The organism is Planotetraspora silvatica (assembly GCF_016863315.1).
GTDB classification, from domain to species: Bacteria; Actinomycetota; Actinomycetes; order Streptosporangiales; family Streptosporangiaceae; genus Planotetraspora; species Planotetraspora silvatica.
Genome location: NZ_BOOQ01000028.1, coordinates 1 through 115,343 on the forward strand (window position 1 = coordinate 1; position 115,343 = coordinate 115,343).

98 protein-coding genes and 1 riboswitch (1 of these 99 running past the window's edge) are annotated in these 115,343 nt (G+C 70.3%); of the genes, 40 read left to right on the forward strand and 58 right to left on the reverse strand.

All coding sequences use genetic code 11. The features are described from left to right. Positions 1-766: 766 nt before the first annotated feature. The gene (locus Psi02_RS21545; protein WP_275415224.1) at positions 767-1,819 is read left to right on the forward strand and encodes a chitosanase; all 1,053 of its coding nucleotides are present in this window, start codon (positions 767-769) and stop codon (positions 1,817-1,819) included. Positions 1,820-1,887: 68 nt separating this feature from the next. Here the strand turns inward: Psi02_RS21545 and Psi02_RS21550 are convergent, their stop codons facing one another. The 4 genes from Psi02_RS21550 to prcB form a co-directional block, all read right to left on the reverse strand. Next, positions 1,888-2,847 (reverse strand): FKBP-type peptidyl-prolyl cis-trans isomerase, encoded by a 960-nt coding sequence (locus tag Psi02_RS21550; RefSeq protein WP_203976867.1) that lies wholly within the window; start codon positions 2,845-2,847, stop codon positions 1,888-1,890. Between the two features lie 73 nt (positions 2,848-2,920). Then, positions 2,921-4,279: a Pup--protein ligase gene (pafA, locus tag Psi02_RS21555; RefSeq protein WP_203956097.1), complete on the reverse strand. Its 1,359-nt coding sequence runs from the start codon at positions 4,277-4,279 to the stop codon at positions 2,921-2,923. A gap of 73 nt (positions 4,280-4,352) precedes the next feature. Continuing rightward, on the reverse strand, positions 4,353-5,135 hold the full coding sequence (gene prcA, locus Psi02_RS21560; RefSeq protein WP_203976869.1) for a proteasome subunit alpha: 783 nt from the start codon (positions 5,133-5,135) through the stop codon (positions 4,353-4,355). Between the two features lie 28 nt (positions 5,136-5,163). Continuing rightward, the gene (prcB, locus tag Psi02_RS21565) at positions 5,164-5,979 is read right to left on the reverse strand and encodes a proteasome subunit beta (RefSeq protein WP_203977151.1); all 816 of its coding nucleotides are present in this window, start codon (positions 5,977-5,979) and stop codon (positions 5,164-5,166) included. A gap of 267 nt (positions 5,980-6,246) precedes the next feature. On the opposite strand from prcB, the gene Psi02_RS21570 reads away from it, so the two are divergent. The 7 genes from Psi02_RS21570 to Psi02_RS21600 all read left to right on the forward strand — a co-directional run bounded on the left by Psi02_RS21570 (position 6,247) and on the right by Psi02_RS21600 (position 15,728). Then, positions 6,247-7,614, forward strand: coding sequence for an extracellular solute-binding protein (locus Psi02_RS21570; protein WP_203976879.1), 1,368 nt, complete (start codon positions 6,247-6,249; stop codon positions 7,612-7,614). Next, a complete protein-coding gene (locus Psi02_RS21575) occupies positions 7,601-8,491 on the forward strand; it encodes a carbohydrate ABC transporter permease (RefSeq protein WP_203976881.1) in 891 nt (296 codons plus the stop codon). Before Psi02_RS21570 ends, Psi02_RS21575 begins: the two co-directional genes overlap by 14 nt. 113 nt (positions 8,492-8,604) lie before the next feature. Continuing rightward, complete coding sequence (locus Psi02_RS21580; RefSeq protein WP_239095053.1) at positions 8,605-9,429, forward strand: carbohydrate ABC transporter permease; 825 nt, start codon at positions 8,605-8,607, stop codon at positions 9,427-9,429. After that, positions 9,426-10,487 (forward strand): ABC transporter ATP-binding protein, encoded by a 1,062-nt coding sequence (locus Psi02_RS21585; RefSeq protein ID WP_203976883.1) that lies wholly within the window; start codon positions 9,426-9,428, stop codon positions 10,485-10,487. The genes Psi02_RS21580 and Psi02_RS21585 overlap by 4 nt, the downstream gene beginning before the upstream one ends. Before the next feature lie 2 nt (positions 10,488-10,489). Next, positions 10,490-11,743, forward strand: a complete 1,254-nt coding sequence (locus tag Psi02_RS21590; RefSeq protein WP_203976886.1) for a CehA/McbA family metallohydrolase — start codon at positions 10,490-10,492, stop codon at positions 11,741-11,743. Between the two features lie 108 nt (positions 11,744-11,851). Further along, positions 11,852-13,009 carry a Gfo/Idh/MocA family protein gene (locus Psi02_RS21595; protein WP_239095054.1) on the forward strand — a complete coding sequence of 386 codons (1,158 nt, stop codon included), beginning with the start codon at positions 11,852-11,854 and terminating at the stop codon, positions 13,007-13,009. Beyond that, on the forward strand, positions 12,981-15,728 hold the full coding sequence (locus Psi02_RS21600) for a glycoside hydrolase family 38 N-terminal domain-containing protein (protein ID WP_239095055.1): 2,748 nt from the start codon (positions 12,981-12,983) through the stop codon (positions 15,726-15,728). Before Psi02_RS21595 ends, Psi02_RS21600 begins: the two co-directional genes overlap by 29 nt. Before the next feature lie 49 nt (positions 15,729-15,777). Here Psi02_RS21600 and Psi02_RS21605 read toward each other — a convergent pair whose 3' ends face one another. Beyond that, positions 15,778-15,987 (reverse strand): ubiquitin-like protein Pup, encoded by a 210-nt coding sequence (locus Psi02_RS21605; RefSeq protein ID WP_203956091.1) that lies wholly within the window; start codon positions 15,985-15,987, stop codon positions 15,778-15,780. A gap of 482 nt (positions 15,988-16,469) precedes the next feature. On the opposite strand from Psi02_RS21605, the gene Psi02_RS21610 reads away from it, so the two are divergent. Next, positions 16,470-17,357, forward strand: coding sequence for a serine/threonine-protein kinase (locus Psi02_RS21610; protein ID WP_203976888.1), 888 nt, complete (start codon positions 16,470-16,472; stop codon positions 17,355-17,357). Positions 17,358-17,359: 2 nt separating this feature from the next. Here the strand turns inward: Psi02_RS21610 and Psi02_RS21615 are convergent, their stop codons facing one another. The 5 genes from Psi02_RS21615 to Psi02_RS21635 form a co-directional block, all read right to left on the reverse strand. Beyond that, positions 17,360-18,742 (reverse strand): cobyrinic acid a,c-diamide synthase CobB, encoded by a 1,383-nt coding sequence (locus Psi02_RS21615; protein WP_203976890.1) that lies wholly within the window; start codon positions 18,740-18,742, stop codon positions 17,360-17,362. A 125-nt stretch (positions 18,743-18,867) separates the two neighbouring features. Continuing rightward, a riboswitch (cobalamin riboswitch) is annotated at positions 18,868-18,964 on the reverse strand. 84 nt (positions 18,965-19,048) lie between these two features. Then, the gene (locus Psi02_RS21620) at positions 19,049-19,654 is read right to left on the reverse strand and encodes a histidine phosphatase family protein (protein WP_203976892.1); all 606 of its coding nucleotides are present in this window, start codon (positions 19,652-19,654) and stop codon (positions 19,049-19,051) included. Positions 19,655-19,683: 29 nt separating this feature from the next. Continuing rightward, complete coding sequence (gene dop, locus Psi02_RS21625; protein WP_203976895.1) at positions 19,684-21,201, reverse strand: depupylase/deamidase Dop; 1,518 nt, start codon at positions 21,199-21,201, stop codon at positions 19,684-19,686. A 376-nt stretch (positions 21,202-21,577) separates the two neighbouring features. Continuing rightward, a complete protein-coding gene (arc, locus tag Psi02_RS21630; protein ID WP_203976896.1) occupies positions 21,578-23,341 on the reverse strand; it encodes a proteasome ATPase in 1,764 nt (587 codons plus the stop codon). Positions 23,342-23,545: 204 nt separating this feature from the next. Further along, positions 23,546-24,409: a tRNA (adenine-N1)-methyltransferase gene (locus Psi02_RS21635; RefSeq protein WP_203976898.1), complete on the reverse strand. Its 864-nt coding sequence runs from the start codon at positions 24,407-24,409 to the stop codon at positions 23,546-23,548. 165 nt (positions 24,410-24,574) lie between these two features. Between Psi02_RS21635 and Psi02_RS21640 the strand changes: the two genes are divergently transcribed. Further along, on the forward strand, positions 24,575-25,681 hold the full coding sequence (locus tag Psi02_RS21640; RefSeq protein ID WP_203976900.1) for a GNAT family N-acetyltransferase: 1,107 nt from the start codon (positions 24,575-24,577) through the stop codon (positions 25,679-25,681). 39 nt (positions 25,682-25,720) lie between these two features. Here the strand turns inward: Psi02_RS21640 and Psi02_RS21645 are convergent, their stop codons facing one another. Together Psi02_RS21645 and Psi02_RS21650 are read right to left on the reverse strand one after the other, a co-directional pair. Next, complete coding sequence (locus Psi02_RS21645) at positions 25,721-26,983, reverse strand: aminotransferase class III-fold pyridoxal phosphate-dependent enzyme (protein ID WP_203976902.1); 1,263 nt, start codon at positions 26,981-26,983, stop codon at positions 25,721-25,723. Between the two features lie 118 nt (positions 26,984-27,101). Further along, positions 27,102-28,007: a carbohydrate kinase family protein gene (locus Psi02_RS21650; RefSeq protein ID WP_203976904.1), complete on the reverse strand. Its 906-nt coding sequence runs from the start codon at positions 28,005-28,007 to the stop codon at positions 27,102-27,104. A gap of 45 nt (positions 28,008-28,052) precedes the next feature. Here Psi02_RS21650 and Psi02_RS21655 point away from each other — a divergent pair, with 45 nt between their 5' ends. Beyond that, positions 28,053-28,652: a TetR/AcrR family transcriptional regulator gene (locus Psi02_RS21655; RefSeq protein WP_203976906.1), complete on the forward strand. Its 600-nt coding sequence runs from the start codon at positions 28,053-28,055 to the stop codon at positions 28,650-28,652. A 104-nt stretch (positions 28,653-28,756) separates the two neighbouring features. On the opposite strand, the gene Psi02_RS21660 is transcribed toward Psi02_RS21655, so the two are convergent. Together Psi02_RS21660 and Psi02_RS21665 are read right to left on the reverse strand one after the other, a co-directional pair. Further along, complete coding sequence (locus Psi02_RS21660) at positions 28,757-30,295, reverse strand: FHA domain-containing protein (protein ID WP_203976908.1); 1,539 nt, start codon at positions 30,293-30,295, stop codon at positions 28,757-28,759. A 261-nt stretch (positions 30,296-30,556) separates the two neighbouring features. Further along, entirely contained in the window at positions 30,557-31,726 is a 1,170-nt protein-coding gene (locus Psi02_RS21665) for a site-2 protease family protein (RefSeq protein ID WP_203976910.1), read from the reverse strand. A gap of 255 nt (positions 31,727-31,981) precedes the next feature. Here Psi02_RS21665 and Psi02_RS21670 point away from each other — a divergent pair, with 255 nt between their 5' ends. From Psi02_RS21670 to Psi02_RS21690, 5 genes are all read left to right on the forward strand, one after another. Then, positions 31,982-32,848, forward strand: a complete 867-nt coding sequence (locus tag Psi02_RS21670; RefSeq protein ID WP_203976912.1) for a RecB family exonuclease — start codon at positions 31,982-31,984, stop codon at positions 32,846-32,848. A gap of 167 nt (positions 32,849-33,015) precedes the next feature. Next, the gene (locus tag Psi02_RS21675) at positions 33,016-34,233 is read left to right on the forward strand and encodes a sensor histidine kinase (RefSeq protein WP_203976914.1); all 1,218 of its coding nucleotides are present in this window, start codon (positions 33,016-33,018) and stop codon (positions 34,231-34,233) included. Between the two features lie 52 nt (positions 34,234-34,285). After that, a complete protein-coding gene (locus Psi02_RS21680; RefSeq protein ID WP_203976915.1) occupies positions 34,286-34,969 on the forward strand; it encodes a response regulator in 684 nt (227 codons plus the stop codon). Between the two features lie 113 nt (positions 34,970-35,082). Further along, complete coding sequence (locus tag Psi02_RS21685) at positions 35,083-35,889, forward strand: ABC transporter ATP-binding protein (RefSeq protein ID WP_203976917.1); 807 nt, start codon at positions 35,083-35,085, stop codon at positions 35,887-35,889. Continuing rightward, positions 35,886-38,426 carry an ABC transporter permease gene (locus Psi02_RS21690; protein ID WP_203976919.1) on the forward strand — a complete coding sequence of 847 codons (2,541 nt, stop codon included), beginning with the start codon at positions 35,886-35,888 and terminating at the stop codon, positions 38,424-38,426. The genes Psi02_RS21685 and Psi02_RS21690 overlap by 4 nt, the downstream gene beginning before the upstream one ends. Positions 38,427-38,518: 92 nt before the next feature. Here Psi02_RS21690 and Psi02_RS21695 read toward each other — a convergent pair whose 3' ends face one another. From Psi02_RS21695 to metH, 8 genes are all read right to left on the reverse strand, one after another. After that, a complete protein-coding gene (locus Psi02_RS21695; RefSeq protein WP_203976921.1) occupies positions 38,519-39,532 on the reverse strand; it encodes an ABC transporter ATP-binding protein in 1,014 nt (337 codons plus the stop codon). Positions 39,533-39,610: 78 nt separating this feature from the next. Further along, positions 39,611-40,636 (reverse strand): ABC transporter ATP-binding protein, encoded by a 1,026-nt coding sequence (locus Psi02_RS21700; RefSeq protein ID WP_203976923.1) that lies wholly within the window; start codon positions 40,634-40,636, stop codon positions 39,611-39,613. Between the two features lie 55 nt (positions 40,637-40,691). Next, on the reverse strand, positions 40,692-41,705 hold the full coding sequence (locus Psi02_RS21705) for an ABC transporter permease (protein ID WP_203976925.1): 1,014 nt from the start codon (positions 41,703-41,705) through the stop codon (positions 40,692-40,694). 89 nt (positions 41,706-41,794) lie between these two features. Next, positions 41,795-43,567, reverse strand: coding sequence for an ABC transporter substrate-binding protein (locus Psi02_RS21710; protein WP_203976927.1), 1,773 nt, complete (start codon positions 43,565-43,567; stop codon positions 41,795-41,797). A 54-nt stretch (positions 43,568-43,621) separates the two neighbouring features. Beyond that, positions 43,622-44,617, reverse strand: coding sequence for an ABC transporter permease (locus Psi02_RS21715; protein ID WP_203976929.1), 996 nt, complete (start codon positions 44,615-44,617; stop codon positions 43,622-43,624). Positions 44,618-44,933: 316 nt separating this feature from the next. Beyond that, positions 44,934-45,413 carry a cellulose synthase gene (locus tag Psi02_RS21720; protein WP_203976931.1) on the reverse strand — a complete coding sequence of 160 codons (480 nt, stop codon included), beginning with the start codon at positions 45,411-45,413 and terminating at the stop codon, positions 44,934-44,936. 322 nt (positions 45,414-45,735) lie between these two features. Next, positions 45,736-46,377: an HAD family hydrolase gene (locus Psi02_RS21725; protein WP_203976933.1), complete on the reverse strand. Its 642-nt coding sequence runs from the start codon at positions 46,375-46,377 to the stop codon at positions 45,736-45,738. A gap of 164 nt (positions 46,378-46,541) precedes the next feature. Then, complete coding sequence (gene metH / locus Psi02_RS21730; RefSeq protein ID WP_203976935.1) at positions 46,542-50,006, reverse strand: methionine synthase; 3,465 nt, start codon at positions 50,004-50,006, stop codon at positions 46,542-46,544. A gap of 183 nt (positions 50,007-50,189) precedes the next feature. On the opposite strand from metH, the gene Psi02_RS21735 reads away from it, so the two are divergent. Further along, positions 50,190-51,044 carry a PAC2 family protein gene (locus Psi02_RS21735; protein ID WP_203956066.1) on the forward strand — a complete coding sequence of 285 codons (855 nt, stop codon included), beginning with the start codon at positions 50,190-50,192 and terminating at the stop codon, positions 51,042-51,044. Positions 51,045-51,148: 104 nt separating this feature from the next. Here the strand turns inward: Psi02_RS21735 and Psi02_RS40745 are convergent, their stop codons facing one another. Together Psi02_RS40745 and Psi02_RS21745 are read right to left on the reverse strand one after the other, a co-directional pair. Next, positions 51,149-51,925, reverse strand: coding sequence for a sirohydrochlorin chelatase (locus Psi02_RS40745; protein ID WP_203976938.1), 777 nt, complete (start codon positions 51,923-51,925; stop codon positions 51,149-51,151). After that, entirely contained in the window at positions 51,922-53,085 is a 1,164-nt protein-coding gene (locus Psi02_RS21745) for a uroporphyrinogen-III synthase (RefSeq protein ID WP_203976939.1), read from the reverse strand. Before Psi02_RS21745 ends, Psi02_RS40745 begins: the two co-directional genes overlap by 4 nt. Before the next feature lie 493 nt (positions 53,086-53,578). Here Psi02_RS21745 and Psi02_RS21750 point away from each other — a divergent pair, with 493 nt between their 5' ends. Together Psi02_RS21750 and Psi02_RS21755 are read left to right on the forward strand one after the other, a co-directional pair. Then, entirely contained in the window at positions 53,579-54,055 is a 477-nt protein-coding gene (locus tag Psi02_RS21750; protein WP_203956064.1) for a peptide deformylase, read from the forward strand. Positions 54,056-54,296: 241 nt separating this feature from the next. After that, positions 54,297-55,169 (forward strand): peptidoglycan recognition protein family protein, encoded by an 873-nt coding sequence (locus Psi02_RS21755; RefSeq protein ID WP_203976940.1) that lies wholly within the window; start codon positions 54,297-54,299, stop codon positions 55,167-55,169. A 7-nt stretch (positions 55,170-55,176) separates the two neighbouring features. On the opposite strand, the gene mshC is transcribed toward Psi02_RS21755, so the two are convergent. The 6 genes from mshC to Psi02_RS21785 form a co-directional block, all read right to left on the reverse strand. Continuing rightward, positions 55,177-56,388, reverse strand: a complete 1,212-nt coding sequence (gene mshC / locus Psi02_RS21760) for a cysteine--1-D-myo-inosityl 2-amino-2-deoxy-alpha-D-glucopyranoside ligase (protein ID WP_203976941.1) — start codon at positions 56,386-56,388, stop codon at positions 55,177-55,179. A 35-nt stretch (positions 56,389-56,423) separates the two neighbouring features. Beyond that, positions 56,424-57,158, reverse strand: a complete 735-nt coding sequence (locus tag Psi02_RS21765) for an NRDE family protein (protein WP_275415225.1) — start codon at positions 57,156-57,158, stop codon at positions 56,424-56,426. Positions 57,159-57,240: 82 nt separating this feature from the next. Then, the gene (locus tag Psi02_RS21770) at positions 57,241-58,002 is read right to left on the reverse strand and encodes an SCO1664 family protein (RefSeq protein ID WP_203976949.1); all 762 of its coding nucleotides are present in this window, start codon (positions 58,000-58,002) and stop codon (positions 57,241-57,243) included. A gap of 46 nt (positions 58,003-58,048) precedes the next feature. Then, complete coding sequence (locus tag Psi02_RS21775; protein ID WP_203976951.1) at positions 58,049-58,627, reverse strand: DUF3090 domain-containing protein; 579 nt, start codon at positions 58,625-58,627, stop codon at positions 58,049-58,051. 9 nt (positions 58,628-58,636) lie between these two features. Next, positions 58,637-59,338: a histidine phosphatase family protein gene (locus Psi02_RS21780; protein ID WP_203976953.1), complete on the reverse strand. Its 702-nt coding sequence runs from the start codon at positions 59,336-59,338 to the stop codon at positions 58,637-58,639. Continuing rightward, positions 59,335-60,153, reverse strand: coding sequence for an undecaprenyl-diphosphate phosphatase (locus Psi02_RS21785; protein WP_203976955.1), 819 nt, complete (start codon positions 60,151-60,153; stop codon positions 59,335-59,337). The genes Psi02_RS21780 and Psi02_RS21785 overlap by 4 nt, the downstream gene beginning before the upstream one ends. A gap of 35 nt (positions 60,154-60,188) precedes the next feature. Here Psi02_RS21785 and Psi02_RS21790 point away from each other — a divergent pair, with 35 nt between their 5' ends. Continuing rightward, the gene (locus Psi02_RS21790) at positions 60,189-61,124 is read left to right on the forward strand and encodes an aldo/keto reductase (protein WP_203976957.1); all 936 of its coding nucleotides are present in this window, start codon (positions 60,189-60,191) and stop codon (positions 61,122-61,124) included. A gap of 48 nt (positions 61,125-61,172) precedes the next feature. On the opposite strand, the gene Psi02_RS21795 is transcribed toward Psi02_RS21790, so the two are convergent. Beyond that, positions 61,173-61,646 (reverse strand): RrF2 family transcriptional regulator, encoded by a 474-nt coding sequence (locus Psi02_RS21795; RefSeq protein ID WP_203976959.1) that lies wholly within the window; start codon positions 61,644-61,646, stop codon positions 61,173-61,175. Positions 61,647-61,740: 94 nt separating this feature from the next. Here Psi02_RS21795 and Psi02_RS21800 point away from each other — a divergent pair, with 94 nt between their 5' ends. Then, positions 61,741-62,484 carry an SDR family oxidoreductase gene (locus Psi02_RS21800; RefSeq protein WP_203976961.1) on the forward strand — a complete coding sequence of 248 codons (744 nt, stop codon included), beginning with the start codon at positions 61,741-61,743 and terminating at the stop codon, positions 62,482-62,484. A 253-nt stretch (positions 62,485-62,737) separates the two neighbouring features. Beyond that, positions 62,738-63,619, forward strand: a complete 882-nt coding sequence (locus tag Psi02_RS21805; RefSeq protein WP_203976963.1) for a hypothetical protein — start codon at positions 62,738-62,740, stop codon at positions 63,617-63,619. A gap of 108 nt (positions 63,620-63,727) precedes the next feature. Here the strand turns inward: Psi02_RS21805 and Psi02_RS21810 are convergent, their stop codons facing one another. The 6 genes from Psi02_RS21810 to Psi02_RS21835 all read right to left on the reverse strand — a co-directional run bounded on the left by Psi02_RS21810 (position 63,728) and on the right by Psi02_RS21835 (position 74,690). Beyond that, positions 63,728-66,514, reverse strand: a complete 2,787-nt coding sequence (locus Psi02_RS21810; RefSeq protein WP_203976965.1) for a discoidin domain-containing protein — start codon at positions 66,512-66,514, stop codon at positions 63,728-63,730. 12 nt (positions 66,515-66,526) lie between these two features. Next, positions 66,527-67,267 carry a DUF7158 domain-containing protein gene (locus Psi02_RS21815; RefSeq protein ID WP_203976967.1) on the reverse strand — a complete coding sequence of 247 codons (741 nt, stop codon included), beginning with the start codon at positions 67,265-67,267 and terminating at the stop codon, positions 66,527-66,529. Then, entirely contained in the window at positions 67,264-71,544 is a 4,281-nt protein-coding gene (locus tag Psi02_RS21820; protein ID WP_203976969.1) for a glycoside hydrolase family 38 N-terminal domain-containing protein, read from the reverse strand. Before Psi02_RS21820 ends, Psi02_RS21815 begins: the two co-directional genes overlap by 4 nt. Before the next feature lie 61 nt (positions 71,545-71,605). Further along, on the reverse strand, positions 71,606-72,436 hold the full coding sequence (locus tag Psi02_RS21825) for a carbohydrate ABC transporter permease (protein ID WP_203976971.1): 831 nt from the start codon (positions 72,434-72,436) through the stop codon (positions 71,606-71,608). Continuing rightward, positions 72,436-73,428: a carbohydrate ABC transporter permease gene (locus tag Psi02_RS21830; RefSeq protein WP_203976973.1), complete on the reverse strand. Its 993-nt coding sequence runs from the start codon at positions 73,426-73,428 to the stop codon at positions 72,436-72,438. Before Psi02_RS21830 ends, Psi02_RS21825 begins: the two co-directional genes overlap by 1 nt. Before the next feature lie 17 nt (positions 73,429-73,445). After that, positions 73,446-74,690: an ABC transporter substrate-binding protein gene (locus tag Psi02_RS21835; protein WP_203976975.1), complete on the reverse strand. Its 1,245-nt coding sequence runs from the start codon at positions 74,688-74,690 to the stop codon at positions 73,446-73,448. 263 nt (positions 74,691-74,953) lie between these two features. Here Psi02_RS21835 and Psi02_RS21840 point away from each other — a divergent pair, with 263 nt between their 5' ends. Further along, positions 74,954-75,931 (forward strand): LacI family DNA-binding transcriptional regulator, encoded by a 978-nt coding sequence (locus Psi02_RS21840; RefSeq protein ID WP_203976977.1) that lies wholly within the window; start codon positions 74,954-74,956, stop codon positions 75,929-75,931. A 6-nt stretch (positions 75,932-75,937) separates the two neighbouring features. Here the strand turns inward: Psi02_RS21840 and fabI are convergent, their stop codons facing one another. Then, the gene (fabI, locus tag Psi02_RS21845; RefSeq protein ID WP_203976978.1) at positions 75,938-76,702 is read right to left on the reverse strand and encodes an enoyl-ACP reductase FabI; all 765 of its coding nucleotides are present in this window, start codon (positions 76,700-76,702) and stop codon (positions 75,938-75,940) included. 59 nt (positions 76,703-76,761) lie between these two features. Then, positions 76,762-77,466: a beta-ketoacyl-ACP reductase gene (locus Psi02_RS21850; protein ID WP_203976980.1), complete on the reverse strand. Its 705-nt coding sequence runs from the start codon at positions 77,464-77,466 to the stop codon at positions 76,762-76,764. 77 nt (positions 77,467-77,543) lie between these two features. Between Psi02_RS21850 and Psi02_RS21855 the strand changes: the two genes are divergently transcribed. Together Psi02_RS21855 and Psi02_RS21860 are read left to right on the forward strand one after the other, a co-directional pair. After that, on the forward strand, positions 77,544-79,037 hold the full coding sequence (locus tag Psi02_RS21855; protein ID WP_203976982.1) for a TldD/PmbA family protein: 1,494 nt from the start codon (positions 77,544-77,546) through the stop codon (positions 79,035-79,037). Then, the gene (locus Psi02_RS21860) at positions 79,037-80,404 is read left to right on the forward strand and encodes a metallopeptidase TldD-related protein (RefSeq protein ID WP_203976984.1); all 1,368 of its coding nucleotides are present in this window, start codon (positions 79,037-79,039) and stop codon (positions 80,402-80,404) included. The genes Psi02_RS21855 and Psi02_RS21860 overlap by 1 nt, the downstream gene beginning before the upstream one ends. 34 nt (positions 80,405-80,438) lie before the next feature. Here the strand turns inward: Psi02_RS21860 and Psi02_RS21865 are convergent, their stop codons facing one another. Beyond that, entirely contained in the window at positions 80,439-80,654 is a 216-nt protein-coding gene (locus tag Psi02_RS21865; RefSeq protein ID WP_203956043.1) for a dodecin, read from the reverse strand. A gap of 130 nt (positions 80,655-80,784) precedes the next feature. Here Psi02_RS21865 and Psi02_RS40160 point away from each other — a divergent pair, with 130 nt between their 5' ends. Beyond that, positions 80,785-81,060, forward strand: coding sequence for a DUF3099 domain-containing protein (locus Psi02_RS40160; RefSeq protein WP_239095057.1), 276 nt, complete (start codon positions 80,785-80,787; stop codon positions 81,058-81,060). A gap of 203 nt (positions 81,061-81,263) precedes the next feature. On the opposite strand, the gene Psi02_RS21875 is transcribed toward Psi02_RS40160, so the two are convergent. From Psi02_RS21875 to moaA, 3 genes are all read right to left on the reverse strand, one after another. After that, positions 81,264-81,521, reverse strand: coding sequence for a DUF6457 domain-containing protein (locus Psi02_RS21875; protein ID WP_203976988.1), 258 nt, complete (start codon positions 81,519-81,521; stop codon positions 81,264-81,266). A gap of 96 nt (positions 81,522-81,617) precedes the next feature. After that, the gene (gene mobA / locus Psi02_RS21880) at positions 81,618-82,337 is read right to left on the reverse strand and encodes a molybdenum cofactor guanylyltransferase (RefSeq protein ID WP_203976990.1); all 720 of its coding nucleotides are present in this window, start codon (positions 82,335-82,337) and stop codon (positions 81,618-81,620) included. Positions 82,338-82,355: 18 nt separating this feature from the next. Next, positions 82,356-83,345, reverse strand: coding sequence for a GTP 3',8-cyclase MoaA (moaA, locus tag Psi02_RS21885; protein ID WP_203976992.1), 990 nt, complete (start codon positions 83,343-83,345; stop codon positions 82,356-82,358). Positions 83,346-83,596: 251 nt separating this feature from the next. Here moaA and Psi02_RS21890 point away from each other — a divergent pair, with 251 nt between their 5' ends. Further along, positions 83,597-84,751 (forward strand): RtcB family protein, encoded by a 1,155-nt coding sequence (locus tag Psi02_RS21890; protein ID WP_203976994.1) that lies wholly within the window; start codon positions 83,597-83,599, stop codon positions 84,749-84,751. A gap of 93 nt (positions 84,752-84,844) precedes the next feature. Here Psi02_RS21890 and Psi02_RS21895 read toward each other — a convergent pair whose 3' ends face one another. After that, positions 84,845-85,177 (reverse strand): nuclear transport factor 2 family protein, encoded by a 333-nt coding sequence (locus tag Psi02_RS21895; protein ID WP_203976996.1) that lies wholly within the window; start codon positions 85,175-85,177, stop codon positions 84,845-84,847. A gap of 109 nt (positions 85,178-85,286) precedes the next feature. On the opposite strand from Psi02_RS21895, the gene Psi02_RS21900 reads away from it, so the two are divergent. Then, positions 85,287-86,048 (forward strand): TetR/AcrR family transcriptional regulator, encoded by a 762-nt coding sequence (locus tag Psi02_RS21900; protein WP_203976998.1) that lies wholly within the window; start codon positions 85,287-85,289, stop codon positions 86,046-86,048. Between the two features lie 211 nt (positions 86,049-86,259). Then, complete coding sequence (locus Psi02_RS21905; protein ID WP_203977000.1) at positions 86,260-86,754, forward strand: molybdopterin-binding protein; 495 nt, start codon at positions 86,260-86,262, stop codon at positions 86,752-86,754. A 37-nt stretch (positions 86,755-86,791) separates the two neighbouring features. On the opposite strand, the gene Psi02_RS21910 is transcribed toward Psi02_RS21905, so the two are convergent. The 6 genes from Psi02_RS21910 to Psi02_RS21935 form a co-directional block, all read right to left on the reverse strand. Beyond that, entirely contained in the window at positions 86,792-87,859 is a 1,068-nt protein-coding gene (locus tag Psi02_RS21910) for an ABC transporter ATP-binding protein (RefSeq protein ID WP_203977002.1), read from the reverse strand. Continuing rightward, the gene (locus Psi02_RS21915) at positions 87,856-88,611 is read right to left on the reverse strand and encodes an ABC transporter permease (RefSeq protein ID WP_203977011.1); all 756 of its coding nucleotides are present in this window, start codon (positions 88,609-88,611) and stop codon (positions 87,856-87,858) included. The genes Psi02_RS21910 and Psi02_RS21915 overlap by 4 nt, the downstream gene beginning before the upstream one ends. 86 nt (positions 88,612-88,697) lie before the next feature. Beyond that, on the reverse strand, positions 88,698-89,525 hold the full coding sequence (modA, locus tag Psi02_RS21920; RefSeq protein WP_203977013.1) for a molybdate ABC transporter substrate-binding protein: 828 nt from the start codon (positions 89,523-89,525) through the stop codon (positions 88,698-88,700). After that, positions 89,522-89,923 (reverse strand): TOBE domain-containing protein, encoded by a 402-nt coding sequence (locus Psi02_RS21925; protein ID WP_203977015.1) that lies wholly within the window; start codon positions 89,921-89,923, stop codon positions 89,522-89,524. The genes modA and Psi02_RS21925 overlap by 4 nt, the downstream gene beginning before the upstream one ends. Positions 89,924-90,102: 179 nt before the next feature. After that, a complete protein-coding gene (locus Psi02_RS21930) occupies positions 90,103-90,312 on the reverse strand; it encodes a TOBE domain-containing protein (RefSeq protein WP_203956031.1) in 210 nt (69 codons plus the stop codon). Positions 90,313-90,471: 159 nt separating this feature from the next. Beyond that, positions 90,472-91,071, reverse strand: a complete 600-nt coding sequence (locus Psi02_RS21935) for a TetR/AcrR family transcriptional regulator (protein ID WP_203977017.1) — start codon at positions 91,069-91,071, stop codon at positions 90,472-90,474. Positions 91,072-91,166: 95 nt separating this feature from the next. On the opposite strand from Psi02_RS21935, the gene Psi02_RS21940 reads away from it, so the two are divergent. After that, positions 91,167-92,051 carry an SDR family oxidoreductase gene (locus Psi02_RS21940; protein WP_203977019.1) on the forward strand — a complete coding sequence of 295 codons (885 nt, stop codon included), beginning with the start codon at positions 91,167-91,169 and terminating at the stop codon, positions 92,049-92,051. Positions 92,052-92,127: 76 nt separating this feature from the next. On the opposite strand, the gene Psi02_RS21945 is transcribed toward Psi02_RS21940, so the two are convergent. From Psi02_RS21945 to Psi02_RS21965, 5 genes are read right to left on the reverse strand one after another with little or no spacing between them, the layout of a single operon-like run. Next, positions 92,128-93,084, reverse strand: a complete 957-nt coding sequence (locus Psi02_RS21945) for an SDR family oxidoreductase (RefSeq protein WP_203977021.1) — start codon at positions 93,082-93,084, stop codon at positions 92,128-92,130. A gap of 55 nt (positions 93,085-93,139) precedes the next feature. After that, complete coding sequence (locus Psi02_RS21950) at positions 93,140-93,472, reverse strand: YnfA family protein (RefSeq protein ID WP_203977023.1); 333 nt, start codon at positions 93,470-93,472, stop codon at positions 93,140-93,142. Between the two features lie 47 nt (positions 93,473-93,519). Next, positions 93,520-96,516: an FtsX-like permease family protein gene (locus tag Psi02_RS21955; protein WP_203977024.1), complete on the reverse strand. Its 2,997-nt coding sequence runs from the start codon at positions 96,514-96,516 to the stop codon at positions 93,520-93,522. After that, positions 96,513-97,319 carry an ABC transporter ATP-binding protein gene (locus tag Psi02_RS21960; protein ID WP_203977026.1) on the reverse strand — a complete coding sequence of 269 codons (807 nt, stop codon included), beginning with the start codon at positions 97,317-97,319 and terminating at the stop codon, positions 96,513-96,515. Before Psi02_RS21960 ends, Psi02_RS21955 begins: the two co-directional genes overlap by 4 nt. After that, the gene (locus Psi02_RS21965) at positions 97,316-97,954 is read right to left on the reverse strand and encodes an ATP-binding cassette domain-containing protein (protein WP_203977028.1); all 639 of its coding nucleotides are present in this window, start codon (positions 97,952-97,954) and stop codon (positions 97,316-97,318) included. The genes Psi02_RS21960 and Psi02_RS21965 overlap by 4 nt, the downstream gene beginning before the upstream one ends. A 444-nt stretch (positions 97,955-98,398) precedes the next feature. Here Psi02_RS21965 and Psi02_RS21970 point away from each other — a divergent pair, with 444 nt between their 5' ends. The 9 genes from Psi02_RS21970 to Psi02_RS22010 all read left to right on the forward strand — a co-directional run bounded on the left by Psi02_RS21970 (position 98,399) and on the right by Psi02_RS22010 (position 109,719). Next, positions 98,399-99,241, forward strand: coding sequence for a UbiA family prenyltransferase (locus tag Psi02_RS21970; protein WP_203977157.1), 843 nt, complete (start codon positions 98,399-98,401; stop codon positions 99,239-99,241). 355 nt (positions 99,242-99,596) lie between these two features. Continuing rightward, positions 99,597-100,652 (forward strand): type III polyketide synthase, encoded by a 1,056-nt coding sequence (locus Psi02_RS21975; protein ID WP_203977030.1) that lies wholly within the window; start codon positions 99,597-99,599, stop codon positions 100,650-100,652. 17 nt (positions 100,653-100,669) lie between these two features. Then, positions 100,670-101,230, forward strand: coding sequence for an isoprenylcysteine carboxyl methyltransferase family protein (locus tag Psi02_RS21980; protein WP_203977032.1), 561 nt, complete (start codon positions 100,670-100,672; stop codon positions 101,228-101,230). Continuing rightward, positions 101,227-102,252, forward strand: a complete 1,026-nt coding sequence (locus Psi02_RS40750; protein WP_203977034.1) for an NAD(P)/FAD-dependent oxidoreductase — start codon at positions 101,227-101,229, stop codon at positions 102,250-102,252. The genes Psi02_RS21980 and Psi02_RS40750 overlap by 4 nt, the downstream gene beginning before the upstream one ends. A gap of 216 nt (positions 102,253-102,468) precedes the next feature. After that, on the forward strand, positions 102,469-103,176 hold the full coding sequence (locus tag Psi02_RS21990; RefSeq protein WP_203977036.1) for a sensor histidine kinase: 708 nt from the start codon (positions 102,469-102,471) through the stop codon (positions 103,174-103,176). Positions 103,177-103,476: 300 nt separating this feature from the next. After that, the gene (gene lanKC, locus Psi02_RS21995) at positions 103,477-106,074 is read left to right on the forward strand and encodes a class III lanthionine synthetase LanKC (protein ID WP_203977038.1); all 2,598 of its coding nucleotides are present in this window, start codon (positions 103,477-103,479) and stop codon (positions 106,072-106,074) included. Next, on the forward strand, positions 106,075-106,212 hold the full coding sequence (locus tag Psi02_RS22000; RefSeq protein ID WP_203977049.1) for a SapB/AmfS family lanthipeptide: 138 nt from the start codon (positions 106,075-106,077) through the stop codon (positions 106,210-106,212). Between the two features lie 121 nt (positions 106,213-106,333). After that, positions 106,334-108,025, forward strand: coding sequence for an ABC transporter ATP-binding protein (locus tag Psi02_RS22005; RefSeq protein ID WP_203977051.1), 1,692 nt, complete (start codon positions 106,334-106,336; stop codon positions 108,023-108,025). After that, on the forward strand, positions 108,022-109,719 hold the full coding sequence (locus Psi02_RS22010) for an ATP-binding cassette domain-containing protein (RefSeq protein WP_203977053.1): 1,698 nt from the start codon (positions 108,022-108,024) through the stop codon (positions 109,717-109,719). Before Psi02_RS22005 ends, Psi02_RS22010 begins: the two co-directional genes overlap by 4 nt. Before the next feature lie 460 nt (positions 109,720-110,179). Here the strand turns inward: Psi02_RS22010 and Psi02_RS22015 are convergent, their stop codons facing one another. Continuing rightward, on the reverse strand, positions 110,180-110,836 hold the full coding sequence (locus Psi02_RS22015; protein ID WP_203977055.1) for a response regulator transcription factor: 657 nt from the start codon (positions 110,834-110,836) through the stop codon (positions 110,180-110,182). A gap of 278 nt (positions 110,837-111,114) precedes the next feature. Next, on the reverse strand, positions 111,115-112,338 hold the full coding sequence (locus tag Psi02_RS22020) for a hypothetical protein (RefSeq protein WP_203977057.1): 1,224 nt from the start codon (positions 112,336-112,338) through the stop codon (positions 111,115-111,117). 774 nt (positions 112,339-113,112) lie between these two features. Here Psi02_RS22020 and Psi02_RS22025 point away from each other — a divergent pair. Further along, a complete protein-coding gene (locus Psi02_RS22025; protein ID WP_203977059.1) occupies positions 113,113-114,609 on the forward strand; it encodes a peptide MFS transporter in 1,497 nt (498 codons plus the stop codon). Here Psi02_RS22025 and yczR read toward each other — a convergent pair. Further along, on the reverse strand, positions 114,599-115,343 hold the 3' portion of the coding sequence (gene yczR, locus Psi02_RS22030; RefSeq protein WP_203977061.1) for a MocR-like transcription factor YczR. Its footprint extends 683 nt past the window's final position; only the last 745 of its 1,428 coding nucleotides appear in the window; its start codon lies off the right edge, out of view; the stop codon is at positions 114,599-114,601. The genes Psi02_RS22025 and yczR overlap by 11 nt on opposite strands.

The window sequence follows — 115,343 nt, forward strand, 5'->3', positions numbered from 1 at the left end:
GAACAACAGATTCGAACACCTGCACGAATCATTTCACGAGAATGGAGGGACGACAACCAATACCGATGAGTAATCAGGGAACTCGTTCAAACCAAGATCACCCTATTGATATATTTAACACTTTCGTTCACATGCGGGCTTTTCATCGCAATTATCCGACCCGGCCAGCTCACCCCGTCACACAGCACCCCCATCGCGACCAAGCGAGGTTGATCTAGTGTCGGCATTTCGCCGACCTGCGAAAATGTCCCGCCGGCCAGCGCCCGCGAGGTCCGGCCGGAGCCACGCCCGCCACCTTTCGGCACCCCCACTCCGAACTTCGCAACCCATCGATGAATAGCGGGATAAAGGCACCGAACAGCAGTTGCAGCGTAGAAAGACGGGCTACAGGAAGTAAGTACCTAGATGCTGCGCCAAATACCCAGATTCCCGATATACCAGTGTCGAGAATAAATAGCTCCGCATATAGACGGAGACCGCGAGGCGGCAGGCTGTCGACATCACACGGAGATCGGCGGACGTCACAGCCCTCACGCATGTCGTAAGTCAAACGGCCGGAGATACCAGTCATTACCCGGGTAAAACTGGGCGTTGACAGCGCCATGCGACACCTGGTCTCATTAGGAAACCTTCCTAACTAATCTGCAAGGGTTCCTCCCCAGCAGCCGCCACCCCCTCTCGATCGTGCGCCCCCCCAACGTCGCAACGTGCTCCTCCACATCGCCGTTGGACGCCGATGAGATCGGCGGAGAAACGGAGAGACACAGTGACAGACCTGCCGAAGAGCAGGCGTACCCCCCGGCGAGGCGCTCTCCTGCTCGCCGTAAGCGTCGCCGTACTCCCGGTGCAGTCAGCAGCCGGATGCGCCGCGGCAGACGCCACTCCGGCCAAGGTGGACCCCGCCAAGGTGGCCGCACTCGACTCCGTGACGGACTCGCCCGACGCGGCCCTCCCCGCGTCCGACGGCGGGGGGAACGTGGCCGAGCCCACCCAGCCCGCCAAGCCCTCGAGCACCGGCCAGGCCGGTACGCCGAGCGGAGCGAGCACGTCCGGCAAGCCCGGCACCACGGCCAAGCCCAAAGCCAAGCCCAAAGCCAAAGCCGCGGCCGTCGACCTCAGCGATCCGAAGAAGAAGGAGATCGCGATGGAGCTCGTCTCCAGCGCGGAGAACTCCTCTCTCGATTGGAAGGCCCAGTACAAGTACATCGAGGACATCGACGACGGCCGGGGCTACACGGCGGGCATCATCGGATTCTGTTCCGGCACCGGCGACATGCTGGAGCTCGTCGAGCTCTACACCCGACGCAAGCCCGGCAACGTGCTCGCGCCGTACCTGCCCGCGCTGCGCAAGGTGAACGGCACGGACTCGCACAAGGGCCTGGACCCGAACTTCATCAAGGACTGGCGCAAGGCCGCGGCCGACACGGCCTTCCAGCAGGCGCAGAACGACGAGCGCGACCGCGTCTACTTCAATCCGGCGGTGAAGCAGGCCAAGTCGGACGGCCTGCGCGCGCTCGGCCAGTTCATCTACTACGACGCGATGGTCATGCACGGGCCCGGCGAGGACAGCGTCAGCTTCGGCGGCATCCGCAAGACCGCCATGAAGAAGGCCAAGACCCCCGCACAGGGCGGCGACGAGGTCACCTACCTCAACGCCTTCCTGGACGCCCGCAAGGCCGCGATGAAGACCGAGGAGGCCCACAGCGACACGAGCCGGGTCGACACCGCGCAGCGGGTCTTCCTCAAGGCGGGCAACCTCGACCTCAACCCGCCGCTGAAGTGGAAGGTCTACGGGGACAGCTACAGCATCAACAGCTGAACCCGGCCGAAGAAAAAGGATCTTCCCCCTCGACGGGGAAGATCCTTTTTCTGAGTTCTACGGAGGCGTCAGACGGCGCCGAGGACGTCCACCACGAAGACCAGGGTGTCGGTGCCCTTGATGCCGCCCTGGGCGTTGCCCTCCTTGCCGTACCCGAGGTCCGGCGGGATGGAGATCAGGACGCGGCTGCCGACCGGTACCCCGGTGAGCCCCTGCGCCCAGCCCTTCACGACCTGGTTGAGAGCGAACGTGGCCGGCTCCCCGCGCTGCCAGCTGGAGTCGAACTCCTTGTCGGTGCCCCAGATCTTGCCCGTGTAGTGGGCGAGGATCATCTGGTCGGCCTTGACCTGCGGCCCGGAGCCCTTGATCACGGTCTTGACCACGAGGTCCTTCGGCGCCTTGGCGTCGGTCTTGGTGGTCAGCGTGGGCGCCTTGTCACCACCCGGGTTCTCGAGCTTGACCCCGTCGACGGCGGGGTCCACCACGGCGCCCTGGGCGGCCTTCGGCGCGGCGGACTCGACGTCGACCACCAGCACCTGCGAGGTCGTGGTGAAGTCGGTGCCCTGGTCCTTGGCCTGCGTGATCTGGTCGGGGCTCAGGCTGTCCTTGGCGACGACGGCCAGGACCCTGCCTCCCGGCCTGGCGCCGACGAGAGCCTCGTGCAGAGACTTCGGAAGCTGAGGGCTGACCGTGACGAACTCGGAATGACCCTGGTCGTAGTCGGAGCCCGACGACTTGTTCTCCTTGCCGTCCCAGTTGTAGACGGTCACCTTGGCCGTGAGGACGTCGCCGTCCTTGGCCGCCGTGCCCGAGCCGTCCGAAACCTTCAGGGACGACGACGTGAGCGGAGGCTGGCCCGCCGGGAACGTCACCGTCGGCTTCTTGCCGGCCTCTCCCACCACCTTCAGGCCCGCGGCGGCGGCGGTTCCCGCGCCCGTGCTGGGGGACGCGGTCTTCTGCGCGGTCCCGCAGGCCGCGGCGAGCAACAAAGGCAAGGCGGCGGCGACTATTGCCGTACGGCGGCGCATGTGAAATCCCTCAGACAGACAGCTAGGTTCGGGTAACCCTACCCGAACCCGCTGTCGGAACGACGTAAGGAGATCACATTCCGGCGATGAGCTTGTCAACCCTTTCATCGACGCTGCGGAACGGATCCTTACAGAGCACGGTCCGCTGGGCCTGGTCGTTCAGCTTGAGGTGGACCCAGTCGACGGTGAAGTCGCGCCGCTTCTCCTGGGCCTTGCGGATGAACTCGCCGCGCAGTCTGGCCCTCGTGGTCTGCGGCGGAACCGACTTCGCCTCGAAGATCTTGACGTCGCTCGCCACCCGCTCGACGGCTCCCCGCTTCTGCAGCAGGTAGAACAGGCCGCGCTTGCGGTGGACGTCGTGATAGGCGAGATCGAGCTGGGCGACTCGCGGCGATGAGAGCGGAAGGTCGTACTTCTGCCGGTAACGTTCGATCATCTGGTACTTGGTGACCCAGTCGATCTCCCGCGACACGAGGTCGAGATCGCCGGTGTCGACGGCGCGGAGCGTCCGCTCCCAGAGCTCCAGGACCCGCTTGCTGATCTCGTCGCCGCCGCGCCGGTCGACGAAGTCCCGCGCCTTGGTGAGGTACTCCTGCTGGATCTCCAGGGACGAGGCCTCCCGCCCGTTGGCGAGCCGGACCCTCCGGCGGCCGGTCATGTCATGCGACACCTCACGGATCGCCCTTATCGGGTTCTCCAGCGACAGGTCCCGCATCACGACGCCGGCCTCGATCATGCGGAGTACGAGGTCGGTGGCGCCGACCTTGAGCAGCATGGTCGTCTCGCTCATGTTCGAGTCGCCGACGATGACGTGGAGGCGGCGGAACCGCTCGGCGTCGGCGTGCGGCTCGTCGCGCGTGTTGATGATCGGACGTGAACGGGTGGTGGCCGAAGAGACGCCCTCCCAGATGTGCTCGGCCCGCTGGGACACGCAGTAGACCGCACCGCGCGGCGTCTGCAGCACCTTGCCGGCCCCGCAGATGATCTGGCGGGTGACGAGGTAGGGGATGAGGACGTCGGCCAGCCGGCCGAACTCCCCGTGCCGGCCCACGAGATAGTTCTCGTGGCAGCCGTAGGAGTTGCCGGCGGAGTCGGTGTTGTTCTTGAACAGGTAGATGTCTCCTGCGATGCCCTCCTCGCGTAGACGCTTCTCGGCGTCGACGAGGAGACCTTCGAGGATGCGCTCCCCCGCCTTGTCGTGGGTCACCAGCTCCACGACGTTGTCGCATTCAGGGGTGGCGTACTCGGGATGACTGCCCACATCCAGATACAGACGGGCGCCGTTACGGAGAAATACGTTGCTCGATCGGCCCCAGGACACCACTCGCCGGAACAGGTACCGCGCCACCTCGTCCGGTGACAGCCTGCGCTGCCCCCTGAACGTGCAGGTGACGCCGTACTCGTTCTCCAGCCCGAAGATGCGTCGATCCATCACTTAACCCTATTCCCCGAATGTGACAACCGGATAGGGATCACCTGGTAATCGCCGAGCCTGACCTTGGTGGTTACTCGGCCGAGCCGGTGTCGATGTCTCCGTCCGGAGCGGTCGGAGGCTCCGGCAGCGAGACGTCTTCGGCGGCAGGCTTATCCGGTGGTGTCTCGGACTTGGCCGTCTCGAGCAGTTTCTCGAGGCGGGGACCGGCGAGGCGCAGGAACTTGCGGTGCTCGCGGCCGCGGTCGAGGACCGCCACCTCGAGCTGGGTGGTGGGAGGGCGCTCGCCTCCCGGCTCGGTCAGGGCGACCAGGGCGGCCTCGAGCGCCTCCGGCAGCGGCAGGTTGTCCCTGTAGCGCTCCTTGAGGCGGCCCGCGACGGCCTCGGCCTGCCCGCCGATGACGGCCATGCCCTGCTCGTCGAACACCGACCCGTCGAAGGTCAGCCGGTAGATCTGGTCATCGGCCTGGGATTCGCCGACCTCCGCGACGACGATCTCCACCTCCAGGGACTTGATCGACTCGGTGAAGATCATGCCGAGCTGCTGGGCGTACAGGTTGGCGAGACCGCGGCCGGTGACGTCGTTGCGGTTGAAGGTGTAGCCGTTGATGTCCGCGTAGCGGATGCCGGCCAGGCGGAGCGACTCGAACTCGTTGTACCGCCCGACCGCGGCGAAGCCGATCCGGTCGTAGATTTCACTGATCTTGTGGAGAGCCTTGGACGGGTTGGGCGCCACGAACAGGATGCCGTCGGCATACTGCATGACGACCACGCTGCGGCCTCGCGCGATGCCCTTTCGCGCATACTCCGCCCTGTCCCGCATGATCTGCTCGGGTGAGGCATATCCAAAGGGCATGGACACCGGGGGTGTTCCTCTCTACGAGTTAGCGCAGCGGGGCGATCGGTCCGTCGGGGGCTTCCATCCGTACGGCGAGCACGGCCTGGACGAGCTCCGCGACCTCGTCGTCGGGCAGCCGGCGGAAGCCGTCCGCGGTGATCACGGCGATCATCGGCCAGATCTTCCGCGTCACGTCGGGCCCGCCGGTGGCGGAGTCGTCGTCGGCCGCGTCGTACAACGCGTTGAGGCACGCCATGACGGTGTCCTCGGCTGAGGCGTTCTCGCGGTACAGCTTCTTCAGCGAACCGCGCGCGAAGATCGAGCCCGAGCCGATCGAATGGTAGTTCCGCTGCTCGTACGGCCCGCCGCCCACGTCGTAGCCGAAGATCCGCCCGCCGTCGACGGCCGGGTCGTACGCCGCGAACAGCGGCACGACCACGAGGCCCTGCATCGCCATGGCGAGGTTGCCGCGGATCATCGTCGCCAGCCGGTTAGCCTTGCCCTCGGTGGAAAGCGAACGGCCTTCCGTCTTCTCGTAGTGCTCGAGCTCCACGCGGTAGAGCCGGGCCATCTCGATGCCCGTGCTCGCGGTGCCCGCGATGCCCATGCAGGAGTAGTCGTCGGTGCGGAAGACCTTCTCGATGTCCCGCTGGGAGATGATGTTGCCCGAGGTGGCGCGGCGGTCGCCGGCCATCACCACTCCCCCGGCACAGGTCGCCGCGACGATCGTGGTCGCGTGGGGGATCTGCTCACCGACCGGCACGGCCGGCGCCTGTGCCCGGGACGGCAGCAGATCCGGCGCGTACGCGCCGAGAAACTCGGTGAAAGACGAGGACCCCGTGTATGTGAAGAGGTTGTTCATCCCGGCCTGCTGAGATGCCACGCGACTCCCTCCAAGCGTGCGTTGTTACGCCCGACCCTACTCATGTCACCGCACTGGTTGCACTCTTCCCGATCAGCTCAGCGCGAACCTCGTTTCTTGATCGTCGTTCCGGCCGCGGCCGCGGTGGACCCCCGCGGGCGCCGCCCTCGCTCTTCACTGCTTCACCAAACCGTTTCTTTACTCGTTAGTTGTCCCGTGCGACTGTCGATTTTGTCTGTACGTCATGACTTTGACGCGGAGGTCTTCATGAGACCTGTACTCGCGGCGGTGGCGGGAGCCGTACTGGTCCTCGCGGCCTGCGGAACGGGAAGCGAATCCTCGGACGGCAGTGTCACCCTCATCATCACGTCGAACGCGATCTCCGGCGGAAAGAACGCCGAGACGGCCGACTGGACGACCCGGTGGGTCATCCCCGAGTTCGAGAAGGAGCAGAAGGCGAAGGGCCGCCAGGTCCACGTCCTGTTCCAGCCGAGCGGGGTCGACGACGAGCAGTACAAGACGAAGATCGCCCTCGACCTCAAGTCGCACGCCGGGGCCGACGTGATCGACGTCGACGGCATCTGGGTGGGCGAGTTCGCCCAGGCCGGCTACATCAAGCCGCTGTCCGAGGTCGCCGGCCCCGAGGTCGACTCCTGGGAGGGCTGGAGCCAGATCCCGAAGGCCGTACAGGGCCTGGGGATCTTCGAGGACAAGAAGTACGGCCTGCCCCAGGGCACCGACGGCCGCGTCCTGTACTTCAACAAGGACCTGTTCAAGAAGGCCGGCCTGCCGGCCGACTGGCAGCCCAAGAGCTGGCAGGAGATCCTCGACGCCGGCAACGCCCTGAAGGCCGCCGGGGTGCCGGTGCCGATCCAGCTCAACGCGGGCACCGCGATGGGTGAGGCGACGACCATGCAGGGCGCGCTGCCGCTCCTCGCCGGCGCGGGAGCGCAGATCTGGGCCGACGGCAAGTGGACGGGCGGCTCCCAGGCGCTGAAGGATGTGCTGGGCTTCTACCACCAGATCTACACGACCGGGCTCGGGGATCCGAAGCTGCAGCAGGAGGCGCAGGGCAGGGACAAGTCGTTCGCTCAGTTCGCCGAGGGCAAGATCGGCATCCTGGCGGAGGGCGACTACTTCTGGCGGGCGGTCGTCGAGCCCAAGGCCGGCGTCGCCCCGATGCAGAACAGGGACGCCGCCGTCGGGTACGCCCTCATCCCCTCCGAGCGCCCCGGCTCGGGCATCCGCGGGCAGGACTTCGTCAGCATGTCGGGCGGCGCCGTACGGGTCCTGAACCCGAACTCGAAGAACCCGAAGCTGGCCTGGGAGCTGCTGTCGTTCATGCACTCGGCCAAGGCCACCACGTCGCAGCTCGCGGGCGCGGCCAGGATCACCTCGCGCACGGACGTGAACGACGAGGTGCTCGGGGTCGATCCGATGCTGAAGTTCGTGTCGGACGAGGTGCTGCCGATCACGGCCTACCGTCCGCCGCTGGCCGTGTATCCGGAGGTGTCGGTCGCGCTGCAGGAGGCCACCGCCGCCGTCGTGTCGGGCAAGACGGTCGACGAGGCGGCCGCCGCTTACCAGCAGAAGGTGGAATCCCTGGTCGGCGGCGCCGCCAATGTCACAAGCTGACCCATCGGGCCTGGGACGCGCACGAGCCGTCGGGTTCGTGCTCCCAGGCCTGGTGCTGATCGGGATCTTCCTGATCTTCCCGGCGCTCTGGACCATCTATCTCGGCCTGACCGACTACCGGCTGACCGGCCTCGCCGCGGCGAATCCGCAGGTCGTCGGACTCGACAACTACACCACGGCGCTGGGGGACGACCGGTTCCGCAACTCGCTGTGGCTGACCGTGCAGTATGTGCTCGGCTCGGCGGTGGTGGGCCAGGCCGCGCTCGGGTTCGCGATCGCGTGGATGTTGCGCAACCGGCCCGGGCCGGTCAAGCGCGTCACCGAGGGCCTCGTGCTGCTGGCCTGGATCCTGCCGTCGTCGGTGGTCGCGTTCCTCTGGATCGCGCTGCTGGACCGCGACGAGGGCACGCTGAACGCGCTGCTGCACACGCCGGGGTTCGCCTGGCTGCTCGACTACCCCATGTCGTCGATCATCGTGTTCAACATCTGGCGGGGCACGGCCTTCTCGATGATGTTGTACGGCGCGGCGCTGGAGAACGTGCCGCCGTCCCATCTGGAGACGGCCAGGCTCGCGGGCGCGTCGACCTTCCAGCAGCTCAGAGACGTCGTCTTCCCGAGGATCAAGGGCCACGTGCTGACCAACCTGCTGCTGATCAGCCTGTGGACCTTCAACGACTTCACCTCGTTCCAGCTCACGGCGGGCGGGCCCGAGGGCCGTTCGGAGATCCTCCCCGTGTACATCTACAACGTCGCGCTCAGCGGCGGCCAACTGGGCTTCGGCGCGGCGATCTCGTTCCTCGTCCTGCTGATCAACCTCGTCTTCGCCTTCATCTACCTGCGCCTGCTGCGCGGCCGCAGGAAGGTGGTCGTCCCATGACCCGCGAGGGGCGCGGCGGTGCCTGGACTGAGGAGAGCGCGGGAGCGAAGCGACCGAGGCGCGACGAGGGAAGGCATCGCCGCAAAGGAGCCCCGAGCCGTCGTGCCGGAGGCATGACCATGACACGCCACGCGCTCGCAACGATCGGACGGGCCACGTTCTTCGCGGTCGTGCTGGGGTTCTTCTCCCTGCCGCTGCTCTGGCTCGCCTCCGCGCCATTCGACGCGCACCCGTCGATCACGACGTCGCTGCCGGAGTTCACGTTCGGCAACTTCCGGTCGCTGCTCGACAACCCGTATGTCATGAGCTCGCTGCGCAACTCGCTCCTGCAGGCGGCCGGCAGCGCGGCGCTCGTGGTGGTCCTGGCGGCCCTGGCGGCGTACGCGCTCTCCCGGGTGCGGGTGCCCGGCAGGGACGCGCTGTTGTACGTGTTGCTGCTCCTGTCCTCCGTGGTGACGGGGACCGCGGCGATGGTGCCGCTGTTCGAGCTGGCCACGCGGCTGAACCTGATCGACACCCACCTGGGGGTGATCCTCACCCTGTCGGGCGGCCTGCTCCCGGCCGCGATCTTCATTCTCAAGGACTTCATGGACGGCACGCCCACGTCGTACGAGGAGTCGGCCCGGGTGTTCGGGGCGTCGCCGCTGCAGATCCTGCGGCACATCGTGATCCCGCTGGTGCGGCCCGGCCTGGCCACGATCGCGGTGTGGGCGGTCGCCAACGTGTGGGGCAGCTTCCTGCAGCCGTTCATCCTGCTCCGCGATCCCGACAAGTCACCCGGCGCGGTGATCCTCTACACGCTCTACACCGAGGGCGGGGCGCCGCGTCTCGACCTGATCTCGACGTTCTCGCTGCTCTACTCGCTTCCGGTGGTCGTGATGTACGTGTTCGTCAGCCGCAGGTACGGCTTCCGCTTCCACGGAGGGATCAAGAGGTGATCTCGCTCAGCGGTCTGACCAAGGAGTTCCCCGGAGGTGTCCGGGCGATCGACTCCCTCGATCTCGAGATCCGCGACGGCGAGTTCTTCGCCCTGCTCGGCCCCTCGGGGTGCGGGAAGACGACGTTGTTGCGGACCATCGCCGGCCTGGAAACCCCGACATCAGGAAATGTCGGGATCGGGGGGACCGACGTGACCGGGTTGCCCCCCGGACGGCGCGACGTCGCGATGGTCTTCCAGGACTACGCGCTGTTCCCCCACATGGACGTCACGACCAACATCGCCTATCCCCTGCGGATCAAGAAGGTCTCCCGGGCGAGGCGGGAGGCCAAGGCGGCCGAGACCGCCTCCCGTCTCAGCCTCTCCGAACTGCTGGCGCGCAGGCCCGCACAGTTGTCCGGCGGCCAGCAGCAGCGGGTCGCCCTGGCCAGGGCCATCGCCAGCCGCCCCCAGGTGTTCCTGTTCGACGAGCCGCTGTCGAACCTCGACGCCCGCCTGCGCCTGGAGGCGCGGACGTTCCTCAAGCGCCTCCAGCGTGAGCTCGCGGTGACCACCGTCTTCGTGACGCACGACCAGGGAGAGGCGCTCGCGCTCGCCGATCGGATCGCCGTCATGAACGCCGGGCGGATCACGCAGGTCGGCACGCCGTCCGAGGTCTTCCACCGGCCCGCCGACCCCTTCGTGGCCGGTTTCATCGGCTCCACCCCCATGAACCTGCTGCCCGCCTCGGCCGAAGGGGGCGAGTTGCACGTCGCCGGCGCCGTGCTCCCCCTCCCTCGCGACATCCCGGACGGTCCTCTCGTGTACGGCCTACGGCCGGAATATGCGGATCTATCACAATCCGCACCGGTCGGGAGGCGGGACGCCTTCTCGGGGAAGGTAGCCGTCGTGGAGAATCTCGGCACCGCCCACCTCGTCACGCTCGAGTCGGGGGACCTGCTGATCCAGGTCGTCGTACCGGAGGGAGACGAGCCCGCCGTCGGCGCGTCCGCCTGGGCCGCCCCCCGTCCCGGCCGCGCCCTCCTCTACCGCGACGACCGACTCCTCACGGGGGCCTGAGGATGGCCTGGATCACGGGAGCGCCCGGAGAGACGATCCGGGGGACGTGGACGCTCGACGACCGGATCTCCGGCCCGGTCAAGGAGGTGGCGTTCGAGATCCCCGCCGGCACCGCCGCCCTCACGGTACGGCTCGGCCATGACAGCTCGGCGGGGGTGCTCGACCTCGGCTGCTCGGGCCCGGACGGCTTCCGCGGCTGGTCGGGCGGGGCCCGCACCGAGTACACGATCGGCCCCCTGTGGGCGACCCCCGGCTACCTTCCCGGCGACGTCGAGCCCGGCGTCTGGCGGGTGCTGATCGGCCTTCATCGCATCCCCCTCGAGGGCATGCCGTACGAGATCACGGTGATCGCCCACCCGCGGCCGCCGGCCGCTCCGCGCGACCATCCGAGCCGGTGCAAGCGAGCACCCCGTGACCCGCACCGGCAGCCCGCCGCCACGCGCCGGGGCCTGCCCTCGCTCGACGGGTTCCACTGGCTGGCCGGGGACCTCCACGCCCACACGCATCACTCGGACGGCTCGCTCAGCGTCTACGAACTTGGGTGCTTCGCGGCCGACCGCGGCCTCGACTTCCTCGCCGTCACCGACCACAACACGGTCAGCCACCACGCCGACCTGGCCTCCGGGTCGGCGCTCGCCGGCATCCTGCTCGTTCCCGGGCAGGAGGTCACCACCGATCTCGGCCACGCCAACGCGCTGGGCGACATCGGCTGGGTCGACTTCCGGCGCCCGCCCGACGAGTGGGCCCGTGCCGTGGAGGACCGGGGCGGAGTGTTGTCGGTCAACCATCCCCTGGCGGCCGACTGCGCCTGGCGGCACCCGTTCGGCAACCGGCCGAGGACGGCCGAGCTGTGGCACTGGAGCTGGTGGGACCGGACATGGGGCGCGCCGCTCGCCTGGGGGCAGGCCTGGACGGACGACCTCGTCGTCGTGGGAGGCGGGGACTTCCACCGGCCGGAGGACGGGCACCCGCCGGGGGCTCCCACGACGTGGGTGCTCGCCGACTCGGCGTGCGACGGCGCGGACAAGGTCGTGCGGGCGGTGGCCGACGGCCGCACCGCGGTGTCGGCGTCGCCCGACGGGCCGCTGCTGCTCCGGCACGGGGAGGAGTTCCTCGTGGCCGGCGGGGACGGGCTCGTGTTGTGGGGTCCGGAGATGCGGCGGGTCATCCGCGGGGATCGCGTGCTGGTGCCGGCCCGGCCGGGCGTCCATCGGCTCGAGACGCCGGTGAACGAGGTGATGGCCCTGTGCACCTGACCCCCGCCGCACCTGGCACGGCCTTTGCGGGAAGGCAGGCGTGATCACACCGGCATCGTGGGAAGGTCACGTGGCAGCCGGGGAAGCCCGCGTGACGGTGGGGGGACGGTGACGGGCGTGGACGTGGTGAAGGTGGCCGTCGTGGGCCTGGGCGTGGCCGGTCAGGTCGTCTACCTGCCGCTGCTGGCGCGGCGTCGCGACATCTTCCGAGTCTCCGCCGTCTGCGATCTCGACCGCGAGCACGCGGAGAACGTGGGGCGCGACATCGGCGCCACGGCGTTCGACGACCCGATCGCCATGATGGACAGGGGCGGATTCGACGCGCTGATCGTCTTGACCGGCGGGTCCCACGGGCCGCTCGTGAAGGCGGCCCTCGACCGCGGCTACTGGGTGCTCTCCGAGAAGCCGCTGGCCTACAGCCTGGCCGAGCTGAAGGGCATCCCCGGGGACGCCCGGCTCATGGTGGCCTACATGAAGCAGTACGACCCGGCGTCGCAACGCATGCTGGACGCGCTGCACGAGGTGGGCGGACCGGCCGCGATCCGCCATTTCGACGTCACCGTGCTGCACCCGTCGGACGAGTCGCAACTGCTGTTCGCCAGGGCACGCGTGACCAGGCCCTCGCCCGACCGGCTGGCACCGTACGCGGAGGCCGACGAGCGGGCGCTCACCGCCGCGGTCGGGGCGTCGTCGGAGCGGCTGCGGCGCCTGTACGCCCGGGTCGTGCTGGGCAGCATCTGCCACGACCTGTCCCTCATGCGGATGTTCACCGGCCCGCCCGACACGGTGGACCACGTGTCGGTGTGGCCCGTCGACGCCTTCCCGCCGTCCGTCGAGGTGAGCGGGACGCTGCGCGGCAGCGGTTCCGGCAGGTACGGCATCCGCTGGCACCATCTGCCCAGTTATCCCGCGTACCACGAGACCGTGCTGGTGCACCACGAGCACGGCTCGCTGGAGCTGGAGTTCCCCTCCCCCTACCTCCTGAACGCCCCGACCACCCTCACCTGCCTGTCGCGGGTCGGCACGACCGAGCGGCGGACGGTCTACCGTGACGTGGCGGAGGCGTTCGAACGGCAACTCGTCGCCTTCCATCGGTTCGTCACCCAGGAGGAACGCCCTCTGACCGGGCTCGAGGGCGCCGTGGAGGACATCGTCACCGCCCAGCGGATCATCCGCCGCTACGCCGAATGGGCCGGCATCCCCGTCAGCGGCGAATGCGTCGAGAGCGAGCGCACGCGTGAACCTGTTACCGACCCCCTCGGATGATCGTCCAGAGATCGTCGTCGTCCCCCACACCCACTGGGACCGCGAGTGGTACCTCCCGTTCCAGCGGTTCCGGATGGGCCTGGTCGGGATGCTCGACGACGTCCTGTCCGCGATGGACGACGACCCCGCCTACCGGTTCACCATGGACGGCCAGCTCGCCGCCGTGGAGGACTACCTGGAGATCCGGCCCTCCCGGCGTGACGACATCGTCCGCTTCGTCACCGAGGGCCGGTTCGCCGTCGGCCCGTGGCTGATCCTCGCCGACGAGTTCCTCTGCTCCGGCGAGACCCTGATCCGCAACCTCGAGTACGGCATGCGCGGCTCGGCCGTCCTCGGCGGGGCGATGCGCGTCGGCTACCTTCCCGACCAGTTCGGGCACTGCGCCCAGATGCCGCAGATCCTGGCGTCCGCGGGACTGCGCCACGCCTGCCTGTGGCGCGGGGTCCCGGCGCACGTCGACCGGGACACGTTCGTCTGGACGGGCGCCGACGGCACCTCGGTGACGACCAGATACCTGCCCGGAGGGTACGGCAACGCCGTCGCGCTCCTCAGCGGCCCGCCCGACGGCCTGCCCGACCGCGTCGCCGCCTTCGCCTCCGCGATGGACGGCTGGCGCTCGGACGCCCTGCTGCTCGCGATGTACGGGGCCGACCACTCGGCCCCGTCCCGTGAGATCACCGCCGCAGGGCTGCGCGTCGCGACCCTCGGCGAGTTCATGGACACGGCCGCAAGCGCCGCCAAGGGCGCCGCCGACGGGGACGGCGGCCTTCCGCGGGTCGCCGGCGAGCTGAGGTCGCACGCGCGGGCCAACATCCTGCCCGGCGTGATCTCCGCTCGCGTGGGGCTGAAGCAGGCCATGGCCCGGGCCGAGCGGGTCATCACGCGATACGCCGAGCCGCTGTCCGCCCTGTGGCTCACCGACCGCTCGGCCTCCGCGCGCCTGCTCGATCTCGCCTGGCGGCGGGTCATCGCGTGCAGCGGGCACGACTCGGTGACCGGCTGCGGCGCCGACGAGACGGCGCAGCAGGTGGCCGCCAGGATCGCCGAGGCCGGGCAGATCGGCCAGGCCGTCGTCGACCTGGTCGGATCGTCCCTCGCCGCGTCGGCGGGCAAGGACGCGATCGTGGTCGTCAACCCCTCCCCGTTCGAGCGGTCCGGCCTCGTGCTCGCCGACCTCCCCGAGCGCAGCGCCACTCTCGTGGGCCCGGACGGCCGGGCCGTGCCCGTCCAGCGCCTGGAGCACGCCCCCACGCTCCTGGACGAGACCGTCATGGACGACCTCGGACGGTTGCTCGGCCGCGTGCACGAGCGGGAGCTGTTCGGCCACGAGATCGTCTCCTGGGCCGTGGAGCGGCCTCGCGAGGACGAGGGCGGCGTGTTCACCGTGACGGTCAGCCGCCACGCCTCGGGCGCGTACGCCTACGAGGACCTCCGCCAGGCGATCCTCGGCGCGGGGCCGGGGCCCTGGATCGTCAGGACCCTGGCGGAACCGGTCGTCACCGTCGCCGCCCATGTCACCGTGCCGCCTCTCGGCCGTTCGGTGCTGACCGCGCGCGCTCCGGTCTCCGGCGGCCCCCGGGCGGGCCTTCCCACCGGAGCGATCCTCGAGGAGGAGGCGGACGGGGCCACGCTGGACAACGGGCTGCTGCGCGTCCGGGTCGCCGCCGACGGCACGCTGTCCCTGCGGAGCGCGGAGGGAGTCGAGGTCCACGGGGTCGGGCGCGTCGCCCACGGCGGTGACGTGGGCGACACCTACAACCACGCCCCACCGCCACGGGACCACGTGAGCGACGTCCCCGCTCACGTGTCGGTCGAGGAGGTGCACACCGGGCCGCTCGTCTCGGTGCTCGACGTCGTCCGGGTCTACGAGTGGCCGGCGGACGAGCACGCGGCCTCCCAGGTGACCACCGACGTCCGGACCAGGGTCGAGTTGCGGGCGGGCGAGCCGTACGTGCGGTGTGAGGTGTCCATGGACGTCGTCTGCCGGGACCACCGGATCAGGTGGCACGCCCCGCTGCCGTCCGGGGCGGCCGAGTCGTTCGCCGAGGGGCAGCTCGCCGTGGTCCGGCGTGGCCTGACGGCCGAGGGAGGCGGCGGAGAGGAGCCCGTGCCCACCTTCCCCGCGGAGTCGTTCGTCGCCGCGGGCGGGCTCGCGGTGTTGCTCGACCACGTCAGCGAATACGAGCTCGTCGGGGCGGAGGTCCCCCAGGTCGCGAGCGAACTGGCGCTCACGCTGGTCAGGTCGGTGGGCCTGCTGTCCGCCAATCGCAATTCCCACCGGGACGAGCCCGCCGGGCCGCAGGTGGCGACTCCCGCCGCCCAGTGTCCGGGGCCGTTCTCGACGCGCTTCGCCGTCCTCCCGTATGCGGGGACCTGGCACGAAGCGGAGTTGCCGCGTCTCGCGGAGGAGTTCCGGCACGAACTGCTCGCCGTCCCCGGCTCCGGGCCCTCAGTGGCCGCGTCCACGCGGCGGGGACTCATGATCAGCGGCGACGGGGTGATGATGGCGGCGTTGCGGGAGAGGGACGGATGGCTGGAGATCCGCCTGGTGGCCGAGCATCCGGTGGCCACCGCGGCTGTGATCCACGGGGGGTTCACCGGCGCGCGTCTCGCCGACGCGCTCGGTTCCCCCGCCGCCCCGCTGGATGTCACAGAAGGATCGGTACGGCTCCCGCTCCGTCCCTTCGAGATAGCGACCGTTCAGATGTCGTGGTTGTAGCCGGGCTCCCGCTCGATGGTCCGGCGGGCGCCCATCGTGGGACCCGCTTCTACTGCCCGCCCTTCTGGACGTAGCTCCGGACGAACTCCTCCGCGTTCTCCTCGAGAACCTCGTCGATCTCGTCGAGGATCGCGTCGACGTCGTCGGTGAGCTTCTCCTGACGCTCCTGGACGTCCGGGGCCGCCTGCGCCTCGACCTCTTCGACGTCGTTCTCCTGGCGGCCGGTCTGCTTCTGACCGCCGGTGTCCTTGGTCGCCATGGGTGCTACCTCCGCTACTCGGGGATGTCCCTCTCCCTATATTTTCCCCGAACCGGACGACAATTCGCGCGGAAGCCCCCACGATCTTTCTCCCCGGCCCGGGGACGTCCCGCCAGACAACCCTCTGCGTACCCCGAGCGCAACCCCCTGACCGGATAGCAGAGCTATCCGATTCTCCGGCCGGACCGGCCCCGGCCACCCGGTCCGGACAAGCTCGTTTACCCGAGGGTGCTGGCTGGAGTAAGCCCGAGAGCAGGCACAATGATCTCGGCACCGGCCTGCTGTAGATCGGATCGTTATGCCCGCCACACTGCCGTCCGGCATCCGGCGGCAGCCGTCCGGACCACAATGTGCAGAGATCTCGGGCCCACGGGGGCGGCTGGAGCGCGGACGGGGAACTGATGGGAACAGATCGGGCAGGAGACCTGCTCGGGGATCGGTACAGACTTGTGTCGCCCTTCCACCGGGAGGACGGCGGCGTCATGTGGCGGGCTCACGATTCACGGCTCAAGCGTGACGTGGTGGTCAGGGAAGTACGCCCGCCCGCCCATCTCGACGGATCCGATCTCCCCTCCGCGCGGCTCCACGCGCTCGGTGAGGCGCGCTCGGCGGCCCGGCTGGACCATCCGGCGATCGTCACCGTGCACGACCTTCTGGAGGACCAGGGCCGGCTCTGGATGGTGACCGAACTCCTGCGCGGCCTCACGCTGACGGAGACCGTGCGGCATCTGGGCAGGCTCCCGGTCCACTGGGCCGCCTGGGTCGGCTTCCAGCTCCTGGCCGGGATCCGGTACGCCCACGCGGCCGAGGTCCTGCACGACGGCATCAGGCCGTCCAGGGTCCTGCTGACCGAGGAACGCGTGGTGCTGACGGGCTTCGGGTTCGCCACGCCGGAGAACATGCCGGCGCCGCCCCCGTCGCCGTACGCCGCGCCTGAGCGGCTGCTCGGCCGCCGGCCGGACCAGGCGTCCGATCTGTGGTCGTTCGCGGCGACGCTGTACTACGGCGTGGAGGGCAGGCCTCCCTACCCGGCCGACGAGGTCCGCTCCGGCCGGACAGGCGAGCCTGAGGCCGTCACGGCGGCCTCAGGCGCATACGGCGACGCCGGGAGCGCTCCCGAGGACGCGTCCGCGGACCGGCCCGGAGGCTCGGTCCTGACCGCCGACGATCGCGGGGAGCCGGACCCGCCCCGCAAGGCGGGACCGCTGCGCCCGGTCCTCGAGGGCCTGCTCCGGGTGGACCCGGAGAGGCGGCTGACGGCCGAGGCGGCCACGGCCCTCCTCGTGGAGCTCCTGAAGAAGGAGGGCATCGCGGCCACGTTGCCCGGGCGCAGGACCGAGTCGCCCCTGCCGCCCTCCTTTACAAAGTAGATTCATTTGTCCGCCGGGTGGCCCGCCGCCGCGGCGACGAAGCGGGCCGCGAGCCGGGGACTGCCCGCCCAGTGCAGGTGCAGATAGGACGCCAGGACCCCGCCACTGGCATGTCCGTCGGCCCCGCCCCGCCACCGGAACGCGGGCCTTTCCGGCGGATCGCAGACCGTCCGATGGAACTCGTGCCCGCGGAACCGTTCGCCCTCCCTGGTCAGCACCGTGTCGCGGACGGCGACCGCGTCGCGGTACCCGAGCGTGAGCCGGGCGGTCATCCGCGCCGTCGTGTCGAGCACGCCGCACATCGGGAGCCCGTCGAGCTCACGGCCCAGGTAGAGAAGCCCGGCGCACTCGGCGGCGATCGGCCCGGTGAATCCGGCCACCTGCTCGCGCAGCGGCACGTTCGCCGACAGCGCGCTCGCGTACACCTCGGGGAAGCCGCCGGGCACGACGATGCCCCGCGTGCCCTCAGGCAGCGCCTCGTCGTGCAGAGGGTCGAAGGTGACGACCTCGCCACCGGCCGCCTCAAGAAGCTCCACGTGCTCGGCGTAGCCGAACGTGAACGCCGCCCCTCCCGCCACCGCGATCCTGATCCCGCCGCCCTCCGCCACCACGTCGCCCTCTCGTACGGCCTCGGCCGGCGACCACGAGGTCCCCGCTGAGGCGGGAGCCGAGCGCGCGAGCCGTACGAGCCCGTCGAGGTCGCAGGACCCGGCCACCAGGTCGGCGAGCAGCCCGGCGGTCCTGACGGCCTCGGCCCGCCGCTCCGCCACGGGGATCAGGCCCAGGTGACGGGAGGGGGTCTCGATCTCCGCAGCCTTCCTGATCGCGCCGAACACGGGGACTCCGGCGTCTTCGAGGGCACCGCGGCAGATCTCCTCGTGGCGATCGGAGGAGAGCCTGTTGAGGATGACCCCGCCGAACCGGATCCGGGTGTCGTACGACGCGAACCCGTGAACGAGCGCGGCCACCGACTGGCCCTGACCCGCGGCGTCCACGACCAGGACGACGGGGGCGTCCAGCAACCGGGCGACATGGGCCGTCGAGGCGAAGTGGCCGTGCCGTCCCGCGGCGGGCTCTCCGGGGCTCGTGGCGACGCCGTCGAACAGGCCCATGACCCCTTCGATCACGGCGACGTCCGACCCGGCCGAACCATGCCGGAACAGGGGGCCGACGAGGTCCTCGCTGGTCAGCCACGGATCGAGGTTCCGGCCCGGCCGCCCGGTCGCGAGGGAGTGATAGCCGGGGTCGATGTAGTCGGGGCCCACCTTGTGCGGGGACACGCGCAGGCCCCGCGCGGCCAGGGCGGCCATCAGGCCGGTGGCGACCGTGGTCTTCCCCGTTCCCGAACCGGGTGCCGCGATCACGAGCCGGGGAACGCCGCTCATCGCCGGCTCCCGGCCGACGGCCCGGTCGGTGACGTGGGCGACGGCGGACTCGGTGGCAGGCTCGAGCGCACGGATGATCCATTCCCGGGGTCCTCGCCCCGATCGGGTAGGGCTGCCGCGGCGGGAAGTCTCCCGGCTCCCGGGGGTCGGCGCCCGTCCCGGGCCTGGGTGAGCTCCCCGGTCACGGTTGCGGGACAGTCGCGGATTCCCACCGCGTTCCTTCCACGCCGCCGCCCGAAGTGTACGACGTACGGCCCCACGGGCCGGGGTCAGGTGCTCCGCGCCGTGATCGGCCCGCTCGGGCCGTCAGGCACCGGCTCCGAGCCGCAGGTTCCACCGTCCGCTCCTGCCGGTCAGCTCGGACCGGCTCAGCGGCTCCACGTCGATCCGCCAGAACGCTCCCGGCGGAGTCCCGAGCGCGTGGACGATCACGGCGCGGATCACGGACGGGTGCGTGACGGCTACCACGCGGCCCGGAGGCAGGCCTGTGAGCCAGCCTGCCACCCGATCGATCACGTCGGCGACGGATTCCCCGCCGTGGGGCGCCGCCGACGGGTCGGCGAGCCAGCGGCTCACGCCTTCGGGGTCCGCCGCCTGGACGTCGGCCAGCGTGCGGCCACGCCATGCGCCGAAATCGCAGTCTCGCAACTGCGGGACCGGCTCGGGGGCGAGGCCCAGCGCCTCGGCCGTCTGGCCGCACCGAAGCTCGGGTCCCCGCAGCGCGAGCCCGTCCATGCGGGCGGCACCGGCCTCTCGCTCGGCACCGGCCTCTCGCTCGGCTCCGGCTTCTCGGGCGGCACCGGCCTCTTCGTCACGAAGGCCGCGCCCCTCCACCGGCTCGTCCTCGGGGAACGACGCGGCGGCCATCGCCGGGGTGAAGGCGTGACAGATCAACAACAGGCGGGTGGTCATCGCGTCAGGGAGTCCCGGCCGCCGAGGGCTCAGCTCTCGCCGGTCAGAGCCGCCACCAGGTCGGCGGCGGTCCTGCACCGGTCGAGGAGGTCGCCCACGTGCGCCTTGGTGCCACGGAGGGGCTCCAAGGTGGGCACCCGTTGCAGCGACTCCCTGCCGGGGATGTCGAAGATCACCGAGTCCCACGACGCGGCGGCCACCGACTCGCTGTACTGGCGCAGGCAACGGCCGCGGAAATAGGCGCGGGTGTCGTTCGGCGGCATCTCGATGGCCCGCTCGACCTCGTCCTCGGTCACCAGGCGCTGGATGCGGCCCCGGGCCACGAGCCGGTTGTAGAGGCCGCGCTCGGGCCGGATGTCGGAGTACTGCAGATCGACGAGCTGGAGCCGCGGGTGGCTCCAGGGCAGGTTGTCGCGGGTGCGGTAGCCCTCGAGAAGCTCCAGCTTGGCGACCCAGTCGAGCTCCCTGGACAGCTGCATCGGGTCCTCGGCGAGCCGGGTCAGCACCGACTCCCAGCGGTTCAGCACGTCCTTGGTCATCTCGTCGACGCCGGAGCCGTAGCGGTCCTCGACGTACTTGCGGGCCTGCTCGAGATACTCCATCTGGAGTTGGACGGCCGTCATCTTGCGGCCGTTGCGCAGCGCGATCTCGTATTTGCAGGTCGGGTCGTGGGACACGGCCCGCAGCGCCGCGACCGGCGACTCCGCCGACAGGTCGTTGGTGAGGAAGCCGTCCTCGATCATGGCCAGGACGAGCGCCGTGGTCCCCAGCTTCAAATATGTCGAGATCTCCGACATGTTGGCATCGCCGATGATGACGTGGAGGCGGCGGTACTTCTCGGGGTCAGCGTGCGGTTCGTCACGCGTGTTGATGATCGGCCGCTTGAGCGTGGTCTCGAGGCCGACCTCCACTTCGAAGAAGTCGGCCCGCTGGCTGATCTGGAAACCCTCGCCACGCGAATCCTGCCCGATCCCGACCTTGCCCGCGCCGCAGACGACCTGGCGGGACACGAAGAACGGCGTGAGATGGCGGACGATGTCAGCGAACGGGGTGGCCCGGCGCATGAGGTAGTTCTCGTGGCAGCCGTAGGAGGCGCCCTTGGCGTCGGTGTTGTTCTTGTACAGCTGGATGGGGGCGTTGCCCGGCATGCCCGAGGCGCGGACGGCGGCGTCGTGCATGACCCGCTCCCCCGCCTTGTCCCAGATGACCGCGGCCCGGGGGTTGGTGCACTCCGGCGTGGAGTACTCCGGGTGGGCATGGTCGACGTAGAGCCGCGCGCCGTTGGTGAGGATGACGTTGGCCAGGCCGAGGTCCTCATCGGTCAGCTGGCTCTGGTCGGCCACCTCACGGGCCAGGTCGAACCCACGGGCGTCACGGAGCGGGTTCTCCTCCTCGAAGTCCCATCGAGCGCGCCGGGCCCGAGCGGCCGACGCCGCCAGGTACGCGTTGACGACCTGCGAGGAGGTCACCATCGCGTTGGCCCCTGGCTGGCCGGGTACGGCGATGCCGTACTCGGTCTCGATGCCCATCACCCGCCGAACCGTCATGCGCACCCCGCCTGTTTCAGGCTGTCGTTCCGCCGTTATATCCCCGAGCCTAGCCCCTTCTCTATGCCCGGCTGCCAGACAGTTACGGCACCGATGCCTAGGGAGTTTGTACCGGAACGGGCGACTGGAGCGGGGAGACCGACTTCCGCGTGGCCGTACGCAACGGGTGGGGGCGATCGCCCGGACCCGCCCGGCGGACCGCTGACCAGCGCGGGAGGAGGCCGGCGCCGGCGCCCCTCAGCCTGGCCTCGGCGCCGGGTGCGGACACGGAAAGCGGCGCGGTCCGCCGGGGGACCGCGCCGCTCCTCGTGTCACGAGTTCCGCTGGATGACGGAAGTGGCCGGAGTTCCTTCGCCTTCCTCTGAGGCTGCCGCGCTCAGAGGTACTGACCCGTGTTGGCCACCGTGTCGATCGACCGGCCGGCCTCCGTGCCCTGCTTGCCCTGGACGAGCGTGCGGATGTAGACGATCCGCTCGCCCTTCTTGCCGGAGATGCGGGCCCAGTCGTCGGGGTTGGTGGTGTTGGGCAGGTCCTCGTTCTCGGAGAACTCGTCCACGCAGGCGGCCAGCAGATGCGCGATCCGCAGACCCTTCTGCCCGGTCTCGAGGAACTGCTTGATCGCCATCTTCTTGCCGCGGTCCACGATGTTCTGGATCATGGCTCCGGAGTTGAAGTCCTTGAAGTAGAGGACTTCCTTGTCGCCGTTGGCGTAGGTCACCTCGAGGAAGCGGTTCTCCTCGCTCTCGGTGTACATCCGCTCGACGACCCGCTGGATCATGCCCGCGATCGTGCCCTCACGGCTGTCGCCGTGCTCGGACAGGTCGTCGGCGTGGAGCGGGAGCTCGCTGATGATGTACTTCGAGAAGATGTCCTTGGCCGCCTCGGCGTCCGGCCGCTCGATCTTGATCTTGACGTCCAGGCGGCCGGGCCGCAGGATCGCCGGGTCGATCATGTCCTCGCGGTTGGAGGCGCCGATGACGATGACGTTCTCCAGGCCCTCGACGCCGTCGATCTCCGACAGCAGCTGGGGGACGATGGTGTTCTCGACGTCGGAGGAGACGCCGGAGCCGCGGGTCCGGAAGATCGAGTCCATCTCGTCGAAGAACACGATCACCGGGGTGCCCTCGGATGCCTTCTCCCTGGCCCGCTGGAAGACCAGGCGGATGTGCCGCTCGGTCTCACCGACGTACTTGTTGAGAAGCTCGGGACCCTTGATGTTGAGGAAGAAGCTCTTGCCGGACTGGCCGGTCTTCTCGGCGACCTGCTTGGCGAGGGAGTTGGCGACGGCCTTGGCGATCAGGGTCTTGCCGCACCCGGGCGGGCCGTACAGCAGCACGCCCTTGGGCGGGCGGAGCTTGTGCTCCCTGAACAGGTCGGCGTGCAGGTAGGGCAGCTCGATCGCGTCCCTGATCTGCTCGATCTGCCTGCTGAGGCCGCCGATCTCCTCGTAGGAGATGTCGGGGACCTCTTCGAGGACGAGCTCCTCGACCTCGGACTTGGGGATCCGCTCGTAGACGTAGTTGGAACGGGGCTCGAGCAGGAGCGAGTCTCCGGCGCGGATCGGCTGGTCGAGAAGGGACTCGGCCAGCTTGACCACGCGCTCCTCGTCCGCGTGCGAGATGACGAGCGCGCGCTGCCCGTCCTCCAGGAGTTCCTTCAGCATGACGATCTCGCCGACGTCCTCGAAGCCGAGGGCCTCGACGACGTTGAGCGCCTCGTTGAGCATGACCTCCTGGCCACGCTTGAGGGACTCGACCTCGACGGCGGGGCTGACGTTGACCCGCAGCTTCCGGCCGCCCGTGAACACCTCGATCGTGCCGTCTTCCCTGGCCTCGAGGAACACTCCGAAACCGGACGGCGGCTGGGCCAGCCGGTCGACCTCCTCCTTGAGGGCGACGATCTGATCCCTGGCCTCCTTGAGGGTGGAGACCAGCCGTTCGTTCTGACTCGTGAGGGCCGCCACCTGGGCCTGTGCCTCATGGAGACGCTCTTCGATGACCCTGGCCTGCCGGGGTGACTCGGCCAGTTTCCGGCGCAACGCGGTGATCTCCTCCTGCAGGAAGGAGACCTGTGTTGTGAGATCCGCGACCTCCCGTTCGCGCTGCGCGGCTCGAGCCTCAGCGTCGTCGCGAGCTGCCACGCCCCGTCACCTCCTTCCCCGTCGAGAACGACTACTCAAGACCCTACCTATCTTGGCGCTGTACGTAACCTGGCCGGGCAGTGTTCGTGTAGTTACATTGGGTGTTCGCCGTTTGATACCTAATTGTGCGTTTATTCTCGCAGCATAAGGAACACACCCTTATGTTCCCGTGTCACGGGGCTTTGCCCGTTTGTAGCTGAATCGTCACCCTGTTTCGGTACCCTCCCCATATGCCCCCTTCGCTGGGCGCCGGCGCCGTGGCGGGGGCGTGACACCGTCCGCCATGCGACGGGCGGTGACGAGGAATCCCGTGTGGCCGACCATGCGGTGGTCCGGCCGTACGGCGAGGCCCTCGACATGCCAGTCGCGAACCAAGGTCTCCCACGTGTGAGGCTCGGTGAAACTCCCGTGTTCTCTGAGGGTCTCCACGGTTCTGGACATCTGCGTAGTGGTCGCCACATAACAACAAATAACGCCGCCCGGAGTCATGGCCTTGGCGGCCGCGTCGACACACTCCCACGGAGCGAGCATGTCGAGGATCACGCGGTCGACGTCCACCTCGTCGAGCGCGGCGACGAAGTCGCCGACGACCAGCCGCCACTGGTCCACGGGGCCGCCGTAGAACTTCTCCACGTTCTTGGTCGCGACCTCCGCGAAGTCCTCCCGCCGCTCGTACGACGTGACCGAGCCCTCGGGCCCGACCGCGCGCAGCAGGAAGCAGGTGAGCGCTCCCGAGCCGACGCCGGCCTCGACCACGCGGGCGCCGGGGAAGATGTCGGCCATGCCCACGATCTGCGCGGCGTCCTTGGGGTAGATCACCGCCGCGCCGCGCGGCATGGAGAGGGCGTAGTCGGCCAGAAGGTGGCGGAACGCCAGATAGTCGGTGCCGCCCGAGGATCGGACGACGGAGCCCTCAGGCCGACCGATCAGCTCGTCGTGCGGGATCGACCCCTTGTGCGTGTGGAAGACGCCGCCCTCTTTGAGCGTCACCGTGTGCCGCTTGTTCTTCGGGTCGGTGAGCTGAACCTGATCTCCGGCCTGGAACGGGCCGTGCCTGCGAAAACCCATGGTGAAAAGGCTATCGGGCATTGCCGGTACGACTGCCGCCCGCAAGCCGGATATAGGACGATTTACGTGGAGACTGCATAACACAGACCAGGCGCCTCCCAGGGGAATGCCCCGGGAGCCGGAAATCTCTTGGCCCCTTCCATGGCTCGCTGGTAGCAATGGTGCATGTTGCCCCGAGAAGTCATCCAGGCCGGTCCAGTGATCCTCCGCATCCCCGAGGAGAAGGACGCCGACGCGATCGCGCGAGCGTACGCCGACCCACAGGTGGCCAGGTTCGTCCCCTTCGTGCCGCTGGAGTACAGCCGTGAGGACGCGCTGAACTGGATCGCGGCGGCGCAGGTCGTCTGGGACGAGGGCGGGGCCAAGTTCGTGATCACCGACCGGGACACCGGCGAGGTCCTGGGCGCCACGTTGCTGAAGCCGCCCGACAGGTTCGGCAACAGCGAGGTCGGCTACCTGCTCGCCCCGTGGGGCCGGGGCCGCGGAGCCGCGACGGCGGCGGTCCGCGCGCTCACCGACTGGGGCTTCGCCCATGGCATCCCCCGCATCGGGCTGATCACCGACGTGGAGAACGTCCCGAGTCAGTTGGTGGCCTGCCGGTCCGGGTTCACGCGGGAGGGAGTGCTCCGCGAGGAGTACGCGACGCGCGACGGCGCCCGGCACGACTCGATCGCCTTCGCCCGGCTGGCGGGCGACCCCGGTGATCCCACCGACCCTTTCCTGCCGTTCTTCCCCGGCGGCTTCCCCTCCGGTTCGCTGACCGACGGCGTCGTACGGCTCCGGCCGCTCACGCCGGGCGACACCGACGAGTACCACGCGATGCAGTCCGACCCGCAGATGTACAAGTTCAGCGTCCCGCCGGAGGCGCCCTCCTACGCCGACAGCGTGATGCGGTGCCGGTACGCGGGGATGTGGTGGCTGGCCGGCCAGCGGGTCGAACTCGCCGTCCGGTGGGCGGAGACGGACACCTTCGCCGGGCATCTCCAGCTCATGGGTGTGCTGCCCCCACTGGGCCAGGCCATGGTGGGGTACAGCCTCCTTCCGGAGTACCAGGGGCGAGGTGTCATGACGCGCGCGGTCGGCCTCCTGGCGTCCTGGACGTTCGAGCACACGGGGATCCGCCGGCTCGTCGCGGGGACCGCCCCCGACAACGTCGCCTCCCACCGGGTGCTCGAGCGCGCGGGCTTCGTCCGCGAACTCCTGGTCAAAGACCTGCTCCCGGGCCCCGACGGCACCCGGATCGACGACGTCCAGTGGGCGCGGACCCGCTGATCGCCCGCGCCCGCCGTCCCCTGCCCGGCCGGACAGGGCTCAGTCGGCGCCGAACGCGGCCCTGAGCTTGGCGAAGGCCGCGTCGGTGCCCTGAAGGGCCCGGTCGATCTCGGCGTCGGTGTGGGCGGCCGACAGGAACCAGTTGTGCCACGCGTGGAGGAAGACGCCCTCGTCCAGGCAGGCCCCGGCCCAGTGCATCGCCTTCTCGAGGGTCTCGTCGCCCTCGAAGGACAACCAGGGCACCTGCACGGGACCCGTCTGCTTCACCACGAACCCGTGTGAGGCCGCCTGCGCGGCCAGCCCCTCGCGGAGCCGGGTGCCCGCCCGGTGCATCAGCGCCACCCCGTCCTCCTCGTGGAGGATCTCGATCGTCGCCGTGGCGGCGGCCATCGCGGTCGCGGAGAACCAGAACGAGCCGGTCGAGTACAGCGTCTGGGCCGGGCCGCGCAGCGCGTCCGCGCCCGTTACCGCGGCGATGGGGAAGCCGTTGGCCATGGCCTTGCTCCAGGCCGTCAGGTCGGGACGCACTCCGAGCGGCTCCCACGAGCCCCGCAGGTCGAGCCGCCATCCGGCGCGCACGTCGTCGATGACCAGGGCCGCGCCGAGCCGGTCCGCCAGCGCGCGGATCCCGCGGGCGAACTCCGCCTCGGCCAGTTCCTGGTCCTCGAACGAGTCGTGCTTGAACGGGGTGACGAGGATGGCGGCGACGTCGCCCTCGGCCTGGGCCGCCGCCGCCTCGGCGGACGCGAGGTCGTTGTAGGTGAACTCGATGGTGTCGGCCCGCTGGTTGGGGGTCACCCCGGAAAGGCCGGGCGTGCACCACGGGTCGGCGCCGTGGTAGGAACCGTGGGCGACCAGCACCTTGGTCCTCCCGGTGGCCGCCCTGGCCACCATCAGGGCCTGCGTCGTCGCGTCGGTGCCGTTCTTGGAGAACATCGCCCAGTCCGCGGACGGGATGAGGTCCACCAGGAGCTCCGCCAGCTCCACCATGACCGGGCCGGGCCCGTTGAGGCAGTCGCCCACCGCCTGCTGCGCCGCGGCGGCGGCCTCGACCCGGGGGTTGCGGTGGCCCACGATCATCGGGCCCCAGCTGCACATCAGGTCGACGTACTCCTTGCCGTCCGCGTCCCACTGCCGGGCGCCTTCGGCCCTGACGAAGAACTGCGGGTACTTCTCGCCGTGCAGGGCCGCGTTGAGGTGGCCGTACATGCCTCCGGGGATGACCTTGGCGGCGCGCACACGCAGGGAGGCGTCGCCCGCGGCCGCGTGGCCCGGCCCGAGGCCACTGGACAACTCACTCATGTAATGACTCTCCCCTTCAAAGCATGAAATTTAAGATCATGGTGCTGATCGGGTGGGCCGTCCACGGCGGACGGCACGGCGTACGGCACGGCGGCCCCGCCGAGGGCGCAGCGGACGGTCAGGGTGCCTCGACGGGCCCGTCGAGACCGGCGTCGGAGCCGAGGCCGCCCGCCACCCGGGCGGCGACCGCCGTTCCGAGCCTGGCGGCGCCGGCCACGTCGCGGCCGCCGAGCAGGCCGGCCACGAAGCCGGCGCAGTACGCGTCGCCGCAACCGGTGGTGTCGACCACGGGCACGTCGAGCGCGGGGACGCGCGTGTGGCCGGACGCGGTGGCGACCAGGCTGCCCTCCCCGCCGAGCGTGACGAGGGCGCCCTTCAGCCCCTCGGCGAGCAGCGCCTCCGCGGCCGCCTCGGGGGTGTCCGCCCCGGTCAGCATGAGGGCCTGCTCCTCATTGGGCAGGAAGTAGTCGATGTGGGGCAGGAACGTCCGTACCGCCGGCATAAGGTCGGACATGTTGGACAGCAGGTCCATCGTGACCACGGTGCCGTTCTCCCGGATCTTGTCCAGAAGCGCGAAGAACGCCGGGTCGTGGAGGCCCCATGTCACGTCCATGCCGCCGAGGTGCACGATCTCGGCTCCGGCGATCCGCTCCTGATCGAGGTCGGTCAGGGACAGACCCAGATTGGCGCCGGGAACGTGGAATGACGGGCGCCCGCCGTCCGGCCGGATCGGCAGGATGGAGGCCGCGGTCTGCTCGCCGGGCTTGCGGACGACGCCGCTGACGTCGACGCCGTGCCGCTTCATGATCATGATGAGGACATCGCCCAGATCATCGTCGCCCACCGCGCCCAGAGAGGCGACGGGGACTCCGATCTTCGCCAGGTCGACCGCCGTGCCGGCGGCCGCGCCGGCGGCGGTGATGCGGATCTGCTCCACCAGATGCGTGTCCTGGCCCTCCGGGATGGACTCCACCGGGCGCGCCAGGACGTCCACGATGTGAACGCCAAGTGTGACAACCGACATGTGCGGATAATAGACGGGCGACCGACTAAAACAACAGGGGGCGACATGCCGAAGATCGTCAATCACGAGGAGCGTCGTGACGAGGTCGTCGCGGCCGCCCGCCGGATCATCCTGCGCGACGGGATCGAGGCCGCCACCACACGGGCCATCGCTAAGGAGGCCGGATACTCCAACGGTGTGCTGACCCACTACTTCACCGACAAGGACGACATCCTGGTCTCGGCGCTGGAGTCCTCCCACCGGCGGATCGCCGACCGGCTCGCGCGGAAGTTGTCGGGCCGCGGCGGCCTCGAGGCGCTCAAGGAGGTGCTCCTCGACAACGTGCCGCTCGACGCGGAGCGGGTGATGGAGACGGGCCTCGAGATCGGGTTCTGGGGGCGCAGCCTGACCAGCCCCGACCTGCTGGAGGTCCAGCGGCGTGAGGCGGCCGAGTTGCGCTACCTCGTGGTGAGCCTGCTGCAGTCGGCCGCCGAGGCCGGGCAGATCCGTACGGACGAGGACCTGGACGACGTCGCCGAGCGACTGCTCGCGCTCGTCGACGGGCTGAGCGTGCACCGGCTGCTCTATCCGTCCAGGATCACCGAGGAGCGACTGGAGCGGCTCATCCTCGGCGAGCTGGACCGGCTGCGCGCCCAGGTCCACTAGTTCGCCGGCTCCGCCGGGGCCGCCGGATCCGCTGGGGCCGTGCCCTTCGTGCTCCGGGCGGGACCGTCGGCCCGGGGACGCGTTCCGTCCCCGAGCCGTCCTTCTCAGGCCCCTCGATGGGCCTCGTAGCGCATCGTCCGGGAGACGCCGACCCGCACGGTCGTGCCCGGATGGATCGCGACCTCCTCCTCCGGGGGGATGTCGTAGAAGTTCGGGTCGCCGGGCGGCTGGATCTGGGTGCCGTTCACCGATCCGAGATCGATGAGATTGACGTCCCAGCCGTCCAGCGCGACCCGCAGGTGGCGGCGCGACACCGAACCGTCAGGGCTGGTCACCCTGGCCGGACGGGCCTTGCCGGCCTGCACCTCCGCGGCACGCTCGGGATCGCGTCCCAGGACGTAGTCGGAGTCCAGCTGCAGCGTCATCCCGTCGTCGAGGACGAGCACCCCGAGTGGCGGCCGCGACCCCTGGTAGGGCACCACGGACCGCTGGTCGATCGCGATCCCGCAGACCGCGCAGTACGGCACGCGCGGGTCGTTGAAGTGGTCGTTCTTGCAGTCGACGCCGAAGACCATCGGCCCGGATCCGGGCTCGGAGCCGGGCTCGGGAGAGGTGTCGAACTGGGTGGCGTCGGGGATCTCCCGGCCGAACTCCTGCGGCGGCTCACGACCGGCCTCGGGCCCGGGCAGGTCGAACGGCCCGCTCGGAGGGCCGTCCTGCCGGAGGTCGGACCGCTGGCCGTGCCTGCTCTCCTCACGCGGCCCGTCGAGGGGCGTCCACTTGTCGGAGAGCGGTGAAGGTCCCGGCGGGGGCAGCGGCGGAAGGGGAGGCAGCTGGGAGGCCGAGGAGATCGGAGAGATCGGCGACGGGCCCGGCAGGGAGTCGAGCGGGTTCGGTCCGAGCGGACCGGCCGGTCCCTGACCATGCGAACCGGGCACCGGTTCCGGCGGCGGCCCCGACGGAGGCGCGGGCGGCAACGGCGGAAGGGGAGGCAACGGCGGCGGGACGACCGGCTCACGCGCGGGCAGGGGATCAGGAGGCCCGATCGGAGGGAACGGGTTCGGCTGGAGGTGGGGCGACGGCACGGGGGGCGCACCGTGCAATGAGGGCAACTGCGGCACGCGCTGCGGCAGCGGCGGCGGCACGGCGTCGGCACGCTGGGTGAGATCGAGCTCGATCCCCGCCCCCGGGACCACTCCGCTGTCGAGCCGTGCGAAGGGACTGGCCGGTCCCGCACCTGGGAGCCTCAGATCGATCTTGGCGATCGGGCCGCCGATGAGCCGATCGGTCCAGGTGAGGGCCTCCCGGCCGGCCAGGCGAACGTCACCGTCCGGCCCTCCGGACACGATGGCCGTCGCCGTTCCGCTGACGAGGACGGCGACGCCGCCTCCGGCCGGCCCCGCGACCGCGCAGGGCACCGGCTCCCCGGCGATCGACCTGTCCATCGCCCGGGCGAGGACCTGGGCCACCCGGCGGGCCAGGGCCCGGCCGTCCCCGCCCGTCGCCGCGGTCTCCCGCAGCGCCGCCAGGAACTCCCCCACCTCCTGCTCGGCGGCAGCGCAGACGAGCAGCAAACCGTTCAGATGGGCGACCACGCCATCTCCCGGCATCGGGCGGATCAAGCCCACGCCCTGTTCCGTCACAGAACTCTCCCTCCCGGATACCCCGGAATCGCCACCTGACCATCGGTACCCGGCCCGGCCCACCGGCCGACAACGCGGCATCCGGCCCGCGGGAGGACCCGCGGGACACGGAACGCGGCGGCTGATGGCACCGGATCGATCATCCCAGAACGTAGCAAACCAATGGTGAACGCCGTTCCTGAATCTACGCTGCCGGAGCCACGGGACAGAACAGCCCCGGCGGTCAGGCGACCATGACGGCGGAACCTCGCTGCCGCGCCGTCAGACCCCGGTGAACACACGGTTGACGTCCGCCGTGGCCAGCACACCGTAGATCTCGCCGCCTTGCTCGACCAGCAGATACTCCGCGGCGGGGGTGCCGCGCATGGCGTCGAGAAGGGACTCCCCCTCGAGATCGGCCCCGAGGACCAGCGACGGCTCCAGCGTCCGTGACAGCGAGCCGACGGTGACCCACGGCCTGCGCTGTTCCGGGGTGGCGTTGATGGCCGCCTCGCTGACGATCCCGACGGGCCGCCCTTCGTGGTCGACCACGACCATCGCGCCCGCTCCGGCGTCACCCGCACGGCGCAGCGCCTCCGACAGCGGGACCTCCGCGGTCACGGGGAAAGCCCTGCGCGCCAGAAGACGCGCCCGCAGCTGCGGCAACCTGGTGCGCACCCGCGCGACCTTGAGCGACTGCGAGGCGCCGATCCAGATGAAGGACGCGAGCAGGATCGACCAGAGCATGTTGCCCCAATCGGCATTCTGACCGGCCATCACGGACGCCAGCAGGGGGAGCGCCACGATGATCACCGCTACGGAGCGCCCCACCCAGGCCGCGGCCAGGGTGCCCCGGGTCGAGTCCTTCGTCACCTTCCACACCCCGGCCCGCAGCAGCCGCCCTCCGTCGAGCGGCAGGCCAGGGAGCAGGTTGAAGATCCCGACGATCAGGTTCGACAGCCAGAGCTGCCAGATCAGAACCGGCAGCAGCCCCATCGGCGGATGCACGGCCATGTGAAGCGGATTGACCGAGCCGTCCACGAACAGGGCCGCGGAGACCGCGTAGCCGACAGCGGCGAGCCCGATCGACAGCAGCGGGCCGGCGAGGGCCACGTTGAACTCGCGGCCGGCCGTCTCCGGCTCGCGCTCGATCTCGGAGACCCCGCCGAGCATGTAGAGGACGATGCGGCGCACCGGCAGGCCGTAATGCTTGGCGACCACGCAGTGGGCCAGTTCGTGGAGCAGGACGGAGGCATAGAGCAGAACGGCGAAGACCAGCGCGACGGCCGAACTGCCCACGACCCCGTAACCGGGGAGGCTCGCGGCGAACACGTCTTGGAAGGTGAAGGTGATGAAGGCGGCCACGATCAGCCACGTCGGGGAGACGTACACCGGAATGCCGAAAGGGCTCCCAATCCGCAGCCCCGGGGACTGGTTGGCAGGTGTACTCATGTTTCGCCGCCTTCTCTCCTCGATCTCGATGCTACGCGCCGCCGAGGTGAGATCAGCCTATGAGTTCGCGCGCGATCCGCGAACCCGGACCGTCCCTCGAGTCGCCTCTCGTCCCAGCGCCGCGCTCCCCCGGCGCCCGCTTTCCCGTCCCGCTCGTCGAGCGCCGCGCTCCCCCCGCGCCTGCCTTCCCGTCCCGATTTCCGGCCTCCGCTCGTCGTCTCCGTGGTTGTCGGCTCCGTGGCCTACAGTGCGGGCATGACCCTCGCCGAAGAGCGCGCGATCATCGGCGCCCTGTCCCCCTCACGTGCCGGTGACTTCATGACCTGCCCGCTGCTCTATCGGTTCAGGGTGATTGACCAGCTGCCCGAGCGGCCCTCCCCCGCGGCGGTGCGCGGCACGCTCGTGCACGCCGTGCTCGAGCGGCTGTACGACCTGCCGGCCGAGGCGAGGACGACCGCGGCCGCGCAGGATCTGCTGGAGCCCCAGTGGGAGCGCCTGCTCACCGATGAGCCGGAGTACGCCGGGCTGTTCGAGACCGACGAGGAGCGCGCCCAGTGGCTCGCGCAGGCCAGGACGATGGTCGAGCGCTACTTCACGCTGGAGGACCCCCGGCTGCTCGAGCCGGCCGAGCGCGAGATGTACGTGGAGACCGTGCTGGAGAGCGGCCTGTTGTTGCGCGGCTACATCGACCGCCTGGACGTGGCGCCGACGGGCGAGATCCGGGTGGTCGACTACAAGACGGGCACGGCGCCGCGGCGTGACTTCGAGGCCAAGGCGCTGTTCCAGATGAAGTTCTACGCACTGGCGCTGTGGCGTCTGAACGGGACCGTCCCGAGGATGCTCCAGCTGATGTACCTGGGCAACGGGGAGATCCTTCGCTACACGCCGGACGAGGCCGACCTGCGCGCCACCGAGCGCAAGGTGCAGGCCCTGTGGGAGGCGATCGAGCGGGCCGTCCGCACCAAGGAGTGGCGGCACCGTCCCTCGCGGCTGTGCGACTGGTGCGACCACCAGGCGCTGTGTCCCGAGTTCGGCGGCACGCCGCCGCCGGTGCCCGACCACCGGCCCGGCACGTCGTCACGGGGCCGCGGCAGGCCGCGGTCCGCCACCGACGAGCTCTGAGACGACCGGCGACGGCGGTCGCCCCGGCCGTGACTGACCCGGGCGCGAGCGACCCGGGCGCGAGCGACCCGCCGCAGGGCCGGTGATGCGCGTCTCCTCCGTGCGAAGGAGGCGGATATCCGCCGCGCGCAGGGTTGCTCCCTCCCGTCACGACCTAAATTTGATACGTGCGCACCACCCCCGCGAATCCGCGGTCCTGGATCCGAGCTCTTCCTCCGATCAGCGACTCGGTCCTCGCGGTGGTGCTGACGACGGCCTCACTGCTCTTCATCCTGCTGACGGGCTCCGAGACCTTCGCGGACTGGCAGGACGCACCATCCGTCGCGGTGCGTGACCCCGACTGGATCAGCCTGTTCGGGGCGGCCCTGTGCACGCTCCCGGTGGCGTTCAGGCGGCGCTGGCCATTCGTGTTGCTCGTGCTGATCGGCATTCCCGAGATGGTCCTGAACGGGCTCGGGTACAACGCCGGGCTCGGCGGCATCGGCGGGCTCGTCCTGCTCTACACCGTGGCGGCCTACCGGGGCCTCGCGCTGAGTCTCGGTGCGATCGCGGTCTACCTCATCGGAACCGCCGTCTGCGTCGCCATCGGGCCCCAGCCGCTGTCGTGGATGGATCAGCTCGTGGTCCTCGTGGTGATGATCCTGTGCTGGGTCATCGGGCGCAGCGTACGGCTGCGCCGGGCCTATCTGGCGGAGCTGACCCAGCGGGCCGACCGGCTGGAGCGTGCGCGGGAGGCCGACACGCGGGCCGCCAGGGCCGAGGAACGCTCACGCATCGCGCGCGAGTTGCACGACGTGGTCGCCCACCATGTCAGCGTCATGACGGTCCAGGCCTCCGCGGCCCGCAGGATGCTCGACGCCGACCCCGCCGTCGCGCGTGACGCGCTCACCGCGATCGAGGAGATGGGGCGCACCGCGATGGCCGAGATGCGCAACATCGTCGGCGTCCTGCGCACCGACGGCCCCGCCGAGCGCGAGCCGCAGCCGGGCATGCACGACCTCCCCACGCTGGTCGAGCAGATGCGGGAGGCGGGCCTGCGCACCCAGCTCTGGGTCGAGGGCGAGCGGTTCGGCCTGCCTCCGGGCCTCGACCTGGCCGCCTACCGTCTCGTCCAGGAGGCGCTCACCAACAGCCTCCGCCACGCCGGCCCGTCCGCCCGCGCCTGGGTCACCGTGCGGCAGGAGGCGGGCGAGCTGACGGTCCACGTCGAGGACGACGGAAGGGGCGCCGCGGCGGAGCTCGCCCAGCCCTCCAACGGGACAGGGCACGGGCTCGTCGGCATCAAGGAGCGCGTGGCGCTCTATGGTGGAGTCCTGAGGATCGGCCCCCGCGACGGAGGCGGATTCGAGGTCCGGGCCCGTTTCCCCCTCAAGGACAGACCATGACGATCAGGGTGACCCCTTCCACCCCTCGCCCCGCGCCGCCCGTGGACGGATCATGACGATCCGCGTCCTGCTGGTGGACGACCAGCCACTGCTGCGAACGGGTTTCCGGTTCATCCTCGAGGCGGAGAAGGACGTCACCGTCGTCGGGGAGGCCGGGGACGGGTCGACGGCCATGGACCAGTCACGTGCGCTCCTTCCGGACGTCGTCCTCATGGACGTCCGCATGCCGGGCATGGACGGCATCGAGGCGACCCGGCGCATCGTGCGGGAAGCGGCGCCGCGTGCCCATGTGCCGAAGGTTCTCGTGCTGACCACCTTCGACCTCGACGAGTACATCGTGGAGGCGCTCCGGGCAGGCGCGAGCGGCTTCCTGCTCAAGGACGTCCCGCCGGACGAGCTCGTGCAGGCCATCAGGGTCGTCGCGGCAGGGGACGCCATCGTCGCCCCGAGCGTCACGCGCCGCCTGCTCGACCGCTTCGCCATGCGGCTGCCTTCGGCCCACCAGCAGGCGACGCCGGCCCGGCTCGACCGGCTCACCGAGCGCGAGCTCGAGGTCCTCCAACTGATCGCCAAGGGCATGTCCAACGCCGAGATCGCCGCCGAACTCGTGGTCAGCGAGACCACCGTCAAGACCCACGTCGGCAACGTGCTGACGAAGCTGGGCCTGCGCGACCGGGTCCAGGCGGTCGTCCTCGCCTACGAGACAGGCCTGATCACCCCGGGGGCGCTCCCCTGAGGTCCCTACTCCTCGGGGAGTAGGGGTCTCCCCGAGTTCTCCTGCCTCGGGGGCAGACCGAGTCGGTCCCGCAGGCCGATCCTCCGGCGGGCGGGCGCCCATAGCGTCGAAGCATGACGTTTCCCCTGACGACATCCGTGAACACAGACCTCGCCGGCGCCGCGCCCACGACCGATGACGAGATCCGTTCCGCCGGTCCGCTCGCCGCGCGCGCGGTCGGCGTGACCAAGGTGTACGGCACCGGCGACGCCCGTGTGTCCGCGCTCGGCGGGGTGACCCTGGGCATCCCCGGCGGCCGGTTCACCGCCATCATGGGCCCGTCCGGATCGGGCAAGTCCACTCTGATGCACTGCCTCGCGGGCCTGGACACCGTGACGGACGGCAAGGTGTTCGTCGGCGACGTGGAGCTGACCCGCCTGGACGACAGGCGGCTGACCCGGCTGCGCCGCGACAGGATCGGATTCGTCTTCCAGTCCTTCAACCTGATCCCGACCCTGACCGCGCTGGAGAACATCACGCTCCCGATGGACATCGCGGGCGTGCGTCCCGACCCGGCCTGGCTCGACACGGTCATCGACACGGTGGGGCTGCGCCCCCGGCTGAGGCACCGGCCGTCGGAGTTGTCCGGCGGCCAGCAGCAGCGGGTGGCCTGCGCGCGCGCCCTGGCGAGCAAGCCCGAGATCATCTTCGCCGACGAGCCCACCGGGAACCTCGACTCGCGCTCCGGCGCCGAGGTGTTGTCGTTCCTGCGCAACTCGGTGCGGGAGATGGGCCAGACGGTCGTCATGGTGACCCACGACCCCGTGGCCGCCTCCTACGCCGACCTCGTCGTCTTCCTCGCCGACGGCCGCATCGTCGACCAGCTCGCCGGCCCGACCGCCGAGGGCGTGCTCGAGCGCATGAAGGGCCTGGACCGATGATCACCCGGCTGACCCTGAAGAACCTCGCCGCGCACAAGCTGCGCCTCGGCCTCACGGCACTCGCCGTGGTGCTCGGCACGGCGTTCGTCGCCGGAACGCTGATCTTCTCCGGCACGACCGACAAGGCCTTCGACGAACTCTTCTCCGAGGGCACGCACACGGTGGACGTCACGGTGCAGGGCCGGCAGGCGTTCGCGGGGAGCGCCGACGGCGTCTCCGTGAAGCCGGTCCCCGCGTCCGTCCTCGACGAGGTCCGCGGTGTGGACGGCGTGGCCGAGGCCCGGGGCGAGATCACGGGCTTCGCGGCGATCGTCGGCAGGGACGGGAAGATCGTCGGCGGGAACGGGCCGCCGCAGCTCGGGATCGGCTGGCCGTCGTCCCTGTCGGATTACGGCCTCGTCACCGGCCGAGGTCCCGCGGGCCCCCACGAGATCGCCATCGACTCGGTGACCGCGGAGAAGACCGGATACACGACAGGCGACCAGGTGAAGGTCGTGGCGAGGGGGCCGGCCGAGCCGTACGAGGTGGTCGGGGTCTTCAAGGTCGGCGCGAGCGGGACGACGGGCGGTGTCACCTACGCCGCGTTCGAACCGGCGACCGCGCAGCGGCTGCTGGTCGAACCGGGCGCCTTCTCCGGGATCGTGGCCAAGGCCGCGGACGGGGTCTCCCCCGCCGAGCTGGCCGCGCGGGTGGGCGCGGTCGTGCCCTCGCAGTTCGAGGCCATCACGGCCCAGCAGGCCGCGGACGACGCCGCCGGCGACGTCCGGGAGCTCCTCGGCTTCCTCAGCACGTTCCTGCTGACCTTCGGCGTCATCTCGATCTTCGTGGGCTCGTTCATCATCTTCAACACGTTCTCGATGCTGGTCGCGCAGCGGACCAGGGATCTGGCGCTGCTGCGCGCCGTCGGGGCGTCCCGCCGCCAGGTGACCCTCTCGGTCATGGGCGAGGCGCTCGGGGTGGGACTGCTCGGCTCGATCGCCGGCCTGCTCGCGGGGGCCGGGCTGGCGGTCGGGCTGCGCGGGCTCTTCTCCGCGTTCGGAGCCGACCTGCCGACGACCGGCCTCGTCATCGCGCCGTCGACGGTCGTGTGGACCCTCGCGGTCGGCGTGACCGTCACCCTGGTCGCGGCCTACTTCCCGGCCCGCCGCGCGGCGAAGACGCCTCCGGTGGCGGCGCTGCGGGATGACGTCGCCACGCCGGCCCGGTCACTGCGCGCCCGGGCCGTGGCCGGCGGCCTGTTCGCCGTCGTCGGAGGTGTTCTGCTCGCGACCGGCCTCGCGGGCGACGGCGGCAACCCGCTCGCGCTCGTGGGAGGCGGCGCCCTGCTGGTCTTCCTCTCCGTCGCCATGCTGAGCCCCCTGTTCGCGCGCCCGGTCACCCGGGTGCTGGGTGCGCCCCTCGTCCGGCTGTTCGGCACGACGGCCAGGCTCGGCAGCGGGAACGCGCAGCGCAACCCCCGGCGGACCTCCGCCACAGCCGCCGCCCTCATGATCGGCATGGCGCTGATCGCCACGGTGTCGGTGCTGGCGGCTTCGATGACGGCCTCCATCGACAAGGCGCTCGACGGCTCGCTGGGCGCCGACTTCCAGGTGTCGTCGGGCGGCGGCTTCGGGCCGTCCGGCTCGTTCGACCCGTCGGTGGCGGCCGCCCTCACCGCGGTGCCAGGTGTGCGGAGCGCGACCCCGATGACGTACGCCCAGGTCAAGCTGGACAACGAGCCGGTCTTCGCCACGGTCGGCGATCCGGCCGCGCTGGCCGGGCCGTTCGGGCTGGAGATGGAGTCAGGCGGACTCGCCGCCGGCGCCGACGAGATCCTGGTCGACGCCAGGACGGCGAAGGCCGGCGGCTGGACGGCGGGGTCGACCGTGCGGGGCCAGTACGCGGACGGCGCATTCGCGACGATCAGGATCGCGGGCGTCTTCGCGGACAATCCGATGGCGGGGTCCTACCTCCTGGGAGAGGCCACCCACGCGGCCCACTACCCGGGCTCCCGGGTCTCCACCGTCCTCGTCGTCAAGGAGCCGGGCGCCGACGCGGCGACCGTGCGCAAGGCCCTGGACGCCTCCCTCGCGGCCTATCCCAACCTGACGCTGCAGGATCAGTCCGACATCAAGGAGCAGGCCCGTGCGAGCGTCGGCCAGCTCCTCACGATGATCACCGCGCTGCTGGTGCTCTCGATCGTGATCGCGATCCTCGGCATCATCAACACCCTCGCGCTGTCGGTGATCGAGCGGACGCGCGAGATCGGGCTGCTGCGGGCCGTCGGGATGGGCAGACGCCAGTTGCGCCGGATGATCCGCTATGAGTCGGTGCTCATCTCGGTCTTCGGCGCGCTGCTCGGAATCGCCGTCGGGATCGGCTTCGGCTGGGCGGTCCAGCGTGCGCTCGCGAGCCAGGGCATCGACGTCCTGTCAGTACCCGCCGCACAACTCGGCGCGTATCTGGCGGCCGCGGCGCTGGTCGGCGTCCTCGCGGCGGTCTGGCCGGCACGCCGGGCGGCCAGGATGGACGTGCTGCGGGCGATCGCCACGCAGTGACACTTCCGCGGCGCTGCGCCGCCGGTACGGCTCCCGCCATCGGGGGGAAGCGGGAGCCGTACCGGGGTGAGGCCGTCGGGCGACTCGTTCCGTCAGGCGGTCGTGGCCGCGGGCTCCGGAGTCGCGGGGGCGTTCTCGGGGAAGTGGCAGGCGACCTGGTGGCCGGTGGCGAGCGTCTCCAGCGGAGGCTCGATCGTCTTGCAGATCTCCTGCGCCTTCCAGCAGCGGGTGTGGAACCGGCAGGCGGGCGGCGGGTTGAGCGGGGAGGGCACGTCGCCCTGGAGCCTGATGCGCTCCCGCTGGGCCCGCCCCTTGGGGTCGGGGATCGGCACGGCGGACAGCAGCGCGTTCGTGTACGGGTGCATGGGCGACTCGTACAGGCTCTTGCGGTCGGCCAGTTCGACGATCTTGCCGAGGTACATCACGGCGACCCGGTCGCTGATGTGCCGGACCACCGACAGGTCGTGCGCGATCACCAGGTAGGTGAGGTCGAGCTCGCTCTGCAGGTCCTCCAGCAGGTTGACCACCTGGGCCTGGATCGACACGTCGAGCGCGGAGACCGGCTCGTCCGCGATGATCAGCTTCGGCTTGAGCGCCAGCGTCCTCGCGATGCCGATGCGCTGCCGCTGGCCGCCGGAGAACTCGTGCGGATAGCGGTTGTAGTGCTCCGGGTTGAGGCCCACCAGCTCCAGGATGTCCTGGACCGCCTTCTTGGTGCCGTGCTCCGTCTTGATCCCCTGGATCCGGAACGGGGCGCCGACGATGGCGCCGACCGTGTGCCGGGGGTTGAGCGAGCTGTAGGGGTCCTGGAAGATCATCTGCACGTCCCGGCGGAGCGGGCGCATCCGGCCCTGGGACATGTGCGTGATGTCGTTGCCCTCGAAGCGGATCTTCCCACCGGTCGGCTCGATGAGCCGGGTGATCAGGCGCCCGGTCGTCGTCTTGCCGCAACCGGACTCGCCCACCAGGCCGAGCGTCTCGCCCTTGACGACGTCGAAGCTGATGCCGTCGACGGCCTTGACCGCCGCCACCTGGCGCTGGAGCAGCCCCTTGGTCACGGGGAAATGCTTCTCCAGCCCCTCGACGGACAGCAGGGGCTCACTCATGGGTCTCTCCTCGCGTGACGATGCGCGGTCCGCTCGCGCGGGACGCCGCGTTCGTCGTGGTTCGCTCGCCGCGCCGCCTCACGACGCCTCCAGGCTCGGCTTGATCTCGGTCTCCCAGATGGAGCGGCGCGTGTCACGCGGCAGGTGACACCGCACCAGGTGACCACCCTCGGTTTCCACGAGCTGCGGGACCTCGGTCGAGGCCTTGCCGCCGGTGCGGTCCTCGAACGTGCAGCGCGGATGGAAGGCGCACCCGGCCGGCACGTTGATCAGCGAGGGCGGCGAGCCCTTGATCGGCAGGAGACGCTCGGTCCGGTCGCGGTCGAGCCGCGGCATGGATCCCAGCAGGCCCCAGGTGTAGGGGTGCTCCGGCCGTTCGAAGATGTCCTCGGCCGTGCCGTACTCGATGCACTTGCCGCCGTACATGACCAGGATGTCGTCGGCGAGCTCGGCGACCACGCCCAGGTCGTGCGTGATGATGATCAGGGCGGCGTTGAAGTCACGCTGAAGGTCGCGCATCAGATCGAGGATCTGCGCCTGGACGGTCACGTCGAGAGCCGTGGTGGGCTCGTCGGCGATGAGCAACTCGGGGTCGCAGCTCAGCGCCATCGCGATCATCGCACGCTGCCGCATGCCGCCGGAGAACTCGTGGGGGTAGCTGTCCACCCGCCGGTCCGGCTGCGGGATGCCCACCCGGCCCAGCATGTCGATCGCGTGCTTGCGCGCGACCTTCTTGCTGACGTCGTTGTGGATCCGGTACGCCTCGATGATCTGGGAGCCCACCGTGTAGAACGGGTGCATCGCGGACAGCGGATCCTGGAAGATCATCGCCATCTTCTTGCCGCGGAGCGTGCGCACGTGCTCGGCGCTGGCGCCGACCAGTTCCTCGCCGTCCAGCCAGATCTCGCCGCCGAGCTTCGCCCGTCCGCCCTTGTGCAGGCCGAGGATGCCCAGCGACGTGACGCTCTTGCCGGAGCCGGACTCGCCCACGATGCCGAGGGTCTTGCCCCGCTCCAGCGCGAACGACAGCCCGTCGACGGACTTGACGAGGCCGTCGTCGGTCGGGAAGTGGACCTGCAGGTCCTTCAGCTCAAGAAAGCTCACGAGCCCTCCTTCGTCCGCCTCATTCGCGGGCTCCCGTGCTTGTTCGTTCGCTCGCTCACACGAGCCTCACCCTCGGGTCGACCACGGCGTAGAGAAGGTCGACGACCAGGTTCGCGACGACCACGAAGAACGCGGCGACGAGCGTCACGCCCATGACCTGGGGAAGGTCCTGGCGGCCGATCGCGTCGATGGCGTACTTGCCGATGCCGGGCAGAGAGTAGGTGCTCTCGGTCAGCACCGCGCCGCCGAGCAGCAGGCCGAGGTCGAGACCGAAGATCGTCAGGATGGGGGTGAGCGCGCCGCGCAGGCCGTGCTTGACGACCACGGTCCGCTCCCGCAGGCCCTTGGCCCTGGCGGTGCGGATGTAGTCCTCGTTCATCGTCTCCAGCATGCCAGCACGGGTGAGCCGCGCGTATCCGGCGGCGTACAGGAAGGCGAGCGTGATCCAGGGCAGCAACAGGTCATACGCCCAGGTGGCCGGATTGGTGAGGAAGGGCGTGTACGTGCCGCCGGCCACGGTGATCTTCAGGCCGTAGCTGAACAACACCAGCGACACCATTCCGGTGAAGAAGATGGGCATCGACACCCCGGCGAGGGCGATGCTCATCGCGGCCCGGTCGAAGAAGCTGCCGCGTTTCAGCGCGGACAGCACGCCGGTGGCGACTCCGGCGATGACCCAGATCACCGCGGCCCCGAGGGCCAGGGAGATCGTGACGGGAAGCCGGTCGAGCAGATCAGGCCAGACCGGCAGCCGGGTGAGGAAGGAGTAACCGAAGCAGGGCGCCGGGCAGCGCTCGACGCCGGGGCCGTAGTCGTAGTCGGCGCCGGCCACGATGCCCTTCGCGAAGCGCCCGTACTGCACGATCAGCGGATCGTTGAAGCCCAGCTTCTCGGCCGCGACCTTGACCTGCTCCGCCGAGGCGGTACGCCCGACGTAGCGAGCGGCCATATCCTCCGATGTCGCGCCGGCCAGGCGCGGCACGAGGAAGAAGATGGCGAACGTGATGATGCTCACGATGGAGAGCATCACGACCGACCAGATCAGCCGCCGGATGATGTATGTGACCACAGTCCCCCCGGCTCCGGGGGCCGGCTCTCACGAGCCGGCCCCCTTGCCGCGTTCACGCGTAGCGCGGATCTATCGGATGTGCCGAGGTACTACTTGACGCCCATGCCGAGGTAGTCGTACATGCCGTACGCGTCGTTGACGAACACGTTCGTCGCGTTCTTGCTGCGCACCAGCAGAGCCTTCGCCCAGACGTTCGGCAGGATGTAGGCGTCATCCATGACCTTCTTGTCGATCTGGGTCCAGATGCCGTTACGCGAGTTGGGGTCGGTCTGCTCCATCGCCTGGTCGATCAGCTTGTCGACCTCGGGGTCGCGGACGCTGACGTTCGAGGAGCCGCCGGTCTCGCGGATGACGCGGCTGTCGACGATCTGCTGGAGGAAGCCGAAACCGTCGGGCCAGTCGGACTGCCAGCCGTTCATGGCCAGGCCGAGCTTGTTGTCCTTCGCGTAACCGGGCTTGCCCGCGTACAGGGCGAAGTAGTCGGTCTGCGGGAAGGGCTTAAGCGTCAGCTTGATGCCCACGCGGCCCAGCGACTGCTGGAGAGCCTCGGCGGCCGCCTTCTCCTTGGGACGCTCGGCCCGGTAGGAGATGTTGGTCTCGAAGCCGTTCGGCTGGCCACAGGCGGTGAGGGCCTCCTTGGCCTTGGTCACGTCGCCCTTGTTGTCGGCGCCGGGGACCCAGGTGTTGAAGTCCTCGTGACCGGGGATCGACGGCGGCAGCAGGCTCGTGGCGATCTGACCACCCGCGAACTCGCCGCCCCACGCGGTCTGCAGGGCCGTCTTGTCGGCCGCGTACTCGACGGCCTTGCGGCACTCGAGGTTGTCCAGCGGCGGAACGTTGCCGTTGATCGAGGTGTACCAGAGGCGGGTGCCCGTGGGGTTGTCCGTGCCGGCCTTCACCGCCGGGTCGGGCAGGATGCGGCCCAGGGCGGCCGGCTGCACACCGGTGCCCGTCACGTCGACGTCGAGGTCACCGGCGAGGACCCGGTTGTCGATGTCGTCGGCGTTGACGTTGGTCGCGACGTCGTAACCGTCGGGCAGCGCCTTGCGGTTCGGGTCGGTCGCCGGGTCCCACTGGTCGTTGCGGACGAGCGTGAAGCCCTTGCCGATCTCGTTCTTGTCGAACTTGTACGGCCCGGTGGCGATCACGTGCTCCTTGTACTTCGCGCCGGTGTCCTTGGCCTTGGGGACCGGGATGGTGGCGGGGAGCTGGGCGAAGTAGTCGAAGTTGCTCAGCGGCTGCTTGAGGTGGAAGACGATCGTCTGGTCGTCCGGCGTCTCAATGGCGCTGTCGGTGTTGGCGTCAGGCGACTTGTAGGCGCCCTTGTAGTCCTTGGGCCAGTTCAGGAAGTCGTTGAAGTAGGTGTACCCGTCGGGGAACACCTCCTTGTCGAACGAGCGCTCCACGCCGTACTTCACGTCCTTGGACGTGACGGGGGTGCCGTCCTCGAACTTGACGCCCGCCTTGAGCTTGTAGGTCCAGGTCTTGGCGTCGTCACTCGGCGTGCCCAGGCCCTCGGCCAGGTCGGGGGTGAGCTCGTTGCCCGTCTTGCCCGGCGCGGACTTGAACATCACCAGCGAGCGGCCGTAGAGCCGGATGAAGTTCCAGGAGTAGCCGTAATAGGTGTCGCCCGGGTCGAGGGAGTCCCAGTCGCCGGCGTTCGCGAGCTTGAGGATGCCCCCCTTCTTGTCCGACGGGTTGACGACCGCGGTGAGGGCGCCGTTGAACTCGCCCGTCGCTCCGCCGGCCGCCGGCGCCCCGCTGGAGGTCGGGGTCGTGGTCGAACCGCCTCCACAGGCGGCGAGCCCGAGAGCGAGGACCGCGCTCAGCGCGGCCGCGCCCAGTCTCGTTGTTTTCTGCATCTACGGATCCCTTGGTTGGTAGTGCCGGGGGGAATTACGGGAATTCGAGAGATTTCATCGAGCCTTCGGATCGAGGGCATCCCTCAGGCCATCGCCGAACAGGTTGAACGCCAGGACGGTGATGAAGATCGCCATGCCGGGGAAGAACAAGAAGTGCGGAACCGTGTAGAACCGGACCGCGTCCGCCAACATGCCGCCCCACGTGGGGGTGGGCGGCCGCACTCCGACGCCGAGGAACGACAGCGACGCCTCGAAGATCACGTTGGTCGGGATCAGCAGCGTCGCGTAGATCAGGATCGGCGCGATCAGGTTGGGCAGCATCTCGCGGAAGATGATGTACGGCCCGCGCGCCCCGAGACTCCGCGCGGCGTCGACGAACTCCCGCTCGCGCAGCGACAACGTCTGACCACGGATGATGCGCCCGATGTACGGCCAGCTGAAGAAGCCGATGATGAAGATCAGGAGCGAGACGCGCAGGGTGTCGCCGGTCAGGCCGAAGGCCGAGTCGGGGACGACGCCCGCGAGGGCGATGGCGAAGACCAGGATGGGGAACGCCAGGAAGACGTCCATGGCCTTGCTGATGATCGAGTCGACGATGCCGCCGAAGTATCCCGCCGTGACGCCGAGCAGGGTGCCGATGACCACCGACAGCAACGTGGCGAGGAAGGCGATCAGCAGCGAGATGCGTGCCCCGTAGACGACGCGGCTGAAGATGTCCCGGCCGTTGACGGGCTCGACCCCGAAGAGGTGGTCGGCGCCGATGCCGGTGCCGCCCTTGGGCACCAGCGTGGTCGGGTCGATGAGGTCGGAGTTGAACTGGGTGGGGTCCTGGCCGAAGGCCCCGGCGATCAGTGGCGCGAATATCGCCACCAGGATCAGGAAGATCACGACCAGTCCGCCCGCGAGGGCCACCTTGTCGCGCTTGAGCCGCATCCAGGCGATCTGACCGAGTGAACGGCCCTGGATGGCCTTGATGTCACCCTGCCCCGCGAGGACGGCTTCCGGCGTGGCCTCGAAATCGGATCCGGGCACGTCCAGCGGCGCGGTCATAGACCCTCCTTGCACGGTTCCATGACCAAGGTGCTGACTTCCTTAATGACCTTGCTACGCGCGGCCATGGGTGTCGGGACTCCCTGGATCGCAGACGACATTGTCCGTGAGGCCCGTTGTGTGGTGCCTCTGGAACGCACAATGTATGCGCTGAGCTGCAGTGACCAGGACCCTGAGGCCGCCCGTTGTTCAACTGTGATTCATGCGAAACTCATTCGTGTTGATCTTGAAAGGATTGTGGGGGTCTCGTTTCGGTTGTGTCGCAAATCCGTGACATAGAACCGAAGACTGATCCAGGTCCCGACATGTGAGATTTTCAGCTGATCCCACGCCGCTTGAGGATGTCCTCGATGTCGGAGAAATCATCGGCGGGGGCGGGCTTGGCGGCCCGTTCGACGGGTCGCGGGTCGGCCGCCTTGCCCTGCTTCCGCGGCGTCTCCGCCTTCGCGGGCGCCTCCGGATCGGCGGGACCCGTCGCACGGGCGCGGGAAAGAGCCCGGCCACGCAGGCCGCCCGAGACGAAGAAGAGCAGAACCGACAGTCCGGTGACGACGACGCCCGACCAGACCATCGGCGAGAAGACCAGGCCCGTGACGAAGCCGACGACGGCCGAGCCGATGTTCCACACCGTCCTGAGCGCCCCGGTCAGGTAGGCCGCCAGGGGAAGCAGCGACCAGGCGGTCGCCCGCAGGCCCGCCTGGAGCCCTCTGCGACGGAAGGCGAGGTAGCTGAGCGCGATCCCCACCGCGGTGAGCCCGGCACAGAGCGGCAACCAGGCGATCTGGTCGAAGGTCATGGCGATCCCCTAAGTCACGGCCCGGACATCCGGCACTCCTCCATCCTGGCACGCGACCCGCCCCTCCGCGTGGTGATGATCACGCACACCTTCACCCGTGGTGGTGATCATGCACACATTCGCGGAATCCCCACCCCACCCGCCCAACCCCCCCGCCGTGATCATGCACACATTCGGCGGCACGCCGCCTCACCAGCACGAACACCAGCCGTGATCATGCGCACTTTCGGCCGCACACCACTTCACCTGCACGAACACCGTTCGTGATCATGCATGGCTCAGGGCGCCACGCCACCTCAACCGGCGCGTACGGCTCCCGCGATCAGAGGACGTGCGACCGCAGCAGGTCGACGTTCACGTCCAGGAGCGAGGGCATGACGAGCCGACCGGCGGCGGGAGTGATCGGCAGCACGCTCGGCACCGCCACGACCCGGCAGCCGGCCGCGGTCGCCGAGGCGACGCCGTTCGGCGAGTCCTCCAGGACGACGCAGCGCACCGGATCCACCGCGAGCAGCGTCGCGGCGGTCAGGTACGGCTCGGGGTCGGGCTTGGTCCGCGAGACGTCGTCCGCCGTCACGATCACCTCGAAGTACTCCCGGCCGACGCTCTTCAGGACGGCGTCGGCGATCACCCGCAGCGAGGAGGTGACCAGCCCCGTGCGGATCCCGTGGTCCCCGAGACTGCGCAGGAGGTCGAGTGCCCCCGGCATGAGGACGACGCCGGTGGACAGGCGGCTCTCCATGCCCTCGATCAGCCACTCCCCCACGATGGCCGGATCGACGTCGGTTCGGGTCAGCGCCAGCATGTAGGCGACGGTCCGCTCCCAGGACCCTCCGACCAGCTGCTCCTGGTGTTCCGGCCCCCACGTTCCGCCGAGGCGGCCGATGACCTCCTCCTCGACCTCGAACCACACCCGTTCGGTGTCGACGAGCAGTCCGTCCATGTCGAACAGCACAGCGTCCACGTGACCCCTTCCCCCGGCTGAGCGCCTCCGTTAAGAGGGGGGACCAACATGGTAGAGGTCCACCCGAAGCCTTCCTCACCCCGGGGAGCCGGGAGGAGGACGGCCCGGAGCCGGGGAGGCGTCAACACCGCCGCCCCGGCTCGCATTCCGTGAAAGCCCGAAAGCTAGACGTTGAAGTACTTCGCCTCGGGATGATGAGTGATCAGCGCCGACGTGGCCTGCTCGGGGTGGAGCTGGAACTCCTCCGACAGGGTGACGCCGATGCGCGAGGGATCGAGCAGCTCCATGAGCTGAACCTGGTCCTCCAGGTTCGGGCACGCCGGGTACCCGAAGGAGTACCGGCAGCCGGCGATGTTCACCTTGAGCATGTCGGAGAGGGACTCGTCACCGCCGATGCCCAGCTCGGACCGCACCCTGGCGTGCCAGTACTCCGCGAGGGCCTCGGTGAGCTGCACCGACAGGCCATGGAGCTCCAGGTAGTCGCGGTAGGAGTCCTTCGCGAACAGCTCCGCCGCGGCCTCGCTGATCCGGTTGCCCATGGTCGCCACCTGGAAGGCGATGACGTCGACCTCTCCGGAGTCGCGGGACCGGAAGAAGTCCGACAGGCACAGGTGCCGGTCACGCCGCTGACGCGGGAAGGTGAACCGGGTGCGCTCGTTCCCGGCCTCGTCGAGGATGATCAGGGTGTCGCCCTCGCTGACGCACGGGAAGTATCCGTACACGACGGCGGCCTCGAGCAGGTTCTCCGTCTGCAGCCGCTCCAGCCACATGCGGAGCCTCGGCCGTCCCTCGGTCTCCACGAGTTCCTCGTAGGAGACCCCGTCGCCGCCGCGGGATCCCTTGAGCCCCCACTGGCCCATGAACGTGGCCCGCTCGTCCAGGAAGGCCGCGTAGTCGGCCAGCGGGATGCCCTTGACCACCCGGTCGCCGAGGAACGGCGGCTTGGGCAGGGGGTTGTCGGCCGCGACGTCGGAGCGGGACGGCAGGTCCTCGACCGCGGTCCGGGTGAGGACCGCCCCGGTCTTCACCCGGCGCTCGCGCAGCGCGGGGAGCTCCGCGCCCTCCACGCCGCGCTTCACCGCCATGAAGGCGTCCATCAGCCGCAGCCCCTCGAACGCGTCCCTGGCGTACCTGACCTCTCCCTGGTAGAGGTCGGCGAGGTCCTGCTCCACGTACGCCCTGGTCAGGGCGGCGCCACCCAGGAGAACCGGATACTTGTCCGCGATGCCCCGGGAGTTCATCTCCTCGAGGTTCTCCTTCATGATGACCGTCGATTTCACGAGAAGTCCGGACATGCCGATCACGTCGGCCTTCTCGTCGTCCGCCGCCTCGAGAATGGCCGACACCGGCTGCTTGATGCCGAGGTTCACGACCTCGTAGCCGTTGTTGGACAAGATGATGTCCACGAGGTTCTTGCCGATGTCGTGCACGTCGCCCTTGACCGTGGCGAGCACGATCCGGCCCTTGGTGGCGCCGTCGACCCGGTCCATGTGCGGCTCGAGCTGAGCGACCGCGTTCTTCATGACCTCGGCCGACTGGAGGACGAACGGCAGCTGCATCTGGCCGGAGCCGAACAGCTCGCCCACGGTCTTCATGCCGTCGAGCAGCACGTCGTTGATGATCTCCAGGGCGGGCCGCTGGGTCAGCGCCTCGTCGAGGTCGCCCTCCAGCCCCTTCTTCTCCCCGTCGATGATGCGCCGCTTGAGCCGCTCCCACAGCGGCAGCCCGAGGAGCTCGGCCGCCTTGTCGGCCTTCAGAGCGGCCGCGTCCACCCCTTCGAACAGCTCCATGAACCGCTGCAGGGGGTCGTAGCCCTCCCGCCGGCGGTCGTAGACCAGATCGAGCGCCACCTGGCGGTGCTCGTCGGGGATCCGGGCCGTAGGAAGGATCTTGGAGGCGTGCACGATGGCCGAGTCGAGCCCGGCGTTGACGCACTCGTTGAGGAAGACCGAGTTCAGCACGATCCGCGCGGCCGGGTTGAGGCCGAAGGACACGTTCGAGAGGCCGAGCGTGGTCTGCACCGTCGGATAGCGCCGCTTGAGCTCACGGATCGCCTCGATGGTCTCGATGCCGTCGCGCCGGGTCTCCTCCTGGCCCGTGGCGATGGGGAAGGTGAGGCAGTCGACGATGATGTCGGCGACCTGCATCCCCCAGTTCGTGACCAGGTCCTCGATGATCCGGGTGGCGACGCGCACCTTCCACTCGGCGGTGCGGGCCTGCCCCTCCTCGTCGATGGTCAGCGCGACCACGGCGGCGCCGTGCTCCTTGACCAGCCGCATCACCTTGGTGAAGCGGGAGTCGGGGCCGTCGCCGTCCTCGTAGTTGACCGAGTTGACGACCGCGCGGCCGCCGAGCATCTCCAGGCCTGCCTCGATGACCGGGGGCTCGGTCGAGTCGATCACGATCGGCAGCGTCGAGGCGGTGGCGAATCGGAACGCCAGTTCCTTCATGTCCGTCACGCCGTCGCGGCCGACGTAGTCGACGCACAGGTCGAGCATGTGGGCGCCGTCGCGGGCCTGCGCCCTCGCGATCTCGACGCACTCCTCGTAGTTGCCGGCGAGCATCGCCTCACGGAACGCCTTGGAGCCGTTGGCGTTGGTCCGCTCGCCGATGGCCAGGTAAGAGGTGTCCTGGCGGAAGGGGACGTGCTGGTACAGCGAGGCCGCCCCCGCTTCGGGGCGAGGCCGCCGTACGGCACGGGCCTTGCCGGAGTTGCGCTCGACGACCTTGCGCAGGTGCTCGGGCGTCGTGCCGCAGCAGCCGCCGATCAGGGCGAGCCCGTAGTCGCGGGTGAAGTTCTCGTGCGCGTCGGCGAGCTCGTCGGGCGTCAGGGGGTAGTAGGCCCCGTCGGAGGTGAGCTGGGGCAGTCCCGCGTTCGGCATGCACGACAGCGGCAGGCGCGCGTGCTTGGCGAGGTAGCGCAGGTGCTCGCTCATCTCGGCCGGCCCGGTGGCGCAGTTGAGCCCGATCAGGTCGACGCCCAGCGGCTCGATCACGGTCAGCGCCGCACCGATCTCGGAGCCCAGCAACATCGCGCCGTTGGTCTCGATGGTGACCTGCGTGATGATCGGCACATCGCGGCCGGAGGCCTCGGCGGCCCGCTTCGCGCCGACGACGGCCGCCTTGAGCTGCAGCAGGTCCTGGCACGTCTCGATGATCAGGGCGTCCGCCCCGCCCGCGATCAGGCCCGCGGCGTTCTCGCCGTAGGCGTCGCGCAGCGTCAGGTACGGCAGGTGCCCCAGGGTGGGGAGCTTGGTGCCCGGCCCCATGGAGCCGAGGACGAACCGGGGGTGTTCGGCGGTCGACCACGTGTCGGCCTGCTCGCGGGCCAGCCGCGCGCCCGCCTCGGAGAGCTCGAAGATCCGGTCGGAGATGCCGTACTCGCCGAGGGCCGCCTGGTTGGCGTTGAACGTGTTGGTCTCGACACAGTCGACGCCGACCGCGAGATAAGCGTCGTGGACGGCTCTGACGATGTCGGGACGGCTCACGTTGAGCACGTCGTTGCAGCCCTCGTGGCCCTGGAAGTCGTCCAGAGTCGGGTCGTAGGACTGCAGCATCGTCCCCATCGCCCCGTCGGCGACCAAGACTCGCTCGGACAGCGCTTCACGGAAGGACGGTCTGCTGGTCATGGGACAAAGCCTATCGGCTGGGTGTCACGACATATTCCACATGATCTCCCTTCGCGGGGTCGCCTCCCCCGTGTTTCCGGGCACAACGAAGGCCCGGTGATGTTCGTGGGTGACGCCCGGGTACCCTCACCGAATAGTCTTGGGTTGAACGATAAATCAGTGGCCCAGTTAGGGAGGCGGCGCGTGATCGAGTTCGAAGGGCTCCCTGAGCTCGTCGACCCGGTGCTCATCGCCGCGTTCGAGGGGTGGAACGACGCCGGTGAGGCGTCCAGCGGCGTCATCGCGCACCTCGAGGCGATGTGGAAGGCGACCCCGCTCGTCGAGCTGGACCCGGAGGACTACTACGACTTCCAGGTGACCCGGCCGATCGTGGAGCTCGGTGAGGGTCTCACCCGGTCCATCATCTGGCCGACCACCCGCCTGCTGCTCGCCCGGCCCCCGGGCGCCAAGCGCGACGTGGTGCTCCTGCGGGGCATCGAGCCCAACATGCGCTGGCGCTCGTTCTGCGCCGAGATCGTCGGGCTCTGCCACGACCTCGGCGTGGACCTGGCGATCATGCTGGGCGCGCTGCTCAACGACTCGCCGCACACCCGCCCGGTCCCGATCGTGGGGTCCGTGAGCGATCCCGGGCTCGCCCGGGCGCTCAACCTGGAGATGACCAAGTACGAGGGGCCCACCGGCATCGTCGGCGTCCTCCAGCACTCGCTGGGCTCGGCCGGGCTGCAGGCCATGTCGCTGTGGGCGTCGATCCCCCACTACGTGGCCCAGCCGCCCAACCCGAAGGCCACCCTGGCGCTGCTGCGCCGGATCGAGGACATGCTCGACATCCCCATGCCGTACGGCGAGCTGGCCGAGGAGGCCCGCGCCTGGGAGCACGGGGTCGACGAGCTGGCGTCCCAGGACAGCGAGGTCGCGGAGTACGTCAAGGAGCTCGAGGAGCGCAAGGACGCCGCCGACCTGCCCGAGGCCAGCGGCGACGCCATCGCGGCCGAGTTCGAGCGATACCTGCGCCGCCGCGACCGCGGCACCGACGGCTAGGAGAACCGGCCGGGAACCCCGCTGGAAACCGGCTCGGGAAACCGGCTCTGGAGGCCACTGGGAACCCGGCTCGGGAAGCCGGCCACGAAGGCGGCCGAGTACGGCTAAGCGGCGGGCGGCGGGAAACCCGCGGTCAGGGACAGGCTCGGCACTGACCGCACCTGGGCCGGCCGGCCCGGTGACATCGCGGCGGCCGTCCTCCATCCTGTGGCCACGGCCTCGTCGAACCTCCTCCAGACGAGCTCGGCCACGTCGTCGTCGGCGCCGATGGGGGCGCTGACCATGTCGGCCCCCGAGGCGGCCAGCCGTTCGTGGAAGAGCCCGGGGGCGAGCAGGTAGGACGCGATCACCACCCGGGGAGCGGGTCCCGACCTGATCCGGCTCAGTGCCTGCGCCACCGAGGGGCTCCCCGCCGAGGCGAAGGCCGCCGTCACCGGGCGCGAGAGCCGTACGGACAGAAGCCGGGCCGCGGCCCGGACGTCCTCGAGCGCGGCCGGGTCCGACGAGCCCGCCGCCCCGAGGACGACGGCGTCGCACGACCGCAGACCGGCCGACACGAGCCGTCTGGCCAGGACCGCGGTCAGCAGCGGGTGCGGCCCGAGTTGCCCGGTGACCCGTGCGTCCGGGCGGGTCCGCGCGACCACCGCCGGCAGGTCGATGTGCACGTGGTAGCCCCCGGCGAGCAGCAGCGGGACGACCACCACGGGCCCCGGCGCCCCGGCCAGCACATCGGTGAGAGCGGGTGAGCTGAGCTCCAGGAAGCCGACCTCCACCCGGCGCCCCGGGCGGGCCCGGCGGACCCGCTCCGCGACAGAGCCCATGACGGACTCCCACTCCTCGCTGCGGGCCCCGTGCGCAGCGAGGACGAGGGTGGCCGTCATCGTTCGTCCCGCCCGATGGCCAGGCGGTAGCCCCGCTTGACCACGGTCTCCACGATGCCGGAGGGGCCGAGGGCACGGCGCAGGCGGGTGATCGCCATCTCGACCGCGTGCTCGGCCGAGTCGCGCGACGGGCCGCCGGGGAGGACCACGCGCAGTTCGGCGCGCGCGACGACATGGCCCGGCCGTTCGGCGAGTCGCTTGAGGACGGCCATCGGCGCCGGTGGCAGCGGCTTGAGCTCGCCGTCGACGACCACCGCGTGCCCGCGGATCTCCAGATCGTGGCCGCCCGCGACGATCCGCGTGACGCTGCTCGCGGGCAGGTGGCGCGCCAGTGTGCGCGCCAGCGCGCCGAGCCTGGGCCGGTCCGGCTGGACGACCCGGACGCCACGGGCCTCCAGCGGGGCGGAGGTCACCGAGCCGACGCAGGCCGCCACGACGTGCGTGTTGAACGCGGCGAGCAGCGGCTCCTCCAGGCCGTCGGCGCGGGCGGCGTTCAGCATGGCGATCACCGCGGGCGCGCTCGTGAACGCCACCGCGTCGACCGAGCCGGTGATGGCCTGGCTCACCAGACGGCGCAGCGGCGAGGTGTCCCGGTAGGGCAGCCATCGGTAGACGGGCACCTCGATGACCTCCGCGCCGGCCTCGCGCAGTGCGGCGACGAACCCGGTCAGCGGTTCGCCGTGCAGTTGTACGGCGATGCGCCGGCCGCGGAGGTCCCGGGCGAGGAGGTAGTCCTTCATCTCCTCGCAGGACTCCGTCGCCGGCGTCCAGAAGTCGGTCAGGCCGGCCGCGCGGACCGCGCCGAGGGCCTTCGGGCCTCGCGGCAGCAGCCGGGCGGCCTCGAAATGGAGCGCGACGTCGGGGGCGAGTCCCCATCCTTCGACCGCCGACATCCACCCGCGGAAGCCGGCGCCCGTGGTAATCACCACGTAGTCGATCGGCGCGTCCAGGCAGGCCCGGGTGGCGGCGAGCAGTCCGGCGTCCTCGGCCACCGGCACCAGCCGGATCGCCGGCGCCTGGTACACCCGTGCGCCGCGGCGTTCCAGCAGCGCGGAGAACTCCTCGCGACGCCGGGTCGCGGTCACCCCGATGGTGAACCCGGCCAACGCGTCGGGCGCCGTCTCGGGTGTGACCAGAGGATCGTCCAGAAGCGCGGTCATGCCACGCTCACCTCCACGGTTTCGTCGTTGACGCGGATGGGACAGGCCGGGGCGACGCGGGCGGGGTCGCCGCACAGGCACCCGTCATGAGGGAGGCCGGCCCCGTGCGCGCGGACCGCGTGCCAGGCGCGGCGCCCGTGCTCAGGTGATCGCGTGGCATCACAGGCCGCGGAGGGGAAAGTGAGACCGGCATGGTCCGATGGTGCTTTCAGGCGGTTTCGCGGCTGGGTCCCTGCTGTTACCGCTGTGCTACAAGCCGCTAACGGCGCTCACTTGTGCCGCCGGCCGGATGTGAGCCCGCGGGCGATCACGCGGCCATGAGAGACGAGTTACGTGTGTTGACTCTCCGTGACGATTCGCGGGGCCCCCGTCGCGTATTCACCCGGCCGATGAAATGTACCTATCACCCATGCAATACGGATTTAACAAAGGTTGGTACAACGCCAAACTGGGGACTTTCGTTGTGGTGTCGTCGTCGCCGCGGGGAGCGTGCATGACTGTCCGTCAGATCCGTATGTTCGCCGATCCAGTGCTACGGAGCGTAGCCGAACCCGTCACCGTATTCGACCGATCCCTCAGGGACCTCGTCCGGTCACTCACCGCCACCATGCGAGCCGGTCCAGGACGCGCCGGGCTCGCCGCCCCTCAGATCGGAGTCCCCCTGCGAGTGCTCGCCTTCGATCTGGACGGCAAGGCGGGACACATCGTCAATCCGCGTCTCGAACCGTCGGATCGCGTGATCGTCGCGGACGAGGCGTGTCTGTCCGCGCCGGGCATGTGGTGGCCGAGAGCCCGATCGTTCTCCGTGGTCGTCCGCGGCAGGAACATGTACGGCAAGCCGATCACGGTGAGGGCGATCGGACTGCTGGCCAGGGTCCTGCAGCACGAGGCCGACCATCTGGACGGGGTGCTGTTCATCGACGCCCTGCCCGATGAGGACCAGCGGCGGTTCCTGGCCGCCATTCCCTGATCCGGCCGATAATGCCATTACCGGACAATTGCCGTGTCGAATGTACACGAGTGGCCATTCCGGATATCGGCGTCCGATCAGGACGACAGGGTATTCGGCTTTGGCAATATTCCCGGGACATATCGGTTGACAAAGGACCGGTTTCCGTGAGGAGGAATAGCGGGCCCAGAGGCCGGGGATATCGACCCAACCTCCCGACGGACCGTGGACCCCCGAAGTCCACCGCTCACTTGGGAGGGTCATGCCCGCGTTCTCACAGGTCGGCGCGAGGCTGCGCGAGACGCCCGTCACCCGCCGCGCGTTCCTGCTGGCGGGAACCGGGCTGGCGGGCGGGGTCCTGCTCGGGACGTCGGCTCAGGCGTTCGCCGGCGATCCCGCGACCCGTCCGCGCATCTACACGCGCAGTGAGTGGCACGCGGCGCCCCCCAAGACCAAGGCGGTGATCCTCGACCGGACCCCCGACCGGCTCGTCATCCATCACACGGCCACGGCCAACACGAGCGACCAGAGCCTGGACGCCGCGTTCCGGTTGTCACGGGCCATCCAGCGCTACCACATGCACCACAACGACTGGGCGGACATCGGCGAACAGTTCACCGTCGGCCGGGGTGGCCAGATCATGGAGGGCCGCAACAGGACGCTGCCCGCCATCCAGGAGCGCAAGCACGTCATGGGCGCCCAGGCCGCCGACCACAACCGCCACACCCTCGGCATCGAGACCGAGGGGACGTACATGACCGACCTGCCCACCGAGTCGCAGCTCGCCTCCCTGACGAGCCTGCTGGCCTGGCTCTGCGGCGTGTACCGGCTCGACCCCCTCAAGGCGATCATCGGTCACCGGGACCTCAACGCCACCTCATGCCCCGGTGACCGCCTCTACGCCCATCTCCCCCAGCTCCGCGAGGACGTCGCCCGCAAGCTCGGCGGGTCGGACCGGTCGGACGACGCGCGCCTCGCCCTGCCCGACCCCGCCCCGCAGGACCCGGCCCTGCTCGCCGTGCCCGGCCTCCTCATATCGGGAGAGGCGCATCTGGAAAGGCCGCTCAGGACCTACCACCACGGTCCGGGGGTCGGCCCGCGCGATCACCCGCGGAAGGCCGGCCGTCCGGCCTGAGGGGCGTTCAGAGCTCGATGCCGAGCAGGGCGTCGGCGACGTCCCGCACCAGGGCGGGAGCCGTCGTGTCGCCGCCCTCCGCGGCGGCCCACTCGTCGATGAGCGCGAGGGCTCCGGGTGCGTCGAGGTCGTCGGCGATCCGCTCCCTCACCCCGGCCAGTACGGCCAGGCCGTCCGGCCCCGACGCGCGGCCGGTGGCCGCCCTCCAGCGGGCAAGACGGTCCTCGGCCTGGGTGAGCTGCTCCGGCGTCCACTCCCAGTCGGACCGGTAGTGGTGGGCCAAAAGCGCCAGCCGTACGGCCATGGGATCGGCCACCGGGCGGAGCTTGGAGACGAAGACGAGGTTGCCCCTGGACTTCGACATCTTCTCGCCGTCGAGGGCGACCATGCCCGCGTGCACGTAGGCGCGGGCGAACGGCCACTCTCCGGTGGCCACGTGTCCCTCGCAGGCGCCCATCTCGTGATGCGGGAAGATCAGGTCGGAACCGCCGCCCGCCACGTCGAACCCGCTGCCGAGGTTCCGCAGGGCGATGGCCGTGCACTCCACATGCCAGCCGGGACGGCCGGGTCCGAACGGGGCCGCCCAGGACGGCTCGCCGGGCCGCTCGGCCCTCCAGAGCAGCCAGTCGAGCGGATGGCGCTTGCCCGGCCGGTCGGGGTCGCCGCCGCGTTCGCGGAACAGCTCCAGCATCCGCTCCTCCGAGTAGCCCGACACGGCCCCGAACTTGGGCGCGGCGGCCACGGAGAAGTAGACGTCGTCGTCGACCCGGTAGGTCGCCCCCCGCTCGGTGAGCCTGCCCACGAGGGAGGCGATCTCGTCGACGACCTCGGTCACCCCGACGTACTCCCGGGGCGGCAGGATGCGCAGCGCCTCCATGTCGGAGCGGAACAGGTCGATCTCGCGCTCGGCCAGGTCCTGCCAGTCGACGCCGGTGGCCTGGGCGCGCTCCAGCAGCGGGTCGTCCACGTCTGTGGCGTTCTGGGTGTAGTGGACCTCGTGGCCGGCGTCCCGCCATGCCCGGTTGACCAAGTCGAAGGCCAGGTAGGTGTTGGCATGTCCCAGATGGGTGGCGTCGTACGGCGTGATGCCGCAGACGTACATCCGCGCCTGTCCCGACGGCCTCGTCTCGCGCACGTCGCGGGCGGCGGTGTCGTACAGACGGAGCGGAACGCCCGAACCGGGCAATTTGGGGATGTTCGGCGCAGACCACGATCGCATGTTGTGCAGCCTATCCGCGTGACCGTGGACTCGGCTCAGGCGGGATCACCCGTTTCCACCCGATACCACGACGAGGGGTCTCCCGGCGTGGGCCAGAAGTCGAAGCGCAGGCCGTCCTCGGACAGGGCGAGGAGGCTGACCGACAGGCTCGCGAAGACCCGCCCGTCCTCCAGCCGCTGCCGGAAGACCAGCGCCCTGGGGTCGTCGGCCGCCAGCCCGGCTCCGGACGCCAACTCGAGCCACTCCCCCCAGAACCGTTCGGGCGAACCGCCGTTCAGCCAACGTGGGCGCTGCGCGAACGCGAAGGCGGGCCGGAAGGCCGCGACGCGGGGATGGTCGTCGCCGCGTTCCCAGCCGCTGTTGACCAGCATGTGCACGCCCTGAGGCAGCTTGTCCTCGGCGAGCCGCTCACCGTCCCAGCTCCACAGCCGCACGCCGTCCAGACCGGCGGCCACGAGATGGAAGGGGTCGTAGCGGAAGAGATCGATCGGCGGGAGTTCGCCCGCCTCGGCGGCCTGGAGCGGCAGGTCGCCCCGCGTGCGGCGGACCTCCTCCGGCGCGGGGACCCCATGCCCGTTGAGGAGCACTCCGACCCTCCGGGCGGCGGGGTCGGCCGCCAGCCAGGTGCCGCCGGCCTGGAGGTCCCGGCCGCCGACCAGTCCCGGATGATCCGGCCAGTGCCGGCCGGGAGACAACCACGGCCGTGTGACGAACTCGTCACGCACCCCGACGAGGAGCACGGGAACCTCGGCTTCCGGCTCCACACTCACGATGACCGTACACAACGTGCGTTCCCTCCAGAATCGGTAGAGACTCCTGCAGAGTGCACAATCAGAGCTTTTCGCGCAAGTACTAGATCGGCGGCCACGGGATCGCCGGCCAGTCCTCTGACGGATACGGATGGATCCCGGTCTGGAGCAACCGCCTGACCCGCTCCCAGGTGGCCTCCACCTCGGCGGGCGTGAGCAGTTCGCGCAGCCGCCTGCCCAGCCGTCCGCGTTCCAGGTCGCGCTCCAGGCCGGTCAGCATGGTCACCGCGTCCCGGGACAACTGCTTGCCCCGCCACTGCCATAACACGGTGCGCAGCTTGTCGTCGGCCGAGAAGCACACGCCGTGGTCCACGCCGTAGACGTGCCCGTCCTCCAGCGGCAGCAGATGGCCGCCCTTGCGGTCGGCGTTGTTGACCACCGCGTCGAAGACCGCCATCCGGCGCAGCCCCGGGTGACGGCTGCGGACCAGGGCCAGCAGGTCGGCCTCCGGATCAGTGTCGATCCACAACTGCACCATGCCCGGGCCGAAGGGACCGTCGCGGTAGACCGTGGGCGGAACGATCCGCCAGCCGGTGGCCGCCGCCACCTCGTAGGCGGCCACCTCGCGCGCCGCCAGGGTGCCGTCGGGGAAGTCCCAGAGCGGGCGCTCACCCCGCACCGGCTTGTAGACGCACGCGGCCACCTGCCCGCCATGGCGGATGGAGCAGTACAACGTCATGTTCGTGGCCTCGACCAGCCTGCCGGCCACGTCCAGCTTGCCGTCGCGCAGCAGCCGCATGGCGGCCTCGTCGTCCAGCCCGGACCCGTCGACGTCGCCGGGGGTCGGCTCGCCCTCAGCCGTCATCCGGTTCCCCGCCCGGCCGCCGCGGCGGCCCCGCTCGTCAGCTCGCTCACACCGACAGCCCCCCGGGGTGGTGACCGTTGAGGCGCACGCAGATGTGACCGTCGGGGTCCAGGGGCTGGCCGCACAACGGGCAGGGGGGCCGGCCCGCCGCCACCACGTCGAGGGCACGACGGCTGAACGCGCGGGCGGCCGCGGGACTGATCCGGACCCTGAGGATGGCGGGCTCCGGCCGGTCGTCGTCGACCTCCACGATGAACGGCTCGTCGTCCTCGTCGCCCTCGGTGGCCTCCTGGGCCTCGATCACGACCTGCGAGGTGTCGGGATCCCAGGCGAGCGCCATGGTGCCCACCCGGAAGTCCTCGTCGATGGGGAGGTCGAGCGGCGCCTCGTCGGTCAGGTCCGCGGGGGCCATGGCCGGCACCGGGGCGCGGCCGCCGCTGCGGCGCAACACCTCGTCGAGCAGCTCGTCCAGCCGATCGGCGAGCACGGCTACCTGGAATTTCTCGAGCGCCACGGTCGTGACCCTGCCCTGACCTCGGGCCTGCAGAAAGAAGGCGCGTGCTCCCGGTTGCCCGACGGCACCGGCCACGAACCTGTCAGGCGGATCATAGTCGAAGACCGGCATAGCCCGACCCTATGTCGTCCCTGGTCCACCGCCGACAGCGGCATCACTCCCGGTGGGGTTTTCTCCCCCGTCTGACTCCTCCGCAACCTCTTCGCGAGGCATCAGATCGGCGACGTCTCCTCCGACGTCGTTGGATCTGAGCAGGAAGGGACGCAACGAGGTGTAACGGATCACGGTGAGCGACACCGGGTCCGCGGTGATCCGCTGGAACTGGTCGAGATGGAGTCCGAGGGCGTCGGCCACGATCGCCTTGATCACGTCGCCGTGGCTGCAGACGAGGTAGGTCGCCTTCTCGCCCAGCCGCTCGTTCCATTCCCGTACGGCACGCACCGCCCGGCTCTGGGTGTCCGCGAGGGCCTCACCGCCCGGGAAGACGGCCGCGCTGGGGTGGGCCTGCACGACCTTCCACAGGGGCTCCTTGGCCAGCTCCTTCAGCGGCCTGCCGGTCCAGTCGCCGTAGCCGCACTCGCCGAACCTGTCGTCGGTCTGCACCGGCACGGCGCGGCCCTGGGCGACCGCGCCGGCCGTCTCCTGGCAACGCTCCAGCGGGCTGGAGACGATGGCGTCGAGTTCCAGGGGCGCCAGCCGCCGGCCGAGGGCCTCGGCCTGCTCGCGCCCGCGCTCGTTCAGGTGGACCCCGGGAGTCCACCCGGCCAGCACGGGCCCGGTCATGGCCGTGAGGCCGTGCCGTACGAGCAGGACGGTCGTCATGACGAGATCACGCCCAGGCCGAGCAGGGTGAGCAGGAAGGTCCCGGCGAAGACCCGGTAGATGACGAAGATGTTCGTCGAGTGCTTCGCGACGTAGCGCAGGAGCCAGGCGATCGAGGCGTATCCCACGATGAAGGAGACGACGGTCGCGATCAGCGTGGGGACCAGGGGCACTCCCCCGCCGTCGCCGATGCCGCGGAGCTCGAACAGCCCGGAGAGGATCACCGCGGGGATCGACAGGAGGAAGGAGTAGCGGGCCGCGGCCTCCCGCGTGTATCCGAGGAACATGGCGCCGGTCATCGTCGAACCGGAGCGCGAGGCGCCCGGGATCAGCGGGAGCATCTGCCACGCGCCGATGATGAGGCCGTCGCGCATGTTGAGGTCGGCGACCTCCTTCTTCTTGCGGCCGTACTGGTCGGCGAACAGGAGGAGAAGGCCGAAGACGATCAGCATGATCGCGTTCAGCCACAGGTTGCGCGCGGGGCCCTCGATCGCGTCCTTGAAGATCAGCCCCGCCACACCGATCGGGATCGTGCCCAGGCCGATGTACCAGCCCATCCTCGCATCGAGGTCCTGCCGCAGCTCAGGCGTCCACAGGCTGCGCAACCAGGTCGTGAAGATCCGGATGATGTCGCGCCAGAAGTAGATCACCACTGCCAGCATGGTGCCGAGCTGGATCACCGCGGTGAACGCGGCTCCCGGGTCGGTCCATCCGGCGAGCTTCGGAACGATGAGCAAGTGCGCTGAGCTCGAGATCGGCAGGAACTCGGTGAGCCCCTGGACGATGCCGAGAACGGTGGCCTGAAGTACGTCCATGGTCTGGACACCCTATCGGCTACTCTTACCCGGCAATGGATCAGCGATATGTCGGGCGCAGCGGTCTGACGGTGTCCCGCATCGGTCTCGGCACGATGACCTGGGCCCGCGACACGTCGGCCGAGGAGGCCACGGCTCAGATCACCGCGTTCGCCGACGCCGGCGGCACACTGATCGACACCGCCGACGTCTACGGCGGGGGCGACGCCGAGCGGCTGATCGGCCGGCTGATCCGCGACGTGGTCCCGCGCGACGACCTGGTGATCGCGACCAAGGCGGTCCTGACCCCCGACGGCGGCACGAACGGATCCCGCCGCCATCTCATCCGGGCGCTCGACGCCTCGCTCGCCCGGCTGGGCCTCGACGAGGTGGATCTGTGGCAGATGCACGCGTTCGACCCGCGCATCCCGCTGGAGGAGACGCTCGCCGCCGTCGACCTCGCGGTCTCCACCGGTCGTACGGCATACGCCGGGGTGTGCAACTACACCGGCTGGCAACTCGCCGCGGCCGCGGTCCGGCAGCAGTCGGGTGAGTCCCGCGCCCCTCTCGTGGGCGCGCAGGTCGAGTACTCCCTCCTGGCCCGCGACGCGGAGGTGGAGGTGTTGCCTGCGGCCGACCATGTCGGCGCGGGCGTGCTGGCCTGGTCGCCGCTCGGGCGTGGTGTGCTCACCGGGAAGTACCGCACCGGGATCCCGGCCGACTCCCGGGCCGCGACCCCGCACTTCGCCGAGTTCGTCCGGCCCTATCTCGACGAGCGCTGCCGCAGCATCGTCGAGTCCGTCACCACCGCCGCCGAGGGCCTGGGCGTCTCCCCTCTCGCCGTCGCCCTCGCCTGGGTCCGCGACCGCCCGGGCGTGTCGTCGGCCATCGTCGGCGCCCGGACCCACGCCCAACTGCTCGGTGTGCTCGAGGCCGAGAGCCTGTCCCTCCCCCGCGAGATCCGCGAAGCCCTCGACGACGTGTCGGCGTGAATCGCGCTGTATTCACTTGCTCGGGGCGCCTTGGAGCCGGCGGATGCGCTAGGGCGTTCCGGTCAGGCGCAGGCGGGTACGGGACGGGGCTGATGGGGGCAGTGCGGCGATGATCTCGCTGAGCGAGGTCGTGGCGAGGCTGTTCCGCCAGGCTTCGTGGGCTTCGGCCATCTTCGCGGCGAGGATGCAGGGGTTCTGGCACTCCTCGGCGGGCAGTGCTCCCCGTCCCTGCTGGCGGATCTCGCGGCACTCGTACGGCGAGGCAGCACCGTCGACCGCCTCGACGATCTGCAGGAGCGTGATCTCGGAAGCGGGCCGGGCCAGCCGGAACCCGCCGCGCGGGCCTGTCGTCGCGGCCAGCACGCCGGCCTTGACCAGCGCCTGCAGCTGCTTGGCGAGATAGGCCGCCGGCAGGTCGAAGTACTGGGCGAGCTGTGCCGCCGACGCGGTGGCCCCCGCCTCGAGCTGCGCCAGCGACGCGGCGCAGTGCAACAGCCATTCCGTACTCACAGGCAGCTTCATAAACCCCGATGCTATCCCAGACATTGAGGATCTATTTAGTCCGAGATAGTGTGGCGGCGACATGCGAGACAGAGGAGAGATCACCATGAGGATCATGCGAATCGCCGTTGCCGGAGCCACCGGGAACATCGGGGCCCGCACCGTCGAGGCCCTGGAACAGGCCGGGCACGAGGTCGTGCGCATCAGCCGCTCATTCGGTGTGGACCTGACCACCGGCGACGGCCTCGACGCCGCCTTGGCCGGCGTCGAGGCCGTCATCGACGTCACGAGCTACACGGCAGCCGACCGGGACGACGCGGTGGCCCGCTTCGGCACCACCACCCGGAACCTGCTCGCCGCCGAGGAACGGGCCGGTGTCCGTCACCACGTACTGCTCTCGATCGTCGGCGTCGGCCGTATTGAAGGCAACGCGCATTACGCCGGCAAGCGCGAGCAGGAGCGCCTCGTGACCGAGGGCCCGGTGCCGTGGACGATCGTTCCCGCCACGCAGTTCCACGACTTCGCCGCGACGGTGACGAGCTGGACCGAGCAGGACGGCGTCGCCACGCTTCCACCGCTGCTCGTCCAGCCGATCGCGCCCGCGGACGTGGCCGACATCCTCACCGAGATCGCCACGGGCGCACCGCAGGGGCGTCACCGCGATGTCGCCGGCCCTGAGGCGCAGGACCTGGTGGACATGGCCCGGCGCACCAACGACGCGCGCGGACACACGGTCAAGCTCGTGCCGACCTGGTCATCGGTGCTCGGTCCGGAGGCGGCCGGCGACGTACTCCTGCCCGGCGAGGGCGCCCGCATCGCGCCGACCACCTTCGAGGAGTGGCTCGCAAAGCAGCAGTAGCGTCACCCCGGCCCAGCCCCGAGCACGCGCGAGCGAAGCGAGCGCGATGAGAAACGAGAGTCGACCTCACGTATCACGCATCGATACCGAATCGCAACTTGCTGCTGCATAACTTGGTGCTCCGGCGAAGAGTGGCAAGAGTAGCGGGGAACGAAGTTAACGTGACGGAAGGGGACAGATGGGGATCGCACGTAATGCCTCCGCGATCTCTGCCGGGGCATTGGCGTTCGCTCTCGCTGGCGCAATTCCCTTGGTGGCGGCCCAACCGGCGCAGGCGATGGACTGCACGGGAGGCGGCCTGGTCTCCTCGGTGACGGGCGGCCTGTGCTCGATCCTCGGCGGGGTGGGCGACACGGTCGACGGGGTGACGGACGTGGTCGACGGGGTGACGGGCGGTGTGACGTCACCGGTGACCGGAGGCCTCGACGACGTGGTCAGCGGCGTGACGGACGGGGTCGGCGGCACCGTCAACGGCGTCGGAGGTGCGGTGGACGACACCGTGGAATCCGCCGTCGACGTGGTGGGCAGCACGGTCGACAAGGTCACGGACCCGCTGACCGGGGGCTCCGGCGGCTCAGGTGGTTCCGGCGGCTCAGGCGGCTCAGGCGGTTCCGGATCCGGTGGTTCCGGCGGCGGAACGGGGCCGACTCCGGTCCCGTGCATCACGTTGCTCGGCCTCGGCGGCGACTGCGATGGGCAGGCGGTGCCGCCTCCGGCGAAGCCGCCCAAGAAGCCGAAGCCGGCGCCCGAACCACCGGCGAGAACGCCCGCGGGAACGCTCCCAGCCGAGCCGGCCCGCACGGTCGAGTTGCCCCGGTACACCCCGGCGGGCGGCAAGGACGTGGTGCCGGCGCCGGACCCGCGTGTGAACCTCGACGAGGACGGCGCCATCCCCCTGCTCTGGCCCGGCCGGGACATCCCCGGGCTGACCGGCAGGCTGAAGTCCGATCCGGTGCGTCCGTCGCAGCCGTACGACGCGGCGGGGACCGCGTTGACGGCGGCGCTGCTCCTGTCGGCGGTACTGGCCACGCGCGTGGTGTCGGCGCGGCGCGCCCGGATGGAGCAGCGCGAGTCGATCCCGCTCGAGGGAGGGGTCCGCGGCGCGCGGACTGCCGGTCGTCATCGTCTCGCCTGAGCGCCACTCGGCGGCACGGCGGCGAGACTCCGGGTGAGGGCCCGGCCGAGGAGGCATCACCTTCCTCGGCCGGGGGTCCGGTGTCCGGCCTTCGCGGAAACCTGTGGGTCAGGCCGCCGTGACGGTGTAGGTCGTTCCCGACTGGGTCGGGAAGTTGATCTGGTCGTTGCTCATGGTGACGGCGACCGTGGATCCGTCGGCCCTGGCGACCCTGACCGCGCGTCCCGGCCAGGGGTTCTGGAGACGTACGGCCTTGCCGGCGAGGCTGGTGATGTCGACGTAGCTCACCTGTCCCGCGCTGCGCGCGCTCGAGACGAGCATGCCGCCCTTGTCACGGAGCTTGACGAAGGAGGCGTTCTTCGCCGACGGCCAGACGGGGAAGACCCGCGTGACTCCGCCGTCGGTCTGCAGCAGCATGTCGTCGATCGCCTCGATCGCCCCGGTCTTCTCCAGCCCGTGGAAGGGGTCGCTGATGCGCAGGTTGGCGGCCATCTTGCCGTTGATCTGGGCCTTCAGCTTGTCGATGAGGCTCTGGGCGGGGTAGCCGACGCGGGCGGCCTGGGTGAACACCTTGGGGAAGCTGTTGTCCTGGCCCCAGGAGTTCATGACGTCGAGCGTGGCGATGGCGGTCTGCCTGTCGGCGGCGGGCCCGTTGATGCCGAGCACCTCACCCGGGTGGATGAACTCCAGGTTGACGGTGTTGTCGCCCGGATGGATGTCGCGGGTGTCGCCGCCGGTGATCGTGCCGGGGTCGGCGAGCGCGTAGACCGTCTGGCCGTTGTAGGTGGTCTTCGGCGTGGCCGGGAGCTTGGACAGGATGTTCTGCCAGGTCGCGCGGGGGCCGGAGTCGACGTTGAGTTCGACGCTGGCGTTGATCACCGAGGTCAGCAGGTGCTTGAGCAGCCCGATGTCGGGGCTGGAGTTCCTGCCCCAGGTGCCCTCGTGCGGCCCCGACCACAGGACGTAGCGCTGGGCGGCGGCGTCGAACTCCAGATAGTTCTGGAAGAACGCGGCCACCTCCTTCATGAAGGGGTAGGCCGTGTTCTGCAGGAACGTCCGGTCCTGGGTGTAGTCGTAGTACGAGATGTACTGCGTCGCGGTGAACAGCGAGTTCACCACCTGCTGGTGGTAGTTGTCGTCGGCGGTGGAGCCCGTCGTCGAGCTGAACGGCGCGATTCCGACCGGGAAGAGCACACCGCTCGGCACTCCCCCGCTGGGGAATCGCCTGCTGATGTAGTCGGGCTTGACGCGGGTGAGGTCCTGCTGCGCCCGGCGCCGCGCCTCCGGGAGGTAGGCCGTCACCAGGTCGAAGTACGGCAGCGCCAGCTCGGGCCGGTTGCTGGAGTAGGTGCCGTAGAAGTTGGCCATCCAGTTGTAGTTGAGATGCATGTCCCCGCTGAACTGGGGGAAGTCGCTGGTCGCCCAGATGCCGTACAGTCCTGGCGCGGTCTTGCCCGGCCGGCTGGCCGAGCCGAGCAGGTAGAGGGAGCCGTAGTAGAAGCGCTCCAGTGTGTCGTCGTCGAGGTCGACGTAGGACTTGAGCCAGTACTGCTTCCACCAGTCGACGTGCCCGTTGTAGAGGCCGTCGAGCGACCCTGAGCTCTGGGCGTCGGCCAGCGAGCGCGCGGCGGGGGCGGGGTCGGCCGGGTTGGGGCCGCCGCCGGCCACGCCGGTCACGATGTTCACGGTCTGACCCGCGGGCAGGTCGAAGGTGAAGGTGCCGGCCGCGCCGCTCGCCGTCGGCGCGCCCACGAGGCCGCCTCCGACGACGCGGGTGGCGAGGGACGCCCGGGAGACCCACTTCGACCCGGCCGCCGTCTGGCGGGTGGCCCAGACGGTGTTGCCCGAGACGCCCGAGGTGCTCGTGAAGCCGGAACGCGCGTCGGGCGAGCCGGTCGAGGTCTGGACCTTCAGCCGAACGGCCGACGAGCCGAGCGACCTGACGCGGGTGACGACGAGGTTGTCGTTCGCGCCGGTCCAGGTCGTCATCGAGACGGGCGTGCCGCCGATCGTCATCGACGTCTCGACGTCGCCCTTGAGGATGTTCTGCTCCTCGGTGAACGGTCCCGAGGGCGTCGTGGGACCGCTTCCCGCGTACAGCTCGAACTGGCCGATGCGGCCGCGCGGGTTGTTGATCGAGTCCGCCGTGGTCCCCTGGGTCGGCTCGGTGATGTTCAGGCGCACGTAGCGCACGGTCTGTGAGGCGAAGGTCCGGTCGGTGACGTTCGCGGTGTTGTTGGTGACGGTGTCGACGGTGGACCAGGCCGAGTTGTCGGTGCTGACCTGGAGGGTCCAGTTCTTGGTGTTGTTGGCCGTCTCCGCCGGGCGGGCCGCGGCGTCGTGCCGCAGGACGTACCGGTTGAAGGTCTTGGCCGTGCCGAGGTCGAGCGTGAGGGTCTGCGGCTTGCCGATGTCGGACACCCAGCCCTCGTAGCCGGACGCCCACCCGCCGTTGACCGCCCTGGCCGGAGGGAAGGACGGGTGGGAGCTCGACGCGGTCGCCGTCGCGCCGAGCGCGAGGTTGCCGGAGCCGCCGCCCGTGCCGGACGCCGGGGTGATCGTCACCGCGCCGAGCGCGACGAAGGACGGGCTCGGGTTGCCGGTCCAGAAATCGCCCTTGGAGATGTAGAAGGTCTTGTAGCCGTCGCCGCCTGCGGACGTGACGCCGACGTCGCCGTTGCCGAGCAGCGCGGTGTCGGGCATGGAGCGGCTGACCGCGTTGGTGTAGGCCTGGCTGGTCCAGCGGCCTTTGATCGCGCCGACGAGTTGCTGGACCTGGGTCCACTGCTGGTCGGGGGTGGGGGTCGCCGCCCCGGCCGGTTCCGCTGTCAGGAAGGTGGTGGTGAGGGCGGCGGTGAGAGTTGCGGCTAAGACTGCTCTTCGCGGTCTTCTCATGCGGGGGGCCTCTCAGTGGCGGTGGGTGTGGTCCGGGTGGCCGATATCCCCGGGATGTTCGAAACCGGGCATGAGGAGCGCCCGGGCACAGGTGACGTCGGCCCACAGGGCGAAGTGCCGCCGCCGCCGCGCGGCGAGCAACGACGCCCTGATGGCCGGGGCCACTTTTTCGAAGCTGATCTCACGGCCCTGGAGCGGGCCGACGGTGAACACGTGACCGTCGAACGGGCCCACGCGGGAGCCCTCGGGAGCGGTGAAGACCGCATGGCCGGCCGGTTCGGGCAGTTCGCCCGGCGACACGGCGTACCACCGGCCGCCGTTGACCGGCCGGCCGTCCCGCCAGTGGGTGACCAGCCGGGCGGCCCTGGTCCGGTACCTGTCCTGGTTGGCGGTGTAGTAGCGGAGCACGTCCGCCTCGGGGACCGTGACGTCCGCCGTCATGTCGCGGTAGAGCGCCTGCGCGAGCGGGTCCTCCGCCAGGACGGCCGCGGTGACGCTGCCGAGTTCGAGTCTGGCGACGGCGTCCAGCGGCAGGGGCGGCTCCTCCGCGGCCACGACCCCGCGCCGGGCGGCCTCGTCCGCCACCACCCTTTCGGCGACCATGACCTGCGTCACCCAGCGGCGCAGTTGGCGCCCCTCCGTCGTGCCGTCGGCAGGCAGCAGGTCGCCGCGCCGTCCTTCGCGCAGCCGCAGCACGCGGCGCTCGACCTCCTCGACGGTGATGGGCGTGCCCGCCACGACCGCGGCGATCATCCGTCGCTCCTGACCCGCAACGGCACGGCGGGCGAGTACGACACCCGGCCGAACCACATGCACTTCACCAGGACCCACCACGTGCCGGGACGCGTCCCCAGCGGCACGCCGACCTCGATCTCGAGCTCCCCGGTCGCCCCCGCGGGCACGGAGACCGGGTGGACGGCCGGTCCGACGAGGTCCCACGTCCCCCAGGGGCTGATCACCTGGGCCTCTCCCCGGATGTCGAAGCCGGCCAGGTTGCGCAGCCGCACGGTCCACGCGCCCTGCCGTCCCGGCGCGAGCTCCAAGCCCTCCTCCGGCACCTCGACCGCGAGGAGTCCGGCGTCGCCCCCTCGCGCGGGACGGCCGTGCCCGTCGACGAAGACGACGTCCTCATGCGTCTGGCCTCCGTGAGCGAGCCGGACCGCGACAGGCCACGGCCCGGATCCCGCGTCCGGCGGCGGGGTGAGGGTGACGTCGAACTCCGTCCAGCCGCCCGGGGCCAGCCGTACGGGCCGGTCCCGGGGGGAGGCGTCCCAGCCGTCGGGGACCACGACGCACACCTCGCCCTCGGCTGCCGCGTCGGTCAGGTCGCTGGAGAGCGTCACACGCAGCCGCGCGGCGCCGTCGGCCGGGAGATCGTCGGCGGCGGCGCGGACGTGGACGCTCATGGGCTGGTACCCGAGCGGCGCCGACCCTCGGTTGTGCAGCCAGAATCGGGAGAAGACGGGCTGGGCGGGCTCGGCCGCCAGGCCCAGGGGCTCCACGGGTCCGTCCGCCGCCGTGTGCTCGGCGGGCTCGGCGCAATCGCCGGACCGGGTGCGCAGCACGTAGGTCGCGACCTGGCTGGGGCCGATGTCGGCGTGGAGGACGCCGTCGCGGGTCTTGGCCTCGCCGGTCTCGACCTCCAGGACGTCGGCGAGCGCGGCCTCCGCGAACGGCACGTGCGAGCCGAGGGTGAACGACGCGTCGCGCCCGTGGGGTTCGTACAGGCGGGCGGTGAGGCCTTCGCGTGGATCGGCCGGCCGTGCCCTGCCGTGCGCGGTCGGGTTCCCCGTGGCCTTGAACGCCGCCAGGACGGCTCCGCCCCGCGGCTCGACGTTCAGCAGCGCGGCCGAGGACGGCAGGCGCCCGTCGTGGGGTTCCTCGACGACGGCGCGCAGCGGATGGTTGAAGTCGTGTGCCCGGGCCACGATGCCCGCGTCCCGCCAGTCTCCCGCGCCGGACGCGACGGCGTAGTCGAAGGTGTGGCTCCAGTGCTGGAGCTGGAAGCCGCTCCCGTCCGGGGCGGTCCGCCTCGGGGGGTCGATCCACACGCCGGAGGGCCACCCGGTGCACGACCGCATGAGCGACAGGTGCAGGCGCCCCCGCGTGTCGACGGCGAAGCCGGGAACGCCCCGGTTGAGCACGGCGACGGTCCGGTGGTCGAGATCCTCCTCGCCGCACAGCTCGGACGGCTGCGTCACCTCGATCACGCTGTCGGCGAGGTCGGCGACCAGGTCCGCGACGGCCTCCCTGACGTCGCCCGCCGACGCGACCACCAGGACCGGCAGGTCGCCGGGCTCCCGCAGGTCGGCCTCGGGGTGGAAGGTCTCGCCGGCCGTCCTGGCGGCGGGGATCCAGAGCAGCGCCCGGCCGCCGGCCGCCAGGGCACGCTCCAGTTCCCGGGCGTAACGGGGGTCCGCGGCCGCCAGGACGGCGGCGGTGAACTCGTTGTCCGCGGGTCCGCCCACCACGATCCGGGCGTCCGGGAGGTTGGAGTCGAACGACAGCAGGCCGTACCTGTTGCCCTCCGCGTGCGTGCAGGTCGCGGTCACCCCCGACTGGGCGAGCCGGACGGCGAGGTCGCGCCCAAGGTCTGCGGCGTCGCTCTCGCGCGGCACCACGATCTCGGCGACCCCGATGGCGTGCGACCTGACCGGACCGCCGTCGCCGGGACGCAGCACGACCCTGGCCATGGAGCTCAGGCCGAACCACTGGTAGGCGGGGTTGTCGAGCGTCCAGGGGTGCAGGGCGGCGTCGACGTCGGGATGCGCGAACGAGCGCCCGACGACCGCGTGGCCGACTTCGGAGACCGGTCGCGCGCCCTCCACGAGGGACGGCCAACGCAGCCGTACCAGCTTGTCCTCGCCGTCGAAGCCGTCGAGGTGGGTGCTGCAGTCGACCCGGTCGACCCCGCGCCACAAGGTGATCACCTGGGTGTAGCCGAGCGTGCCGATCGAGCCCGTGACCGTGACGCGCTCGCCCAGAGCCGAGCGCTCGGCCACGACGGAGCGGGCCGGCGCGGACGCCGAGCCGGCCGACACCCCCGTGGGCACCAGGTGCCAGGGCCCTTCGCGGAAGACGGGATGCTCGGTGTACTCGTCGTACACGACGATCTCGTTGCCGACCTCGCCGGGCGTGATGAGCTCGTGGCCGGTCGCCAGGTCGACCAGGCTCCGTACGGCTCCGCCGCGCCCGGGGTCGACCGCCAGCCGATGGTGCTCGTTGGCGATCACAGGCTCGGCGAGCGGTCGCCAGGCCACGGCGTCTCCGGAAGCCGCGCCCGCGAGGTGATAAGTGCGGTATCCCACCGAGGGCACGTCCGCGAGGAACACCAGCTCGGCTCCCGTGGCGTCCGCGTGCTCGACGACGACGGGTACGGCGGCGCCGTCCTCGTCGGTCAGGCCGTGGAACGGGCCGGGGACGGTGACACGGACGACGTCGGTGCGCGGCCAGGCCATGGCGTTGAACACGACGACGGAGCGGTCGCCCGTCCCGGAGCTGGTGTCGACGCGCGCGGCGAGATGACGCAACGCGGCGTCGTGCACCTGCCTGGCCAGGTCGAACGCCTCCCGCCAGCCGGCCAGCAGGTCGAGGTAGACCTGGTCGGACTCGGTTCCGGTGATCGCGTCGTGGTGCGCGCCGTACACGAGCTGCCGCCAGGCCTTGTCCAGCGCGGCCTCGGGATATGCCGCGTCACCCGTCAGGCAGGCCAGCGCGGCGAACTTCTCCGCGTCGAGCAGCTCGTTCTCCGCGGCGCGCTGGGCCTGCTTGGTGTCGATGTAGGAGACGTCCTTGCCGGTGTAGACCGGGTTCATGTCCCGTGTCTGCGGCGACAGCCGGGTGCCGGTGGCCGCGAGCTCGGCGGAGACGGCTCCGAAGAAGTCGCGGGGCAGCGCGCACACGACGCGCGGCCACGTGTAGCGGGAGTTCCAGTCGCGGTGGATCTCGGTCAGCCACTTGTTGGGCGGGCTGTAGTCGGTGCCGACGGGGATCAGCACGTTCCGCGTCGCCGCCACCTTCTTCATCCGCAGGAACAGCCCGTACACCGACTCCTCGGCGTCGGCGAGCGTCTGCGCCGAGTCCATCGACCAGCCGGCGCTGTAGTGGGCGGCCATGAAGTTGGTGAGCAGCCCGCGCCCGCTCGGCGAGATCCACTCGAACTCGCTGCGGAACTGCATCCCGGACGGGTCGCCGTGCGGGGTGTCGTAGGTGCCCATCTCCAGCGAGGGCCCCCACTGGTGGAAGGGGCCGCGCGCCCACGCGCTGGAGGTCAGGCCGGCGTCGGCCATCAGACCGGGGAACTGCGGGTCGTGCCCGAACGCGTCGAGCTGCCAGGCGGTGGCCGGTTCGCCGCCCAGGATGTCGCGCTGGAACCCGACGCCGTAGACCGCGTTGCGGATCGTGGTCTCCGCGCCGGTGAGGTTGGTGTTCGGCTCGTTGTAGGTGCCGCCCATGATCTCCAGGCGGCCCTCGGTGACCAGCCTGCGCAGGATCTCGCGGTTCTCCGGGAAGGCGTCCCAGTAGGGCTTGAGGTAGTCGACCTCCGCGAGCACGAAGCGGTAGTCGGCGTCGCGCCTGGCCAGTTCCAGGTGCGCGTCGATGAGCTGGAAGGCGGTGAACTGGAAGCTCATCCGCACGTCCTGGGCGTCCGGCAGCGCGTCCCACTCGCTGGCGTATCCGGCCTGGGTGTTCCACCAGACCGGGTCGTAGTGGAAGTGGGAGACCAGGAAGACCGTCCAGCCGGGCTCCGCGACGGTGAGCGTGCCCGACGCCGACGCCGTGCCGTCCCCGCCCGACGCCTCCACCGTGATCTCCACGACGCTTCCCGGGGCCGCGACGGTTATCACGGGGATCTCGTGCGTCCCCGTGCCCGGCACGCCGGAGAGCGTGCCGGCCGCGCCGCCGGAGACGGTCACGTCGATGGTCTCGGTGGGCGACATCGCCGAGGTCCGCACGCGCAGGACCTGGCGGGGGGCGTCGTCGGGACCGACGAAGAGCTCGGTGGACTCGACGGCGTCGATCGTCAGCATGAAAAGCCTTTGCTCGAGTGGAGACGAGGGGGAAGGGGAACGGCGGCGGGGAGAGCGGCTGCTATCCCTTGACCGCGCCTCCGGTCAGGCCCTTCACGAAGTTCTTCTGCAGGGCGAGGTAGAAGACGAGGATCGGCAGCGTGGCGAGGAACATGAAGGCGAACACCGCGCCGAAGTCCGACTGGTGCTGGCCGATCGCTCGGTAGACGCCGACGGTCACGGTGGTGCCGCTGTCGGGCCCGAGGAGGATGAGCGGGGTCAGGAAGTCGTTCCAGATCCACACGCCGAGGAAGATCAGCACGCTTGCCGAGGCCGGCCGCAGGAGCGGGAAGACCACCTGCCAGAACACGCGCAGCTTGCTCGCGCCGTCGAGTTCCGCGGCCTCCTCCAGTTCCAGCGGGACGGACCTGACGAACCCCATGAACAGCAGGACGCCGAACGGCACGTAGTAGCCGACGTTGACCAGGACGAGGCCCTGCAGGGAGGTCATCAGGCCCAGGGTCTTCAGCACGCCGGTGATCGGCTCGAGGATCACCGGCACCGGGATCATCAGCCCGCACAGCAGCGTCACCATCGCGACCTTGGCGAGCACGCGCTTCGACCTGGCGAGGTAGTGGCCGAGCATGGCCGACAGCACCGTCAGGATGGTGATCGACAGCGCGGTCACCGCGATGCTGTTGATCAGGCCGAACGTGAAGAGGTTGTCGGGTCTCGACAGGACCGCGGAGATGTTGTCCAGCGTCGGCGGCAGGGGCAGGCCGGCCGGGTGCGGCACGATGTCGGCCCCCGGCTTGAACACGTTGACGACCACGAGGTAGAGCGGCAGGAAGAACACCGCCCCGACGAACACCGCCACCAGGGGCCGCAGCCACGAATGCGTACGGTCGTCCATCACTGCGTCACCTCGCGTCGCTGCAGCAGCCTCAAGACGATCACCGAGACGGTCGCGACCAGCACGAGCATCACCGCCGCCATCGCCGAGGAGTAGCCGATGTGGTTGCCGTTGAAGGCGGTCTGCACGACCTGGAAGGCCATGGTGCTGGTCGTGCCGGTGCCGGGCCCGCCGTTGGTGATCACCTGGATCTGGTCGTACGCCTTGAACCCCGTGATCAGGAGCATCACCGTGTTGATCGTCAGAGCCGGGGCCAGCATGGGCCACGTGACGTTGCGGAAACGCGCCAGCCGCCCGGCTCCGTCGATCGACGCGGCCTCCTGCAGTTCGCGCGGGACGCCCTGGAGCCCGGCCAGGTAGACCACGACGCAGAAGCCGAGCATCTGCCAGGTGATGATCCACGCGATCGAGTAGAGGGCGAGGTCGGGATCGGACAGCCATCCGGGGGGATGGTCGACGCCGAGGCCGCGCAGCAGGGAGTTCAGCAGGCCGTCGTCGGTGAGCACCGCCTGCCAGATGACGCTGATCACGACCGCGCTGAGCACCACGGGTGTGAAGAAGATGCCGCGCAGCGCGACGTAGAGCTTGGTCGGCCGGTCGAGCAGCATCGCGATGAGCAGGCCGCCGACGTTGGCGAACACCGTGACGATCACCGCGATGATCACCGTGTTGACCAGGGCCTGGCGGAACTCCTGGTCGCCCAGCAGGTCACCGTAGTTGCGCAGCCCCACCCATTTGGTCGGCGGGTTGAAGGGATTGCGGTTGGTGAAGCTGTAGTAGCCCGTCATGCCGATCGGGATCAGGACGAACACCACGTACGCCACAAGCCCCGGCAGGGCGAACAGGCCGAACCGGCCGAGCTTGGGCCAGATGCGGGCGGAGGCGCGCCGCCGGATGGCGGCGCCCCTCTGCCGGGAACCGCCGTGTGAGGGTGATTGACGGGGCGCGGCGGGGTCGACCTCGCCGCGCGTGCCGTGCTGAATTTCTGTCATGAGAAGCGAGCCTGGTCCTACTGGGTCGCCTTGGCCCACTGGTCGTCAAGGTAGGACGCGAAATCCCCGGCCGACTTCTTGCCGGTGATCAGGTCCTGGACGCCCAGGGCGGACTTGTCGGCGAGGCCGGGGGGCAACGATCCGTCACCGGTCTCCTGCGAGAAGGCGTTGACGATGGAGTTGTCCTTCATGCCCTGCTGGTAGATGGCGACGGTCGCCTGGTAGACGGGGCCCATGTCCGTCGGCGGGGTGTATCCCTTGATCGCCGGGATGGAGCCGTCGAGCTTGACGAACGCGTCGTTGTTCTCCTTGTCCTCGTCGAACGCGAGCGCCCACTTCTTGGCGAGGTCCACGTTCGGGGCCGAGGCGCTGACCGAGGTGCCGCCGCCGGTGAAGGTGGGGGTGACCGGGGTGCCGTCGTCGGACGGCCAGGGGAAGGCGCCGATCTCGAAGCCCGGCTTGTTGTTGTCGGCCGAGGTCGCGAACCAGGAACCCATCGGGTACATGGCGCCCTTGCCGTCGCGGAAGGCCTGCTCGGTGTCGGCGTAGGAGCGGCTCAGGCCCGCCGGGTCGATGTAGCCCTGCTTGGCCAGGTCGGCGACCTTCTGCGCGGCCTTGGTGAAGTCGGCGTCGGCGAACTTGACCTTGCCGTCCTTGCGCTGCGTCAGGAAGTCGGGCGTCTTGGCGTAGACGTCGGTGGCGACGGTCCCGGTCAGCGGATACATGTCCGCCCAGGTGTCCGCGCCGCCGCCGCCCACGACGAACGGGGTGATGTTCTTCGCCTTGAGCTTCGCGCTGACGTCCAGAAGGTCCTTGTAGGTCTTCGGCGTCTCGGTGATGCCGGCCTTCGCGAAGGCGTCCTTGTTGTAGTAGACCACCGGGATGACCTGCGTGTTGTACGGCAACTGGTAGATCTTGCCGTCGACCGCGCCCGCCTTGGGGGCGATGAAGTTCGTCAGCTCGTCGTCGGTGAAGGCGGCGAGCTTGCCGGCCTCGGCGAAGCCCGCCGGGTTGACCGACTGCAGGATGTCGGGGAGGTGGCCTGACGCGTCCAGCTGCTTGGCGTAGCCGGTGCGGTCGACGTTGGGCGTCACGAGCTTCTTGATGGTCACGCCCGGAACCTTGGCCGAGGCGCGCGCGATGGCCGCGTCCCAGAAGGCCGCGTTCAGGTTGGGCGTCTCGAAGACCAGGAAGGACAGCTCGACCTTCCCACCGGACGCCGGCGTCGCCGCCGGCTTCTCACCGACTCCGCATCCGGCCACAGCAAGCGTTGTGACCAGGCAAAATACTATCGATCTGCGCACAGCACAGACCTCCCTTGCCAGTTAGGGGCTCCCCGAAGCCAAGCTGAGATAACGTTATCTCGAAAGGTAGAGTGTTACTCAGAGGTTTCAAAGAGCGAGGCTTGCAACAAGTTGGTCACGACAGTCGTAATCCTTCCGGAATGGCCGATAGTGGCGATCATGCAGATGATGAGCTCATGGGGGGAAAGGTGAGCGGCGGACGCCGCAGCCGGAGACCGACCATGGTGGACGTCGCCCGGGAGGCCGGTGTGGCGCTGCGGACGGTCTCACGCGTCGTCAACCAGGATCCCACCGTGGGCCCCGATCTCGTTCAACGGGTCCGGGCGGCCATCGCCGACCTCGGGTATCGGCCCGACGAGCGGGCCCGTCATCTGCGCCTGGGCGTCACCGGAACACTCGGCGCGGCCGTACGGCAGCTCTCCCACGTCAACCCGGTCCTGCGCGCCGTCGAGCGTGCGGCCAGGGCCGCCGACCTGATGGTGCTGGCGGCCTCGACGGAGGACGACGAGAGCCTCGAGCGGCATGTGGTCGAGTCCATGTGCCGCCGCCGGTTCGACGGCATCGTGCTCGAACCCATCGGCGACGACCACCGCTATCTCGTGCCCGAGCTGGCGGCCGGCCTGTCACTGGTCGCCGTCGACCGTCCCGTGCTCGGTCTCGACGTCGACTGCGTGCTGTCCGACAACAGGTCCGGCATCGAGAAGGCCTACCGCCATCTCGTACGGCACGGCCACGACCGCATCGCGTACATCGGAGACGACGAGCGGATCTACACGGCCCGCGAGCGGGCGATGGCCTTCCGGGGGTGCGTCGCCGCGCACGGCGGCCCGCTCGGCACGATGCTGCACACGGGCGAGGTGGAGAGCGGGCGCATCCGCGAGGCCGTCCGCGCGGCGCTCAGCGGCTCCGCGCCCGCGACGGCGATCGTCACGGGCAACGCGCAGCTCAGCGTGGAAGTGCTCCGTCACCTCGGTGCGGACGCGGTGGACGTGGCACTGATCGGCTTCGACGACTCCGAGCTCGCCACCCTGCTGCGGCCGGACCTGACCGTGGTCGCCCAGGACACCGACGCGATCGGCAGCACGGCGATCGACATGCTCCGTGCCCGCATCGCCGACCCGGCGACCGAGGTGCGGACGGTCACCGTGCCGGTGGAGCTGATCACGCGAGGCTCGGGTGAGATCCCGCCGGCGCCCTGACGCCGGTCAGGCGCCCATCGCGTGCACGCCGCCGTCGACGTGGACGATCTCGCCGGTGGTGGCGGGGAACCAGTCGGACAGCAGCGCGAGGCACGCCTTGGCGGCCGGCGCGGTGTCGGCGAGGTCCCAGCCGAGCGGGGCCTTGGCGGGCCAGCTCTCCTCGAACTCCTGGAAGCCGGGGATGCTCTTGGCGGCCATCGTGCGCAGCGGCCCGGCGGCGACGAGGTTGACCCTGATGCCGTGCTTGCCGAGGTCGCGTGCCAGATAGCGCGAGGCGGACTCCAGGCCGGCCTTGGCCACGCCCATCCAGTCGTAGACCGGCCAGGCCTTGGTCGCGTCGAAGTCGAGCCCGACGACCGCGCCGCCGTCCTTCATCAGCGGCAGGCACGCGACGGCGAGCGACTTGAACGAGAACGTCGAGACGTGCAGGGCCGTCGAGACGTCCTCCCACGAGGTGTTGAGGAAGTTCCCGCCGAGGCAGGTCTGCGGGGCGAAGCCGATGGAGTGCACGACTCCGTCGAGCCCGTCGAGGTGCGCGCCGACGCGGTCGGCCAGGGTGTCCAGGTGCTCGGTGTTCTGGACGTCCAGCTCGATCACCGGGGGCGGCTCGGGGAGGCGCTTGGCGATGCGCTCGACGAGGCTGAGGCGGCCGAAGCCCGTCAGCACGACCTGGGCGCCCTCCTCCTGGGCCAGCTTCGCCACGTTGAAGGCGATGGAGGAGTCGGTGAGGACGCCGGTGACCAGCAGTCTCTTACCATCCAGCAAACCCATTGTTCAGCTCCAGTCTCTCGTCGTTCCGGCGGGCGCGCGGCGGGGGCCGTGCGTACCGCTCAGTGGCCCATGCCCAGGCCGCCGTCCACCGGGATGACGGCTCCCGTGATGTACGACGCGTCCTCACTGGCCAGGAATCGCACCACGCGGGCGACCTCCTCGGCCTTCGCCTGCCGCCCGAGCGGGATGCTCTTGCGGATCGCCTCCTGCTGGGCGTCCTCGAGCACGGCGGTCATGTCGGTCTCCACGAACCCCGGCGCCACGACGTTCACCGTAATGCCACGGGAGCCCAGTTCGCGGGCGAGCGACCGGCCGAACCCGACCAGGCCGGCCTTGGAGGCCGCGTAGTTGGTCTGACCGGCGGAGCCGAGCAGACCGACCACCGAGGAGATCAGGATGATCCGCCCGCGCCGCAGCCGGAGCATGGGGCGGACGGCGCGCTTGGCGACGCGGTAGGCGCCGGTGAGGTTCGCGTCGATGACGTCGGTGAAGGTCTCCTCCTTCATCATCGGCAGGAGCGTGTCCTTGGTGATGCCCGCGTTCGAGACGACGACCTCCACCGGGCCGTGCTCGGCCTCGGCCTTCTCGAAGGCGGCGTCGACGTCGGCGGAGCTGGTCACGTCGCAGCGGACGCCGAAGAGCCCCTCCGGCGGTTCTCCGGAGCGGTAGGTGACGGCCACCGCGTCTCCGGCGGCGGCGAGCTCCCGCGCGATCGCGAGGCCGATTCCACGATTTCCACCGGTGACGAGTACAGAGCGAGCCATGCGACCGACGCTATCGGCTACCGAGGGGTAATCCCCTTGTCCGCTAGGCACAAGATCACAGGGTTAGGATCGTGGACATGCGCCAGATCGATCCCGATTTTCTCGCCCTGCCGCTTCGGCGTCTGGCGGACGCGGCCCTCCAGCGCGCCCGTGACCTGGGAGTCGAGCACGCGGCCTTCCGACTGGAACGGGTCCGCGCCGAGACTCTGCGCCTTTTCGACGCCAACCTCGAGGGCTCCATCGACGCCGACGACCTCGGCTTCGCCGTACGAGTGATCAAGGACGGGACCTGGGGGTTCGCGTCGGGCATCGAGCTGACCCCCGAGGCCGCCGCGCGCGCCGCCGAGGAGGCCGTCCGGGTGGCCGCCGTGAGCGCGCCGATCAACAGGGAGCCTGTCGAGCTGTCTCCCGAACCGGCCTACTCCGACGTCACCTGGGTGTCGGCCTACGACGTCGACCCCTTCGACGTGCCGCTCCGCGACAAGGTCGCCCTGCTGAGCGAGTGGTCCTCGGGCATGCTGGGCGCGGTCGACCACGTGTCGGCCTCGCTCATGCAGGTCAAGGAGCAGAAGTTCTACGCCGACACCGCGGGCACCGTGACCACGCAGCAGCGCGTCCGGGTCCACCCGGCGCTGACCGCGATGAAGACCGACGGCGACCGATTCGACGACATGCGGACGCTCGCGCCTCCGGTCGGCCGGGGGTATGAGTACCTCACGGGCACCGGCTGGGACTTCCCCGCGGAGCTGGCGGAGCTGCCCGACCTGCTGGCCGAGAAGCTCAAGGCGCCGTCGGTCGACGCGGGCGCCTACGACCTGGTCGTCCACCCCTCGAACCTGTGGCTGACGATCCACGAGTCCATCGGGCACGCGACCGAGCTCGACCGGGCCCTCGGCTACGAGGCGGCCTACGCCGGGACCTCGTTCGCCACCTTCGACAAGCTGGGCAGCCTGCACTACGGCTCACCGGTCATGAACATCACCGGTGACCGTACGCAGGAGCACGGCCTGGCCACCGTCGGATGGGACGACGAGGGCGTCGCGGGCCAGTCGTTCGACATCGTCAAGGACGGCACGCTCGTTGGCTACCAGCTCGACCGCCGCATGGCGCTGATGAAGGGCTTCGGCCGTTCCAACGGGTGCGCGTTCGCCGACTCCCCCGGCCACGTCCCGATCCAGCGGATGGCGAACGTGTCGCTGCGGCCGGCCGAGGACGGGCCGACCACCGACGAGCTCATCTCGCGGGTCGAGCGCGGCATCTACGTCCTGGGCGACAAGAGCTGGTCGATCGACATGCAGCGGTACAACTTCCAGTTCACCGGACAGCGGTTCTACAAGATCGAGAACGGGCGGCTGGCCGGGCAGCTCCGCGACGTCGCCTACCAGGCGACGACGACGGACTTCTGGCGGTCGATGGAGGCCGTGGGCGGCCCGGGCACCTACGTGCTCGGCGGCGCCTTCAACTGCGGCAAGGGCCAGCCGGGGCAGGTGGCGCCGGTCAGCCACGGCGCGCCGTCGGCCCTGTTCCGCGGGGTGCGGATCCTCAACACCGTCCAGGAAGGTGGAAAGTGATGACGCCACAGGAGACGGTCGAGCGGGCGCTCGCGCTGAGCGAGGCCGACGACTGCATCGTGATCGTGGACGAGGGGTCCACCGCCAACCTGCGCTTCGCGGGCAACACCCTGACGACCAACGGGGTCGCCCGGTCGTCGCAGCTGACCGTCATCTCCGTCGCCGGGCAGGGTGTGGGCGTCGTGTCCCGCGCCGCAGTACGGCCGGACCAGCTCGCCGACGTGGTCGCCGCGGCGGACGCCGCGGCCAGGGACGCGCGGCCGTCGGACGACGCGCGCCCGCTGGTCGAGGGCACCGCCCTGGACGGCTGGGACCGCGAGGTCGAGCCGACGTCCATCGAGGTCTTCCGCGACTTCGCACCGGCGCTCGGCGAGTCGTTCGCCGCCGCGGAGGCGTCCGGCCGGAGGCTGTACGGCTTCGCCGAGCACATCCTGACGTCCACGTTCGTGGGCTCGTCGAACGGCCTGCGGCTGCGGCACGACCAGCCGACGGGACGGCTGGAGCTCAACGCCAAGTCCCCGGACATGTCGAGGTCGGCGTGGACGGGAGTGGCCACGCGCGACTTCACCGACGTCGACGTGGCGGCGCTCGACGCGACCCTGGCGCAGCGGCTCGAATGGTCCAAGCGGCGCGTCGACCTCGAGGCCGGACGCTACGAGACGATCCTGCCGCCCACGGCGGTCGCCGACCTGATGATCTATCTGTACTGGACGGCGGGCGCGCGCGACGCGGCCGACGGCCGGACGGTCTTCTCCAAGACCGGCGGCGGCACCCGCGTCGGCGAGCGGCTGTCGCCGCTGCCGGTGCGGCTGTACAGCGACCCGGCGTATCCGGGCATCGAGTGCTCGCCGTTCCAGATCGCGCACGCCTCCAGCCGCGAGCAGTCGGTCTTCGACAACGGCATGCGACTGGGCGCGACGGACTGGATCGCGGACGGCACGCTGCGGAACCTGCTCCAGACCCGGCACTCGGCCGAGCTGACCGGCCTGGCCGCCACCCCGCAGATCGACAACCTGATCATGACGGGCCCCGACGGCGGCCGCTCGCTGGAGGAGATGATCGCCTCCACCGAGCGCGGACTGCTGCTCACCTGCCTGTGGTACATCCGAGAGGTCGACCCCCAGACGCTGCTGCTGACCGGCCTGACCAGGGACGGCGTCTACCTGGTGGAGAACGGGGAGGTCGTCGGCGAGGTCAACAACTTCCGGTTCAACGAGTCGCCGGTCGACCTGCTCGGACGCGTGACCGAGGTGGGTGCGAGCGCGCAGACCCTGCCCCGCGAGTGGAACGACTACTTCACCCGCACGGTGATGCCGGCGGTGCGTGTGCCGGACTTCAACATGTCGACGGTGAGCCAGGCGAACTGACGGCGCGGCGCGGCCGCGACGACCTCGGCCGCGCCTACCCGGCGTCCTCCAGGCGGAAGCCGACCTTCATGCCGACCTGGAAGTGGGCGACCTCGCCGTCCTCGATCTGCCCCCGCACCTCCGTCACCTCGAACCAGTCAAGGTGGCGGAGCGTCTGGGAGGCCCGGCGGACGCCGTTGCGGATGGCCTGGTCGACGCTCTCCGCCGAGGTTCCGACGATCTCTGTCACCCGGTACGTACGGTCCGTCATCGTGCGCTCCTCGCCTCTCGTGTGGGCGCGATCGTATCGCCAAGGCGCCGACGCACCCGCGCCCGGCTGGGTCTACCGTGGAAACGTGAACCCTTGGCGCAGGCTCAGAGGCGCCCCTGTCGTGCACAGCGTGACGGACGCCCAGCCCTCCCTGTCGGCCGACATCAAGCGCCGCGAGATCAGCTATCTGATCAAGATGGGCATCCGTCTCATCTGCCTCATCCTGGCCGTCGCCGTACCGGCTCCGTGGCCGGTGAAGGCGATCCTCGTGGCGGGCGCCGTCCTTTTGCCATACCTTGCCGTTATCGGGGCCAATCAACGAGGTCAGGACGTCATTTCACCTTCGGACATGACGGAATCTAACCAAAACGAGATACCACGCCATCGACGCGAGATCGGGTCGTGACAAAGTCTTGACGTAACCCATGGGTCGGAGGTGTAGAGTCATAACCAAGCGCTCTGGTCCCCCGTCGGAGCGCTGGTGCCGGCGTTCCGGGCCCCCGTCGGAACGCCGATGAAAGCGACGCCGGGTGGTTTGCCCCCGTAACCACCCGGCGTCGCCCTTCCTCCACTCAGGCCGTTTCGCGCCGACTTTTCATCTCGCGTCCGCTACGCGTCGCCGGGTGTTTCCGCAGTCATCTTCTCCCAGTCACGCGCAAGACTTGACAACCTCTCGACGGCGCCGTCGGGCGCGGTCCCCGCACCCTGCGCGAGCCCGAGCAGGTAGGCGGTGAGGGGCGCGGCCGGCCGCGCGACACCATGGGCCACATCTCTCGTCAGGTCGAGCACGGCGTTCCTGTCCACCCGGGCCGGGTCGACGCCGAGCTCCCGGCAGACAAGCGCGGTCCACTCCTCAAGCACGTTCATGCGCACTCCTCGGTGATGACTGTTCGTCGTGACTGTTGCGGCGTTCCCGGTGCCCGCGACGCGTCGCGGGCACCGGATGTCCGGGCCTTGTTTCCACTAGGCACCACGTGCCCGCTCGCGGGCGGCGCCGAGGTCGTCCATCGTGTCGCAGTCGAACCACGGTGCGCGACCGTCGCCGGGCGCCGGAAGATGTACGCGCACCGGTTCGAGCGGGCCCAGCAACCGGTACAACGACCGGCCCCGATACCCGTCCAGCGCGTCCGCGAGAGCCTCCGTCCGCCACACGCCGGTGAGCCACTGCTCCCTGCCGTCGTCGTCGACGAGCACGGCTCCCGCGGCAGCGGTGATCTCCCCCGCACGCGCGGCCAGGAACAGCGCCGTGATGTGGTGCGCGGAGAGGAAGGGCAGGTCGGCGGCGAGCAGAGCCAGCCATGGTGCGCGCACCTGCGCGAGCCCCGCGCGCAACGCGGGGACCGGACCGCCCCCGGGGGGATCCTCACTGGTGAAGACCACTCCGTCGACGGCTTCGGGGCCCTCGTGGGAAGCGGCCCTCACCCCGGCCCCCTCCTCGGCCTGCGACCTGTCGGCCGTCCGCGACGGCTCGTGCGCGAGGTCGCGCGGTGGGCCGACCACGATCAGCCGGGTGGCTTCACCGACGGCCGACGCCACACGTTCGATCAGTGACCGCCCGCCGACGAGGGCGCCGGGCTTGTCCAGCCCGCCCAGGCGCTCGGCCCGTCCGCCTGCCAGGATGACGGCGTCGTACGGCGTGACGCCGCCTCGGATGCCCGGGCCGCCCTCCGGTGTCGTGCTCATCATGGCTCGCCGGCCGTGTCAGCCGCCGATGGCGGACATGGGCCGGGCGGGCTGCAGGAAGGCCGGATCGTCGATGCCGTGCCCGGCCTTCTTCCCGCGGACGGCGGCCATCCATCGCTCCGCCAGATCGTCGTCGGTGGCGCCGCCGCGCAGGGCGGCGCGCAGATCCGACTCCTCGGTGGCGAACAGGCAGTTGCGCACCTGGCCGTCGGCGGTGATCCGGACGCGGTCGCAGGCACCGCAGAACGGCCGGGTGACCGAGCCGATCACGCCCACTCGCCGGGGTCCGCCGTCGACCAGGAACAACTCGGCGGGGGCGCTGCCGCGCTCGCCCGGATCGTCCTCCGTCAGCTCGAAGGCTGCGTTGAGACGGACGAGGATCTCGTCAGCGGTGATCATGTTCTCGCGCTGCCAGCCGTGCTGGGCGTCGAGTGGCATCTGCTCGATGAAGCGCAGCTCGTACCCCTTGTCGAGGCAGTAACGCAGCAGCGGCACCGCCTCGTCCTCGTTGACACCGCGCATCAGCACCGTGTTGACCTTGACCGGCCTGAGTCCCGCCTCGTCGGCCGCGGCGAGCCCGGCGAGGACGTCACGGAGGCGGTCGCGATGCGAAAGCCGTACGAACGTTTCGGGGTCGAGGGTGTCGAGCGAGACGTTCACGCGGTCGAGCCCTGCTTCGGCGAGCGGCCCGGCGAGGCGCGCCAGGCCGATGCCGTTGGTCGTGAGCGAGATCTGGGGTCGCGGGCCGAGGGCGGCGGTCGCGGTGACGATCTCGATCAGCTCTCGGCGCAGGAGCGGCTCACCGCCGGTGAAGCGGACCTCGGTGATGCCGAGACGTTCCACGCCGATGCCGACGAGTCTGACGATCTCATCCGCGGTGAGGAGCTCGGGCTTCGGAAGCCAGTCGAGGCCTTCGGGCGGCATGCAGTACGTGCACCGCAGGTTGCATCTGTCGGTCAGCGAGACCCGAAGATCAGTCGCCATCCGACCGAAAGAGTCAACCAGCACGAGGGGACCTCCATGGCGAGAGAAGATCCAAGCCTAGAGGCCTGGGGTCTTCCTGGCGACAACCCGGCGCGATCACGCTTTGTTTCTGTTAACCACCGGGTGTCACCGTATCAACCAGAGTATCCGGCGGCGGCGGGCGGAACCGCTCCCGCCGGGCCCTTCCCGCGGCCCGGCATCCCCTGCCGGCCGGAAAACCAGTGGGATCTCCCTTGGGGCGTGTGCAAACTGGATCACGAACAGAGGAGATCATCATGCCTAGCGAGGTCGCCCCGAACCTCCTGTCGTGGGCCAGCGAGATCGACGAGGGCGCCATCCAGCAGGCCGCGCGCACCGCACGGCTCCCCTTCGTGTCCGGACACGTCGCGCTCATGCCCGACGCGCACATCGGCATCGGGGCGACGGTCGGATCCGTGATCCCCACCGAGGGAGCGATCATCCCGGCCGCCGTGGGCGTGGACATCGGCTGCGGGATGATCGCGACGGAGACGACGCTGACGGCCGCCGACCTGCCGGAGACGCTCGACGCGCTGATGCCACTGGTGGAGCGGCGGATCCCCGCCGGAGTCGGGAAGGGCCACGAGGACCGCGCCGTGGATCGTGCGCTGGACGACCTGGGCCGTCCGCACAGCGACCTCACGCCCAAGCAGGAGAAGGCCGTGTCGGTCCAGTTCGGCACCCTCGGCTCCGGCAACCACTTCGTCGAGGTCTGCCTCGACGAACGCGACCGGGTGTGGACGGTGCTGCACTCCGGCTCGCGCGGCATCGGCAACCAGCTCGCCACCCGGCACATCGTCGACGCCAAGAAGTCGATGAAGCGCCAGGCCATCGGGCTGGAGGACCCGGACCTCGCGTACCTGGTGCAGAGCACGCCCGAGTTCACCGCCTACATCGAGGACATGCTCTGGTCGCAGCGCTACGCCATGGCCTCGCGTGCCCGGATGGACACGGTGCTGAGCAACGCGCTGTTCCAGGTCGCCGGCAAGGGCGCGCGCGTCCGCACGATCAACTGCCACCACAACTTCACCCAGCAGGAGGAGCACGAGGGCCGGCGGCTGTGGATCACCCGCAAGGGGGCCATCAAGGCCGACACCGGCGACGAGGGGGTCATCCCCGGCTCGATGGGGACGCAGTCGTACATCGTGCGCGGCCGCGGCAACGCGGCGTCGTACAACTCGTGCTCGCACGGCGCCGGGCGGAGGATGTCGCGCGGCCGGGCCAAGCGCGAACTGTCGGCGACGTCGCTGACGGAGGCGATGCGCGGCCGCACGTGGAACGCCGGCCGGGCCGCCGCCCTGGTCGACGAGCACCCGGAGGCCTACAAGCCGATCGACCGGGTGATGGAGGACCAGAAGGACCTGGTCGAGATCCGGCACACCCTCCACCAGGTGTTCAACTACAAGGGTTGATCAGCCGCGGGGATGAGCTGAGGGAGCGCCCTGTCGCGTTGGCGGCAGGGCGCTCTCGTGTCTCCGGCCCCCGTCTCCGATACCCCTGGGCGGTCACGGGGCGATGGTCAGCGCGGAGATCTTGTCGCCGTCGACGGTGAACTCGAACCCCAGCACGACCGGGCTGCCGGGGAAGTCTCCCCCGACCTCGACGGAGACCAGCGTCCGGCCGCCGGCCTCCTTCACCTCTTTGACGTCGTAGGTCGCCCGGACCTTCTTGCTGGCCTCGTCGTTCCACGCCCGGATGGCGTCCGCGCCCTGATGGCGGTTTCCATCGTCGATGATCACCGCGTCCTCGGTGAGCGTGCCCACCAGCCCCTCGCTGTCGTGGGCGCGCTTGGCACGCAGGTACGCGGCGACGGGTTCCGGCAGAGAGGGTGATGACATGGTCTGGTCCTCTGGATCGTCCCTGGTCACGGCCGGTTCTCGAGAGCGACACCGACCGATACGACCACTACAGGATGGAATGTAGCACTTGTAGCGCTATATTCGTTACATGAGTGCCCGTCCCAAGCCGAGCGTGACACGGGACCGGCTGCTGCTCGCCGCCGCGCAACTCCTGCACGAGTCTCCGGGCAAGCCGGTCTCCACCCGGGCCATCTGTGAACGTGCCGGGGTGCAGGCGCCCACGCTCTACCACCACTTCGGGAGCAAACAGGGGCTGCTCGACGCGGTGGTCAACTACGGCTTCACCCAGTACGTCCAGGCCGGCGCACCCGGCGCACCCGGCGCACCCGGCGACGCCGAGGACGGTGACGCCGGCGGCGACCCGGTCGCCCGCATCCGCCAGGGCTGGGACGACCACGTCGGATACGGCCTGGACCATCCCTCGTTCTACGTCCTGCTCTACGGCCGGATCGAGCCGGGAGTCCCCTGCACCCTGACGTCTCGCGCTGAGGCCATGTTGCTCGGCCTGCTCACCGCGGTGGCCCGCGAGGGCCGGCTCCGCGTCACCCCCGCGGAGGCCGCCCGCCAGATCGCGGCCGCCAATGTCGGCGTCACGCTCAGCCTGATCGCCCGGCCGGACGGCGACGCCGACCTCGGGACCTCTCACCAGGTCCGCGAGGCCCTCATCGACGCGCTCATCGTCGACGCCTCCGAGTCGCCGGAGAAGGACGCCGCGCCGACGGTGCGGACCCTGGCCGTCGCGTTGTCGGCCGCGCTCGAGAGTGGCACGGCCGCGCTGAGCGCGGGCGAGGTGACCATGCTCCGCGAGTGGCTGCGACGGCTCGCCACCGATCAGTCCCCCTCCGCGTAACCCAGGAGGGGTTCGCGACGGCCTCCCCTTCCGCGGGCGCGTGAATACGATGGCATGCATCGGTTATCCATCGCATCTACATGCCATTTTGACGGATATTTTGGAAGATGCGTGTAGGAACCTGACCGGCCGGGCAGGTTATCCGAGCGGCTCCGGCCGTTCGGATCCCCCGGATCGGGACGCTCGGACATCCGCACGAGGAGGGGGCGGTATGCGGCCGGCTTCGATCGATGCGTCCGGCGCTCTCGCCGGGCATGTACGGCTGGCCGGCGATCTGCGCGCTCCTCACGTGATCGGCGTGGCCGCGCTGCGAGCCCTGCCCTGCCGTGACGTCGAGGTCGGTTTCCTGTGCCGAACGTCGGGAGCCCGGCGGCATCGTTTCGCGGGCCCGCTGCTCCTGGACGTGTTGCGGGCCGCCGAGCCGGACTTCGATCCCCGCGAGCGCAAGGACCGCCTGCGTTTCCTCGTGTCCGTCCTCGGGCGTGACGGCCACCGGGCGGTGTTGTCCTGGGGCGAGATCGACCCCGAGTTCGGCAACGTCCCGGCGGTGCTCGGGCTGCACATGGACGGGCGGGACCTGGCCGAGCACGGGCCGCATCTCGTCGTCCCCGGCGACCGGTGCGGAGGCCGGCACGTGAGCGAGGTGGTCGAGGTGCGCGTCAGCGCCGACGATCTGCTCTGGACCCGGGACCGCGCGGAGAGTTGACCCGTCCGGCACCGGCCGCGTCGCAGGGGGTCTCCGGTCAGGCGGGATAAGCGTGGGTCTCGGTGGCCTTGACCGCCGCCCACACCTCCTGCCCCGCCGTCAAGTCGAGGTCGGCCACGGCCGCGGGGGTGATGTCGGCGGCCACCGCGATCGGCCCTTCCAGGTGGACGCGGACGTTGTCGCCGTGGCGCTCGATGCCCTCGATCCTGGCCTGCCAGAGGTTGCGCGGCGTCCCGTCGGGGCGGGTGCGGAACAGCGCGACGGCGGAGGGCGGGAAGGCGATGAACACCGGGCCGTGTATCCGCTCGGTGACGCTGAAGACCACGTCGCCGACCGTGACCTGCTGCTCGTCCGCCACCCCCCGGTAGAGGTTGAGCCCGACCAGGCGGGCGACGTAGTCGGTGCGCGGGCGGCGTGCCACCTCCGCGGGTGCGCCCTGCTGGACCACGCCGCCGTTCTCGATGACGACGAGGTGGTCGGCCAGCACCATCGCGTCCAGAGGGTCATGGGTGACCAGGATCGTCGCGCCGTCGAAGTCGCCGAGATGGCGGCGGAGTCTCGACCGGATCTCCAGGCGGGTGTGGGCGTCGAGGGCGGCCAGGGGTTCGTCCAGCAGCAGCAACCGCGGCTCGACCGCCAGGGCGCGCGCGAGGGCGACCCGCTGCGCCTGCCCGCCGGACAGCTGGCGGGGCTTGGCCGCGGCGTGTTCCTCGAGATCGACCCGCTCCAGCCACGCGCTTGCCGTACGGCGGGCGTCGTGCTTCGACGCGCCCCGGCAGCGCGGGCCGAAGGCGACGTTGTCGAGGGCGGACAGGTGCGGGAAGAGGAGGTAGTCCTGGAAGACCACGCCGATCGGGCGGCGCTCGACCGGCAAGGAATGCAGGGGACGGCCGTCGAGGGTGATGTGTCCCTCGGAGAGCGGGGTGAGCCCGGCGAGCGCGCGCAGCGCCGTCGTCTTACCCGCGCCGTTGGGGCCGAGGAGCGCGATGACCTGTCCCGCGGCAGCGGTCAGCTCGATGTCCAGGCGGAACCGGGGACGTTCGACGACCAGGTGGGCCCGCAACTGCGGCTCTCCGTGCCCGGGGTCCGGCTCGTGCTCGCTCACGCGCTCGTCACCCACCGATCGCGCAGGCCTGCCAGGATCGCCACCGACACGACCAGCAGGAGCAGGCTGAGGACGATCGCGGCGTCCGGTTCGGTCTCCAGCGCGAGATAGACGGCGAGCGGCATCGTCTGCGTCCGGCCGGGGAAGTTCCCCGCGAAGGTGATCGTGGCGCCGAACTCCCCGAGAGCGCGCGCCCAGCACAGCACGGCGCCGGCCACGATCCCCGGCGCGATGAGCGGCATGGTGACCCGCCGGAAGACGATCCACCGCGAGGCGCCCAGCGTGGCGGCGGCCTCCTCATAGCGCAGGTCCGCCGCGCGCAGTGCTCCCTCCACGCTGATGACCAGGAAGGGCATCGCGACGAAGGCCTCGGCGACCACCACCCCCGCGGTCGTGAAAGGAAGCGAGAAACCGAACGTGGACTCCAGCCACTGGCCGACCAGCCCGCGGCGGCCGAGCACCAGCAGCAGGGCCACGCCGCCGACCACGGGCGGGAGGACGAGGGGGATGGTGACCAGCGCGCGCACCAGCCGCCTGCCGGGGAAGGGCACGCGCGCCAGCAGCCACGCGAGCGGCACGCCCAGCACCAGGCAGACCGCCGTGGCGATGGTCGCCGTGACCAGTGACAGCCGCAGGGCCTCCAGGACCTGCGGCTCGGCCAGCCGCTCCGGCATCGTCGACCACGGAGCCCGGACCAGGAGCCCGGCGAGAGGCAGGACCAGGAAGGCCATGCCGGCGACGGCGAGCACCATGAGCACCCAGGGGACGCGTCCGGCCCCGGGTCTCTCGCGCGGGCTCCGTGGTCGGTACGGGAGCGGTCGTGTCACGTCAGATCAGGTCAGGCGGCGTCGAACCCGGCCTTGACCAGCACGTCCTTGCCCTGCTGCGAAAGCACCAGGTCGACGAACTTCTTGGCCAGGTCGGGAGCGGGGGCCTTGGACAGGGACGCGATCGGGTAGTCGTTGATCGCCTTGTCGGCCTCGGGGAAGTCGATGCCCGTGACCTTTCCGGCGGCGGACAGCACGTCGGTCTTGTAGACGAGCGCCGCGTCGACCTCACCGAGCTCGACCTTGGTCAGCGTGGCCTTGACGTCCTGCTCCAGGGTGACCGGGGTGACCTTCAGCCCCGCGGCGTCCAGCGCCTTGATCGCCGCGGCGCCGCACGGCACCTGCTCGGCGCACAGTGCCACCTTGACCTTGGAGTCGGCCAGGTCCTTCAACTCGTCGACCTTGGCGGGGTTGTCCGGCGGCACCGCGATCTCCAGCTTGTTGCGCACGAACGTGGTCGGCGCGGCGGCCAGGGAGGCGTCGGTGACGGTCTTCATCGTGGCGGGGCTGGCCGCGGCGAACACGTCGGCGGGGGCGCCCTGCGTGATCTGCTGCGCCAGCGTGGCGCTCGATCCGAAGTTGAACGTGACCTTGACGCCGGGGTTGGCCGCTTCGAAGGTCTTGCCCAGTTCGGTGAAGGTCTCGGTGAGGGAGGCGGCCGCGAACACGGTCAGCGCCGATGACGACGCCGCGGACGAGGCGGCGGGAGAGGCCGACGCCGCGGTGCCGGCGTCGTCGGATCCGCAGGCCGACAGGCCCGCGACGAGCGCTAAAGCGGCGGGGGCCGCGACGGCCCACCGGGTAAGACGCCTGAGCACGGGAACTCCTTCATGGGTCATGTACGCGCGTGGTCGGGGATCTCCACGACGACGTTTGTGGACTTGATGACGGCGATGGCCACCGCCCCGACCTCCAGGCCGAGCTCGTCGGCCGCCTGGCGGCTCATCAGAGAGACCACCCGGAACGGCCCGGCGGCGATCTCCACCTGGGCCATCACGGCGTCCCTGATCACATCGGTCACGATGCCGCGGAAGCGGTTACGCGCCGACGACAGCCCGGAGCCGTCCTCCGTCTCGATCTGGGAGCGGGCGAACGAGGCCAGATCAGCGCCGGCCACCATCCGGTGGCCATGATCGTCGCGCTGCGCCGGCAGACGGCCCGCGTCGACCCAGCGCCGCACGGTGTCCGCGCTGACGCCGAGCAGCGCGGCGGCTTCGCTGATCCGGAACGTGGTCACGGCAGTCACCATACCTTCGAAAATACAAGATTCAATCGTCACAAGTCCGCGCAGGAGCAAGGGTGATCAGGTCGTTAGCATTGCATCTGCGAGACGAGCCCCTCATCCATTCTTCCCCGTGTCCGTACCGACCGTACGGGTGGCGCGGCCCGGGGGCGACTCGCGCCACCCGCCGCGGGTCAGTCCTCCACCGCGAGGATCACGTCCGAGGCCTTGACCATCGCGATCACCTGGCCGCCCCGGGCCAGGCCCAGCTCCCTGGCGGCCTCCACGGTGATCGCGGCCACCAGGCGCACTCCCCCGGCGTCCAGTTCGACGTTCGCGGTGGCCTCACCATGGGTTATGGCGGTCACCCGGGCGGGGATCTTGTTGCGCGCGCTCAAACGCATGACGCTCTCCTTGATCACAACACCGAAAAGGCCGCACCGGCGACCCGGGGCGGCCTTCCGACGTTAAGCCACGCCACTATCGGCAAGAAGCCGCCACGACGCTGCTACCAGCGCTTTTGCGCGCTTCTGCCTCCCCCTGACGAACGTGACGCGCGTCGCTCAGCGAGCGGGCCGCAGACCGCGCAGCAGGATCTCGATCGTGCCGGACACGACCGCGTCGACGGGCCGGTCACCGATCATGCCGCCGGTGATGATCGAGGCGAGGCCCTGGATGGTGGCCAGCAGGGCCATCGCGACCCGGTCGGGATCCTCACTGTCGATCTCCCCGGCCGCCTGGGCCCCGGCGATGAGCGCCACGGGGGCCGCGAACGCGCGGCCGTTGGCCTCCAGGAGTTCGGGGGCGCCGGGACGGTCCTTGCGCGCGAACATCAGCGCCAGGAGCGCCGGATGCGCGGTCGCGAACCGGACATAGGTGCGGGCGAAGACGGTCAGCCGGTCGGCGAAGGCCCCTTCGGCCTCACCGAGGGCCTCGTCGAGCTCGCACCCGAGCCGTTCGAGCCCGAGGACCGCCAGCGCGTCCAGCAGCGCCTGCTTGTCGGGGAAGTGCTGCCGGGGCGCGCCGTGGCTCACGCCGATCTCGCGGGCGAGCTCCCGCAGGGACAGTCCCTGGACGCCGGTCCTCTCGAGTTTCCGCTCGGCGGAGGCGAGCAGCTCGGCGCGCAGGTTGCCGTGGTGGTAACGCGGGATCGCCTCTGCCATGCCCGACAACCTACTCCCCGTCTAGCCATTGACTACATTTCTAGACACTGACTAGATTCTAGGCAGTGACTACTTTTGATGAAGGAGACGCGGACATGGCACCCAGGACCTGGTTCATCACCGGCGCGGCGTCGGGATTCGGATACGAGCTCACCACGCTCCTGCTCGCCAGGGGCGAGCGCGTCGCGGCGACCAGCCGCCGCGACGACGCGCTGTCGCCCCTCATGGCCCAGTACGGCGACCGCCTGTGGACGGCGCCCCTGGACGTGGCCGACGCCTCCGCGATCCGCCGCGTGGTCGGCGAGGCGTTCTCCGCCTTCGGCCGGATCGACGTGGTCGTCTCCAACGCCGGGTTCGGCGTGCTCGGCGCGGCCGAGGAGGTCTCCGACGAACTCCTGCGCCGTCAGATCGAGGTCAACCTGATCGGCGCGATCCAGCTCACCCGGGCCGCGGTGCCGTACCTGCGGGCGCAGGGCGGGGGGCGGATCATGCAGATGTCCAGCTCGGGCGGGCAGGTTCCCGATCCCGGCATGAGCGTGTACAACGCGACCAAGTTCGGGGTCGAGGGGTTCTTCGAGTCGGTCGCCATCGAGCTCGCGCCGTTCGGCATCGAGGTCACCCTCGTCGAGCCGGGTGGCGCGCGGACCGGCTTCAACCGCAACCTCGCGGTCGCCGACCCGATCGGCGCGTACGCCACAGGCATCGTGGGCCGGATCCGCGGCATGCTGGGCGGCGACGCCGATCCGGAGTTCGTCCGAAGGGCCGTCGCCGGCGACCCCCGGAAGATCGCCAGGGCCGTCGCCGACTCGGCCGCCGCGGCGCCGGCGCCGCGGCGGCTCACGCTCGGCGGCAACGCCTACGAGGCGATCGAGGCGGCGCTCCAGGACAGGCTGTCGGCGCTGCGGGCGCAGCGCGAGCTCGCCTACGGCACCGACGCCGACGACGTCGTCGCCGAGCGCGCGGGCGCCCCCGTCACCTGAGCCTGGCCGGCCGTACGGTCCCTGTAAGAGGATCGACGGCGTCGTGCGCGGGCGCTCGCTGCTCGCGTGGGCGTCATCAGGCGGCCGGAGCGGCCGCGGGAAAGGCGACTCCGGTGAGCTCTTCTGAGACGGCCCACAGGCGTGCGGCGTCCGCGTCGTTCAGCGCGCGCCTGGGCGCTCGCGCCACGGCCGGGCCGCCGGTGAGCCCGGCGAACCCGTCCGGGCCGTAGTAGGCGCCGCCTTCGGCCTCGGGACTGGTGGCGGCGTGGAGGAGCGGCAGGATGCCGGTGGGCACCTCCTGCCACATCCCCGGGATCCGGTACAGGAAGCCGTAGAGCAGGCGCGTCCGCGCCACGGCGACGCCACCGTGCGTCGGGCCGGTGACCTGCAGATTGGTGATCGTCGCACCGGGGTGCGCGGCGTTGCTGAGGATTCCCCAGCCGCCCTCCCTGCTGCGGCGGTCGAGTTCACGGGCGAACAGCAGGTTCGCGATCTTCGATCCTCCGTAGGAACGGTGCGGCCCGTACCGCTCGCTCTGCAGGTCGCCGAAGTTCAGGCGGCCGTACCACGCGGCGATGCTGCTGACCGTCGTCACCCGGGGCGCGGCCGCGGCCCGCAGCAACGGCAGCAGATGCGCGGTGAGCGCGAAATGCCCGAGGTGGTTGCCGCCGAACTGCATCTCGAACCCGTCCCGGGTCACGGCCCGCTTCGGCAGCGCCATGACGCCGGCGTTGTTGATCAGGAAGTCGATCGGGCGGCCCTCGGCGACAAGTTCCGCGCCCAGGGCCGCCACACTGTCGAGTGACGCCAGGTCGAGATGCCGGATGGTCAGCCGCGCATCCGGCACCTCCGCGCGGACCTTCTCCACCGCGACGGCCCCCTTGCCGCGGTCGCGGACGGCCAGGACGACCTCCGCGCCGGCCCTGGCGAAGCGGCCGGTGAGCCCGAGCCCGAGGCCGCTGTTCGCACCGGTGATCACCGCGCGCCTGCCCGTGAGGTCGGGGACGGTCACGTCGGGCGCAGAGCGTGCCATGGGGATCTCCAGGGGGACGTACCGCCAGGGTCACCGGCAAACTATCCCATCGTGATCACTTGTGGGGGGCGTACATGATGACGGCCACGCCCACGAGGCAGATGGCCGCCCCGACGATGTCCCAGACGGTGGGGCGGAACCTGTCCACCACGACCCCCCATGCCAGCGACCCGGCCACGAACACGCCCCCGTAGGCGGCCAGAACCCGCCCGAAATTGGCCTCAGGCTGAAATGTCGCGACGAAGCCGTACCCGCCGAGAGCGACGACCCCCGCGGCGATCCACCACAGGCCGCGATGTTCCCGCCATCCCTGCCAGACCAGCCACGCGCCGCCGATCTCGGCGAGAGCGGCCAGGAGGAAGAGCAGGACCGAACGAGCGACTGTCACGACTCCGACCGTATCGGGCGAGGGGCCGCGCACTGCTGCCTGGAGGATCAGGCGGGCGCCTCACGAAGCTGGTCGACCCGGACGCCGCGCAGCAGCAGTTCCGACGTCACGGCGGCGGCGACCACGCTCAGGACGAGCACGGCGCAGGCCACGGCGATGACGGGACCGGGCACGAGCGAGTAGTCCAGCGGCGGCGTCACGGGGGTCTCGGCGAACTCGGGCACGCGCGGCAGCGCGGCCCACGCCGCGACCAGACCGGCGAGCACTCCCGTCAACGCACCCCATGACAGTGTGATCGTCTGCTCCAGCAGCAGTGCCACCCGCAGGGGCCGCACGCGGGCGCCCGCCGCCTCCAGGGCCGCCATCTCGTACGTGCGCCGCCGCGCCGCCGTGTGGAGGGCGAGGACGGCCCGGCCGAGCGCGAGCAGCGCGGCGACGCCCGCCGACACGATGAGCAGGAGCAACGCCAGGCCGGGTCCCTGGGTGACGTAACCGGAGACGAGATCGTCCGTCGTGCGCGTGGCGAGGACGGGGACGCTGTCTCTCCGCAGCGCCTCGCGCACCTCGTCCCCACGGCCGGGGGCCGCCCAGATCTGGAACTCCGTACGCGGCGAGTAGCCGTAGGCGACCCGGTCGGCGGTCTCCAGGTCGACGACGACGCCGGGAGCGTTCAGACCCGGAAGGGCCTGCGCGGAGGCGACGGACTCGAAACCCGAGAAGTGGCCGTCGTCCAGACCCGGCAGCTTCTGGCCCGCGCCCGGCCCCGACGACAGCGCGGGCAGGGGGTCGGGGAAGGTGTCGGGCCTGACGGCGCCGGTGCCGAACGATTCCAGCGACAGCGGGAGGCCTTCCCTGGGGACGAAGGCGGGCGTCCATCTGCTCGTGTCCGCGAGTCCCGCGTCGACGGTGCTCCACCGGCCGTCCTGCCGTACCTCGAGCTTCTTGACGACGACGCTGCCGGTCGGGCCGTCCTCGAGGCTCGCCCCCGAGGCCATCGTCACCTCCAGGCGCAGGCCGCGCAGCTCGCAGACGGCGTCGCGGCACCCCCGCGGCAACCCCCATTCGTGAACCTTGATCCGCGAGTCGGGGCGGCCGAGGGGGATGGTGGCGGGTTTGGTCTCACCGGTCACCCGGAAATCGGCGTAGAGAATGGCGCTCCACCCGTCGGGCATCTTCGGCGTGCTGACGTCGGCGCGGATGCGGTCGCCACCCACGAGCACGCGGGGCGCGGCCGTCCGGGGGGCGAGTTTCGCCGTCATCGCGCTCAACGGCCGGTTCCCCGCGTACGACGGACGCCACAGGGCGACCGAGGCGAACCGGGCGGGGTCGGTGGCGAGCATCGCGGGAGGACCGGGCGTCACGATGACCGGCGCCGTGCCGGGAACGTCGGCCGAGATCTTCCTGAGCGTCGCCACGTCGCTTCGGGGAACGACGAACACGGTCTCGGCGCCGTTGTGGACACGCGCGACCTCCTGGTAGTTGCGCGAGGTCACCGACCAGGCCGCGACGGCGAAGACCGCGAGGCCGAGTCCCGCGGCGAGCACGATCACGGTGCTCCCCGTCGCGGAGCCACGGGAGATCTGGCGCATGGCGAGGAAGGCCCCGATGTCGCCGTGGGTCCGGGTGAACCGGAACAGCGCGCGGCAGACGAGCGGCAGGAGCCTTCTGGCGATCAGGGCGAGTGCCACCGCGAGCAGGCCCGGCGCGATGAGGGCGCTCGCGCGTTGCCCGGTCGCGTCGGTGATGACGTCTCCGGCGAGCAGTTCCGCGAGCCCCACGGCGGTGATCGCGAGCACCACGGCGTCGACGACCCACGTGCGACGGCGCGAACGCGGGGTGCGCCGCCACTGCTCGACGACGGGCTGCGTCACCGTCTGCCTGGCGGCCAGGGCCGTGGCCAGAAGACCACCGAAGACGGCGGCCACACCGCACAGCACGGTGAAGCCGTCCACCGTGACGACCAGGTCGTCACGGAGAAGCGTCGCGGCCATCCGGGAGACCACGGCCCAGCTCGCGGCGATCCCGATCGGCAGGGCCGCGAGGAGGAGGAAGGCCGGCTCCGACAGGCCGAAGGCCCAGATGCGCGACGTCGGCAGGCCGCGCAGCCGCGCCAGCGCGATCTCCTGCGCGCGGGCGGCGACGAGGTCGCGGACGGTGAGGAACAGCAGGAGCCAGCCCAGGGCGACGAGCTGGACCGTCACGAGCGTCGTGGGCACCGACAGGGAGTCGACCCGGAGGTGGACCGCCTCCAGGGTCTCGTCCAGGTAGCCGAAGACCGTGGTCGTCTCGCCCGTCTGCCCGAGGGCCCGCAACCTGGCATGGACGGACTCCAGCGACGCGACGTCGTCACCTGTGATCTTGTTCGGGTCGATGTAGAGGATGGCGGTGCTGGTCCACGCGGCGCCGACGATCGCGTCGATCCGGTCGCCGCCGGTCTTCACACCGACCGTCCCCTGCGTCTCCGGCGCGGTGAGGAGAGGGTCGCCGTTGCCTTCTGTGACCCCGGCCGTCTGCGGGAACAGGCTCCGGCCGTACCAGATCGGGTCGGCGGCGTCGGTCGCGTAGACGCCGACCACACGCAGCGGCGTCAGGCGCCGTTTCTCGGCGCCGGGATCACTCAGCAGGCTCAGCTTCACCGTGTCGCCGACCGTGAATCCGGACGCGCGGCTGACCATGATCTCGTTGGCCGCCCGCGGGCACCGCCCCTCGGCCGTGGTCACGTGGTCGCACTGCCCGTCGATCCACATCAGCGGGTAGGTCTTGGTGGCCTTGTCGTTGGGGCTGAGCAGTTCCGCCCCTCTGATCGGCGGGAGGAGGAACGGCGCCGTGATCTCCTTCACCAGCTCGCCCGCGTCGTCCGACACCGATGTGACCCGCCAGCCCCGGTGGTCGAGGATCGCCTTGTCCAGCGTCTCCCGTATCAGCGTGGTGCGGGCCGCGTCGGTGTACATCGGGCCGAGGGACCCTGCGACCACGGGGACGACCGCGACGATCAGCACGATGAGCGACAGCCAGCGCCGCCGCCACAACCCGCGGAGCATCATGACTCGGCCCGCCTGAGGACGACGCCGTCCGGCAGGGGCTCGACGCGGGCCATGGAGCCGGGCGGCAGCAGTTCGTGATACTCGGGCGGCAACTGGATGGCGCCCTCTCTTCCGACCACCACGAAGTCCTCCCCGTGCCTGCCCTCCGCGCCGATCCGCCCGTCCCTGATCGTGACCGTGCGGCTGGTCGCCTCGCTGACCCGCGGGTCGTGCGTCACGACCACAGAGGTGGTGCCGAGCTCCTTGATCAGCTCGATCACCGTCTGGCCGGTGGCCCGGTCGAGCTGGCTCGTCGGCTCGTCGGCGAGCAGCAGCCGGGGACGGTTGGCCAGGGCGACCGCGACGGCCAGCCGTTGCTGCTCTCCCCCGGACAGGCGCCCGGCGGGCTTGTCGCGGACACCGTTCAGCCCGACCCGGTCCAGCAGGTCGCCCGCCGCCCGCCTGGCCCGCCGCCTGACGGCGCGCTGGGCGAAGGTCACGTTCTGCACGGCCGAGGCGTACGGGATGAGGTTGCGGGCCGGGTTCTGCAGGACCACCCCGATCTGCGCGGCTCTGAGCCGGTCCAGCGCGCGCGGCCCGAGCCTGCCGATCTCGGTGCCGCCCAGCCAGAGCCGTCCGGCACTCGGCCGGAGCAGCCCGGCGAGCAGCCAGAGCAGCGTCGACTTGCCCGCGCCCGACGGCCCGAGGAACGCGACGCTCTCCCCCTCTTCGATGACCAGGTCGATGTCGCGCAGCGCCACGACCTCGATCTCCTTGGTCTTGTAGATCTGCACGACGCCGTCGCAGCGCACCGCCTGGGTCATGGGACACCCGCCGTCGACCGCAACTCCACGACCCGGTCGCAACGATCGGCCACCTCGGGGTCATGTGTGGCGACGACGAGCGCGGCGGGAGCGGCCATCAGCGCCTCCAGGACGAGAACGCGGTTGACCTTGTCCTGCTCGGCCGTCGGCTCGTCGGCGAGGATGACGCTCGGCGCCAGGGCCAGGGCGCGGGCCACCGCCACACGTTGTTGCTGCCCGCCGGACAACTCCTCGATGAGGTGGTCCGCGTAGGCGGTGAGCCGCATGCCGTCCAGGACCCGGGCCGCCTCCGCGATCGCATCCCGTGGCGTACGGCCGGCGGCCCGCAGCGCGACCTCCACGTTCTCCGCGGCCGTAAGGAGCGAGACGAGCCCGTACGACTGGAAGACCAGGGTGAGGTTCCTGCGCAGGGACGGCTGCTCGTCGAGGGGGACCGAGCCGACGAGGACGCGGCCCGCGGCCGGCGGGATCAGGCCGCCGAGCGTCGTGAGCAGCGTCGTCTTCCCCGAGCCGGAGGGCCCCATGATCGCGACCCGCTCGCCGGGCATGATCTCCAGCGAGATGTCCTTCACCACCTCCCTGCCGCCGGCTCGGCAGGCGAGCGACTGGCAGGACAGGGCTGGCTGGGGCACCATCGGCCTCCCCCTGATGCGACACGATCGCGTGGCCCTTACGCGACATAATCGAATAGATCACCTTGTGCGCTCCGCCGACCCTAAGCCCGGGGAGATCACAGAGAAGTCACGATCACCGCACAGATCGAAGCCCCCGCATCACCGTCCGTCCCCTTGGTGGTGATCATGCACAAGTTCTTGATCATGCTGGCTGACCGGCCGACCCTTTGTCCGTGATCATGCACACTTTCGGTCACGCGTGGCCCGACCAGCGCATATTCCGTTCGTGATCATGCACAGGTTCGATGCCGTGCCGTACGAGCAGGGTCAACGCGCTGCGTGATCATGCACAGGTTCGCTGTCGTGCCGTACGAGCAGGGTGAACGCACTGCGTGATCATGCGGATTCCGCCGTGCCTGCGGGCCAGGTGGTGATCGGCGCCAGAGTTACGCTCTGGTGGTGGCGATGGGGCGTGGCTCCTGGGCGGGGGCACTGGGCGGGCTCGCGAGGGCATGCCATCCCGGGCCGACCGTGGCCGTCACCGCCCTGGTCACCGCACTCGCGGTGGCCGCCGGACGCGACACCGCAGGCAGCGCCCTCGTGGCGGCGGCGATCCTCACCGGCCAACTCTCGGTGGGCTGGTGCAACGACGCCGTGGACGCGGGCCGCGACACCGCCGCCGGGCGTGCGGAGAAACCCATCGTCAGCGGCCAGGTCGGCGTGAAGACCGTTTATGTGTCCGCGTTCTCCGCGTTCGTCGTCTGCGTGCCGCTTTCGTTCGCCTGCGGCCTGCTGGCGGGCACCGTCCACCTCATCGCGGTCGCGGGAGCATGGGCCTACAACCTGCGACTGAAGGCGACGCTCTTCTCATGGGTGCCGTACGTCGTGGGGTTCGGCAGCCTGCCGGTGTTCGTGGTGACCGGGCTCCCCGGACGGCCGTGGCCGGCCTGGTGGGTGGTCGTCGCGGCGGCCGCCCTCGGCCTCGGGGCGCATCTCGCGAACGTCCTGCCGGACATCGGACAGGATGTGGCCGTCGGCGTCCGCGGATGGCCACAACGTCTGGGGGCGTCCCGCGTCCGCGCGTTGATCCCGGTGCCCCTGCTCGCCGCTTCCGCGCTGCTCGTGTTCGCACCTCCGGGGCCGCCCGACGCCGTCGCCTGGGCTGGACTGGCCGCGGTGACCGCGTTCGGCCTTGCGGGTACGGCCCTCGGCGGCTTGTCGCCGAAGATCCCCTTCGCGACGGCCATCGCGTGCGCGGCCGTCGACGTCGGCCTCCTTCTCGCGTCCGGGACCGGAGTCGGCGCCTGACGACGGCCCACAGTGCGGCGGCGGGCGCGCGACCATCCACGCATGATCACGAACGGAGTACGCGCTGGTCAGACGTTACGCGACCGAAAGTGTGCATGATCACGAACAAAGAGTCGGCTGGTCAGCGGGCATGCCCACGAATGCATGCATGATCACGCGCCGAGGTGGGGCTGGTCGTGGGGAGATTCACGAATCTGTGCATGATCACGACCGGGGAAATGGGCTGGTCGCCGGGCATAACTGCGAACCTGTGCATGATCACCCCCAATCCCTTGGCCGGAGTGATCGGCATGGGGACGCTCTTGGCGGGCAAAAGAGATATGCCGAAGGTTTCGCCAGCCCGGGGGATTTTGATATGACGCGAATCGCCGCTGTCCACGGAGTCCTTCCCCCGAACCGGTACCCCCAGGAAGAGATCACCGACGTCTTCGCCAAGGTCTGCCTGCCCCAAGGCGGCGACCGGAGACTGCTCGACCGGCTCCACACCAGCGCCCGCGTCTCGCACCGCAATCTCGTTCTCCCGCTCGACCAGTACGGCAAGCTCGACGGATTCGGCATGGCCAACGATCTGTTCATCGAGGCGGCCGTCGAGCTCGGCGCCGAGGCCATCACCGGCGCGCTCGACGCGGCGGGCCTCACCCCGGACGACGTCGACATGATCATGTGCACGTCGGTGACCGGCATCGCGGCCCCATCCGTCGACGCGAGGCTGGTGAACCGCCTCGGCCTGCGTCCGGACGTGAAGCGGGTCCCCGTCTTCGGTCTGGGCTGCGTGGCCGGCGCCGCGGGGATCGCCCGCCTGCACGACTACCTGCGCGGCTGGCCCGGCCATGTGGCCGTCCTGCTCTCGGTGGAGTTGTGCTCGCTCACGCTCCAGCGGGGGGACGGATCGATCGCCAACCTGGTCGCGAGCGCGTTGTTCGGGGACGGCGCCGCGGCGGTCGTCGCCGTCGGGGACGAGCGGGCGGCGGGGCAGGGTCCCACGGTCGTGGACACCCGCAGCCACCTCTACCCGGAGTCCGGCCGGGTGATGGGCTGGGACGTCCGCGACTCCGGCTTCAAGGTCGTGCTGGACGCCGGCGTCCCCGACGTCGTACGGACCTACCTCGCCGGCGACGTGGACGCCTTCCTGCGCGGCCACGGGCTGGCCGCGCCCGACATGACGGCGTGGGTGTGCCATCCCGGCGGCCCGAAGGTCCTCGACGCGGTGGCCGAGGCGCTCGAGCTCCCGGGCGGCGCGCTCGACATGACCTGGCGGTCATTGGACGCGATCGGGAACCTGTCCTCCTCGTCCGTCCTCCACGTCCTCAGGGACACCCTCGCCCTCCGTCCGCCGCCGCCCGGCACCCCCGGGCTGCTGATCGCGATGGGCCCCGGCTTCTGTTCCGAGCTCGTCCTCCTGCGCTGGTAACCCGGAGGTTCCCGCACGTGTCACCCTGGTACGCACTGCTCGTCGTCCTCGTCGCGGTGGAACGCCTCGCCGAACTGGTCGTGGCCCGCCGCAACGCGCGGTGGAGTCTGGCGCGAGGCGGGGTCGTCGCCGGACGCGGCCACTACCCCTGGATGGTCGCCCTCCACACGGGGCTGCTGATCGGGTGCCTGCTGGAGGTGTGGCTGGCGGGCAGGCCGTTCGTCCCCGCGCTCGGCTGGCCCATGGTCGTCCTCGTCCTGGCGGCGCAGGGCCTGCGCTGGTGGTGCATCACCACCCTCGGTCGTCAGTGGAACACCGAGGTCATCGTGGTGCCCGGCCTGCCCCTGGTGACCCGCGGGCCGTACAGCCTGCCGTGGCTGCGCCACCCGAACTACGTGGCGGTGGCGGTCGAGGGGGCGGCGCTGCCGCTGGTCCACACCGCGTGGCTGACCGCGGTCGTCTTCACCGTGCTGAACGCCGTCCTGATGGTCACCAGGATCCGGTGCGAGGAGTCCGTCATGGACGAGCTTTCCGCCGCGTCCACGGGCTCCGGTCCGCGGGGAGGGACGCAGCAGTGATCGACGTCCTCGTCGCCGGCGGCGGCCCGGCGGGGCTCGCGACCGCGATCAACGCCGCGCGGGCCGGGATGGAGGCGGTCGTGGTGGAGCCGCGGGCGGGCCCCGTGGACAAGGCCTGCGGCGAGGGACTGATGCCGACGGGGGCCGCCGCTCTCCGGTCGATGGGCGTGCTCATGGACGGCAGGCCGTTCCGGGGGATCAGTTACTTCGACGGATTCCATCGAGCGCAGGCGGCCTTCCGCGACGGCCTCGGGATCGGCGTGCGGCGGACCGTCCTGCACGCGGCCCTCGCCGGCCGCGCGGAGGATCTCGGCGTCCGCGTCGTCTCCGGCCATGTGGACGGCGTATGCCAGGAGGCCGGCTCCGTGCTGGCGTCGGTCGGCGGCCGGCCCCTGCGGGCGAGGTGGCTGGTCGCCGCCGACGGGCTGCACTCCCCCATCCGGGCGATGCTCGGGCTGGAGCCGCGCCCTTCGCGCCTCCGGAGGTACGGCCTGCGCCGCCACTACCGCACGGCCCCGTGGACGGACTTCGTGGAGGTGCACTGGGCTCCCGGAGGGGAGGCATATGTCACCCCGGTGGGCGACGACCTCGTCGGGGTGGCCGTGCTCAGCTCCCGGCGCCGGGCCTACGACGACCACCTGGCGGAGTTCCCCGATCTGCGCGCCCGGCTGGACGGCCCGGCGGCGACTCCGGTGCGCGGGGCGGGCCCTCTGCTCCAGCGCGTACGGTCCCGGGTGGCCGGCCGGGTGCTGCTCGTGGGCGACGCGGCCGGATACGTGGACGCGCTCACCGGTGAGGGTCTCTCGCTGGCGGTGTCGTCGTCGGAGGCTCTGGTGCGCTGCCTGCGGGAAGGGCGGCCCGAGAGCTACGAGCAGGCCTGGCGCCGCATCTCCCTGCGCCATCGGGTGCTGACCTCCGCGCTGCTGACGGCTCGGCGTCATCAGGGGTCCGCACGCCTGGTCGTTCCAGCGGCGCAGCGCCTGCCCGCCCTTTTCAGCGCGGCGGTCCGGGCACTCGCCTGAGACTCCAGATTGTGCGCGGCCGCGGCCCGAATTCTCTATCCTCGATAACCGAATCACGCACATCGCGACGATTCCGGCATCCATCCGGCGATTCGCAAATAGAACGCAATTCGACTCCGCATTAAGTCGCCATATTCATTGAACTTTCATGCAATGATCTAGCCGTGCATCCGAGCAAGGCCGATCCTCTGGCGAGGGGGACTGGAGGATCTTCACGTGCCCAGCTCCGCCATGCTCGCTCTCGCCGCCGTGACGATCTGCCTGCTGTGCGCCGCCGCCGCCATGCTTGTCCGGTGTTCACGACGGCCGGGCCCTCCTGACGGCGAGGCGCTGCGCAAGGCCGCGGCCGAGGCGCGTGAGCAGCTCGGCCGGGACGTGCACGACCTGGTCGGCAGCCGCCTCTGGCTGGCCTCCCTGCAGGGGGAGCTGGCCTACCGCCTCGCCGACGAGAACTCCCCCGTACGGCCGGCGCTGGCCAACGTGATCGAGTCCGTACGGCAGGCCGCGACCGACATCCGCAACGTCACCCGTTCCTACCAGGAGATCTCCCTCTGGTCGGAGATCGCCGACGCCCGGGCCGTCTTCACAGCGCGCGGCGTCGATTGCACGCTACGACTGGCGGAGGTGGACCTCACCCCCGAGGCGGGCGCCGTTTTCGCCGTCACGGTCCGCGAGGCCGTGACCAACGTCCTCCGGCACAGCGACGCACGCCATTGCCTCATCGAGATGAGGCTCACGGGACGCTCCGTCACGCTCACCGTCGCCAACGACGGCGTGGAACCCCTGACCCGCCCGCAGAGCGGCACCGGCATCGACAGCCTGCGCAACCGCGCGGCCGCGCTCGACGGCACGGTCAGCACGATCCTCGACCTGGACGGCTGGTTCCGGCTGGTGGCGGAGCTCCCCAGCCGCCCGTCCCGCTAACGGAGCCGAGCGCCGGCGCGGGCGCGTGACCACCGTTGCGCACCGCCGGCACCGAGACCGGCCCCGGCGGGTCGGCGCCCCCACCGCTCCCAGAATGCGGTCACGGGGCCTCTCACCTGTGAATCCACCGGGTTTCCGCGTTCGCGTCCCGACCCCTCCATGGATCCATCATGCGATCACCCATGACCTGAATCACGGTCGGCCACATGACGTACGCCTATACAGCTGTTGACTCACGTAACTTGGCCCAACCCCTTAATTCCGGAATTCTTTGAAGTGTTCGACCTAAGGGGACATCTTGTGATTAACACGTATGAGAATTATTGCTTCGCGGATCCTTTCTTCTATGACACGCTCGACCGGAAACGTGCCGAGCACCCGGACTTCTCCGTCACCGGCCTCGCCCTTCCGGACGGCTGGGCGCACGTCGCGACGGACACGTGGTCGCACTACGCGCCGGCCGGCGGCCGGCTGCCGCAGCAGGGATGGAAGATCCACGTCTCCTCGTGTCTTGGTCAGGCCGAGCAGGTGCTCGCGGCGGTGTGGGACTACTGCGTCACCCGTGGGCTGGCGTTCAAGTTCCTGCGCGGCCGGCGCGTCATGATGATGCGGAACTCGAAGTACGCCGGCCGCGACTCGAGCGGCAAGCTCGTGACGATCTACCCGGTCGACGAGGCCCAGTTGGAGCTCGTCCTCAAGGAGCTCGCGGGAATCCTCGAGGGCGTGGCGGGGCCGTACATCCTGAGCGACCTGCGGTACGGCCCCGGCCCGCTGTTCGTGCGGTACGGCGGGTTCGCGGAGCGGTACTGCGTGACGGAGAACGGCGAGCGGGTGCTCGCGATCGAGACCCCCGAGGGTGAGCTGGTCCCCGACGTCCGCGGGCCCGCCTTCGTCCTCCCCCCGTGGGTGACCCTTCCCGGGTTCCTCGAACCGCACCTGGCAGCCAGGAACTCCGTCACCATGGAGGGCCTGCCGTACCGGGTGGAGAGCGTGCTGCACTTCTCCAACGGCGGCGGGGTCTACCTCGGGACCGACGTCCGCACGGGAGAGCGGGTCGTGCTCAAGGAGGCGCGTCCGCACGCGGGGCTGGACACCGCCGGCCGGGACGCGGTCACCCGCCTGCGCCACGAGGCCGAGATCATGGAACGGCTGGCCGGGCTCGAGCAGGTGCCCGCCCTGCGGGATTACTTCACGCTCGGGGAGCACCACTTCCTCGTCCAGGAGCATGTGGACGGGACGACCCTGAGCCGCCTCATCGCACAGAAGCACCCGCTCACCAGCGCGGACGACGGGGACGACGTCCTCGCCGACTACACCGAGTGGGCGGCCGGCATGCTCGGCAAGGTGGGGCGGGCGCTGGCCGCCCTGCACGAGCGGGGTGTGGTGTTCGGCGACCTGCACCCGTTCAACGTCCTCGTCGACGGAGAACGTGTGGTGCTCATCGACTTCGAGGTCTCCTCGCTGGCGGCCGATCGGAAGCGCCCCACACTGGCGAACCCCGGCTTCGTCCCGCCGCCCGGGCGGTCGGGTGTGGAGGCGGACGAGTACGCGCTGGCCTGCCTGCACCTCGGCATGTTCGCCCCGATGGCCACGATGATGTTGCCGCTCCACCGGCCGAAGGCCGTCCATCTGGGCCGTCTGGTCACCGAGACCTTCCCGGTGTCTCCCGAGTTGGTCGTGGGAGCCGTACGGACGATCGTGGGCCACGAGCCGCCCCGGCCGCCCGCGAGCATGCTGGCGGAGGGCTGGCCTGCGATCAGGGAGTCGATCACCAGGGCGATCCTCGCGAGCGCGACGCCCGGCCGTGACGACCGGCTCTTCCCCGGCGACATCGTGCAGTTCCAGCCGGGCGGAGGCGTCAGCCTCGCCACCGGCGCCGCCGGCGTGCTGCACGCCCTGGCGGTCACGGGAGCCGGGCGCTTCCCCGACCATGAGAACTGGCTGGCCGAACGGGCCAAGGACCCCGCGGCCGGCATCGGGTTCTACAGCGGGCTGCACGGAGTGGCCTACGCGTTGGAGGCGCTCGGCCGCCGCGAGGACGCGCTCGACGTGGCCGAGGTCTGCGCCGGGGAGGACTGGGAGCGCCTCGACCTGAGCCTCTACCGCGGCATCGCCGGCATCGCGCTGAACCTGCTCCACTTCCACGACGTGACCGGCGAGGCGGCGTTCCGCGAGCGGGCCCTCCGGATGGTCGAGGCGGTGGCCGACCGGCTCGGCGGGCCGGACGACGTGCCCGAGATCAGCGGAGGCGTGCACCCGCACGCCGGCCTGATGTACGGCTCGGCAGGACCGGCCCTCATGTTCCTGCACGCCTACGAGCGGACGGGCGACGGCCACCTGCTCGACCTGGCCGCGACCGCCCTGCGGCAGGACCTGCGGCGCTGTGTACGGAGGGACGACGGCCAGCTCCACGTTCAGCAGGGCTGGCGGACCAACCCCTACCTCGACGAGGGGTCCGCCGGAATCGGGCTGGTCCTCGCCCGGTACCTCGCGCACCGGCGGGACGAGACGTTCGCCGAGTCGCTGGAGGCCGTCCGTCCCGTCACCACGCTGTCCTACTTCATCCAGCCGGGCCTGTTCGCCGGCCGCGCGGGGATGATCGCCTGCCTCGGGACGGAGGGACGGCCGGAGGCGGCCGCCCCTCAGATCTCCCGCCTCGCCTGGCATGAGCTGCCCTTCAGGGACGGCCTGGCCTTCCCCGGAGCCCAACTGCTCCGGTTGTCGATGGACCTTTCCACGGGGAGCGCCGGAGTGCTGCTCGCACTCGGCACCGTGCTGCACGACGAGCCGGTGCGCCTCCCCTTCTTCGAGCCCCCCGGATGGCGTCAGGCGCAGGGGCCCCTGCGTAAGCCCGCCGGGTCCACCATCCCGACGAGTAGTGGAAGGAGGTGTTCGTAAATGGCACTTCTCGACCTGCAGACCCTCGAGACCCCCGGTGGTCACGGCGGCGGTCACGGTGGCGGCGGCGGCAGCAACCTGAGCCTGCTGGCCTGCACTCCGCACGAGAACAGCAGCCTCAGCCTGCTCTGCGGCTGATGACGATTTAGCACGACAGACCTGGGCGGCCCTCGTGGCCGCCCAGGCTCTCGTCTCCCCGGGGCGCTCCAGCCGAGGCCCCGGGGAGCGGCCGGTTCAGGCAGGTTCAGGGAAGGGGCCGATGTCCTCACGAGCGGCGGACCAGCTGATCAGCACGGCCGCGCGGCACAGCGGACGGTGGCTGTGGCTCCTCGCCGCCACCGCGCTCGCCGGCTCCGTCGCGGAGTTGTTCCTCCCGATGGCGCTCGGCCGTACCCTCGACGCCCTGACCGGGACCACACCGGGCGGCCATGGATGGCTGCCCACGACCGTACTTCTCGTGATCTTCGTCGTGGCCTGCGACGCGCTCGGCGTCCTGTCGTCCGGAGCGAGCGGGGCACATGCGGCCCTGTGGTTGCGCCGCCGGGTGGTGGGCCACGTCCTCGCCGTCGGTGCGGCTATGACCAGGCGGTTCACGACCGGCGACCTGGTGACCCGCGCGGGGGTGAACGTGGAGGAGGCCGCACGCGCGCCCGAGGCCGTCGTCACCGCCGCCTCGCTGGTCATCCCCTCCGCCGGAAGCGTCGTCGCCCTCGCCCTCATCGATCCGTGGCTGGCGGCGACGCTCGTCACCGGGCTCCTGGCCATCGTCGGCGTCGTCAGGGCGTTCATGCGCAAGACCACCGCCGCCGCGGCGGGTTACCAGCAGGCTCAGGGGGAGATCGCGGCCCGGCTCGTCGGCGCCCTCGCGGGCGCGAGCACCATCACCGCGGCGGGCACCCAGGACCAGGAGGCGGGCCGCGTCCTCAGGCCGCTCCCCCGTCTCCGCGCGCACGGGCTGGCGCTGTGGCGGCTCCACGCGCGCGCGGGTGTGCAGGCCGCCGTGGTGATCCCGCTGCTGGAGACGGCCGTGCTCGCCGTGGGCGGGCTCAGGCTCGCGAGCGGCGACCTCACCGTCGGCGAACTGCTCGCCGGAGCCCGCTACGCCGTCCTGGGCGCGGGCCTCGGCTCGGCGATCGGTTACGCGGGCCGGCTCGCCCGCGCGCGGTCGGCAGCCCACCGCCTCGAACGGCTGCTCGCGGAGCGGCCCCTCTCGTACGGCTCCCGCCCACCGGCGGGCGGGCGCGGGCGGCTGGAGTTCCGCCGGGTCACCGTGCGGGCGAACGGCACGCCGCTGCTGAGCGACATCGATCTGGTGGTCCCCGGCGGGTGCTGCGTGGCGGTCGTCGGCCGATCGGGCTCGGGCAAGTCGTCGCTCGCGGCGGTGGCGGGAAGGCTGGTCGACCCGGACTGGGGATCGGTGATGCTCGACGGCGTCCCGCTGCCGGAGATCGGGCGTGACCACTTGCGCCGCGCGGTCGGGTACGCGTTCGAGCGCCCGGTCCTGCTCGGCGCCACCGTCGGCGACGCCGTCGGCTTCGGGCAGCGGTGGCCGGACGCCGGCCGCATCCACGCCGCGTCGCAGGATGCCTGCGCCGACGCGTTCATCCGCCGCCTGCCCCGGGGATACGCCACCCCGATGGCGGAGGCGCCGATGTCGGGCGGCCAGGCCCAGCGCGTCGGCCTCGCCCGGGCGTTCGCCCAGGCCGAGCGGCTGCTCATCCTCGACGACGCCATGTCGAGCCTCGACACCCTCACCGAGCGCCAGGTCAGCCGCGCGCTCACCGGCCGGCTGGCCGACCGCACCCGCCTGGTCGTGGCCCACCGGGTCACCACGGCCGCCCGGGCCGACCAGGTCGTCTGGCTGGAGAACGGCCGCGTCCGCGCGCACGGCACGCACGAATCGCTGTGGGAAGACCCGGACTACCGGGCGGTCTTCCAGGGGGCCTCATGAGGGGCGGGCTCGTGCGGATCTTCCTGCGCCGGTCGTTGTCGCGGGAGCCGTACCGGATCGCCCGTCTGGGCGCCTGGTCGCTGGCCGAGGTGGTGCCCGCGTTCGCGGGAGGCCACGCGGTGGCGCGGGCGGTCGACGACGGGTTCGCGGCGGGGCGTCCCGGGACCGGGCTCGCCTGGCTGGCCCTGCTCGCCGCCTCCTGGCTGCTGGCGGCCGTCGCGGCCCGGCAGATCCTGCTGAACATCGCCGCGGTGGTCGAGCCCTTCCGCGACGATCTACTGACCCACGTGGTCTCCGCCGCGTTGCGGGCGGGACGTGACGGCGACGCCGCGGCGGTGGCCCGGATGAACCATCAGGTCGAGCTCGCCAGGGACGCATTCGGCGCGATCATCACCGTGGTGAGATCGTTCGTGTTCACGCTGGTCAGCGTGGCGCTCGGCATGCTGACGCTTGCGCCGGCCGTCGTGCCGCTCGTGCTTCCTCCCGTGCTGCTCGGACTGGTGCTGTTCCTCGTGTCGCTGCCCGCTCTGGCCCGGCGGCAGCGGGACTTCATCGTGGCCGACGAGCGGACGGCCTCGGCTGTCGCCGTCATGGCCGGCGGTCTGCGCGACGTCGCGGCCTGCGGAGCCGAGGTCCGCGTCGCCGCCACCGTGGGCCGCCAGATCGGCGGCCAGGCCCGGGCCGCCCGCGCGCTGGCCCGGGTCACGGCCACCCGCACGTTGTCACTCGCCGTGGGGGGCTGGCTGCCCGTCCTCCTGCTGCTCGCGGGCACACCGTGGCTGATCGACCAGGGGCTGACGGCGGGGGTGGTCCTCGGCGCGCTCACGTACGTCATGCAGTCGCTCACGCCCGCGCTGTCCGGGCTCGTCCAGGGGCTGGGTGTCAGTGGTGTACGGCTGGCCGTCACGATGGAGCGGATCCTCGGCGGTGCGGTCCGGCCGGAGGTCCCTGAGCCGCGGCGGCGCCCCGAGGGCACGGGGCTGAAGCTGAGCGGAGTCACCTTCGCGTACGGTCCCGAGGCGGAGCCGGTGATCGACGGTCTCGACCTGGTCGTGCCGGAAGGCGACCACCTGGCGGTGGTCGGGCCGAGCGGGATCGGCAAGTCCACCCTCGCCGGCCTCGTCGCCGGAGTGCTGCGGCCGGCCGAGGGCTCCGTGCTGATCGGCGGCGTCCCCGCGAGTGAGGCGCACGAGGCGGCGCGGGCGCTGATCCCGCAGGAGGCCTACGTCTTCCATGGAAGCCTCGCCGACAACCTCACCTACCTCGCCCCTGAGGCGCCAGCCGGGGCGGTCGACGAGGCGGTGGCCGCCTTCGGCCTGGCCGACCTGGCCCAGCGGTTCGACGGCTACCACGCCGAGATCGACCCCGCCGAACTGTCCGCGGGCGAGCGGCAGTTGATCGCGCTGGCCAGGACCTATCTGTCGCCCGCGCGGCTGGTCGTGCTCGACGAGGCGACCTGCCATCTCGACCCCGCCGCCGAGGCCAGGGCCGAGGCCGCGTTCGCCGCGCGAGGGGGAACGCTGATCGTCGTCGCCCATCGGATCTCCTCCGCGCTCCGCGCCCGGCGGGTCCTGGTCATGGACGGCACCCGCGTCCTGCTCGGGACACATGAGGACCTGGTCGGCACCTCACCGCTGTACGCCGACCTCGTCGGCCTGTGGGCAGATCACCGCCTCCCCCATTCTTTGGCGTGATCATGCACAGGTTCGTGATCACCCGCACTCACCTGCCCACTTCCCGTGCGTGATCATGCACAGATTCGTGATCATGCCCGCCTACCAGCCCCTTTCCCCGCCGTGATCATGCACAACTTCGCGATCAACGTACCCGACCAGGGCAAATGACAACGGTGATCATGCATGAACTCGGCCAACGCTCGGGCCGCGCATGATCACGAACGGTGTTCCGGCAGGTCAGGCGTGCCGTACGCGAAGATGCGCATGATCACGCCAACGGAAGGCACTGGTCAGAGTTCGGATGCAGGAAGTTGTACATGATCACGGATTGCGAACGCGCAGGTCAGTGCCGCTTCTTGCGAACCTGTGCATGATCACGCACAAAGAAGTGCCTGGTGAGGGGGTGTGATCCCGAACCTGTGCATGATCACCGCCCGGGGGGCGTTGACTGAGCCGCCGCTCGAACTGCTCGCCTCAGTCAGCGCCGGGGGCGCTGGCGGAGGATGCCGATCTCGCGCCCGTTGGCCGGCCACAACCAGCCCGACTCGGAGGCGATCTGGATCGCCTCCACGCGTGACCGGGCGCCGAGTTTGGCGAGGATGCGGGACAGGTAGTTCCGGACCGTTCCATGCGAGAGCGAAAACCGCTCGGCTATCTCGCTGACGGTGGCCCCCGCGGCGGCGGTCTCCAGGATGTCCAGTTCGCGGGCCGTGAGCGGGTTGCCGTCCGTGTCGAGCGCGGCCGCCGCGAGTTCGGGGTCGACCACGCGCTCACCAGCGTACACACGGCGGATGCAGTCGACGAGATGGCCGGGCTCGGCGTCCTTCACGATGAATCCCCGCACGTTGGCGTCCAGCGCCCGGCGCAGGGCCAGGGGCGTGCCGAGGCCGGTGAGGATCACCGTCTTGCAGGTGGGTAATCGCCGGTGCAGTTCGGAGGCCGCGGTCAGCCCGTCGATCCCGGGCATCCCGATGTCGAGGAGGGCGACGTCCGGCCGGCGGAGACAGGCGAGCCTGACGATCTCCTCGCCTCTCGCGGTCTCGGCGACCACCTCGAGGTCGTCCTCGCAGGAGAGAAGCGCGATCAAGGCCTTACGGATCAGGTGCATGTCCTCGGCGAGCAGCAGACGAATCACAAGTGGTTCCCTCGCGCTTCCTTGTCCCCGACACCCGGACCGTGACGGCCGGGCTCACTCACTATGGACGCCGGACATCGTTTTCGGTTGCCCTCTCTACCCCATCTATTACCTTTAATCGCGAGTCTTGTCGGCGAAAGCCGTACAGGTCTGGAAATTGCGCGAATAGCAGAAAAATGCCCGGCCCCACGAGGGAGCCGGGCACGAACGAGTAGCTAGAACCACCTCAGCCCGGTCGATTATGTGATTTTTCGGGCAAAGATGGAATTTATTGCAATTTATGGGTTCTTATCCGCACTGATGTCACCGGCGTAGTGACCGGTGCCCGCATATTCCGCACGCCAGACGCCATCGCCCATTCCGCGAAGGCGGCCGCTGAACCAGCCGTCCTTGTCGGTGACGGCCGTGCCCATCGTGCGCCAGGTCCCCGCGCCGGCGGGCCGGAAGCACAGGGCCACCGACTGACCGGCGAACGGCCGGTAGTCCACCCGCCCGAGCGGGTCGACGCGCAGCAGCGTTCCGGTGATGCGGACCTGGTTGTCGTTGCGGACGACGTTCACCCCTTCGATCTCGGTCTGCCTCTTGAGGAAGAAGATCGTCCGAGAGGTGACGACGGTGCCTGCCGCGTTCCTCGCGGTGGCCGTGACCGTCCACTGGCCGCTGGGGTACCACCGCGACAGCGGTTTCTCCGGCAGGAACAGCCAGGTCTCCCATGCGGACCCGCTGCTGCTGGTGTTCGGGACCGACGTGGCAGCGGCCCGCATGGATCCATGCGGGATGGTGTGCGCGGTCGTGACGGCGGCGGGCGTAGTGGACGCGGGCGTGGTCGACGGAGCGCTCCCGGTCTGCGCCGGGAGTTGCGCCGGAGTCTGGGCGGGAACCTTGGCCGGAGCCTGGGCCTGCGCGGGAGGCGGCGCCTGCGCCGGAACCGGCGCGGGAGCCTTCACCTGCACGGGAGTCTGGGCCGGAGCAGGCACCTTCGCCTGCACGGGGGCCTGGGCCGGAGCCTGAGCCGGAACCTGCACGGGGACCGGTGCCTGAACCGGGGCTTGGGCCGGAGCCGGCGGCTGGGCCGGGGCGACGACCTGCGGCGCGGCGGCGGGAGCCTGCGCGGGGACCTGAGCCGGAGCCTGAACCGGAGCTTGGGCGGGAGCTTGGAGCGGGATCGGCACCGGCGCCTGAGCCGGCACTGGGGGTTGGGCGGGGACCCCCGGCACGACGTTGCCCGGGTTGGCGGGCTGCTGCGGGACGCCGGGCGCCGGTGGAGTCTTAGGACCATCTGGAGTCACAGGTCCGGTACGGCCAGGTTCGAGGAGAACGGAGACGGCGGTCGCACCCCGCGCCATCACCTCGATCACGACCTTGACCGAACCCGACGGCCCCACCACTGGGGTTCCCGGCTTCACCGTGATGGATCGGATGGCCAGTTCATCGGCGGCCGTCGCCGGGGCCGAACCGGCCGCCAACGTAACCGCCAGTCCGAGGATAGGCGTCGCAATCAAACGTCTCATCATGGCCAGTGACCGTACGCAGCCGGAGGTAATCCCCCCGCCCCTGACACACACCCCAATGAGCAAAACCCACCCCCCACCCCCACCGTGATCATGCACACATTCGCAGATCAGCCCCCGACCAGCCACTTCTCTTATCGTGATCATGCACAGATTCGGGGAAGGTGGCGCCGAACTGCGGGTGGGCACCCCTGATCATGCACAACTTCGTGCATCCGGTCCTTGACCAGCCTGTTCCTATGACCTGATCATGCACGACCCGCGGCACGCTCCATCAACGCTCTTCCAGCGCCCGGCGCCGCCTGAAGCCCCGACTACACCTGCCACCTGGTCGACGTATATGACGGGCCCGTACGGCTCTGCATGATCACGGGCGGCATTTCCGCAGGCCATCGCTACTTGTTCCGAACCTGCGCATGATCACGGATGCCGTACCCGCAGGTCGGCACCGCTTTCCCCGAATCTGTGCATGATCACGACAGAGGAAGGGGCTGGCCAGGGGTGAATCCACGAATCCCTGCATGATCACGGGCCAAGGACCCGCTGGTCAGCGCTGCCTTCTTCGAACCTGTGCATGATCACGCGGGGAGGGGCTCTCGGGAGGAAAGGGTTGTCACTTTGGGCACATTAGGGGGCTGTCGCCTCTATTGTGTGCCGGAATTACTCTTTTAAGTGATGATTTGGCATAGAAACTAACTAAAACGCAAAGAACGTCCATTTCGGGGGTAACGTGCTGTGGGCACTGCGTGAATCGGGGGAGAGCGCATGACACAGCCGCCCGTGCGGGATAAGACCTTCTTCGGCCACCCGCGTGGCCTGGCCACCTTGTTCGGCACAGAGATGTGGGAGCGCTTCAGCTATTACGGCATGCGCTCCATCCTCGTGCTGTTCCTGTCGGCTCCGGCCATCCGGGGCGGCATGGGCCTGTCGGAGACGACGGCGGTCGGCGTGTACGGGGTCTACATCGCCTCCGTCTACCTGCTGGCGCTGGTCGGCGGCTGGATGGCCGACCGGCTGTTCGGGCCGCGCAAGACCATCCTTTACGGCGCGATCGTCATCATGTGCGGCCATCTCAGCCTGTCGATCCCGATCGGCGGGGCGGCGGTCTGGCTCGGGCTCGTCCTGGTCGCCCTCGGCAGCGGCATGCTCAAGCCCAACATCGCGGCGCTGGTCGGCGAGCTGTACCGGCACGAGGACGACGCCCGCCGCGACTCGGGCTACACCGTCTTCTACCTGGGGATCAACCTCGGAGCCTTCGTCGGCATCCTGGCCGTCCCCTGGTTGCAGGAGGGCGACCGCTGGCACCTCGCGTTCGGCGCGGCCGCCGTCGGCATGGCCGTCGGCCTCGCACAGTACGTTCTGGGCCGAAGGCACCTGGGAGGTGTGGGCGAGGAGCCCGACCACCGGCTGACGCCGGCCGAGCGGCGCCGCTTCCGCGCCATCCTGGCGATCTCGCTGCCCTCGGTGGCGGCGGCCCTGGCCCTGTGGGCGCTCACCGGCACTTTCACCATCGACCGGTTCTCCCTGGTCCTCGCGATCGCGACGGCCGCGGTCCCCGTGATCTACTTCGTCTTCCTCTTCAACGGCTCGCACGAGATCACGCCGCAGGAGCGCACCCGCCTGTCGGCCTACGTATGGCTCTTCATCGGCGCCGCCGTGTTCTGGCTGATCTACGACCAGTCCGGCAGCGCCCTCACGCTCTTCGCGCAGAACAACACCCAGCTCGACGTCATGGGCTTCCATGTCCCGCCTGGCTGGATCAACAACGTCAACTCCCTCGCGATCATCTTCCTGGCCCCGGTGTTCGCCGACGTCTTCCTGAAGGCGGGCGACCGGGTCAGCGCCCCGCTGAAGTTCGCCGTCGCGCTCCTGCTCGTCGGCCTCAGCTTCGTCGTCATGTCCGTCGCGTCCGGCATCGCGGCGGGTGGGATACGCGTGTCGATCATGTGGCTGATCTCGGTGTACCTGATCCAGACGATCGGCGAGCTGTTCCTCAGCCCGGCCGGCCTGTCCGTCACCAACAAGCTCGCGCCACGCGCGTTCGGGAACCAGATGATGGGCGTCTGGTATCTCGCGATCTCCCTCGGCGACGCGATCGGCGGCCAGACCTACCGGCTGACCCGGGTGGTCCCCATGCCGGCCTACTACCTGGGCCTGGCCCTGGCCGCCATCGTCGCCGGCATCGCCCTGATGATGTTCGCCCGCCGGATCCGCGCCCTCATGGGCGAGGGCGAGTCCCAGCCGGCCGAGCTCACAGGGTAGGGGTGAGCGACGCCGTCGGGCGGTAGCCGTTCCGGCCCGGCGAGGCGGCGATGCGGCGGACCGCGTCCTCCAGCACCTGGGGCGGCTGGGTGAACGGCAGCCGCAGGTAGCGCTCCAGCGTACCCTCCACGCCGAACCACGAGCCGGGCGCCAACCGTACGCCGCAGGAGGCCGCGGCCTCCACCACGGACGTCGCGACCGGCGAGTCGAGCCGCACCCACAACGAGCCGCCCCCTCGCGGCACGGTGAAGCTCCAGGCGGGTAACTCCGCGCGCAAGGCCGCCACGAGCGCCGAGCGGGAGGCCCCCAGAGTGCGGCGGCGCTCGGCACGGCTGTCCTCGATGCGGCCGAACAGGCCCGTGACGACGAGTTGCTCGAAGACCGCGCTCGCGATGTCCACCGCGGCCCGCAGAACGGCCAGGCGGCGCACCAGCGCGGCCGTCCCCCGGATCCAGCCGATCCGCAGGCCGCCCCACCACAGTTTGGACGCGGAGCCGATGCTGATCACCCGGCCGTCGGTGTCGAACGATGCGAGCGGGGCCCGCGTGCCGACGTCGTCGATGGCGAGTTCCACCCACGTCTCGTCGACGAGCAGCGTCGTGTCGTACCGCCGGGCGGCCGCCACCAGTTCGGCGCGGTCGCCGTCGGCCATCAGGTGGCCGGTCGGGTTGTGGAAGTCCGGGATGACGTAGGCGAGCCTGGACGCCGACTGCCGCATCGCGCTGGTGATCAGG

Coding starts and splice junctions, on each gene's coding strand:
- Psi02_RS21550 (WP_203976867.1), bottom strand. CDS start 2,847: ATGCGCCGCCGTACGGCAATAGTCGCCGCCGCCTTGCCTTTGTTGCTC.
- pafA (WP_203956097.1), bottom strand. CDS start 4,279: ATGGATCGACGCATCTTCGGGCTGGAGAACGAGTACGGCGTCACCTGC.
- prcA (WP_203976869.1), bottom strand. CDS start 5,135: ATGCCCTTTGGATATGCCTCACCCGAGCAGATCATGCGGGACAGGGCG.
- prcB (WP_203977151.1), bottom strand. CDS start 5,979: ATGAACAACCTCTTCACATACACGGGGTCCTCGTCTTTCACCGAGTTT.
- Psi02_RS21570 (WP_203976879.1), top strand. CDS start 6,247: ATGAGACCTGTACTCGCGGCGGTGGCGGGAGCCGTACTGGTCCTCGCG.
- Psi02_RS21575 (WP_203976881.1), top strand. CDS start 7,601: ATGTCACAAGCTGACCCATCGGGCCTGGGACGCGCACGAGCCGTCGGG.
- Psi02_RS21580 (WP_239095053.1), top strand. CDS start 8,605: ATGACCATGACACGCCACGCGCTCGCAACGATCGGACGGGCCACGTTC.
- Psi02_RS21590 (WP_203976886.1), top strand. CDS start 10,490: ATGGCCTGGATCACGGGAGCGCCCGGAGAGACGATCCGGGGGACGTGG.
- Psi02_RS21605 (WP_203956091.1), bottom strand. CDS start 15,987: ATGGCGACCAAGGACACCGGCGGTCAGAAGCAGACCGGCCGCCAGGAG.
- Psi02_RS21610 (WP_203976888.1), top strand. CDS start 16,470: ATGTGGCGGGCTCACGATTCACGGCTCAAGCGTGACGTGGTGGTCAGG.
- Psi02_RS21615 (WP_203976890.1), bottom strand. CDS start 18,742: ATGAGCGGCGTTCCCCGGCTCGTGATCGCGGCACCCGGTTCGGGAACG.
- Psi02_RS21620 (WP_203976892.1), bottom strand. CDS start 19,654: ATGACCACCCGCCTGTTGTTGATCTGTCACGCCTTCACCCCGGCGATG.
- dop (WP_203976895.1), bottom strand. CDS start 21,201: ATGACGGTTCGGCGGGTGATGGGCATCGAGACCGAGTACGGCATCGCC.
- Psi02_RS21635 (WP_203976898.1), bottom strand. CDS start 24,409: ATGGGTTTTCGCAGGCACGGCCCGTTCCAGGCCGGAGATCAGGTTCAG.
- Psi02_RS21640 (WP_203976900.1), top strand. CDS start 24,575: ATGTTGCCCCGAGAAGTCATCCAGGCCGGTCCAGTGATCCTCCGCATC.
- Psi02_RS21645 (WP_203976902.1), bottom strand. CDS start 26,983: ATGAGTGAGTTGTCCAGTGGCCTCGGGCCGGGCCACGCGGCCGCGGGC.
- Psi02_RS21650 (WP_203976904.1), bottom strand. CDS start 28,007: ATGTCGGTTGTCACACTTGGCGTTCACATCGTGGACGTCCTGGCGCGC.
- Psi02_RS21655 (WP_203976906.1), top strand. CDS start 28,053: ATGCCGAAGATCGTCAATCACGAGGAGCGTCGTGACGAGGTCGTCGCG.
- Psi02_RS21665 (WP_203976910.1), bottom strand. CDS start 31,726: ATGAGTACACCTGCCAACCAGTCCCCGGGGCTGCGGATTGGGAGCCCT.
- Psi02_RS21670 (WP_203976912.1), top strand. CDS start 31,982: ATGACCCTCGCCGAAGAGCGCGCGATCATCGGCGCCCTGTCCCCCTCA.
- Psi02_RS21680 (WP_203976915.1), top strand. CDS start 34,286: ATGACGATCCGCGTCCTGCTGGTGGACGACCAGCCACTGCTGCGAACG.
- Psi02_RS21685 (WP_203976917.1), top strand. CDS start 35,083: ATGACGTTTCCCCTGACGACATCCGTGAACACAGACCTCGCCGGCGCC.
- Psi02_RS21690 (WP_203976919.1), top strand. CDS start 35,886: ATGATCACCCGGCTGACCCTGAAGAACCTCGCCGCGCACAAGCTGCGC.
- Psi02_RS21695 (WP_203976921.1), bottom strand. CDS start 39,532: ATGAGTGAGCCCCTGCTGTCCGTCGAGGGGCTGGAGAAGCATTTCCCC.
- Psi02_RS21710 (WP_203976927.1), bottom strand. CDS start 43,567: ATGCAGAAAACAACGAGACTGGGCGCGGCCGCGCTGAGCGCGGTCCTC.
- Psi02_RS21715 (WP_203976929.1), bottom strand. CDS start 44,617: ATGACCGCGCCGCTGGACGTGCCCGGATCCGATTTCGAGGCCACGCCG.
- Psi02_RS21720 (WP_203976931.1), bottom strand. CDS start 45,413: ATGACCTTCGACCAGATCGCCTGGTTGCCGCTCTGTGCCGGGCTCACC.
- metH (WP_203976935.1), bottom strand. CDS start 50,006: ATGACCAGCAGACCGTCCTTCCGTGAAGCGCTGTCCGAGCGAGTCTTG.
- Psi02_RS40745 (WP_203976938.1), bottom strand. CDS start 51,925: ATGACGGCCACCCTCGTCCTCGCTGCGCACGGGGCCCGCAGCGAGGAG.
- Psi02_RS21745 (WP_203976939.1), bottom strand. CDS start 53,085: ATGACCGCGCTTCTGGACGATCCTCTGGTCACACCCGAGACGGCGCCC.
- Psi02_RS21750 (WP_203956064.1), top strand. CDS start 53,579: ATGACTGTCCGTCAGATCCGTATGTTCGCCGATCCAGTGCTACGGAGC.
- Psi02_RS21755 (WP_203976940.1), top strand. CDS start 54,297: ATGCCCGCGTTCTCACAGGTCGGCGCGAGGCTGCGCGAGACGCCCGTC.
- mshC (WP_203976941.1), bottom strand. CDS start 56,388: ATGCGATCGTGGTCTGCGCCGAACATCCCCAAATTGCCCGGTTCGGGC.
- Psi02_RS21770 (WP_203976949.1), bottom strand. CDS start 58,002: ATGACGGCTGAGGGCGAGCCGACCCCCGGCGACGTCGACGGGTCCGGG.
- Psi02_RS21775 (WP_203976951.1), bottom strand. CDS start 58,627: ATGCCGGTCTTCGACTATGATCCGCCTGACAGGTTCGTGGCCGGTGCC.
- Psi02_RS21780 (WP_203976953.1), bottom strand. CDS start 59,338: ATGACGACCGTCCTGCTCGTACGGCACGGCCTCACGGCCATGACCGGG.
- Psi02_RS21785 (WP_203976955.1), bottom strand. CDS start 60,153: ATGGACGTACTTCAGGCCACCGTTCTCGGCATCGTCCAGGGGCTCACC.
- Psi02_RS21790 (WP_203976957.1), top strand. CDS start 60,189: ATGGATCAGCGATATGTCGGGCGCAGCGGTCTGACGGTGTCCCGCATC.
- Psi02_RS21795 (WP_203976959.1), bottom strand. CDS start 61,646: ATGAAGCTGCCTGTGAGTACGGAATGGCTGTTGCACTGCGCCGCGTCG.
- Psi02_RS21800 (WP_203976961.1), top strand. CDS start 61,741: ATGCGAATCGCCGTTGCCGGAGCCACCGGGAACATCGGGGCCCGCACC.
- Psi02_RS21810 (WP_203976965.1), bottom strand. CDS start 66,514: ATGAGAAGACCGCGAAGAGCAGTCTTAGCCGCAACTCTCACCGCCGCC.
- Psi02_RS21815 (WP_203976967.1), bottom strand. CDS start 67,267: ATGATCGCCGCGGTCGTGGCGGGCACGCCCATCACCGTCGAGGAGGTC.
- Psi02_RS21820 (WP_203976969.1), bottom strand. CDS start 71,544: ATGCTGACGATCGACGCCGTCGAGTCCACCGAGCTCTTCGTCGGTCCC.
- Psi02_RS21825 (WP_203976971.1), bottom strand. CDS start 72,436: ATGGACGACCGTACGCATTCGTGGCTGCGGCCCCTGGTGGCGGTGTTC.
- Psi02_RS21830 (WP_203976973.1), bottom strand. CDS start 73,428: ATGACAGAAATTCAGCACGGCACGCGCGGCGAGGTCGACCCCGCCGCG.
- Psi02_RS21840 (WP_203976977.1), top strand. CDS start 74,954: ATGGTGGACGTCGCCCGGGAGGCCGGTGTGGCGCTGCGGACGGTCTCA.
- fabI (WP_203976978.1), bottom strand. CDS start 76,702: ATGGGTTTGCTGGATGGTAAGAGACTGCTGGTCACCGGCGTCCTCACC.
- Psi02_RS21850 (WP_203976980.1), bottom strand. CDS start 77,466: ATGGCTCGCTCTGTACTCGTCACCGGTGGAAATCGTGGAATCGGCCTC.
- Psi02_RS21855 (WP_203976982.1), top strand. CDS start 77,544: ATGCGCCAGATCGATCCCGATTTTCTCGCCCTGCCGCTTCGGCGTCTG.
- Psi02_RS21860 (WP_203976984.1), top strand. CDS start 79,037: ATGACGCCACAGGAGACGGTCGAGCGGGCGCTCGCGCTGAGCGAGGCC.
- Psi02_RS21865 (WP_203956043.1), bottom strand. CDS start 80,654: ATGACGGACCGTACGTACCGGGTGACAGAGATCGTCGGAACCTCGGCG.
- Psi02_RS21875 (WP_203976988.1), bottom strand. CDS start 81,521: ATGAACGTGCTTGAGGAGTGGACCGCGCTTGTCTGCCGGGAGCTCGGC.
- mobA (WP_203976990.1), bottom strand. CDS start 82,337: ATGAGCACGACACCGGAGGGCGGCCCGGGCATCCGAGGCGGCGTCACG.
- Psi02_RS21890 (WP_203976994.1), top strand. CDS start 83,597: ATGCCTAGCGAGGTCGCCCCGAACCTCCTGTCGTGGGCCAGCGAGATC.
- Psi02_RS21895 (WP_203976996.1), bottom strand. CDS start 85,177: ATGTCATCACCCTCTCTGCCGGAACCCGTCGCCGCGTACCTGCGTGCC.
- Psi02_RS21900 (WP_203976998.1), top strand. CDS start 85,287: ATGAGTGCCCGTCCCAAGCCGAGCGTGACACGGGACCGGCTGCTGCTC.
- Psi02_RS21905 (WP_203977000.1), top strand. CDS start 86,260: ATGCGGCCGGCTTCGATCGATGCGTCCGGCGCTCTCGCCGGGCATGTA.
- Psi02_RS21915 (WP_203977011.1), bottom strand. CDS start 88,611: ATGGTGCTCGCCGTCGCCGGCATGGCCTTCCTGGTCCTGCCTCTCGCC.
- modA (WP_203977013.1), bottom strand. CDS start 89,525: ATGACCCATGAAGGAGTTCCCGTGCTCAGGCGTCTTACCCGGTGGGCC.
- Psi02_RS21930 (WP_203956031.1), bottom strand. CDS start 90,312: ATGCGTTTGAGCGCGCGCAACAAGATCCCCGCCCGGGTGACCGCCATA.
- Psi02_RS21935 (WP_203977017.1), bottom strand. CDS start 91,071: ATGGCAGAGGCGATCCCGCGTTACCACCACGGCAACCTGCGCGCCGAG.
- Psi02_RS21940 (WP_203977019.1), top strand. CDS start 91,167: ATGGCACCCAGGACCTGGTTCATCACCGGCGCGGCGTCGGGATTCGGA.
- Psi02_RS21945 (WP_203977021.1), bottom strand. CDS start 93,084: ATGGCACGCTCTGCGCCCGACGTGACCGTCCCCGACCTCACGGGCAGG.
- Psi02_RS21955 (WP_203977024.1), bottom strand. CDS start 96,516: ATGATGCTCCGCGGGTTGTGGCGGCGGCGCTGGCTGTCGCTCATCGTG.
- Psi02_RS21960 (WP_203977026.1), bottom strand. CDS start 97,319: ATGACCCAGGCGGTGCGCTGCGACGGCGTCGTGCAGATCTACAAGACC.
- Psi02_RS21965 (WP_203977028.1), bottom strand. CDS start 97,954: ATGGTGCCCCAGCCAGCCCTGTCCTGCCAGTCGCTCGCCTGCCGAGCC.
- Psi02_RS21970 (WP_203977157.1), top strand. CDS start 98,399: ATGGGGCGTGGCTCCTGGGCGGGGGCACTGGGCGGGCTCGCGAGGGCA.
- Psi02_RS21975 (WP_203977030.1), top strand. CDS start 99,597: ATGACGCGAATCGCCGCTGTCCACGGAGTCCTTCCCCCGAACCGGTAC.
- Psi02_RS22000 (WP_203977049.1), top strand. CDS start 106,075: ATGGCACTTCTCGACCTGCAGACCCTCGAGACCCCCGGTGGTCACGGC.
- Psi02_RS22005 (WP_203977051.1), top strand. CDS start 106,334: ATGTCCTCACGAGCGGCGGACCAGCTGATCAGCACGGCCGCGCGGCAC.
- Psi02_RS22010 (WP_203977053.1), top strand. CDS start 108,022: ATGAGGGGCGGGCTCGTGCGGATCTTCCTGCGCCGGTCGTTGTCGCGG.
- Psi02_RS22025 (WP_203977059.1), top strand. CDS start 113,113: ATGACACAGCCGCCCGTGCGGGATAAGACCTTCTTCGGCCACCCGCGT.